General features: G+C 70.0%; 92 protein-coding genes, 1 pseudogene and 1 riboswitch. Of the genes and pseudogenes, 31 read left to right on the forward strand and 62 right to left on the reverse strand.

The features are described 5' to 3' along the window. Positions 1-115: 115 nt before the first annotated feature. Positions 116-703 (reverse strand): TetR/AcrR family transcriptional regulator, encoded by a 588-nt coding sequence (locus tag AB0O76_RS23970; RefSeq protein WP_365494786.1) that lies wholly within the window; start codon positions 701-703, stop codon positions 116-118. Between the two features lie 96 nt (positions 704-799). Between AB0O76_RS23970 and AB0O76_RS23975 the strand changes: the two genes are divergently transcribed. Further along, positions 800-2350, forward strand: coding sequence for an MFS transporter (locus tag AB0O76_RS23975; protein ID WP_365494789.1), 1551 nt, complete (start codon positions 800-802; stop codon positions 2348-2350). 104 nt (positions 2351-2454) lie between these two features. On the opposite strand, the gene serA is transcribed toward AB0O76_RS23975, so the two are convergent. The 6 genes from serA to AB0O76_RS24005 form a co-directional block, all read right to left on the reverse strand. Further along, on the reverse strand, positions 2455-4059 hold the full coding sequence (gene serA / locus AB0O76_RS23980; RefSeq protein ID WP_365494792.1) for a phosphoglycerate dehydrogenase: 1605 nt from the start codon (positions 4057-4059) through the stop codon (positions 2455-2457). A gap of 228 nt (positions 4060-4287) precedes the next feature. Next, positions 4288-5289 carry a ketol-acid reductoisomerase gene (gene ilvC, locus AB0O76_RS23985; RefSeq protein WP_365494795.1) on the reverse strand — a complete coding sequence of 334 codons (1002 nt, stop codon included), beginning with the start codon at positions 5287-5289 and terminating at the stop codon, positions 4288-4290. 100 nt (positions 5290-5389) lie between these two features. Beyond that, positions 5390-5917: an acetolactate synthase small subunit gene (ilvN, locus tag AB0O76_RS23990; protein WP_160507374.1), complete on the reverse strand. Its 528-nt coding sequence runs from the start codon at positions 5915-5917 to the stop codon at positions 5390-5392. 29 nt (positions 5918-5946) lie between these two features. Continuing rightward, complete coding sequence (locus AB0O76_RS23995) at positions 5947-7797, reverse strand: acetolactate synthase large subunit (RefSeq protein WP_365494798.1); 1851 nt, start codon at positions 7795-7797, stop codon at positions 5947-5949. Between the two features lie 234 nt (positions 7798-8031). Beyond that, complete coding sequence (locus tag AB0O76_RS24000; protein ID WP_365495026.1) at positions 8032-10923, reverse strand: EAL domain-containing protein; 2892 nt, start codon at positions 10921-10923, stop codon at positions 8032-8034. 416 nt (positions 10924-11339) lie between these two features. After that, complete coding sequence (locus AB0O76_RS24005) at positions 11340-12290, reverse strand: 2-hydroxyacid dehydrogenase (protein WP_365494801.1); 951 nt, start codon at positions 12288-12290, stop codon at positions 11340-11342. A 95-nt stretch (positions 12291-12385) separates the two neighbouring features. Here AB0O76_RS24005 and AB0O76_RS24010 point away from each other — a divergent pair, with 95 nt between their 5' ends. Both AB0O76_RS24010 and AB0O76_RS24015 read left to right on the forward strand, forming a co-directional pair. Continuing rightward, complete coding sequence (locus AB0O76_RS24010; protein WP_365494804.1) at positions 12386-13378, forward strand: aldo/keto reductase; 993 nt, start codon at positions 12386-12388, stop codon at positions 13376-13378. A gap of 136 nt (positions 13379-13514) precedes the next feature. Beyond that, entirely contained in the window at positions 13515-14690 is a 1176-nt protein-coding gene (locus tag AB0O76_RS24015; protein ID WP_365495028.1) for a PQQ-dependent sugar dehydrogenase, read from the forward strand. A 1-nt stretch (position 14691) separates the two neighbouring features. Here the strand turns inward: AB0O76_RS24015 and AB0O76_RS24020 are convergent, their stop codons facing one another. The 16 genes from AB0O76_RS24020 to AB0O76_RS24095 all read right to left on the reverse strand — a co-directional run bounded on the left by AB0O76_RS24020 (position 14692) and on the right by AB0O76_RS24095 (position 35631). Beyond that, positions 14692-14886 carry a DUF6191 domain-containing protein gene (locus AB0O76_RS24020; protein WP_365494807.1) on the reverse strand — a complete coding sequence of 65 codons (195 nt, stop codon included), beginning with the start codon at positions 14884-14886 and terminating at the stop codon, positions 14692-14694. 84 nt (positions 14887-14970) lie between these two features. Next, a complete protein-coding gene (locus AB0O76_RS24025; RefSeq protein WP_365494810.1) occupies positions 14971-18099 on the reverse strand; it encodes an AAA family ATPase in 3129 nt (1042 codons plus the stop codon). 65 nt (positions 18100-18164) lie between these two features. After that, entirely contained in the window at positions 18165-18350 is a 186-nt protein-coding gene (locus AB0O76_RS24030; RefSeq protein ID WP_365494812.1) for a hypothetical protein, read from the reverse strand. Between the two features lie 176 nt (positions 18351-18526). Then, the gene (locus AB0O76_RS24035) at positions 18527-19132 is read right to left on the reverse strand and encodes a hypothetical protein (protein WP_365494815.1); all 606 of its coding nucleotides are present in this window, start codon (positions 19130-19132) and stop codon (positions 18527-18529) included. A gap of 35 nt (positions 19133-19167) precedes the next feature. Next, positions 19168-19770 (reverse strand): GNAT family protein, encoded by a 603-nt coding sequence (locus AB0O76_RS24040; protein WP_365494818.1) that lies wholly within the window; start codon positions 19768-19770, stop codon positions 19168-19170. Next, positions 19739-22027, reverse strand: coding sequence for an MMPL family transporter (locus AB0O76_RS24045; RefSeq protein ID WP_365494821.1), 2289 nt, complete (start codon positions 22025-22027; stop codon positions 19739-19741). Before AB0O76_RS24045 ends, AB0O76_RS24040 begins: the two co-directional genes overlap by 32 nt. Before the next feature lie 216 nt (positions 22028-22243). Continuing rightward, positions 22244-24346: a phosphocholine-specific phospholipase C gene (locus tag AB0O76_RS24050; protein ID WP_365494824.1), complete on the reverse strand. Its 2103-nt coding sequence runs from the start codon at positions 24344-24346 to the stop codon at positions 22244-22246. 319 nt (positions 24347-24665) lie between these two features. Further along, positions 24666-26177 carry an Asp-tRNA(Asn)/Glu-tRNA(Gln) amidotransferase subunit GatB gene (gene gatB, locus AB0O76_RS24055; RefSeq protein WP_365494827.1) on the reverse strand — a complete coding sequence of 504 codons (1512 nt, stop codon included), beginning with the start codon at positions 26175-26177 and terminating at the stop codon, positions 24666-24668. Positions 26178-26193: 16 nt separating this feature from the next. Further along, complete coding sequence (locus tag AB0O76_RS24060) at positions 26194-26427, reverse strand: hypothetical protein (RefSeq protein WP_329581557.1); 234 nt, start codon at positions 26425-26427, stop codon at positions 26194-26196. A 5-nt stretch (positions 26428-26432) separates the two neighbouring features. Further along, complete coding sequence (gatA, locus tag AB0O76_RS24065) at positions 26433-27938, reverse strand: Asp-tRNA(Asn)/Glu-tRNA(Gln) amidotransferase subunit GatA (protein WP_365495031.1); 1506 nt, start codon at positions 27936-27938, stop codon at positions 26433-26435. Next, a complete protein-coding gene (gene gatC, locus AB0O76_RS24070; RefSeq protein ID WP_010984178.1) occupies positions 27938-28234 on the reverse strand; it encodes an Asp-tRNA(Asn)/Glu-tRNA(Gln) amidotransferase subunit GatC in 297 nt (98 codons plus the stop codon). Before gatC ends, gatA begins: the two co-directional genes overlap by 1 nt. A 317-nt stretch (positions 28235-28551) precedes the next feature. Further along, positions 28552-30954 carry a bifunctional diguanylate cyclase/phosphodiesterase gene (locus AB0O76_RS24075; RefSeq protein WP_365494830.1) on the reverse strand — a complete coding sequence of 801 codons (2403 nt, stop codon included), beginning with the start codon at positions 30952-30954 and terminating at the stop codon, positions 28552-28554. A 201-nt stretch (positions 30955-31155) separates the two neighbouring features. After that, positions 31156-33339, reverse strand: coding sequence for an NAD-dependent DNA ligase LigA (ligA, locus tag AB0O76_RS24080; RefSeq protein ID WP_365494833.1), 2184 nt, complete (start codon positions 33337-33339; stop codon positions 31156-31158). Positions 33340-33369: 30 nt separating this feature from the next. Continuing rightward, entirely contained in the window at positions 33370-34374 is a 1005-nt protein-coding gene (locus tag AB0O76_RS24085) for a methionine synthase (protein WP_365494837.1), read from the reverse strand. Continuing rightward, the gene (locus AB0O76_RS24090; protein ID WP_365494839.1) at positions 34371-35060 is read right to left on the reverse strand and encodes an SDR family oxidoreductase; all 690 of its coding nucleotides are present in this window, start codon (positions 35058-35060) and stop codon (positions 34371-34373) included. The genes AB0O76_RS24085 and AB0O76_RS24090 overlap by 4 nt, the downstream gene beginning before the upstream one ends. Positions 35061-35091: 31 nt before the next feature. Further along, complete coding sequence (locus AB0O76_RS24095) at positions 35092-35631, reverse strand: TIGR00730 family Rossman fold protein (protein ID WP_365494842.1); 540 nt, start codon at positions 35629-35631, stop codon at positions 35092-35094. Between AB0O76_RS24095 and AB0O76_RS24100 the strand changes: the two genes are divergently transcribed. Further along, positions 35630-36010: a DUF427 domain-containing protein gene (locus AB0O76_RS24100; protein ID WP_365494845.1), complete on the forward strand. Its 381-nt coding sequence runs from the start codon at positions 35630-35632 to the stop codon at positions 36008-36010. The two genes, AB0O76_RS24095 and AB0O76_RS24100, sit on opposite strands and share 2 nt — an antisense overlap. Before the next feature lie 21 nt (positions 36011-36031). On the opposite strand, the gene mnmA is transcribed toward AB0O76_RS24100, so the two are convergent. Beyond that, entirely contained in the window at positions 36032-37165 is a 1134-nt protein-coding gene (mnmA, locus tag AB0O76_RS24105) for a tRNA 2-thiouridine(34) synthase MnmA (protein ID WP_365494848.1), read from the reverse strand. Positions 37166-37226: 61 nt separating this feature from the next. Between mnmA and AB0O76_RS24110 the strand changes: the two genes are divergently transcribed. Continuing rightward, complete coding sequence (locus AB0O76_RS24110; RefSeq protein WP_365494851.1) at positions 37227-37898, forward strand: N-acetylmuramoyl-L-alanine amidase; 672 nt, start codon at positions 37227-37229, stop codon at positions 37896-37898. A 28-nt stretch (positions 37899-37926) separates the two neighbouring features. On the opposite strand, the gene AB0O76_RS24115 is transcribed toward AB0O76_RS24110, so the two are convergent. From AB0O76_RS24115 to AB0O76_RS24130, 4 genes are all read right to left on the reverse strand, one after another. Continuing rightward, entirely contained in the window at positions 37927-39216 is a 1290-nt protein-coding gene (locus AB0O76_RS24115; RefSeq protein WP_365494854.1) for a cytochrome P450, read from the reverse strand. 295 nt (positions 39217-39511) lie between these two features. Further along, complete coding sequence (locus AB0O76_RS24120; RefSeq protein ID WP_365495034.1) at positions 39512-40675, reverse strand: cysteine desulfurase family protein; 1164 nt, start codon at positions 40673-40675, stop codon at positions 39512-39514. A gap of 48 nt (positions 40676-40723) precedes the next feature. Then, positions 40724-40993, reverse strand: a complete 270-nt coding sequence (locus AB0O76_RS24125; protein ID WP_365494857.1) for a DUF4190 domain-containing protein — start codon at positions 40991-40993, stop codon at positions 40724-40726. Between the two features lie 29 nt (positions 40994-41022). Then, positions 41023-41181, reverse strand: coding sequence for a hypothetical protein (locus tag AB0O76_RS24130; protein ID WP_365494860.1), 159 nt, complete (start codon positions 41179-41181; stop codon positions 41023-41025). A gap of 141 nt (positions 41182-41322) precedes the next feature. On the opposite strand from AB0O76_RS24130, the gene AB0O76_RS24135 reads away from it, so the two are divergent. Together AB0O76_RS24135 and AB0O76_RS24140 are read left to right on the forward strand one after the other, a co-directional pair. Beyond that, on the forward strand, positions 41323-41943 hold the full coding sequence (locus AB0O76_RS24135) for a TetR family transcriptional regulator (RefSeq protein WP_365494863.1): 621 nt from the start codon (positions 41323-41325) through the stop codon (positions 41941-41943). 10 nt (positions 41944-41953) lie between these two features. Next, positions 41954-42811, forward strand: a complete 858-nt coding sequence (locus tag AB0O76_RS24140; RefSeq protein ID WP_365494867.1) for an alpha/beta fold hydrolase — start codon at positions 41954-41956, stop codon at positions 42809-42811. Here the strand turns inward: AB0O76_RS24140 and AB0O76_RS24145 are convergent. Continuing rightward, entirely contained in the window at positions 42795-43760 is a 966-nt protein-coding gene (locus AB0O76_RS24145) for a YafY family protein (RefSeq protein WP_365494870.1), read from the reverse strand. The genes AB0O76_RS24140 and AB0O76_RS24145 overlap by 17 nt on opposite strands. 93 nt (positions 43761-43853) lie before the next feature. On the opposite strand from AB0O76_RS24145, the gene AB0O76_RS24150 reads away from it, so the two are divergent. The 6 genes from AB0O76_RS24150 (at position 43854) to AB0O76_RS24175 (ending at position 48579) form a co-directional block, all read left to right on the forward strand. Next, positions 43854-44450 carry a TIGR03086 family metal-binding protein gene (locus AB0O76_RS24150; protein WP_365494873.1) on the forward strand — a complete coding sequence of 199 codons (597 nt, stop codon included), beginning with the start codon at positions 43854-43856 and terminating at the stop codon, positions 44448-44450. A 99-nt stretch (positions 44451-44549) separates the two neighbouring features. After that, positions 44550-45455 carry a LysR family transcriptional regulator gene (locus tag AB0O76_RS24155; protein ID WP_365494876.1) on the forward strand — a complete coding sequence of 302 codons (906 nt, stop codon included), beginning with the start codon at positions 44550-44552 and terminating at the stop codon, positions 45453-45455. Positions 45456-45557: 102 nt separating this feature from the next. Beyond that, positions 45558-46130 (forward strand): cysteine dioxygenase family protein, encoded by a 573-nt coding sequence (locus AB0O76_RS24160; protein ID WP_365494879.1) that lies wholly within the window; start codon positions 45558-45560, stop codon positions 46128-46130. Beyond that, positions 46130-47167 carry a putative sulfate exporter family transporter gene (locus AB0O76_RS24165; RefSeq protein ID WP_365494882.1) on the forward strand — a complete coding sequence of 346 codons (1038 nt, stop codon included), beginning with the start codon at positions 46130-46132 and terminating at the stop codon, positions 47165-47167. The genes AB0O76_RS24160 and AB0O76_RS24165 overlap by 1 nt, the downstream gene beginning before the upstream one ends. 100 nt (positions 47168-47267) lie before the next feature. Further along, the gene (locus tag AB0O76_RS24170; protein WP_365494885.1) at positions 47268-47396 is read left to right on the forward strand and encodes a hypothetical protein; all 129 of its coding nucleotides are present in this window, start codon (positions 47268-47270) and stop codon (positions 47394-47396) included. A 340-nt stretch (positions 47397-47736) separates the two neighbouring features. Then, on the forward strand, positions 47737-48579 hold the full coding sequence (locus AB0O76_RS24175; RefSeq protein ID WP_365494888.1) for an alpha/beta fold hydrolase: 843 nt from the start codon (positions 47737-47739) through the stop codon (positions 48577-48579). A gap of 59 nt (positions 48580-48638) precedes the next feature. Here AB0O76_RS24175 and AB0O76_RS24180 read toward each other — a convergent pair whose 3' ends face one another. The 10 genes from AB0O76_RS24180 to AB0O76_RS24225 form a co-directional block, all read right to left on the reverse strand. After that, the gene (locus AB0O76_RS24180) at positions 48639-49508 is read right to left on the reverse strand and encodes a thioesterase family protein (protein ID WP_365494891.1); all 870 of its coding nucleotides are present in this window, start codon (positions 49506-49508) and stop codon (positions 48639-48641) included. A 57-nt stretch (positions 49509-49565) separates the two neighbouring features. Then, on the reverse strand, positions 49566-50228 hold the full coding sequence (locus tag AB0O76_RS24185; protein WP_365494893.1) for a trimeric intracellular cation channel family protein: 663 nt from the start codon (positions 50226-50228) through the stop codon (positions 49566-49568). Between the two features lie 88 nt (positions 50229-50316). Next, positions 50317-51585: a dipeptide ABC transporter ATP-binding protein gene (locus tag AB0O76_RS24190; RefSeq protein WP_365495037.1), complete on the reverse strand. Its 1269-nt coding sequence runs from the start codon at positions 51583-51585 to the stop codon at positions 50317-50319. Between the two features lie 50 nt (positions 51586-51635). Continuing rightward, a complete protein-coding gene (locus AB0O76_RS24195; protein ID WP_365494896.1) occupies positions 51636-52745 on the reverse strand; it encodes an ABC transporter ATP-binding protein in 1110 nt (369 codons plus the stop codon). Next, on the reverse strand, positions 52742-53743 hold the full coding sequence (locus AB0O76_RS24200) for an ABC transporter permease (RefSeq protein WP_365495040.1): 1002 nt from the start codon (positions 53741-53743) through the stop codon (positions 52742-52744). The genes AB0O76_RS24195 and AB0O76_RS24200 overlap by 4 nt, the downstream gene beginning before the upstream one ends. Positions 53744-53864: 121 nt before the next feature. After that, positions 53865-55631, reverse strand: coding sequence for an ABC transporter substrate-binding protein (locus AB0O76_RS24205; RefSeq protein ID WP_365494899.1), 1767 nt, complete (start codon positions 55629-55631; stop codon positions 53865-53867). 102 nt (positions 55632-55733) lie between these two features. Beyond that, the gene (locus AB0O76_RS24210; RefSeq protein WP_365494902.1) at positions 55734-56738 is read right to left on the reverse strand and encodes an ABC transporter permease; all 1005 of its coding nucleotides are present in this window, start codon (positions 56736-56738) and stop codon (positions 55734-55736) included. 311 nt (positions 56739-57049) lie between these two features. After that, a complete protein-coding gene (locus tag AB0O76_RS24215; protein ID WP_365494905.1) occupies positions 57050-57823 on the reverse strand; it encodes an enhanced serine sensitivity protein SseB C-terminal domain-containing protein in 774 nt (257 codons plus the stop codon). A 200-nt stretch (positions 57824-58023) separates the two neighbouring features. Then, positions 58024-58836 (reverse strand): enhanced serine sensitivity protein SseB, encoded by an 813-nt coding sequence (locus AB0O76_RS24220; RefSeq protein WP_365494908.1) that lies wholly within the window; start codon positions 58834-58836, stop codon positions 58024-58026. Positions 58837-58914: 78 nt separating this feature from the next. After that, a complete protein-coding gene (locus AB0O76_RS24225; RefSeq protein WP_365495043.1) occupies positions 58915-59601 on the reverse strand; it encodes an AAA family ATPase in 687 nt (228 codons plus the stop codon). Positions 59602-59742: 141 nt separating this feature from the next. Beyond that, a riboswitch (glycine riboswitch) is annotated at positions 59743-59857 on the forward strand. A 147-nt stretch (positions 59858-60004) separates the two neighbouring features. Here AB0O76_RS24225 and gcvT point away from each other — a divergent pair. The 5 genes from gcvT (at position 60005) to AB0O76_RS24250 (ending at position 65002) form a co-directional block, all read left to right on the forward strand. After that, positions 60005-61129, forward strand: a complete 1125-nt coding sequence (gene gcvT / locus AB0O76_RS24230; RefSeq protein ID WP_365494911.1) for a glycine cleavage system aminomethyltransferase GcvT — start codon at positions 60005-60007, stop codon at positions 61127-61129. 89 nt (positions 61130-61218) lie between these two features. Next, positions 61219-61596: a glycine cleavage system protein GcvH gene (gene gcvH, locus AB0O76_RS24235; protein ID WP_365494914.1), complete on the forward strand. Its 378-nt coding sequence runs from the start codon at positions 61219-61221 to the stop codon at positions 61594-61596. 30 nt (positions 61597-61626) lie between these two features. Then, complete coding sequence (gene glyA / locus AB0O76_RS24240) at positions 61627-62889, forward strand: serine hydroxymethyltransferase (protein WP_365494917.1); 1263 nt, start codon at positions 61627-61629, stop codon at positions 62887-62889. 206 nt (positions 62890-63095) lie between these two features. Continuing rightward, positions 63096-64466 (forward strand): L-serine ammonia-lyase, encoded by a 1371-nt coding sequence (locus AB0O76_RS24245; RefSeq protein ID WP_365494920.1) that lies wholly within the window; start codon positions 63096-63098, stop codon positions 64464-64466. A gap of 323 nt (positions 64467-64789) precedes the next feature. Continuing rightward, complete coding sequence (locus AB0O76_RS24250; protein WP_360773753.1) at positions 64790-65002, forward strand: EF-hand domain-containing protein; 213 nt, start codon at positions 64790-64792, stop codon at positions 65000-65002. A 72-nt stretch (positions 65003-65074) separates the two neighbouring features. Here the strand turns inward: AB0O76_RS24250 and AB0O76_RS24255 are convergent, their stop codons facing one another. Then, positions 65075-65866, reverse strand: a complete 792-nt coding sequence (locus tag AB0O76_RS24255) for an ATP-binding cassette domain-containing protein (RefSeq protein WP_365494923.1) — start codon at positions 65864-65866, stop codon at positions 65075-65077. After that, positions 65863-67575 (reverse strand): 2-isopropylmalate synthase, encoded by a 1713-nt coding sequence (gene leuA, locus AB0O76_RS24260; RefSeq protein WP_365495046.1) that lies wholly within the window; start codon positions 67573-67575, stop codon positions 65863-65865. Before leuA ends, AB0O76_RS24255 begins: the two co-directional genes overlap by 4 nt. 234 nt (positions 67576-67809) lie before the next feature. Between leuA and AB0O76_RS24265 the strand changes: the two genes are divergently transcribed. After that, positions 67810-68502, forward strand: a complete 693-nt coding sequence (locus tag AB0O76_RS24265; protein WP_365494925.1) for an FCD domain-containing protein — start codon at positions 67810-67812, stop codon at positions 68500-68502. A gap of 88 nt (positions 68503-68590) precedes the next feature. On the opposite strand, the gene AB0O76_RS24270 is transcribed toward AB0O76_RS24265, so the two are convergent. Then, positions 68591-69238, reverse strand: a complete 648-nt coding sequence (locus AB0O76_RS24270; protein ID WP_365494928.1) for a MerR family transcriptional regulator — start codon at positions 69236-69238, stop codon at positions 68591-68593. A gap of 132 nt (positions 69239-69370) precedes the next feature. Here AB0O76_RS24270 and AB0O76_RS24275 point away from each other — a divergent pair, with 132 nt between their 5' ends. Beyond that, positions 69371-70336, forward strand: coding sequence for a hypothetical protein (locus AB0O76_RS24275; protein ID WP_365494931.1), 966 nt, complete (start codon positions 69371-69373; stop codon positions 70334-70336). Beyond that, positions 70333-70800: an ABA4-like family protein gene (locus AB0O76_RS24280; protein ID WP_365494934.1), complete on the forward strand. Its 468-nt coding sequence runs from the start codon at positions 70333-70335 to the stop codon at positions 70798-70800. The genes AB0O76_RS24275 and AB0O76_RS24280 overlap by 4 nt, the downstream gene beginning before the upstream one ends. Here the strand turns inward: AB0O76_RS24280 and AB0O76_RS24285 are convergent. The 3 genes from AB0O76_RS24285 to AB0O76_RS24295 form a co-directional block, all read right to left on the reverse strand. Beyond that, positions 70764-71900 carry a CU044_5270 family protein gene (locus AB0O76_RS24285; protein WP_365494937.1) on the reverse strand — a complete coding sequence of 379 codons (1137 nt, stop codon included), beginning with the start codon at positions 71898-71900 and terminating at the stop codon, positions 70764-70766. The two genes, AB0O76_RS24280 and AB0O76_RS24285, sit on opposite strands and share 37 nt — an antisense overlap. Then, positions 71897-72583 (reverse strand): RNA polymerase sigma factor, encoded by a 687-nt coding sequence (locus AB0O76_RS24290; RefSeq protein ID WP_365494939.1) that lies wholly within the window; start codon positions 72581-72583, stop codon positions 71897-71899. The genes AB0O76_RS24285 and AB0O76_RS24290 overlap by 4 nt, the downstream gene beginning before the upstream one ends. A 62-nt stretch (positions 72584-72645) precedes the next feature. After that, positions 72646-73566: an AraC family transcriptional regulator gene (locus tag AB0O76_RS24295; RefSeq protein WP_365494942.1), complete on the reverse strand. Its 921-nt coding sequence runs from the start codon at positions 73564-73566 to the stop codon at positions 72646-72648. Positions 73567-73667: 101 nt separating this feature from the next. On the opposite strand from AB0O76_RS24295, the gene AB0O76_RS24300 reads away from it, so the two are divergent. Both AB0O76_RS24300 and AB0O76_RS24305 read left to right on the forward strand, forming a co-directional pair. Continuing rightward, complete coding sequence (locus AB0O76_RS24300; RefSeq protein WP_365494945.1) at positions 73668-74675, forward strand: zinc-dependent alcohol dehydrogenase family protein; 1008 nt, start codon at positions 73668-73670, stop codon at positions 74673-74675. Positions 74676-74768: 93 nt separating this feature from the next. Beyond that, the gene (locus AB0O76_RS24305) at positions 74769-75428 is read left to right on the forward strand and encodes an NAD(P)-binding domain-containing protein (RefSeq protein ID WP_365494948.1); all 660 of its coding nucleotides are present in this window, start codon (positions 74769-74771) and stop codon (positions 75426-75428) included. Positions 75429-75452: 24 nt separating this feature from the next. On the opposite strand, the gene AB0O76_RS24310 is transcribed toward AB0O76_RS24305, so the two are convergent. From AB0O76_RS24310 to AB0O76_RS24340, 7 genes are all read right to left on the reverse strand, one after another. Continuing rightward, positions 75453-76004 (reverse strand): glycoside hydrolase family 25 protein, encoded by a 552-nt coding sequence (locus tag AB0O76_RS24310; protein WP_365494951.1) that lies wholly within the window; start codon positions 76002-76004, stop codon positions 75453-75455. A gap of 101 nt (positions 76005-76105) precedes the next feature. After that, entirely contained in the window at positions 76106-77293 is a 1188-nt protein-coding gene (locus AB0O76_RS24315) for a PQQ-binding-like beta-propeller repeat protein (protein ID WP_365494954.1), read from the reverse strand. Then, positions 77293-78084 carry a polysaccharide deacetylase family protein gene (locus tag AB0O76_RS24320; protein WP_365494957.1) on the reverse strand — a complete coding sequence of 264 codons (792 nt, stop codon included), beginning with the start codon at positions 78082-78084 and terminating at the stop codon, positions 77293-77295. Before AB0O76_RS24320 ends, AB0O76_RS24315 begins: the two co-directional genes overlap by 1 nt. 397 nt (positions 78085-78481) lie before the next feature. After that, the gene (locus tag AB0O76_RS24325; protein ID WP_365494960.1) at positions 78482-78985 is read right to left on the reverse strand and encodes an ATP-binding protein; all 504 of its coding nucleotides are present in this window, start codon (positions 78983-78985) and stop codon (positions 78482-78484) included. Positions 78986-79281: 296 nt separating this feature from the next. Further along, positions 79282-80052 carry an enoyl-CoA hydratase-related protein gene (locus tag AB0O76_RS24330; RefSeq protein ID WP_365494963.1) on the reverse strand — a complete coding sequence of 257 codons (771 nt, stop codon included), beginning with the start codon at positions 80050-80052 and terminating at the stop codon, positions 79282-79284. Between the two features lie 63 nt (positions 80053-80115). Beyond that, a complete protein-coding gene (locus AB0O76_RS24335; RefSeq protein ID WP_365494966.1) occupies positions 80116-81366 on the reverse strand; it encodes an Ig-like domain-containing protein in 1251 nt (416 codons plus the stop codon). 171 nt (positions 81367-81537) lie between these two features. After that, complete coding sequence (locus AB0O76_RS24340; RefSeq protein WP_365494969.1) at positions 81538-82779, reverse strand: Ig-like domain-containing protein; 1242 nt, start codon at positions 82777-82779, stop codon at positions 81538-81540. 171 nt (positions 82780-82950) lie between these two features. Here AB0O76_RS24340 and glgX point away from each other — a divergent pair, with 171 nt between their 5' ends. Further along, on the forward strand, positions 82951-85284 hold the full coding sequence (gene glgX / locus AB0O76_RS24345) for a glycogen debranching protein GlgX (RefSeq protein ID WP_365494972.1): 2334 nt from the start codon (positions 82951-82953) through the stop codon (positions 85282-85284). 10 nt (positions 85285-85294) lie between these two features. Here glgX and AB0O76_RS24350 read toward each other — a convergent pair whose 3' ends face one another. From AB0O76_RS24350 to AB0O76_RS24365, 4 genes are all read right to left on the reverse strand, one after another. Next, positions 85295-85936, reverse strand: a complete 642-nt coding sequence (locus AB0O76_RS24350; protein ID WP_365494975.1) for a response regulator transcription factor — start codon at positions 85934-85936, stop codon at positions 85295-85297. After that, positions 85929-87188, reverse strand: a complete 1260-nt coding sequence (locus AB0O76_RS24355; protein ID WP_365495047.1) for a sensor histidine kinase — start codon at positions 87186-87188, stop codon at positions 85929-85931. Before AB0O76_RS24355 ends, AB0O76_RS24350 begins: the two co-directional genes overlap by 8 nt. A 68-nt stretch (positions 87189-87256) precedes the next feature. After that, positions 87257-88000, reverse strand: a complete 744-nt coding sequence (locus AB0O76_RS24360; protein WP_365494978.1) for an ABC transporter permease — start codon at positions 87998-88000, stop codon at positions 87257-87259. After that, positions 87997-88899, reverse strand: a complete 903-nt coding sequence (locus AB0O76_RS24365; protein WP_365494981.1) for an ABC transporter ATP-binding protein — start codon at positions 88897-88899, stop codon at positions 87997-87999. Before AB0O76_RS24365 ends, AB0O76_RS24360 begins: the two co-directional genes overlap by 4 nt. Positions 88900-89083: 184 nt before the next feature. Here AB0O76_RS24365 and AB0O76_RS24370 point away from each other — a divergent pair, with 184 nt between their 5' ends. From AB0O76_RS24370 to AB0O76_RS24385, 4 genes are all read left to right on the forward strand, one after another. Then, positions 89084-91003 (forward strand): ABC transporter ATP-binding protein, encoded by a 1920-nt coding sequence (locus AB0O76_RS24370; RefSeq protein ID WP_365494984.1) that lies wholly within the window; start codon positions 89084-89086, stop codon positions 91001-91003. Continuing rightward, the gene (locus AB0O76_RS24375) at positions 91000-93003 is read left to right on the forward strand and encodes an ABC transporter ATP-binding protein (RefSeq protein ID WP_365494986.1); all 2004 of its coding nucleotides are present in this window, start codon (positions 91000-91002) and stop codon (positions 93001-93003) included. The genes AB0O76_RS24370 and AB0O76_RS24375 overlap by 4 nt, the downstream gene beginning before the upstream one ends. Positions 93004-93420: 417 nt before the next feature. After that, on the forward strand, positions 93421-95487 hold the full coding sequence (locus AB0O76_RS24380) for a M4 family metallopeptidase (protein WP_365494989.1): 2067 nt from the start codon (positions 93421-93423) through the stop codon (positions 95485-95487). A gap of 299 nt (positions 95488-95786) precedes the next feature. Next, on the forward strand, positions 95787-97421 hold the full coding sequence (locus AB0O76_RS24385; protein ID WP_365494992.1) for a M4 family metallopeptidase: 1635 nt from the start codon (positions 95787-95789) through the stop codon (positions 97419-97421). Between the two features lie 90 nt (positions 97422-97511). Here the strand turns inward: AB0O76_RS24385 and AB0O76_RS24390 are convergent, their stop codons facing one another. The 5 genes from AB0O76_RS24390 to AB0O76_RS24410 all read right to left on the reverse strand — a co-directional run bounded on the left by AB0O76_RS24390 (position 97512) and on the right by AB0O76_RS24410 (position 107395). Then, positions 97512-98066: a hypothetical protein gene (locus AB0O76_RS24390; RefSeq protein WP_365494994.1), complete on the reverse strand. Its 555-nt coding sequence runs from the start codon at positions 98064-98066 to the stop codon at positions 97512-97514. Positions 98067-98076: 10 nt separating this feature from the next. Beyond that, complete coding sequence (locus AB0O76_RS24395; RefSeq protein ID WP_365494997.1) at positions 98077-102555, reverse strand: RHS repeat-associated core domain-containing protein; 4479 nt, start codon at positions 102553-102555, stop codon at positions 98077-98079. Positions 102556-102654: 99 nt separating this feature from the next. Then, entirely contained in the window at positions 102655-104163 is a 1509-nt protein-coding gene (locus AB0O76_RS24400) for a DUF4246 domain-containing protein (RefSeq protein ID WP_365495049.1), read from the reverse strand. A gap of 109 nt (positions 104164-104272) precedes the next feature. Beyond that, positions 104273-106903, reverse strand: coding sequence for an alpha-glucan family phosphorylase (gene glgP, locus AB0O76_RS24405; RefSeq protein ID WP_365495000.1), 2631 nt, complete (start codon positions 106901-106903; stop codon positions 104273-104275). A 216-nt stretch (positions 106904-107119) separates the two neighbouring features. Further along, positions 107120-107395, reverse strand: a complete 276-nt coding sequence (locus AB0O76_RS24410; RefSeq protein WP_365495003.1) for an IPT/TIG domain-containing protein — start codon at positions 107393-107395, stop codon at positions 107120-107122. Between the two features lie 899 nt (positions 107396-108294). Between AB0O76_RS24410 and AB0O76_RS24415 the strand changes: the two genes are divergently transcribed. Further along, positions 108295-108492, forward strand: coding sequence for a hypothetical protein (locus AB0O76_RS24415; protein ID WP_365495006.1), 198 nt, complete (start codon positions 108295-108297; stop codon positions 108490-108492). A 52-nt stretch (positions 108493-108544) separates the two neighbouring features. Here the strand turns inward: AB0O76_RS24415 and AB0O76_RS24420 are convergent. Beyond that, positions 108545-108952, reverse strand: a pseudogene (locus AB0O76_RS24420) (nuclear transport factor 2 family protein); the annotation flags it as partial. Positions 108953-109250: 298 nt separating this feature from the next. Here AB0O76_RS24420 and AB0O76_RS24425 point away from each other — a divergent pair. Then, complete coding sequence (locus AB0O76_RS24425; protein ID WP_365495009.1) at positions 109251-110465, forward strand: S8 family peptidase; 1215 nt, start codon at positions 109251-109253, stop codon at positions 110463-110465. 241 nt (positions 110466-110706) lie between these two features. Further along, positions 110707-112836, forward strand: coding sequence for an alpha-1,4-glucan--maltose-1-phosphate maltosyltransferase (locus AB0O76_RS24430; protein WP_365495012.1), 2130 nt, complete (start codon positions 110707-110709; stop codon positions 112834-112836). The last annotated feature ends 90 nt before the right edge of the window (positions 112837-112926 follow it).

Genomic DNA, 112926 nt, shown 5'->3' on the forward strand with positions numbered 1-112926 from the left:
CCGCAGGCCCATGCCCAGCATTCCGCCGCCGAGAGCGGCAAGCGCCGCGCCCGCGACGAAGGCGGTGAGTTTCAGGGTGCGTACGGGGACGCCTGCCGCCCGCACCACTGGCATGTCAGCCCTCCGGCATCCGGCCCGCCACCCGCCGCAGGCCTTCGGTCAACTGCTCGGCGCTCGTGGCCGATTCGGGGTCGAAGAGCCACTGCACCATCAGCCCGTTGAGCAGGGTCGTGTAGAAACGGCCCTCGGTCTCCACCACGTCGTCCGGGATGACGCTCTCCTCGATCCCGGTGAACAGCGCGGCAAGGCCACTGCGCCCCTCCCCCTGCGCCTTGACCAGCATGTCCCGTACGCCGGCGAGCCGCTCGCCCTGCGTGATGACCTCCAGCGTCAGCATCCAGATGGCCCGGGACTCCGGGAACGTTCGCAGGACGTTCGCCCAGACCTCCTGAAAGCGCTCGATCGAGCCGCCCTCCGTGGTGGCGCTCCCACCGCCCGGAGCCTCCTCGAAGGAATCGCCCGCCCCCTCGACGAGGGCGACGAACGCCTCCACGAGCAGCGCGTCCTTCGAGCCGTAGTGGTAGCCGATCGACGCGAGGTTCGTCCCCGACTCCTTCACGATGTCGCGGGCCGTCGTGCGCACGAAGCCCTTCTCCAGCAGACAGCGCTTGGCGCCTTCGAGCAGATCTTCACGGTGTCCCATGCGAGCAGCCTACCGCCGATCCATACGAACGTCCCAGACCAGCGTTTTACACGCTCGTACTAGACAAGCGTTTAATACATCCGTACAGTCCTGCCCATGACGAACTCGACGCACGAACAAGCGAATTCACGGATCCCCGAGCGCGCGACCCGCAAGGAGTGGACCGCGCTCGCCGTCCTGATGCTGCCGCTGCTCCTGGTCTCGATGGACGTCTCGGTCCTGTACTTCGCGATCCCGGCGATCAGCGCGGACCTCGATCCGAGCGGCACCCAGCAGCTGTGGATCTTCGACATCTACGCGTTCGTGCTCGCCGGCCTGCTGATGACGATGGGCTCGCTCGGCGACCGCGTCGGCCGCCGCAAGCTGCTGATGTTCGGCGCCGCCGCCTTCGGCGCGGCCTCCCTCACCGCCGCCTACGCGAACAGCGCCGAGCTCCTGATCGCGGCCCGCGCGGTCCTCGGCATCGGCGGTGCGACCCTGATGCCGTCCACGATGGCGCTCGTCCGCACGATGTTCCGCGACGCCGGGCAGCGCGCGAAGGCCATCGGCATCTGGTCCGGAGTGATGGTCGCCGGTATCGCGCTCGGCTCGGTGATGAGCGGCGTACTCGTCGAGCACTTCTGGTGGGGCTCGGTCTTCCTGGTCAACCTGCCGGCGATGGTGCTGCTCCTGCTCCTCGCGCCGGTCCTGATCCCCGAGTCCAAGGACCCGAGCCCCGGGCGCTTCGACCTGCTGAGCGTGCCGCTGTCCATGGCCGCCGTGCTGCCGGTCGTCTACGGCCTCAAGGAGATCGCCGCGGAGGGCATCGCGACGACATACGTCATCTCCCTCACCGTGGGACTCGTCTTCGCCGCCCTCTTCGTCCACCGCCAGCGCACCACGGCGTCCCCGCTGATCTCCCCCGCGCTGTTCCGCGGCCGCGGCTTCGCGCCCGCCGTCCTCCTGAACCTCATCTCCGCGCTCGCGATGATGGGTTCGGCCTACTTCACCACGCAGTATCTGCAGTCCGTCCTCGGCAAGAGCGCCATGGAGGCCGCGCTGTGGGCGCTGCTGCCCTCGGTCCTCATCGGCTTCGCCGCACCGGTCGCCACGGCGCTGGTGCAGCGGGGGATGAACCGCGCCCACGTCGTCGCCACGGGCTTCGTCGTCTCGGCGAGTGGCTACGGACTACTGACCCTGACCGGAACCGACTCGATGTGGACCGTCCTCGCGGCGGCGGGTCTGCTCGCCTGCGGCGCGGTGGTCATCGGCTCGCAGCTCACCGATCTCGCACTGGGCTCCGTCCCCGCGGAAAAGGCGGGCTCGGCCTCCTCGCTCCTGGAGACGGGCCAGGAGTTCGGCGGCGCGCTCGGCATGGCGCTGCTCGGCTCGATCGGCAACGCGGTCTATCGCGCCGACATCCCGTCCGGCGCTCCGGCCGAGGCCCAAGAGACACTGGGCGGCGCACTGGCCGTGGCACGGGAGCTGCCGGGCGAGACGGCTTCCGGCCTGATCACGACGGCGCGGGAGGCATTCACGAGCGGCATGCACGTCGCCGCGCTCGCGGGGGCGGGGATTCTCCTGACGGCAGCGGTGCTTGCGGCGCTGACGCTGCGCCGGGTGACCGCGCCGGAGCCGGCGCCCGAGCCGGAGAAGGTAGTGGTCTGAGACCGCAAGACAAACGCCGGACAGGCTGGATGTTTCCAGCCCGTCCGGCGTTTGAGGACGAACTCGGCGAAGCCGGTGATGACGGCGCCCGAGGCTCCGGAGCCCTAGTCCGTCAGGTTCACGGACCGCGCGGACGTGGCCCCGATCTCCGCGGACAGCTCGTTCAGCACCGGCTGCGGCACCGTGTCGTCCACGGTGAGGACAGCCAGCGCCTCCCCGCCCACGTCAGCACGGGCGACCTGCATGCCCGCGATGTTGATCCCCGCCTCGCCGAGGACACGGCCCACCGTGCCGACGACACCGGGACGGTCCGCGTACCGCAGCACGACCATGTGGTCGGCCAGCGCCAGGTCCACGTCGTACGAGCCGATGCCGACGATCTTCTGCAGGTGCTTGGGACCGGCCAGCGTGCCGGAGACCGAGATCTCCTCGCCGCCGGTCAGCGTGCCCCGCACCGTGACCACGTTGCGGTGGTCCGGCGACTCGGAGCTCGTGGTGAGGCGGACCTCGACGCCACGCTCCTGGGCGAAGAGCGGCGCGTTGACGTACGACACGGTCTCGTCGACGACGTCCTCGAACACGCCCTTCAGCGCGGACAGTTCGAGCACCTTCACGTCGTGCTGGGTGATCTCGCCGTACACCTCGACGTCGAGCCGCGCGGCGACCTCGCTCGCGAGGGCGGTGAAGATCCGGCCGAGCTTCTCGGCGAGCGGCAGACCGGGACGCACGTCCTCGGCGATGACGCCGCCCTGGACGTTCACGGCGTCCGGGACCAGCTCGCCCGCGAGGGCGAGGCGCACCGACTTGGCGACGGAGACACCGGCCTTCTCCTGCGCCTCGTCCGTCGAGGCACCGAGGTGCGGCGTGCAGACGACCTGGTCGAACTGGAACAGCGGGGAGTCCGTGCAGGGCTCCTTCGCGTACACGTCCAGACCGGCGCCCGCGACACGGCCCTCCTTCAGCGCCGAGTACAGCGCCTCCTCGTCGACGATCCCGCCGCGCGCGGCGTTCACGATGCGGACGGTGGGCTTCACCTTGTGCAGGGCCTCGTCGCCGATCAGACCGACCGTCTCGGGGGTCTTGGGCAGGTGCACGGTGATGAAGTCCGAGACCTCGAGCAGCTCGTCGAGGGTGAGGACCTTGACGCCCATCTGCGCGGCTCGCGCGGGCTGCACGTACGGGTCGTACGCGACGACCTTCATGCCGAAGGCCGACATGCGCTGCGCGACGAGCGCGCCGATGCGGCCGAGGCCCACGACACCGAGGGTCTTCTCGGCGAGCTCGACGCCCGTGTACTTCGAGCGCTTCCACTCGCCGGCCTTGAGCGCCTGGCTGCCCTGGGGGATGTTGCGCGCGGTGGCGATGAGCAGGCCACAGGCGAGCTCGGCCGCGGTGACGATGTTCGAGGTGGGTGCGTTCACCACCATGACGCCGGCCTTGGTGGCGGCGGACACGTCCACGTTGTCCAGGCCCACGCCCGCGCGGGCGACGACCTTCAGCTTCTTGGCGGCGGCGATCGCCTCGGCGTCGACCTTGGTCGCGGAGCGGACCAGAATCGCGTCTACGTCGGCGATCGCGGGCAGCAGCTCGGCGCGGTCCGCGCCGTTGCACTGACGGATCTCGAAGTCCGGGCCCAAAGCGTCGACAGTGGCGGGCGACAGCTCTTCAGCGATGAGTACGACCGGTTTGCCGTTGGCAGCAGTGCTCACGTGAGTCCTCACAAGTCCAATGCGGACGGCCGTCCCGACGGCCGCAGGCGGTGGAGGGTGCTAGCCGCGTGGAAGACGCACGACGCTGTGGGCCTGACGCGAATTGTTGAACAGCAGTGTAGTGGCGTCTTGACGGGTGTCTTACGCCTCCACGGAAGGATCACTCGTCCGTGGCTCGACACAGTGGACAAGGGCCGGGGCAGCCGCCCCGGCCCTTGCTCGTACGACTTACTTGTCGTCGTCGTTGACCCACGACATGAGCTTCCGCAGCTCCTTGCCGGTGGTCTCCAGGAGGTGGTTCTCGTCCTGGGTCTTGTACTCGTTGTACTTCTTCAGACCACCGTGGTACTCGTCCATCCAGTTCTTGGCGAACGTGCCGTCCTGGATCTCCGCGAGGACCTTCTTCATCTCGGCCTTGGTGGCGTCCGTGATGATCCGCGGTCCGGTGATGTAGTCGCCCCACTCGGCGGTCTCGGAGACCGACCAGCGCATCTTCTCCAGGCCGCCCTCGTACATGAGGTCGACGATGAGCTTCAGCTCGTGGAGGCACTCGAAGTACGCGATCTCCGGCTGGTAGCCGGCCTCGGTCAGCGTCTCGAAGCCCGCCTTGACCAGCGCGGCGGTGCCGCCGCAGAGCACGGCCTGCTCGCCGAACAGGTCGGTCTCGGTCTCCTCGGTGAAGGTCGTCTTGATGACGCCCGCACGCGTGCCGCCGATGCCCTTGGCGTACGAGAGCGCCAGCGGGAAGCCGTTGCCGGTCGCGTCCTGCTCGACGGCCGCGATGCACGGAACGCCGCGGCCCTCCTCGTACTGACGGCGGACCAGGTGGCCCGGGCCCTTCGGGGCGACCATGCAGACGTCGACGCCCTCGGGGGCCTTGATGAAGCCGAAGCGGATGTTCAGGCCGTGGCCGAAGAACAGCGCGTCGCCGTCCTTGAGGTTGTCCTTGATGGACTCCTCGTAGACCTGGGCCTGGATCGGGTCCGGGACCAGGATCATGATGACGTCGGCCTCGGCGGCGGCCTCGGCGGGCGTCACCACGCGCAGGCCCTGCTCCTCGGCCTTGGCCTTGGACTTGGAGCCCTCGTGCAGACCGACGCGGACGTCGACACCCGAGTCACGGAGCGACAGCGCGTGGGCGTGGCCCTGGCTGCCGTATCCGATGACCGCGACCTTGCGGCCCTGGATGATGGACAGGTCGGCGTCGTCGTCGTAGAACAGCTCGGCCACTGGGAATCTCCTATGTGTGCTGGTGTTGCGACCCACCGTACGGCGGGTGGGGGGAGGAAAGTTTTCAGGTCTCGCTATGCGGGCGCGCCCGGGATCGGTTTCAGGCCGACCGGTCGAGCGCCCGCAGGCTGCGGTCCGTGATGGAGCGTGAGCCGCGGCCGATCGCGATGGTGCCGGACTGGACGAGCTCCTTGATGCCGAAGGGTTCCAGCATCTTGAGCATCGCCTCCAGCTTGTCGCTGCTGCCCGTCGCCTCGATGGTGACGGCCTCCGGGGAGACGTCCACGGTCTTGGCGCGGAACAGCTGGACGATCTCGACGATCTGCGAGCGCGTCTCGTTGTCGGCGCGGACCTTGGCGAGAACCAGTTCGCGCGCCACGGCCCCGGCCGGCTCGAGTTCGACGATCTTCAGGACGTTGACGAGCTTGTTGAGCTGCTTCGTGACCTGTTCGAGCGGCAGGTCCTCGACATTCACCACGATGGTGATGCGGGAGATGTCGGGGTGCTCGGTGACGCCCACGGCCAGGGAGTCGATGTTGAAGCCGCGGCGGGAGAACAGGGCGGTGATCCGGGCGAGGACACCGGGCTTGTTCTCGACCAGGACGGAGAGCGTGTGCTTGGTGGACATGACTCTTGGTCTCTCTTTCGCTCTCGGTCTCAGTCGTCTTCGTTGTCGCCGAAGTCGGGGCGGACCCCGCGGGCGGCCATGACCTCGTCGTTCGAGGTGCCGGCGGCGACCATCGGCCAGACCTGGGCGTCCTCGTGGACGATGAAGTCGACCACGACGGGGCGGTCGTTGATGGCGTTGGCCTCCGCGATGACCTTGTCGAGGTCCTCGGGGCGCTCACAGCGCAGGGCGACGCAGCCCATGGCCTCCGACAGCTTCACGAAGTCCGGGACGCGGGTGCCCTTGTTGGGCGGGGTCTCGCCCTCCGGGCCCGCGTGCAGGACGGTGTTGGAGTAGCGCTGGTTGTAGAACAGCGTCTGCCACTGGCGGACCATCCCGAGGGCGCCGTTGTTGATGATGGCGACCTTGATCGGGATGTTGTTCAGGGCGCAGGTGGTGAGCTCCTGGTTGGTCATCTGGAAGCAGCCGTCGCCGTCGATCGCCCAGACCGTGCGGTCCGGTTGTCCGGCCTTGGCGCCCATCGCGGCCGGGACCGCGTAGCCCATCGTTCCGGCGCCGCCCGAGTTGAGCCAGGTGGCGGGCTGCTCGTAGTCGATGAAGTGGGCGGCCCACATCTGGTGCTGGCCCACGCCCGCCGCGAAGATCGTCCCTTCGGGGGCGAGCTTGCCGACGCGCTCGATGACCTGCTGCGGGGAGAGCGAGCCGTCCTCGGGCTGGTCGTAGCCCAGCGGGTACGTGTCGCGCCAGCGGCTGAGGTCCTTCCACCAGGCGCTGTAGTCGCCCTTCTGTCCTGCGGTGTGCTCGGCCTGGACGGCCTGGATCAGGTCGGCGATGACCTCGCGGGCATCCCCGACGATCGGCACGTCCGCGGCGCGGTTCTTGCCGATCTCGGCCGGGTCGATGTCGGCGTGGACGATCTTCGCGTACGGGGCGAAGCTGTCCAGCTTTCCGGTGACACGGTCGTCGAAGCGGGCTCCGAGGGCGACGATCAGGTCGGCCTTCTGCAGCGCGGTGACGGCGGTGACCGCACCGTGCATGCCCGGCATTCCCACGTGCAGCGGGTGGCTGTCGGGGAATGCGCCGAGCGCCATCAGTGTGGTGGTGACGGGCGCTCCGGTGAGCTCTGCCAGGACCTTCAGCTCGGCCGTGGCGTGGGACTTCAGGACACCGCCACCGACGTACAGGACCGGGCGCTTGGCCGCGGTGATCAGCTTGGCGGCCTCGCGGATCTGCTTGGCGTGCGGCTTGGTCACCGGGCGGTAGCCGGGCAGGTCCTGCTGCGGCGGCCAGGAGAAGGTCGTCTGCGCCTGCAGCGCGTCCTTCGCGATGTCCACGAGGACCGGGCCCGGACGTCCCGTCGAGGCGATGTGGAAGGCCTCGGCGATCGTCGCCGGGATGTCCTCGGCCTTGGTGACCAGGAAGTTGTGCTTGGTGATCGGCATCGTGATGCCGACGATGTCCGCCTCCTGGAAGGCGTCCGTGCCGATCGCCTTGGAGGCGACCTGGCCGGTGATCGCGACCATGGGGACGGAGTCCATGTGGGCGTCTGCGATCGGCGTGACGAGGTTGGTGGCACCGGGGCCGCTCGTCGCCATGCACACCCCGACCTTGCCGGTGGCCTGCGCGTAACCGGTGGCCGCGTGGCCCGCGCCCTGCTCGTGCCGGACCAGGACGTGACGGACGCGGGTGGAGTCCATCATCGGGTCGTAGGCGGGAAGGATGGCGCCGCCGGGGATGCCGAATACCGTGTCGGCCCCGACTTCCTCGAGAGAACGAATGAGGGACTGCGCACCCGTCACGTGCTCGACGGGGGCGGACTGCTGTCCTCCGGAACGGGGCCGCGGCTGCGGATGGTGGGCCCCGGTGGCCTGCTCGGTCATCGGCATTCTCTTCTCGAAGCTGAGGGTTTTTGCGGGGTGTTTGCGGTGGTTTGGCGGGTGCCAGTGCAACAAAAAACCCCTCGTGCCGTGAGGCAAGCGAGGGGAGCGCGTCGGGAGCGGTCGCAGGGATTCCGGTGTTCGGACCGGTGAGTCCCAGCTTCAGCCGACGCGCTTTCCAAGTACGAGAATTCGGGTGCGCATGGCACTGACCCTCTCCCCGGCACGCTGTGCCTGTCAAGTAGGTGGGACGGGAGTCTCATTATGTGAGCGGGCGTAGGGCTCGGCACCTCCTCCGAAGACGCCCGATGGGCCGCCCGCGAGGACCGGCTCGACCGGCCCGTGCGGCACCGGATACCGCCCGAGGGACAGCGCGCGGCGCAGCCGGTACTCGTCGAGGGGCCCCGAGAACGCCATGCCCTGTCCATGCGTGCAGCCCATCGCGCGCAGGGCGATGACCTGCTCCGGCAGATCGACGCCGTCGGCCACGGAGAGCAGGCCCAGGTCGCTCGCGATGCGAAGAAGGCCGGATGTGATCTTGTGCAGCCGCGCGGACTCGACGACGCCCTCGATGAGACTGCGGTCCAGTTTCAGTACGTCCACGGGGAGCCTGCGCAGTGCGGTGATGGCCGCGTACCCGTTGCCGAAGCCGTCCAGGGCGATGCGTACGCCGAGCCTGCGCAGCGTGGTCAGCCGGCGCTCAAGATCGTCGAGCGGCACCCGGGGGTCGCTGTCGGCGAGCTCGATGACCAGCGCCCCGGAGGGCAGGCCGTGCCGGGTCAGGAGCGCCTCGATGGAGCCGAGCGGCATCGAGCGGTCGAGCAGACGGCGCGCGCTCATCCGCACGGCGATGGGCGCCGCGTGGCCCGTGCGGCCCCGCTCGGCGGCCTGCTCGACGGCTTCCTCGAGCGTCCAGCGGCCCAGCTCGGCGGTGCGGGCGCTCTCCTGGGCGTCCGTGGTGTCGGCGACGCGCAGGAACTCGGCGGGCGTGAAGAGGATGCCCTGCGCCGAGCGCCAGCGGGCCTGGGCGGCGACGCAGGTGATGCGCCCGTCGTCCAGGGACACCACGGGCTGGTGGAGCAGCGCGAACTCGCCGTCGTGCAGGGCGGTGCGCAGCCGTGTGGCCAGCTCCGCCTTGCGGACGACATCGGCCTGCATCTGCGGTGCGTACAGCTCGACGCGGCCCTTGCCCGCGGCCTTGGCGCGGTACATCGCGAGGTCGGCGTTGCGCAGCAACTCGCCCGCATTGATGCCTGGTTCGGCGAAGGCGACGCCGATGGACGCCGCAACGCGCACGTCGTTGCCGTCGATGGCGTAGGGCTGGGAGAGGGTGATTCTGAGGCGGTCGGCGAGTTCGTAGATGTGCTGCTCGCGTGCGGCCTGGTCGCGCGTGCCGTCGCCGACGATCAGCGCGGCGAATTCGTCGCCGCCGAGCCGGGCCGCGCAGTCACCCGACCTGACGGCCTCATGAAGGCGGCGGGCCGCCTGGATGAGCAGCTCGTCGCCTGCCTGGTGGCCGATGGTGTCGTTGACCGCCTTGAAGCCGTCCAGGTCGATGAAGAGCACGGCCGTACCGCGGTCGGTCACTCTGCGGCCGGTCAGCGCCTGGCCCACGCGCCGGGTGAACAGGGCGCGGTTGGGCAGGTCGGTGAGCGGGTCGTGCTCGGCGTTGTGCTGCAACTGCGCCTGGAGACGCACCCGTTCGGTGACGTCCCGGCTGTTGAAGATGAGCCCGCCCTGGTGGCGGTTGACCGTGGACTCCACGTTCAGCCAGTCGCCGTCGCCGGACTTGAAGCGGCACTCGATGCGGGTCGTGGGCTCTTCGAGGGGGTTCGCGGCGAGGAATCTGCGGACCTCGTGGACCACGCGGCCCAGGTCCTCGGGGTGCATGAGCGAGGCGAGTTCGGAGCCGACGAGCTCCTCGGCCTCCCGGCCGTAGACCCCCGCGGCGGCCGGGCTGACATAGCGGAGTATGCCGTTCGGAGCGGCGATCATGATGACGTCGCTCGAGCCCTGTACCAGGGAGCGGAAGTGGTTCTCCTTCTGCGCCAGTTCCTGGGTGAGGGTGATGTTGTCGAGGAGCATGATGCCCTGGCGCACGACGAGGGCGAGGACGACCGTGCCCGCGGTGAAGAGCACGACTTCGTCGACGCTGCGGCCGTTCAGCACGTTGTAGAGAATCCCCAACGTGCAGACGGCGGCGGCCAGATACGGCGTGAGGGCGGCCAGCGAACCTGCGATGGGGCGCGTGGCGGCCGCCCGCGTCGCCTGCGGGGCGCTTTCGCACTCCACGCGCGCGTGGTGCCCGTCGTCCCCGTGCCGGTGGCGGGGCGTCGCCCAGGGTGCGTACGCCAGGAGCAGCGATCCCGCGAACCAGCCGGCGTCCAGCATCTGCCCCGAGCGGTAACTGGCGTGCAGCAGCGGCGAGGTGAACATCGCGTCGCACATGACGGTCAGCGCGAGGGCGCCGATCGCCGTGTTCACCGCCGTGCGGTTGGTGGACGATCGCCTGAAGTGCAGCGCGAGGACCATGCTGACCAGCGCGATGTCGAGCAGCGGATAAGCGAGCGAGAGGGCGGCGTGCGCGACGCTCTGGCCCTCGAACTGTGCGGTGTGCGCGAGCGCCAGGCTCCAGGAGAGCGTGAGCAGTGAGCCGCCGATGAGCCAGGCGTCGAGCGCGAGGCAGACCCAACCGGCCCTGGTCACCGGGCGCTTGGCCAGCACGAGCAGGCCGATGATGGCGGGCGGCGCGAAGCAGAGGAAGAAGAGATCCGCGAGGCCCGGACTCGGCACGGGCTCCTCGAGGACGACCTCGTACCAGCCCCACACGGCGTTGCCCAGGGCCGCCATCGCGGAGGAGAGCGCGAACAGCAGCCACGCGGGTCGAAAGCGGCTGCGGCGGGTGCGGGAGTAGCGGAAGCAGGAGACCGCGGCGGTCGCGGCGGCGACGCTCAGTCCGAAGTCGCCCATGATCAGGGCGGCTCGGCTCGATCCCCAGCCGATCGCGGCGCCCGTCGCGTACCCGCCGCAGACCACGAGCAGCACGATCTGCGAGACGAGGCCGGAACCGCCACCGGGTGCGGGGCGGCGGGTCAGCGGCGCTCGGGGCGGCAGCGGCGCCGTCGTCACGCCTGCACCGCCCTCCAGGACGGTGGCGGGAGACGGGCGGGTGCTCACCGGGCCGCCCTGGTCCGCGCCGCCTCCGCCGTGTCCGTCCGCCTCCCGTGGGTGCGGGACCGCGGGTCGTGGTGTGTGTGGCGGCAGCGCGTCCGCATGCGAGCGGGTGCGCGTGAGAGTCGCCGCCGGCGGCCTCGCCGCGTCGGATCATTCGCCCATTGGCCGTGCATCGCCCGTCGCCCCCCTCACAGTCTGCTGTCTCGTCCCCGGCGCCGAACGGTCCACGGCGCAGCCCCTGTCGGGACGATACACCAGTCTCGTCACTCAGGGACATAGTCTCTCTACGCTCAGTGACCGTCGACGGCAATGCGGACACGGGGCGCACGCGCGCGGGTGCGGAGCGTGCTCGAAAGGTTCGTCAACGCCCTTTACTGGGTTGTCAGTACGAGGTTGTCGAGGGGCTCCCCGGCCGCGTACCGGGTCAGTTGCGCGGCGAGCAGGCGCTTGGCGCGGGGCAGGAAGGCGGAGGTCGATCCGCCCACGTGCGGGCTGATGAGCACTCCAGGAGCGTGCCACAGGGGATGGCCTGCGGGCAGCGGTTCCGGATCGGTGACGTCCAGGGCGGCGGTGATCCGGCCGCTCTCCAGTTCGGCGAGGAGCGCCTTGGTGTCGACGACGGGCCCGCGGGCCACGTTCACCAGGAGTGCGCCGTCCTTCATGCGGGCCAGGAATGCGGCGTTCACCAGGCCACGGGAGGTGTCGGTGAGGGGCGTGGAGACAACGACGACGTCGGCTTCGGGCAGCAGCGACAGCAGGTCGGCGAGCGGGTGCACGGGGCCGCGCTCCGTGGCACGGGCGGAGCGCGCGACGCGCGCCACCCGCGCGCACTCGAAGGGAGCGAGCCGGTCCTCGATGGCGGAACCGATCGATCCGTAGCCCACGATCAGTACGGACTTGTCGGCAAGCGCCGGATAGAACCCGGACCGCCACTCCTCCTTGCGCTGCCCCTCCACGAATCCGGGGATGTTGCGCAGGGAGGCGAGGATCAGCGTGAGCGCGAGCTCTGCCGTGCTCGCCTCGTGGACACCCCTGGCATTGCACAACCGCACGCCGGGCGCGAGGAACTTGAGCCCGGGCTCCACGTGGTCGATGCCCGCGGTGAGCGTCTGCACGACGCTCAGGGACGTCATCCCGGGCAGCGGGCGCACGGCGATCTCCGTGCCCTTCATGTAGGGCACCGCGTAGAAGACGCAGTCGGCCGGATCCGCGGGAAACTCCGGACCGCCGTCCCAGTAGCGGTAGTTGAGCCCGGCGTCGGACGCGCCGGGCAGGCCCTCGATCTCGTCGGCGGGAAAGGGGAGCCATACATCTGTCGTCATGGTCAGGAGGCTAATGCGCACAGGCCGCACGCCGGGTCCAGGGCCGCAGAGGTTACGTTGGTGACCGCTAGGACAGAGGTGGGGGGCACGGCCAGGTGGACCGCAGGACGATCGGCGCCGCAGCGCTCGAGGTGGGCGCGATCGGACTCGGCTGCATGCCGATGAGCTGGGCCTACACGGGCTCGCGGCAGCGGGGCGAGGAGTCGCTGCGCACCGTGCACGCGGCGCTCGACCAGGGCTCGACGCTGCTGGACACGGCGGACATGTACGGGCCGTTCACCAACGAGCACCTGGTGGGGCGCGCGCTCAAAGGGCGCCGTGCCGAGGCCTTCGTCTCGACCAAGTGCGGGCTCCTGGTCGGCGAGCAGCACATCGTCGCCAACGGCCGCCCCGGCTATGTGAAGCGGGCCTGCGACGCTTCGCTGCGGCGGCTCCAGACCGAGACCATCGACCTGTACCAGCTGCACCGTGCCGATCCCGAGGTGCCCATCGAGGAGACCTGGGGCGCGATGGCCGAGCTCGTCGCGGCGGGCAAGGTGCGCGCGCTCGGGCTGTGCGCGGTGGGCGCCCGGGCCTCGCGGCGCGAGGGCAGCGGGCTGCACGAGGGAACGATCCGTCAGCTCGAACGGATCCAGCAGGTCTTCCCCGTCGGCGCCGTGGAGGCGGAACTCTCGGTGTGGTCGCAGGAGGCGCTGCAGACCCTGCTGCCGTGGTGCGGTGCGCGAGGGATCGGCTTCCTTGCGGCGATGCCGCTGGGGAACGGTTTCCTCACCGGGACGCTGACGCCGGGGCAGGGCTTCGAGCCGGACGATCTGCGGGCCCGGCATCCCCGTTTCACCGCCGAGATGATGGCGGCCAATCAGCCGCTGGTGGTGGGGCTTCGCCGGGTGGCCGAGCGGCACGGGGCGACGCCGGCGCAGGTGGCACTGGCGTGGGTGCTCGCACAGGGGCCGCACGTGGTGCCGATTCCGGGGGCCAAGCGGGAGCGCTGGGCGGTGCAGAACGCGGGGGCGGCCGCGGTGCGGCTGACCGCGGCGGACCTGGCGGAGATCGCGGCGCTGCCCGCGGCGCTGGGGTCGTGGGACTGAGGTCGGCGTCCGGTCCGGTGCGGGCGGGCGTCCGCCGGTCCGGCTGGCCGGGCGTCCGCGATCTCATGCGGGCGAGGTGGGAACCTGCGAGGGCCGAGCGGTGTATGAACAGTAGAAGCGCCGCGTCGAAGGGAACCTGATCGTGCAACGACCTGCTGTGACCGCCGTATTGGCCGCTGCCGCCCTTGTGTTCGCGGCCGGATGCTCGTCCGGGGGCGATGCGCCGGACGACCGGAAGAGTGACAGGTCGAGCCCCGCGAAGTCGAGCGGGACACCGACCGGGAAGCCGCGCGCCGACGCCCCTCCGGAGAACGGAGCCGCGAAAGTCACCAAGACGCTCACCGAAGACCTGAAGTCGCCGTGGGGCCTGGCAGCCCTCCCCGGCGGAGACCTCCTGGTGTCCTCGCGCGACGAGGGGACGATCACCCGCGTCGACGGAAAGACAGGCAAGAAGTCCGAGCTCGGCGAGGTGCCCGGCGTCGCCCCCGGCGGCGAGGGCGGCCTGATGGGCCTCGCGCTCTCTCCTTCGTACGCATCGGACCACATGGTGTACGCGTACTTCACGACGGAGTCCGACAACCGCATCGCCCGCATGCTGTACGACGAGAAGAAGCCGTCCGGGGAGCAGCTCGGCGCTCCCGACACGGTCTTCAAGGGCATCCCCAAGGGCATGATCCACAACGGCGGCCGGATCGCCTTCGGCCCGGACAAGATGCTCTACGCGGGCGCGGGCGAGACGGGCGACACCGATCTGGCTCAGGACAAGGGCTCACTGGGCGGCAAGATCCTCCGCCTGACGCCGGACGGCGACCCGGCCCCCGGCAATCCCTTCGACGACTCCCCCGTCTACTCGTACGGCCACCGCAATGTGCAGGGCCTGGCCTGGGACGAGGAGAAGCGGCTCTGGGCCGCGGAGTTCGGCCAGGACACCTGGGACGAGCTGAACGAGATCAAGGCCGGTGACAACTACGGCTGGCCCAAGGTCGAGGGCAAGGCAGACGGCGACGAAGGGGACGGCTTCCACAACCCGGTGGCCCAGTGGAAGACCTCCGAGGCCTCCCCCAGCGGCATCGCCTACGCCGAGGGCTCGATCTGGATGGCGGGCCTGCGGGGCGAGCGGCTCTGGCGGATCCCGGTGCTCGGCGTGCAGGGGACCGTGGAGCCCCAGTCCTTCCTGAAGGGTGAGCACGGCCGGCTGCGCACGGTGCTCGCGGCGGGCGGCGACAAGCTGTGGCTGGTCACCAGCGAGACGGACACACGGGGCACGCCGGAGAAGGGGGACGACAAGATCCTGGAGGTGGAGGTGAAGTAGCTCAAGGGTCCGGGGTCTCGTCCGCGCGGGGCGACGGGACGGGTGGGCGTACGACCACCTTGCCCGACGTCAGGTCTATCGGCCCTCGGCCCGGGTCGCCGTCGTTGAGGTCGACGCGGGTCATCTCCAGGCGCTTCTGCTCGTCGTCGGTGTGCTTGCGCCCGGGTGCGAACAGTGCCTCGATCGCGTTGAACACTGCGCCTCCCTGGAGCCGAGATCCTGCAGTCAAGCGTAAGCGAGGCCGCCAGAAACCGGCCGGGGCGGGAAAGGGGCAGGTCAGCTAGCCGGCGGCCCGCTCGTCGCCGGGTGGGAACAGGCGCAGGCGGTGGGCCAAGGCCGCTGCCTCGCCCCGGCCGGCGACGCCCAGCTTGGCGAGGATGTTGGAGACGTGGACGCTCGCGGTCTTCGGGGAGATGAAGAGCTCCTCGGCGATCTGGCGGTTGCTGCGGCCCGCGGCGACACGGCGGAGGACGTCGCGCTCCCGGCTGGTCAGGCCGAGGGCCTCGGCGGGGTCGACGGGGGTGAGGTGGGTGCGCGTGCTCGTCGCGTCGCTGTCGGGGTTCAGGGTCAGGCGGGCCCGCTGGGCGAGCCCGGCGACGGCCTCGGCGAGAGGGCGGGCGGCAAGGCGTTCGGCGACCTCGCGGGCCTGCCGCAGCAGCCCGGCGGCGCGCTCGCGGTCCGCGTCCGCACCGGCGGCTCCCGCGCCCGTGGCGAAGGAGGTGGCGAGGAGGGATTCGGCGAGGCGGTGGCGGGCGCGGGCGAGGTCGTAGGGGCGGTCGAGGGGTTCGAGTGCGGTGACCGTGGCGGACCAGTCGGCGGGGGTGTCGCGGTCCTCGGCGCGCAGGAGTTCGGCGCGTACCCACTGCTCGTAGGCGATCCAGACAGGCATGGGTGAGGGGAGGTTTCTGGCGGCGAGGCGGATGCGTTCGATGGCCTCGGTGCGGCCGGGCTCGGCGGCGGGCAGGCCGCGGGTGTCGGCCTCGGCGGTGGCGGCGGCGAGCAGCAGCGGCCAGGCGTAGCGCTGGGTGCCGGGCGGGAAGCCCGTGGCGATGGCCTGTTCCAGCTCCGCACGGGCTGCGGTGATGCCCGAGGCGGGATCGGGGTCGACCGCCGAGATGCCGATGGCGACGGTGGCCACGGGCAGGGTGTACTGGGGCATCCGGTCGTGGCTGCCGTAGTGGGCGCGGGCGGCGGCCAGTTGGGTGGTCGCTTCGGGCACGTCGCCGCGGCCGAGGGCGACGACGGCCTGCTGGTGGGCGGCGCCGGCCCGTGGCTTCACGCTGAGCGCACCACGGCGGGCGGCCTCGGCGGCCTCCATCGCCTCGTCCCAACGGCCCAGTGAGACAAGGGATTCCGCCTTGTTGACCTGGACCCAGCTCTCGGTGTCGGTGAGTCCGTACTTCCGGCAGAGGGCGATGCCCTGGTCGCCGACCTCCAGGGACTCCAGGGAGCGGCCCGCGCCTTCGAGGACGGACGGCAGATTGACATGGATGTGGGGAATCCGGGAGACGAGGGCCGGGGGCTCCATGCAGCGCGCCCTGACCGCGTACATCTCGGCGAACCCCTCCTCTACGTCGCCCGCGTCGACCAGGAGGCCGCCGAGAATGAGCCGGGCGTTGAGTTCGATCTCCTCGGCCTTGACCATCCGGGCGTATTCGACGGCTCGTTGGGCCGCCGCCAGGGTCTCGGCGCCAGGGTCGTGGAGCATGCCCCAGGAGGCGACGTTGGTGAGCACCTCGGCGTGCACCTCGGACGGGGGCAGGCCGCGTACAAGGTCCTGGGCGGTGGCGATCTCCGCCCAGCCGTCGCCGCGGCCGAGGGTCGAGGTGAGGCGGGAGCGCTGGATCCAGAACCAGGCGGCGCGCAGGGGATCCTCGTCGCCCTCCAGGAGCCGCAGCGCCCGCTTGGTGATCTTCAGGGCGCGTTCGCGCTCACCGCACAGGCGGCCCGCGACGGCGGCCTCCGCCATGAGGTCGAGATAGCGCAGCGGGGTGGTCGCGGGATCGCAGCCGCAGGCCGGGTAGACCTCGGCGTAATCGAGGGGGCGCAGTTCGAGGCGTACGTCTTCGGGGGCGTCGTCCCACAGCTCCATCGCCCGTTCGAGCAGGCGTAGTTGCTCGGAGTACGCGTAGCGGCGGCGGGCCTCGACGGAGGCGCGCAGGACGGCGGGGAGCGCCTTGGCCGCGTCGTGCGCGTGGTACCAGTAGCTGGCCAGACGGGTGGCCCGCTGGTCGGCTGCGACGAGTGAGGGGTCGGCTTCCAGGACGGTGGCGAAGCGGCGGCTGATCCGGGAGCGCTCGCCGGGCAGCAGATCGTCGCCGACGGCCTCGCGGACCAGGGAGTGCCGGAAGCGGTAGCCGTCGCCGTCGGGCGAAGGGAGCAGGATGTTGGCGCCGACGGCGGCCCGCAGCGCCTCGATCAGGTCGTCCTCGGCGAGCCCCGCGACGGCGGCGAGCAGCGGGTACTCGACGGTCGAGCCGCCCTCGGCGACGATCCTCGCCACCCGCTGGGTGTCCTCGGGCAGCTCCTCGACGCGGACGAGAAGGAGATCGCGCAGGGAGTCGGTGAGGCTCGCGCAGCTGCTGCCGTGCGAGGCGACGGCGAGTTCCTCGACGAAGAAGGCGTTGCCGTCCGAGCGGTCGAAGATGTCGTCCACCAGGGACTGTTCGGGCTCGGCGCTAAGGATGCCCGCCATCTGGCGGGCGACCTCGCTCCTGCTGAAGCGGGCGAGTTCGATGCGGCGCACGGTGCGCAGCCGGTCGAGTTCGGCGAGCAGGGGGCGCAGCGGGTGGCGGCGGTGTATGTCGTCGGCGCGGTAGGTCGCGACGACGACGAGGCTGCCGCTGCGCAGCGTGCGGAAGAGATAGGCGAGGAGGTGACGGGTCGAGGCGTCGGCCCAGTGGAGGTCCTCCAGGAGGACGGCGACCGGGCGGTCGGCGGCGAGGCGCTCCAGGAGACGGGCGGTCAGCTCGAAGAGCCGGGCCATGCCCTCCTCGTCGTGCTGGGCGTCGGTGCCGCGGCGGCGCTGCGGCGCCTCACCGAGCTCGGGAAGCAGCCGGGCCAGTTCGCCCTCCTGGTCGGCGGCCGCGGCGTCGAACTCTTCGGGGAGCTGGCGGCGCAGGGAGCGCAGGGCGCTGGAGAAGGGCGCGAACGGCAGTCCGTCCGCGCCGATCTCGACGCAGCCGCCGATCGCGACGACGGCGCCCTGCGCGCATGCCGCCGCGGTGAACTCCTCGATGAGGCGCGTCTTGCCGACGCCCGCCTCGCCGCCGAGCAGCAACGCCTGCGGCTCGCCCGTGCCGGGGGTGCTCCCCTTGGCACGGGCGAGTGCGTCGTTCAGAACGCCCAGTTCGTCGGAGCGGCCGACGAACACGGGGCTTACGGACCTGGTCTCCACAGGCGTGAGCATCGCACAGGGGGCGGCCGATCCGGCAGGGGATATCCCTCTGCCCTGGGCAGTTGCCCCCGTGCTCATCACGCGGCCCGCGTGAATCGGGCGCGCCGCAGGCCCGTATTCACCCGCCCCTCGCTCTCGTGGCGGGCCGAGCGGCGGCCGGCGCGGTCCGCCTTGGCCTCGCGGGCCACGCGGAGGAGGCGGCGGCGGTCGGCCTCACGGGCGAGGTCGGCGGCGCGCAGCTGGTGCATCTCGTACTCGAACATTTCGTCTCCCTGGCTGACTTCCGGTAACCGGCTTCGCTCTCTGCGATGCCCTTACTTTCGTCTGCCAGGGAGGGTCGGCACATCGGGAGAGTGCCGCATCTTGAGGGGGTGGGGGGGCCTTAGGGGGGCGGGAGGGGGCCTTAGGGCTCCCCACCTCCTAAGGCCCCCCACTACCGTCAACTCGCCGACGGCAACCCGTAGATCAGGTCCGAGTACTTCGCTATCGCGAGCAGCAGGCCGATGACGCCCAGGGCGACTCCCGCCCAGGCCACCGACTTGATCCACGGTGCCTGTACCTGGTCGGGCGCGCCGAACGCGGGCCTGACCAGGACGACGAACCCGACGACCAGCGCGGCGAGCGCGAAGGCTCCGGCGATCAGCGCCGTGACCTGCCAGGAGTCGCCGTACAGGGCCTGGATCTGGTCGGCGACGCTCGCCGACTGCTTGGTCTCGAGCTGCCCGACGATGTTCGAGCGGGCCGCGGCGACCGTGCCGAGCCAGCCGCCGGACAGGCCGATCACACCGAGGGCGGCGGAGACGACGGCCGCGGCTCCCTGGAAGACGCCACTGGACTTGGCCGGAGCGGCCTCGTCGACCACGACGAGGTCATCGTCGTGGTCCGCGTCGTCGAGCTCGTCGGCGTCCTCGGCCGCGGCGGTCTTCTCCGCCTTGACGGCATCCACCTTGGTGGCGTCCGTGGTGTCCGCGGCCTCGTCGGCCTCCGGCTCTGCGGGCTTTGCGGCCGCATCGGCCGCGGTCTCGTCCTCTGTCTTGGTTCCCATGCCCCGCACCGTACGGACGGAGTCTGAGAAGTTTCTTAACGAGCCTCGTCCGCACCGGCAGAGGCCCCGGCGGCCGCCGCCTCGCGGGCCTCGCGGGCCTTCCGCCACTCGGGAGCGAGCACCGACCAGACCTCCATGTCGTGCCGCACTCCCTGCCAGGGGAAGCACTCACGGAGCACGCCGTCCTTGGCCATGCCGAGGCGCTTCGCGACCGCGATGCTGGGGGCGTTCGCGGTGGACGCCATCCACTCCACGCGGTGCATGCCGCGCTCGTGGACCGCCCAGTCGATGAGGACCCGCGCCGCCCTGGAGATCAGGCCGCGGCCCGTCGCCGACGGTTCGAGCCAGACCCCGACCTCGCAGGATTCGGTGGCGGTGTCGAAGATCCGGAAGAGGACTCCGCCGACGAGCGTGCCGTCCGACCAGATTCCATAGAGGCGGCCGGTGTCGGCGGCCTGCTTGTCGGCGTACGCCTGAAGCCGCTCGCGCGCCGATACGACGTCCGTCACGAGCGCGGTCAGCGGCACCCAGGGGCCCGCGAAGTCGCGCGCCCGCTCGATGTGGGCGAGGAACTCCTCCGCCTGCCACGGCTCGATGGGCCGCAGTTCAGCGCCCTCGCCCAGCGGTATCCCGAACATCCTGCTCCTTCGGCCGACCCGGTGCGGATTCGTCTGCGGACTCGTTGTGCGAGTCCCGCTGTCCGGGTATGGCCGCGATCTTCGCATGCACATCGGCCGGATTCGAACGACATTCCGGGGGCTCGATGCTGATGCGCGGCAGCCATCGGTCGAGGCTGCGCGGCAGCCACCAGTTGGCGCCGCCCAGCATGTGCATGAGCGCCGGCACCAGCAACGTACGCAGCACGAACGCGTCGAGTGCGACCGCGGCGGCGAGGCCGATGCCGAACATCGCGATCACCCGGTCGCCGCTCAGGACGAAGGCCAGGAAGACCGAGATCATGATCACGGCCGCCGAGTTGATCACTCGGCTCGTCTCGGCGAGGCCGACCCGGACGGCCCGCCGGTTGTCGCCGGTCTCCAGCCACTCCTCGTACATCCGGCTGACCAGGAAGACCTGGTAGTCCATGGAGAGCCCGAAGAGGACGGACACCATGATCACGGGCAGGAAGGGTTCGATGGGGCCCGCCGAGCCGAGGCCGAGCAGCTCGCTGCCCCAGCCCCACTGGAAGATCGCGACGACGATCCCGAAGGCGGAGGCCACGGCGGCCACGTTCATCGCGGCGGCCTTCAGCGGTATGCCGATCGAGCGGAAGGCGAGCAGGAGCAGGACGCAGCCAAGGCCGATCACCACCCCCACGAAGAGCGGCAGCTTGCCGACGATGATCTCTGCGAAGTCGTCGTAGCTCGCGGTGACGCCGCCGACGTGCAGATCGAGCGAGGTGCCGGTCTCGGCCCTCGGCAGCACGTCGTCACGGAGCCGGTCGACGAGGTCGCTGGTCCGCTCGGACTGCGGGGACGACTCCGGTACGACGGTGAGGAAGGCGGCCGTGCCGCCCTCGTCGTACGTGACGGGGCCGGCGGAGGCTACGCCCTTGGTGGATTCCAGGGTCTGGCCGAGGTTGTCGAGGGCGAGCCGGTCGCCCGCCGTCTCCACGTCGGTGACGAGGGTCAGCGGGCCGTTCACGCCGGGTCCGAAGCCGTCGGCGAGCAGGTCGTAGGCCTGCCGTGTGGTGGCGGACGCCGGGTTGTTCCCCTGGTCGGACGTGCCCAGGTGCAGGGAGAGCGTGGGCAGCGCGAGCACCGCCATGACGGCGACGGCGACGACACCGAGCAGCTTGGGGTGCCGCTCCACGAAGGCGGACCAGCGGGCGGCGAGTCCCGTCGGCAGCTCCGGGGCGGGGCCGTGCTCGGCGAGCCGGCGCCGCTCGCGGCGGCTGAGCGCACGCGGCCCGATCCACGCGAGGAGGGCCGGAAGGAGGGTCACCGAGGCGGCGACGGTGAGGAGCACGGTCAGCGAGGCCGCGATCGCGACGCCGTTGAGGAAGCTGAGGCGCAGGATGAGCATGCCGAGCAGCGCGATGCACACGGTGGCGCCCGCGAAGACGACGGCGCGCCCGGTGGTGGCGACCGCCCGTTCGGCGGCGACGGCCACCGGCAGCCCTTGTTTGAGGCCCTTGCGGTGTCTGGTCACGATGAACAGCGCGTAGTCGATGCCTACGCCGAGGCCGATCAGGGTGCCCAGCATCGGCGCGAAGTCCGCGACGGTCATGAAGTGCCCGAGCAGCACTATGCCCGCGTACGCCGTGCCCACCGAGACCAGGGCGGTGGCGATGGGCAGGATCGAAGCGGCGAGCGAGCCGAAGGCGAGGAAGAGCACGACGGCGGCGACGGCGACGCCGACGATCTCGGCGGTCTGGGCGCTCTTGGACTCGGTGAGGCCGACGGCGGTGCCGCCGAGCTCCACGTCGAGGCCGTCCGTCTCGGCGGCCTTCGCGGTGTCCACGACGGCCTGTGCGTCCGCCTTGTCGACGGCGTCGGCCTGCTCGCGGAAGGTGACGGTCGCGTACGCGATGTGCCCGTCGGAGCTGATCCGGGCGGCGCCCTGCCCGGTGTACGGGCTGATCACGGAGGCCACGGCGGGCATCTCGGATATCTTGCCGAGGGCGTCGGTCATCGACTGCTCGACGTCGGCCGCGCGCACCGATGTGCCCGCGTCGGTCTTCCAGACGACGGTGTTGCTGTCGCCGCCGAGGCCGTCGAACCCCTCGTTCAGGAGCTGGGTCGCACGGCCCGACTCGGTGCCGGGCACCTCGTAATTGTTCGAGTACGCGGATCCGGCGACGGCCGCGGCGCTCGCGGCGCCGCCGAGGGCCACGAGCCACAGCAGTACTGCGAGGAGGCGGTGCTTGACGCACCACCGTGCGAGTGCTGCCACTGACTGGCTCCCTGGGACGGTTCGTGGATCTTTACCGGGAACAGCCGTGAAGGAAACGAACAGCCAGCAAAGAACGCATGAGCGGTGACATAAGCACCGGAGTCACTTTCTCAGCCAGGAGAGATCTTTTGTCCCTTTCGTGGCGATGCTCACAGGGGCTTGCGGAGCGCACGAGGGCCCCTTGGAGCCCCCATGCGCCCTTACACCCCCTTGGTGTCAGCCCGACACGCTCGCGCGCCCGTTCTCGATGTGCCCCATGAGCCGCCGCCGGAAGGCGGGCTCGCCCGCGGCCGTGATCTCGACGTCGTACCAGCCGTGCTCGTCACCGGTCGGCCAGGCGACGGTGCGGCTGCTGCCCGCCTTGACTCGGACGGTCCGCGTCCGCGACCTGACGTCCGCCTCGTCGACGTATCCGAGCGGCTTGACCGTGAAGACGAGCTCCTCGCGGCCCCGATTGGCCAGGGTGAGGTGGATCTCGCGGCGGGTGATCGCGGAGGCGAGCTGCGCGCTGCCGTCCTTGCCGCCCGCGAACTCGCGCCGGAAGCCGTTCGGCCCCGTGATCGTGAAGGCGTACGCGTCCTTGGCCACCGGCACGGTCCAGGAGCCCTCGCGTACGACGTCCTGGTGGAGCGGGGTCTTGAACTCGGCGGCGTAGGGATAGAGCGCGAAGTGTGCGCTGGAGCTGCCGCCGTTGCGAAGCCGCACGGTGAGAGCACCGTCCTTGGCCGGCTTCGCGTCCGCGTCGGGCTGGTACGGCAGCGGGCGGGCGCGGCGGCTGCCCGGCTCCTGGACCGGCATGGACTGCTTCAGGGGCGGCTGCGGGGCCCAGCGGCCGCTGAACTCCGGGATGGCGCCGGGCTGCTCGACCTCGGGCTGCCGGTGGCCCCGCTTGAAGTCGAAGGCACCGGTGAGATCGCCGGTGACCTTGCGGCGCCAGGCGCTGATGTTGGGCTCCTGCACACCGGTCCACTTCTCCAGGAAGCGCACCACGGAGGTGTGGTCGAAGACCTCGGAGCAGACATAGCCGCCGACGGTCCACGGCGAGACGACAAGCATCGGGACGCGCACGCCGAGCCCGGTCGGGCGCCCCTCCCAGCGCTCTTCCTTCTCCGCTTCCGAGTCCCCGCCGGGGACGGGCGGCGGGACGTGGTCGAAGAAGCCGTCGTTCTCGTCGTAGTTGATGAAGACGGCGGTGCGGCGCCACACCTCGGGGTGCGATGCGAGCGCGTCGAGGACCTTGTAGACGATGGTCGCGCTGTGGATCGGCGAGGAGACGCTGGGGTGCTCGGAGTCAAGCGCGGACGGCACCAGGTAGCTGACCTTCGCGAGCTTGCCCTCGGCGACGTCCTCGGCGAACGTCTCCGCGAGCTTGCCGGTCGGAACCCGCCGCAGGCCACGCTCGAAGAGCGACTTCTCCGCCTTGGTGAGGGTGGCGACGCCCTCCTCCAGGGTGGCGAGCAGCTTCTCGCGCTCGGCGTCGTCCTTGGCGTCGCGGACCTTGGCGTAGAAGGCCTCCATGAAGGTGAGCCCGGTCTTGGCGAGGACCTTCTTGGCAATCGCCTTGAAGGTGGTGAAGAACTCGATCTGGTTGTCGGTGAAGTTCTCCCACTCCGTGTACGTCTGCCAGCTCACGCCCGCCTTCTCCAGGCGCTCGGCGTACGTCCCCCAGTCGTAGCCGGGGTGCTTGCCCTCGTCGTACGCGTCGTTCTCGACGGCCCGCTCGCCGTTCGCCTCGAAGCCCGTCCTGCCGCTCCACAGGTGGTTGCGGTTGGGGCTCGTGGAGGTGTGGATGGAGGAGTGGTAGGCGTCGCAGACGGTGAAGGTGTCGGCGAGTTCGTAGTGCAGCGGGATGTCGTCGCGCGTGTAGTACGCCATGCAGGCCGCCGTCTTGGCGGTGATCCAGCCGTCCATCCAGCCGTCGTGCCAGGCCTTCGCACCGCCGCTCCAGGAGTGGTCGAGGGCGCCGATGTACTGCAGGTCCTTCTTCTGCGCCGCGGCGGCCTCGCGGACCGGGAAGGGCAGGATGGTGCGCAGCACGCCGGGCTGCTCGAACACGCTCTTGCCGCCGGGCAGTTGGACGGCGTTGCGGTCACCGAAGCCGCGTACGCCGCGCAGGGTCCCGAAGTAGTGGTCGAAGGACCGGTTCTCCTGCATCAGGATGACGACGTGCTCGATCGAGTCGAGACCGCCGCCTCCCTTGGGCCGGTCCTGCGCCAGTGCCTGCTGCAACGACGGTGGCAGGAAGGACCCGACGGCGGCGGCACCGAGCGCGCCACCGCCGACCGCCATCAGCCGCCTGCGCGATATCTCCGGGGACACGTACGACCTCCAGTCGACGACCAATGGTTCTCCGCTGATCCATTGGCTTGCTCGGCTGGGACGGTAGTGAGGAACGGTGTCTCTGTGAAGACTTGCGGCCGAAGCGGGCGTGAACGTCCGAGAGTTGCTCCCCCACCCCGCCCCTTCCCGAAACCGGGGCTCCGCCCCGGACCCCGCTCCTCAAACGCCGGAGGGGCTATAAATAGCCCGTCCGGCGTTTGAGGACGAACTCGGCGGAGCCGGTGATCAGCACCTGCGGGGTACGCAAAGGGCGGCGCACCCAACGGCGCGCCGCCCCTCTGATCCATGTCCGGGAGGGCTAACCCTCCACGCCCAGCTTCTCCAGGATCAGTTCCTTGACGCGGGCCGCGTCGGCCTGACCCCGGGTTGCCTTCATGACCGCGCCAACCAGCGCACCCGCCGCAGCGACCTTGCCGCTGCGGATCTTGTCCGCGACCGCGGGGTTACCGGCGATCGCTTCCTCCACGGCAGTGGACAACGCGCCCTCGTCCGAGACGACCTTCAGGCCACGCTTCTCGACGACCTCGTCCGGCGTGCCCTCGCCGCCGAGGACGCCCTCGAAGACCTGGCGCGCCAGCTTGTCGTTCAGGTCGCCCTTGGCGACGAGCTCGGCGACCCGGGCGACCTGCGCGGGCGTGACCGGCAGCTCCTCCAGGCTCTTGCCCGACTCATTGGCGTTACGGGCCAGTTCGCCCATCCACCACTTCCGCGCGGCGGCCGCGTCGGCGCCCGCCTCGATCGTGGCGACGATGGGGTCGACCGCTCCCGCGTTGAGCATCGACTGCATGTCGTGCTCGCTGACGCCCCACTCCTCGCGGAGCCGGTTGCGGCGCACACGCGGCATCTCAGGAAGACCGGCACGCAGCTCCTCGACCCACTCACGGGCGGGAGCCACCGGCACCAGGTCGGGCTCCGGGAAGTACCGGTAGTCCTCGGCGTTGTCCTTGATGCGGCCGGACGTCGTGGAGCCGTCGTCCTCGTGGAAGTGACGGGTCTCCTGGACGATCGTGCCGCCGCCGTTCAGGACGGCCGCGTGCCGCTGGATCTCGAAGCGGGCCGCGCGCTCCACGGAGCGAAGGGAGTTGACGTTCTTCGTCTCCGAGCGTGTGCCGAACTCCTCGCGCCCGTGCGGCCGCAGCGACAGGTTCACGTCGCAGCGCATCTGGCCCTTGTCCATGCGGGCCTCGGAGACGTCGAGCGCCTTGATGACCTCGCGCAGCTCGGCGACGTACGCCTTGGCGACCTCGGGAGCACGCTCGCCCGCACCCTCGATCGGCTTGGTGACGATCTCGATGAGCGGGATGCCCGCGCGGTTGTAGTCCAGGAGGGAGTGCGATGCGCCGTGGATACGGCCCGTCGCGCCACCGACGTGCGTGGACTTGCCGGTGTCCTCCTCCATGTGGGCGCGCTCGATCTCCACACGGAAGATCTCGCCGTCCTCCAGCTGGACGTCCAGATAGCCGTTGAAGGCGATCGGCTCGTCGTACTGAGAGGTCTGGAAGTTCTTCGGCATGTCCGGATAGAAGTAGTTCTTCCGGGCGAAGCGGCACCACTCGGCGATCTCGCAGTTCAGCGCGAGGCCGATCTTGATGGCGGACTCGACGCCGATCTCGTTGACCACCGGCAGCGCGCCGGGCAGGCCGAGACAGGTCGGGCAGGTCTGGCTGTTGGCGTCCTGCTTGAGCTCGGTGGAGCAGCCGCAGAACATCTTGGTCTTGGTGCCGAGCTCGACATGGACCTCCAGGCCCATGACGGGGTCGTACGTCGCGAGGGCTTCCTCGTACGCCACCAGGTCAGTCGTGACAGTCACGGTGAAACTTTCCCTCTCAGCCCAGCAGGACGTCGTCGTCGCCCAGGCGCTTGAGCTCCCGGTAGAGGATCGCCAGGCCGGTAGCGATGGCGGCGGCGGACACGGCGGCGTCGATCAGACGCAGGGTGTCGTGGTCGTTGCGGGCCATCTTCGCCTGCTTCGCGACACTGATCGCGCCGAAGGCGGTGCTGGCCAGCGAGACATAGACGCCGGTCTTGGACTTCTTGAAGTTCTTGGCCTTCTTTGCCATGGCACTCACAGCGACGGAGCCTCCTCAAGCAGCGGGTGGCCCCACTTTTCCACGAAGGCGGCCTCTACGGCAGCGCCCACCTTGTACAGGCGGTCGTCCTTCATGGCGGGGGCGATGATCTGCAGCCCGACGGGCAGGCCGTCCTCCGGCGCAAGGCCGCAGGGCAGTGACATGGCGGCGTTGCCCGCCATGTTCGACGGGATGGTGCACACGTCCGCGAGGTACATCGCCATCGGGTCGTCGGCGCGCTCGCCGATCGGGAAGGCGGTGGTGGGCGTCGCGGGCGACACGATGACATCCACCTGCTCGAAGGCCTTCTCGAAGTCCTTCGTGATCAGCGTGCGGACCTTCTGGGCGCTTCCGTAGTACGCGTCGTAGTAGCCGGAGCTCAGGGCGTACGTGCCCAGGATGATGCGGCGCTTGACCTCGTCGCCGAAGCCGGCCTCGCGGGTCAGCGCGGTGACGTCCTCGGCGGACTTCGTGCCGTCGTCGCCGACGCGCAGGCCGTAGCGCATGGCGTCGAAGCGGGCCAGGTTGGACGAGCACTCGCTCGGCGCGATCAGGTAGTACGCGGAGAGCGCCAGGTCGAAGGACGGGCAGTCGAGCTCGACGATCTCGGCACCGAGCTCCTTGAGCAGCGCCACGGACTCCTGGAAGCGCTGGACGACACCGGCCTGGTAGCCCTCGCCCGCGAACTGCTTCACGACACCTACGCGCATGCCCTGTACGGAGCCGTTGCGGGCCGCGTCGACGACCTGCGGGACCGGGGCGTCGATGGACGTCGAGTCGAGCGGGTCGTGCCCGGCGATGGCCTCGTGCAGGAGCGCGGCGTCCAGGACCGTGCGGGCGCAGGGGCCGCCCTGGTCGAGGGAGGAGGAGAACGCGACCATGCCGTAGCGGGAGACGCCGCCGTAGGTGGGCTTGACGCCGACCGTGCCGGTGACGGCCGCGGGCTGGCGGATGGAGCCGCCGGTGTCCGTGCCGATGGCGAGGGGGGCCTCGTAGGCGGCGAGGGCGGCGGAGGAGCCGCCGCCAGAGCCGCCGGGGATGCGGGTGAGGTCCCACGGGTTGCCGGTGGGCCCGTACGCGCTGTTCTCCGTGCTCGACCCCATGGCGAACTCGTCCATGTTGGTCTTGCCGAGGATGACGACGTCGGCTTCCTTCAGCCTGCGCGTCAGGGTCGCGTCGTACGGCGGGATCCAGCCCTCGAGGATCTTGGAACCCACGGTGGTGGGGATGCCCTCGGTGGTGAAGATGTCCTTGAGCGCGAGCGGTACGCCGGCCAGCGGGCCGAGCTTCTCGCCCTTGGCGCGCTTCTCGTCGACGGCGCGGGCCTGCGCGAGAGCGCCTTCCCTGTCCACGTGCAGGAAGGCGTGCACCTTCTCGTCGACGGCCTCGATACGCGCCAGATGGGCCTCGGTGACCTCGACGGCCGTGAGCTCGCCGGAGGCGATCTTCGACGCGATCTCGGCGGCGGTGAGCTTGATGATGTTGCTGTCCGTCATGGTGATTAGTCCTCCCCCAGGATCTGCGGCACCTTGAAACGCTGCTGCTCCTGGGCCGGGGCGCCAGAGAGCGCCTGCTCGGGGGTGAGCGACGGACGGACCTCGTCCGCGCGCATGACGTTCGTCAGCGGCAGCGGGTGCGAGGTCGGCGGTACGTCTTGGTCGGCGACCTCCGAGACGCGGGCGACCGCGCCGATGATGTCGTCGAGCTGTCCGGCGAAGTGGTCGAGCTCCTCGGCCTTCAGCTCCAGACGTGCAAGGCGGGCGAGGTGGGCGACCTCCTCGCGCGTGATGCCAGGCATGCGGCGATCCTCAGGGGTGAGTGTGCGGTTTGTGGCCCAATCCTATGGGGCCACACCCCATGCCCGTGAAACGGATTCCCTGCCGGTCCCCATGCGGAGGGCTTGGGCGGTCCTCTTCACCCCCGGCGGCGGGGTCGTCTCCGCCGCTCCGCGGCGCCTTCCCCGCCCTCCCCCAAGCTCTTAAGGAGCCGGGGGACCCCCTTCCCGATTACCCGGCAGCCTCGTGGTGCCCCCATCGGGCCGCCCGGATCACGCCGCGGGTCACTTCGCGGCGTCCGCGCCACATCCACGCCAGCCCGCGCCGACCACCCCAGGGACTACTTCGCGATGTCCGCGCCGGCCTCCGCCGCCGCCTGTTCCTCCGCCGCCTGTTCCTCCGCCGCGATGTCGACGGGGCGGCGCCAGCCGCGGGGGCCGCGGGCCTGCAGCCATGCCGTCGTCTCGCCCGCCGGCATCGCCGCGGCCACCAGCCAGCCCTGTACGGCGTCGCAGCCCAGGTCCCGCAGGCGCTCCCACGTCTCGTCGTCCTCGACGCCCTCGGCGACCACGAGGAGGCCGAGGGAGTGGGCGAGGTCGACCGTGCAGCGGACGATCTCCGCGTCCTCGTTGTCCACGGCCAGGCGGGCCACGAACGAGCGGTCGATCTTGAGCTCGCTCACCGGGAGCCGCCGCAGGTGCACAAGGGACGAGTACCCCGTACCGAAGTCGTCGAGGGACATCTTCACGCCGTGGCCTGTCAGGCCCGCCAGGGTGTCGGCGGCACGCTGGGGGTCCTCCAGGAGCACGTGCTCCGTTATCTCCAGCTGCAGCGCCCCCGCGGGGACCCCGTGCCGGGCCAGGCGCGCGGCGACCGCGCCCGCGAAACCGGGCGTGTGGACGTCGCGCGGCGACACATTGACCGCGACCGGCACCTTCAGGCCCATCGCCTGCCACTTCGCGACCTGCCCGAGCGCCGTCTCCAGGACGTACTCCGTCAGGTGCGGCATGAGCCCCGACGACTCGGCGATGGCGATGAACTCGTCCGGTGGCACCTTCCCGCGCTCCGGGTGCACCCAGCGCACCAGCGCTTCCAGGCCCGCGACCTTGCCGTCGAAGCGGACCTTGGGCTGGTAGTGCAGTTCGACGTCGCCCGCGTCGAGCGCCCGGCGCAGATCGCCCAACAGGCCGAGGCGGTCAGGCGTGTTGGAGTCCCGCTTCGACTCGTACACCTCCACGCCCGTGCGGTCGCGCTTGGCCTGGTACATCGCGACGTCCGCGCGCCGCAGGAGCCCCTCCGCGTCGAGCGCGTGGTCGGGGAAGACGGCGAGGCCCGCGCTGGCCTCCAGGACCAGGGTCAGGCCGTCCAGATCGAGCGGTGAGCCGAGCGCCGCGACCAGGTTGCGGGCCACGCGGGTGGCCGACGTCGTGGAGTCGGCCACCGGGAGCAGTACGGCGAACTCGTCACCGCCGAGCCGCGCGGCCTCCGCACCACGCGGCAGGGCGAGCCGGAGACGGTCGGCGATCTGCAACAGCAGCCGGTCGCCCGCGAGATGACCGAGGGTGTCGTTCACCGAACGGAAGCGGTCCATGTCGATCAGCATCAGGGCGGACCGCGCCCCGATCCGCTCGGCATCGTCCAGAGCCGTCCAGGTGCGCTCCAACAGCCACTGCCGGTTGGGCAGTCCGGTGAGCGGGTCGCGCAGCTGCTCCTCGGCCCTGGCGCGGGCGATCCACAGCGTCGAGTCGAGCGCGACAAGGGGGATCGCGAAGAGCGGCAGGAGCAGCGGCGTCGAGGCGGCGACCACGCAGATCAACGGGGCGATGCCGAGCAGCGCGACACCGACAAGGCCCTGGCGGACCAGGGCGGTGCGGGTGACCGTCGGCAGCGCGCCGGTGCTCGGCGCGTGGACGTACCACAACAGGACGCGGGTGACCGCGAGATAGGCGACGGCGGCCAGCGCGACCTCGGGCGCCGAGTACACGTCCCAGGTCTCGGGCAGCCAGGGCGACTCCGCCGTAGGCACCGTGCCGAACGCGGCCATGGCGAGGGCGCCCGCGCCGATGCCGAGGATGTCGACCGCGCCGTGCAGAATGCCCTGGCGCCAGCGGTGGCGGCGCGCGACACCGACCAGGACGACGACGGTGAGGCTGACCATCCCGGCGGGCAGCCAGCCGTAAAGCAGCAGGACGGCGACGGTGAGCGCGCCGCCCGAGCCGGTGCCGCCCCACCAGCGGTCGCGGCCGAGCGCGACGAGGTGGCCGACGATGAGGCCCGTGAGGACGGCGAGGGACCAGCCGACGGTGCCGGAAGGGAACAGCGCGTGGTGCCCGGTGAACGCGTGGAAGAAGCCGGCGCCGAGCACCACGGCGGCCGTCGTCACCACGGCGACCGGAAGCACCGGCCGGCGGTCGCCCGAAGTGCGGTCCGTGCCCTGCTCGTCGGCGCTCCGCCACGACTGCGGGCGCCGGCCGCCGCGCCCGTCCTGTCCTGCGTCCTGGCCCACCGTGTCCCTGGCGGACTCGCCCGCGTTGACCCGACCGGCGGATCCGACCTCCTGGGTGGTGCAACCGGCGACCGTGCTCCACGCCCGTTCGCGTCGCTCGACCGTGGTGTCCGGCGCGGCGGCGCGGCCGCTCTCCGCCTCACGCGGCGTCCGGCGTCTGCTCAACCACGCACCCGGCCCGCGCCGCAGGCGCGCGCGCAGCCGGGAGTCCGGGGCGGCGCTCTCGGTCGGTTCCATTCCCGTCCCTCTCACAGCCGGCGGTGCACACGCCACGTGGACTTGGTCCAGCGGTCAGCCGCGTCTGAATGTCACGGCAGGCGCACACCTCAACAGTAGGCCGCAGAAGGCTTCCACGGGCAGCGGTCCACAACGGTTGCCCGAATGCGACCCGGCCACCCGTATGCATCTGGTATGCGCTGAACGGGTGGCCTTCAACCGCTACTCCTCGGTCGGAAGCGCGACTTCCTTCGCCGCGTCCGGTCCCTGTTCCAGCAAGACGGCGAAGCCTTCCTCGTTGAGAACCGGAACCTTCAGTTGCATGGCCTTGTCGTACTTGGATCCCGGGTTGTCGCCCACGACGACGAATGCCGTCTTCTTCGAAACGGAACCGGCCACCTTCGCACCGAGGGTCTGCAGCGCATCTTTTGCGCCATCCCTTGTGTGGTGCTCAAGCGTTCCGGTGACGACGACCGTGAGACCTTCCAGCGGGCGCGGTCCTTCGTCCTCTCCCCCGCCCTCTTCCTCCATACGGACCCCGGCCGCCCGCCACTTGCGCAGGATCTCCCGGTGCCACTCCTCCTCGAACCATTGCTTGAGGGAGGCCGCGATGGTCGGCCCGACCCCCTCGACGGCGGCCAGCTCCTCCTCCGTGGCCTGCTCGATCCGGTCGATGGACCGGAACTCGCGGGCCAGCGCCTCCGCCGCGACCGGTCCGACGTGGCGGATCGAGAGGCCCGTGATGATGCGGGCCAGGGGGCGCTCCTTGGCCGCCGCGATGTTCTCCAGCATCGACACGGCGTTCTTCTTCGCCTCGCCCTGCTGATTGGCGAAGACCGTGGCGACCTTCTCCTCGCCGGTCTTCGGGTCGCGCTTGGGCAGGCCGCTGTCCTGGTCGAGTACGTACGCCTTGATGGGCAGGAGCCGCTCGATGGTGAGGTCGAAGAGGTCGCCCTCGTCGATGATCGGCGGCTCGGACGGCTCGAGGGGCTTGGTGAGGGCGGCCGCCGCCACGTATCCGAAGTTCTCGATGTCCAGGCACTTGCGTCCCGCCAGGTAGAACAGGCGCTCGCGCAACTGGGCGGGGCAGGACCGGGCGTTGGGGCAGCGGAGGTCGATGTCGCCCTCCTTCATGGGCCGCAGCGGCGTCCCGCACTCGGGGCACTCGGCGGGCATCGCGAACTCCCGCTCCGTGCCGTCGCGCAGGTCGACGACGGGGCCGAGGATCTCCGGGATGACGTCGCCCGCCTTGCGCAGGACGACCGTGTCCCCGATGAAGACGCCCTTCTTCTTCACCACGTCCTGGTTGTGCAGCGTCGCGAACTCGACCTCGGATCCGGCGACGGTGACCGGCTCCACCTGGGCGTACGGAGTGACGCGGCCGGTGCGGCCGACGCCCACGCGGATGTTGACCAGCTTGGTGTTGACCTCCTCCGGCGCGTACTTCCAGGCGATCGCCCAGCGCGGGGCGCGCGAGGTCGAGCCGAGGCGGCCCTGGAGCGGGATCTCGTCGAGCTTCACGACGACGCCGTCGATCTCGTGCTCCACGGAGTGACGGTTCTCGCCGAAGTACGCGATGAACTCCCGTACACCGTCGAGCCCTTGGACCACCTTGTTGTGCTGCGCGGTGGGCAGGCCCCACTCGTGGAGCAGCTCATAGGCGTGGCTCAGGCAGTCGATGTCGAAGCCCTCGCGGGCGCCGATGCCGTGCACCACCATGTGCAGGGGGCGCGTGGCGGTGACTCTGGGGTCCTTCTGGCGCAGTGAACCGGCCGCCGCGTTGCGCGGGTTGGCGAAGGGCTTGTCGCCTGCCTCCACCAGACGGGCGTTGAGCTCCTCGAACTTCTCCATGGGGAAGAAGACCTCGCCGCGGATCTCGACGAGGGCCGGGATGCGGTCGCCCTTGAGGCGGTCGGGGATGTCCGCGATCGTGCGGACGTTCGGCGTGATGTCCTCGCCGACCCGGCCGTCGCCGCGGGTCGCCGCGCGGGTGAGCTTCCCGTCCTCGTACGTGAGGTTCACCGCGAGGCCGTCGATCTTCAGCTCGCACAGGAAGTGGTGATCGCTCGTGCCGACGTCCTTGGCGACGCGCTCGGCCCAGGCGGCGAGCTCCTCGTCGTCGAAGGCGTTGTCCAGGGAGAGCATGCGCTCGCGGTGCTCGACCGAGGTGAAGTCGGTCTCGTACGCCCCGGAGACCTTCTGGGTGGGCGAATCGGGCGTACGAAGCTCCGTGTACTGCTCTTCCAGGGCCTCGAGCGAGCGAAGGAGCTTGTCGAACTCGGCGTCGCTGACGACCGGTTGGTCGTTCACGTAGTACCGGAAGCGGTGCTCCTCGATCTGTTCGGCCAGCTGGGCATGCTGATCCCGTGCCTCGGCGGGCACAGAGCCTTGCTGTTCGACAGCCACCGTTTCGTCCTCCCGTTACGTCATACCCAATTACTCAGGGTTGTCCGCGAGTGATCTCGCCGCCCGGACACAATGGGCGAGCGCCGCGCGTGCGTACGCGGGAGAAGCCCCCGCGAGGCCGCACGACGGAGTGACCACGACCGACTCCGCGAGAGAACCCGGATTCAGCCCCAGCCTGCGCCACAGCGTCCTGACACCCATGACGCTACCGGCCGGGTCTGACAATGTGCCGTCCACGCCCGGCACGACACCGGCGAAGAGCTTCGTGCCGGCCTCGACGGCCTCCCCGATCGCCTCGTCGTCACGCTCGGTGAGCAGCGAGAAGTCGAACGAGATCGCGTCGGCGCCCGCACGCCGCAGGAGAGCGAACGGCACGTCGGGCGCGCAGGAATGCACGACGGCGGGCCCCCCGTCGACGCCCAGGACGCCGAGGACGTCCCGCAGGGTGCTCTCGACGAGCTGCCGGTCCACGGCGCGGTGGGTGCGGTACTCGCTCGCGGTCTTGATCTGCCCGCGCAGTACGGCGATGAGCGAGGGCTCGTCGAGCTGGAGCACCACCTGGGCGCCCGGGATGCGCCGGCGTACGTCCGCGAGATGGGCGCGCAGGCCCTCCGCGAGCGATCCGGCCAGGTCGCGGCAGGCGCCGGGATCGGAGAGCGCGGCCTCGCCGTTCTTCAGCTCCAGGGCGGCGGCCAGGGTCCACGGCCCCACGGCCTGCACCTTGACCGGCCCCTCGTACCCCTGGGTGAACTCCTCGAGCGCGTCGAGGTCCTCGCCGAGCCACGCCCTGGCCCGCCGGGTGTCGCGGCCAGGGCGGTCGCCGATGCGCCAGCCGCTGGGCTCCACGCGCGCGTAGAGGTCGACGAGCAGCCCGGCGGTCCGCCCGATCATGTCGGCGCCGGGCCCCCGCGCGGGCAGTTCCGGCAGGTACGGAAACGTCTCGAAGCTGCCGGTGACGGTCTTTGCGGCCTCGCGCGCGTCGCCGCCGGGCATGGACCCGACGCCGGTGGCCGGGCCGAAGCTGAACTCGCTCACCGTCCGGGCCGCACCGTCAGGTCGTTGATCTCCGCGTCACGCGGCAGGTCGAGTGCGGTCAGGATCGTGGTGGCCACCGACTCCGGGTCGACGAAACGGGAGGGGTCGTACTCCTTGCCCTCCTGCTGGTGGACCTTGGCCTGCATGGGGCTCGCCGTGCGGCCCGGGTAGACGGAGGTGACGCGGACGCCGTTGCCGTGCTCCTCGGCGCGCAGGGCGTCGGCGAGGGCCTTGAGGCCGTGCTTGGAGGCGGCGTACGCGGACCAGTCGGCGTGCGCGTTCAGGCCCGCCCCCGAGTTCACGAAGACGACGTGCCCCTGGGCGAGACGGAGCTGCGGCAGGAAGTGGCGGGTCAGCTCGGCGGGGGCGATGAGGTTCACGTTGAGCTGGTGGCGCCAGGACTTGGGGGTGAGATCGCCGACCCGGCCCAGGTCGACCACGCCCGCGATGTGCAGCAGGGAGTCCACCCGGTCGGGCAGGGCCTGGTGGCCGAACGCCCAGGAGAGCCTGTCCGGGTCGGAGAGGTCGCCCACGAGCGTGGCCGCTCCGGGGAACTGTGCCGCCAGGTCCTTGGCGCGCCCGGCGTTCCGTGCGTGCAGGACGAGGTCGTCGCCGCGTGCGTGGAGGCGGCGCGCGACGGCCGCGCCGATGCCGGAGCCCGCCCCGGTGATCACATGTGTAGCCATGGGCCCATCGTCCCACCCCGGCGGAGGCGGCTCAGCGCGTGCCCACCGACTCCTCCAGGTAGGCGATGGCGCCCACCGGCTCCTCGGCGAAGAAGACCAGATCAGTCAGCGGCACCGGCAGGAACCCCTCGTCCTCCATGCGCCGGAACTGCTCCTTCAACCCGTCGTAGAAACCGGCCGAGTTGAGCAGGACCACCGGCTTGTCGGTCCTGCCGTGCTTCTTCAGTTCCAGGATCTCGGTGGCCTCGTCGAGCGTGCCCGTGCCGCCGACCATGATCACGACCGCGTCGGCCTTCTCCAGGAGCAGCGCCTTGCGCTCGGCGAGGTCCTTGGCGATCAACATTTCGTCGGCGTTCGTACGGGCCTTGGCCGCGAGGAAGTCGACCGATACGCCGACGAGGCGGCCGCCGGCCTCCTGCACGCCGTCGGCGACGACCTTCATCAGGCCGCTCTCGGAACCGCCCCACACCAGCGTGTGGCCGCCCTTGCCGAGCAGTTCGGCGAAGTCGCGTGCGGGTCCGGTGTAGCGCTCGGGGAGGTCGGCCGCGGAGAGGAAGACACAGATGTTCATGGCTTCACGGTACGGTCCGAACCTCGGCCCCGAGAAGGAGACCACTGTGACCGCAGGACACGAGATCACCGTCGAACAGGGCTCGGAGCACATACGGGTGGTGCGCGACGGCCAGGTCGTGGCGGAGAGCCGGCGCCCCCTGCTGCTGCGCGAGACGGGCTACCCGGTGCGCTATTACCTTCCTCCGCAGGACGTCCGCACGGATCTGCTGACGCCTTCGGAGACCACCACCTACTGCCCGTTCAAGGGGACGGCCTCCTACTGGTCGCTCCCCGGGGCCGATGACCTGGTCTGGGGATACCCCGAGCCGAAGGAGGCGGTGGCCCAGATCAAGGGCCACTTCTGCTTCTACGAAGTAGAAGTCGAAGCAGCGGAGTGAAAGCGGGGCGGCAAGGCCCCGCTAAACCACCGCCGCCGCCCGCTCCGTAGCCGCGATCGTCGCCGACCCCACCACGCGCGTGCCGTCGTAGAGCACGACCGCCTGGCCGGGGGCCACGCCGCGTACGGGCTCGTCGAAGGAGACGTGCAGGGTGCCGTCGACGAGCTCGGCGGTCACCTCCGTCTCGCCGCCGTGGGCCCGCAGCTGCGCGGTGTACGTGCCGGGGCCCGAGGGGGCCACGCCGCACCAGCGGGGCTTGATGGCCGTCAGGGCCGTCACGTCCAGGGCGTCGACCGGGCCGACCGTCACCGTGTTGTTCACGGGCGAGATGTCCAGGACGTAGCGGGGCTTGCCGTCGGGGGCGGGGGTGCCGATGCGCAGGCCCTTGCGCTGGCCGATCGTGTAGCCGTACGCACCCTCGTGGGTACCCAGCTTGTTGCCTTCGGCGTCCACGATGTCGCCCTCCGCCTTGCCCAGGCGATCCGCGAGGAAGCCCTGGGTGTCGCCGTCCGCGATGAAGCAGATGTCGTGGCTGTCGGGCTTCTTGGCGACGGCGAGGCCGCGCTCCTCGGCCTCCGCCCGGATCTCCTCCTTGGTGGTGACCGTGTCACCGAGGGGGAACATCGCGTGGGCGAGCTGGCGGTCGTCCAGGACACCGAGGACGTAGCTCTGGTCCTTGGCCATGTCGGAGGCCCGGTGCAGTTCGCGGGCGCCGTCCGGGTTCACGATCACCTTCGCGTAGTGACCCGTGACGACCGCGTCGAAGCCGAGAGCGAGCGCCTTGTCCAGGAGCGCGGCGAACTTGATCTTCTCGTTGCAGCGCAGGCACGGGTTGGGGGTGCGCCCCGCCTCGTACTCGGCGATGAAGTCGTCGACCACGTCCTCGCGGAACCGCTCGGCGAGGTCCCAGACGTAGAACGGGATCCCGATGACGTCGGCGGCGCGGCGGGCGTCACGCGAGTCCTCGATGGTGCAGCAGCCACGCGCGCCTGTGCGGAACGACTGCGGATTCGCCGAGAGCGCCAGGTGCACTCCGGTCACGTCGTGCCCCGCTTCGGCGGCCCGGGCGGCGGCGACGGCGGAGTCCACGCCGCCGGACATGGCGGCGAGTACGCGAAGGGGGCGGGGGCGCTGCGGGGTCTGGGTCTCAGTCATAGCTCTAACAGGGTACGGGGCCGTGGGAACCAGGCGCCCGTGAGTAAGCGTTGACGATCACATGGGGGAAGAAAAGGACACGGCAGCGGAGCGCGGGCGCCGGGGCGTCAACCGGCGGACGCTGCTGATCGGCGGCGCGGTGGCGGCCGTCGGCGCGGGCGCGCTCGCCTCGGACGAGCTCGGTCGGCTGTGGTGGCGGCTGCCCGGCGTGGTCAAGAAGCGCAAGGAGGGCGAGGTCGACGCCAAGGGCGCGCAGTGGGTCGCCGCGTCCGACTACAACTGGCGTCGCGCGGACCGCCCCGACGACTACGAGATCGACATGGTCGTCATCCACGTGGTCCAGGGCGGTTACGCGACGGCGCTGCGGGTGTTCAAGGACCCGGCCCACGGAGCGGCCGCGCACTACGTGGTGCGCAAGGACGGGCATGTCGCCCAGATGATCCGCGAGCTGGACGTGGCGTTCCATGCCGGGAACAAGGGCTACAACGAACGGAGCATCGGCATCGAGCACGAGGGCTTCGTCGACAAGAAGGCCTCGTTCACGGACGCCATGTACGCGTCGTCGGCTCGGCTCACGGCGGGAATCTGCAAGCGGTACGACATCCCTGTCGACCGGGAGCACATCATCGGGCACGTGGAGGTGCCGGGCACCGACCACACCGATCCCGGTCCGCACTGGGACTGGGACCGGTACATACGGCTCGTCCGGGACGCCCGCACCGCCCTCGCCTGACCGGCCTCAGGGCAGGTCCCGACCCGCGTCACCGAAGGTGCACGGGCAGCGACTCCACGCCGTAAACGATGGACAGCTTGCGGAACGCGAGGTCGTCGGGGGCGACGGCGAGGCGCATCTCCGGGAAGCGCCGCACCAGGGCCGGGTAGGCGGCGCGCAGCTCCATGCGGGCCAGTTCGGCGCCGATGCAGCGGTGGATGCCGTACCCGAAGGCGAGATGCCCCGAGGCCTTGCGGTCCGGGTCGAAGCCGCCGCCGTCCGCGGTGTACTTGGCGTCGCGGTTGCCGCCGCTGAGGGAGCACAGGACGAGGTCGCCCTTGGGGATGCGCACCCCGGCTATCTCGATGTCCTCGCGGGCGAACCGCGGGAAGGCCACCTGCACGACGGTCAGGTAGCGCAGCGCCTCCTCCACGAAGGGGGAGGCCGCCGCGTCGTCGTCACGCAGCCGTGCGGCGGCGTCGGGGTGCTGAAGCAGGAGCAGCGAGCCGAGGGCCAGCATGCTCGCGGTGGTCTCGAAGCCGCCGGTCAGGATGCCGTCGGCGAGGCCGGCGAGCTCCTCGTCGTCGACCGTGTCGCCGTGCTCCTTGACGATCATGCCGAGGAGTCCGTCACCCGGGTTCTCGCGCTGCTTCTTGACGACGTCCCTGAAGTAGGACAGCGAGGCGGATATGGCGCCGAACGGCGCGGTCGCCCCGGCGAAGAGGTCGAAGCGCTCCATGGCCAGCTGCTGGAAGTCGTGGCGGTCCTCATAGGGCACGCCGAGCAGTTCGCAGATCGTGAGCGAGGGGATCGGCAGCGCGAAGGACTCCACGAGGTCGACGGGTCCTTCGGATGCGGCCATCGCGTCGAGCCGCTCCTCGACGATGGCGTCGATCCGGGGCGTCAGACGCCGCAGCCTGCGCATCGTGAACTCGGGCGTGAGGATGCGCCGCAGATGCGTGTGGACCGGAGGGTCGCTGAAGCCGAGGCCGCCGGGGTTCTGCTCCTCGGAGACGCCCGCGTTGCCCGCGAGGTTCGTGAAGTCGTTGCTGAAGCCGTCGGTCTCGCCGAGTACGGCCTTGACCTCGTCGTAGCCCGTGACGACCCAGGCGTCCATGCCGAACGGCAGCGGCACCTGGTAGATCGGCTGCTCCGCCTGCTTGGCGGTGAGACCGGCCACCGGGTCGAGCCCGTCGCGGCGCATCGGCGCGAGCAGCGGCTCGGGGAGCCGCGCGATCGTCGATGAGCTGATCCCGTTCCGCTGGATCCGGGAGAGGTAGATGCGCCCGAGCCGCGCGGCGATGCGAGAGCGGAGGTTCGCCTTCAATGTGAACTCCATGAGGGGGTCGTCGTGCAGCCCCGAACGCGCGGAGCGGACTCGCGAGCGGCAAGCATAGATCGGTGGAATGTCTACGTCGTATCGCGCTCCGACGGTCGGCCACTTCCATATCCACCCAGAACGCCATCAACTCGGGCCGGATTCCTGGGCGGTTCCAAGGATGTGACCTATCCGGCTCCCGGCCGGTCCTGATCGGACCGGATCGGCGCGGAACCACACGGTTCGGCTCAATTCGGCCGGATACAGCCCCGTTCGGCCGGAGCGGATGAGACCGATCGAGACGGATCGGGGCGGCCTAGCTCAGCCCCGCCGTCCGCGCCCGTTCCACCGCAGGGCCGATCGCCCGCGCCACCGCGTCGACGTCGGCCTTCGTGGACGTGTGCCCCAGGGAGAAACGGAGCGTGCCGCGGGCCAGGTCGGGGTCGGTGCCGGTGGCGAGCAGGACGTGGCTCGGCTGGGCCACGCCGGCCGTGCACGCGGAGCCGGTGGAGCACTCGATGCCCTGGGCGTCGAGCAGCAGAAGCAGGGAGTCGCCCTCGCAACCGGCGAAGGTGAAGTGCGCGTTGGCGGGCAGCCGGTCGACCGGGTCGCCCCCGAGGATCGCCTCCGGAACCGCCGCGCGCACCGCGGCGACCAGTTCGTCGCGCAGGGCGCCGATCTCGCGGGCGAACCACTCGCGCTGCGCGGCGGCATGCTGCCCCGCCACGGCGAACGCGGCGATCGCGGGCACGTCCAGCGTCCCGGAGCGCACATGCCGCTCCTGCCCGCCGCCGTGCAGCACGGGGACAGGGCTGTACTCGCGGCCGAGGAGCAGCGCGCCGATGCCGTACGGACCGCCGATCTTGTGGCCGGACACGGTCATCGCGGCGAGCCCGGACGCCCCGAAGTCGACGGGCACCTGCCCGAAGGCCTGCACCGCGTCGGCATGCAACGGAATGCCGAACTCCGCTGCCACGTCGGCCAGTTCACGGATCGGCTGGATCGTCCCGATCTCGTTGTTGGCCCACATGACGGTGGCGAGCGCGACATCGGCGGGGTCGCGCTCGATCGCCTCGCGCAGGGCTTCGGGGTGCACGCGCCCGTACCGGTCGACGGGGAGGTACTCGACGGTGGCGCCCTCGTGTTCGCCGAGCCAGTGCACGGCGTCCAGGACGGCGTGATGCTCGACGGGGCTCGCGAGCACACGGGTGCGCGCAGGTTCGGCGTCGCGCCGGGACCAATAGAGGCCCTTCACGGCGAGGTTGTCCGCCTCGGTGCCGCCCGCGGTGAAGACGGTCTCGCTGGGGCGCGCGCCGAGCGACTCGGCGAGCGTCTCGCGGGCCTCCTCGACGGTGCGTCGCGCCCGGCGCCCAGCGGCGTGCAATGAGGAGGCGTTGCCGGTGACGGCGAGCTGGGCGGTCATCGCCGCGATCGCCTCCGGAAGCATCGGAGTGGTCGCTGCGTGGTCGAGGTAGGCCATGGTGCGCACGATTCTACGAGCCATGGCACCGCCCGCGTCCAAGCGGTGTCAGCCGGCGAGACCCCACGACACGGTGTTGTCCATGGACATGAGCGCGGCGAGGACGACGAGATCGGCCACGCCGAGCCCGAGGCCGAGCACGGCACGCCCCTTACGGCTGGTGCCGCGCAGCAGCGCGAGGCCGGCGAGGACTATCGCGACGGGGCCGAGGAAGAGATTCAGGACGAGCAGCCCGAGCAGGCCGAGCACGAACGAGGCGACGGCCATCGAGTCGGCCTCGCGCCGGGCGGGCGGGTTGGTGGTGACGGTGAGTTCCATGGTGCGACTCCTTGCAGGTGTCGTACGGATCAGTGGTGGCCCGGCTGACCGCGGCGCTCACGGATCGCGAAGATCAGGAGCCAGACGCCGATGACGGCCGCGGCGACGAGGGTGACGGGGAGCGGCGCGTGCGCCACGGAACCCATGGCGACGCCGAGCAGCAGGAGGGCGGCGACGAGGAAAAGCATGGGATGCCTCTCGCGTGAGGTGCTTCGGTGAACTCGTGTGAGGTGTTCGGTGAACGTTTGTGGTTACAAGTGTTCACTGACTGAGGAGTCTACTACCGCACCGGCTTCCCAATCTCAGAGAACAGTTGTTAACTGCATGGCATGAGTCACACTCTCGGCATCCGGCAGGCCCAGAAGCAGAAGACCCGGCAGGCGCTCCTCGACGCGGCGCTCCAGCTGCTCGAGGAGCAGAGCCTGAGCAGCCTGGGCCTGCGCGAGGTCACCCGTGCCGTGGGCGTGGCGCCCACCGCCTTCTACCGGCACTTCCGCGACATGGACGATCTGGGCGTGGCCCTGGTCGAGGAGGCGCTCGGCAGCCTGCACACGACACTGGCAGCCCTGCTCTCCGCGACCGGTGACGGCGAGGAACGCATCGCGGCCGCGGTCGAGTTGATCGTCACCTATGTGCGCACGCACCCCGCCCACGTCCGCTTCATCTCCCGCGAGCTGCACGGCGGCGTACAGGCGGTGCGGTCCGCCATCGGCGATCAACTCGCCCTGTTCGCGCAGGAGGTGAAGGACCAGTTCGCCCAGGAGCCGGAGGCGGCGGGCTGGGACGAGGACGACCTCCTGATGCTGGCCGGTATGTACGTCGACCACATGGTGATGACCGCGTCCGCACTCCTGGAAGCGGCACCCGACGCCCAGGAGCGGGTCGCGGACCGGGCCCGCCGCCAGTTGCGCCTGGTGTCCCTCGGACGCCACCACTGGCTGGACGACTAGCCTTACGCCCATGACGACCGACCGTGACTGGACGCTCGACCACAGCTTCGCCGGGCCGACCGGCACCGTCCGCTGGACCGCCGTCGGCCCCGAGGACGCGCCACCGGTCGTCCTGGTCCACGGCACCCCCTTCTCGTCGTACGTCTGGCGCGGTGTCGCCCGCGCCCTCTCCCGCGAACACCGCGTGTACGCCTGGGACTTGCCGGGCTACGGCACCTCGGAGATGGCCGCGGGGCAGGACGTGTCCCTGGCCGCGCAGGCCCGCGTCCTGACCGGACTCCTGGCCCACTGGGGCCTGGAGCGGCCCGCCGTCGTGGCGCATGACTTCGGGGGCTGCGTGGCCCTGCGCGCGCACCTCCTGCACGGCGCCCGCTACGACCGCCTCGCCGTCGTCGACCCGGTGGCGCTCGCCCCCTGGGGCTCCCCCACCTACCGCCTGCTCGGCGCGCACGCCGACGTCTTCGCCCAGCTGCCGCCCGCCCTTCACGAGGCGCTGGTACGGGAGTACGTCGCATCGGCGAGCCACCGCGGGCTGCACCCGGCGGTGCTCGACCGGCTCGTAGAACCCTGGTGCACGGACGAGGGCAGGCCCGCCTTCTACCGGCAGATCGAGCAGAACGACCAGCGGTACACGGACGAAATCCAGGGCCGGTACGGGGAGTTGGCACTGCCCGTCCTCATCTGCTGGGGCACCGACGACACTTGGATCCCTGTCCGGCGCGGCCATGAGCTGGCCAAGCTGATCCCCGGCGCCGAGCTGCGCCTGATCGAGGGCGCGGGACATCTCGTACAGGAGGACGCACCCGCCGAACTCACCGGCGAGCTGAGCCGTTTCCTGCGTCCGGAACGTCTCAGTACAGCTCCGTGACGGCCGCGGCGGCCCGTGCCAGCTCAGCGCGGGCCTCGGGCGGCGAGAGGACTTCCACTCCGGCGGCGAACGGAAGCAGCGTACAGACCTCGCCCAGGACTCCGTACCCGAGACGGACGGTGATCCACTCGCTCTCCCCGTCGTCCTCGGGGTGTGCGGCGACCCGATGGCCGTTGAGGCGCAGGAACAGCGCGAAGCGGTCCCGTGACACCCGCGCCGTCACCTCCACGCCCACCGGACGGTCCTCGACCTGACGCTTCAACACGCCCCAGATGTCGGCCAGTTCGACGCCAGGGCGGCGCTTGACGGGCGCGTCCGTGCGGGTCGCCGACTGCACACGGTCGGCGCGGAACAGCTGCGGGGCGCCGCGCCGGTCCGCGACCAGATACCAGACGCCCGCCTTCGACACGAGGCCGTAGGGGTCCACGGTGTAGGTGCTCGGCTCCGTGTCGCCGCTGTGCCGGTAGCGAAGGCGCAGCCGCCGGTCGGCGAAGACGGCGTCCTGCAGCACGTCCAGGTCGACGGCGGCCGGACCTGACCCGCGGACCCCCGGCATCCAGCGCGCCGAGTCGACGAGAATCCGACGGCTCGTCAACTCGGCGGCGGGACGGTGTGGTTCAGGCAGCGCGGCCATGACCTTGCGCAGCGCGGAGCCGAGCGCCGCGTCGAGTCCGAGCGCGGCGTGCGCGCCCTGCGCGGCAAGGATGAACAGGGCCCGCGACTCGTCCTGCGTCAGCCCCGTGACGTCCGTACGGAAGCCGGGAAGCAGCGCGATGCCGCCGTGCCTGCCGCGCTCGGCGTACACCGGGACGCCGGACGAGGACAGGGCCTCGATGTCGCGGTAGATGGTGCGTACGGAGACTTCGAGGCGGTCGGCGAGTTCATGCGCGGGGACCTGGCCGCGGGTCTGGAGCAGCAGCAGGATCGAGAGGAGCCGGTCGGATTTCACGTCGCCAAGGATGACGGAAAAAGCTGACGGCGGGTGTCAGGTTTTGCGGTGAGAGTGTCCTTCGACGCAACCGGTCGACGAAAGAAGACAGCCATGAACGCCTCTCCCGACCCCCGCCCCTTCTTCGACCGCGCCACCGGCCAGCTGGCGGCGCTGATCGCCACCGTGCGCCCCGAGCAGCTCGAAGCCGCCACGCCCTGCGACGAGTACGACGTACGCAGGCTCCTCTCGCACATCGTCGGCGGCACCCGGCGCTTCCAGGTCGTCGGCGAGGGCGGCGACGGTCTCGCCATGCCGTCGTTCGCCGACGACGTAATGGACGACGCCTGGAGCGCGGCCTACGAGAAGGTCAGGCCGGCCACGCTGGACGCTTGGGCGGACGACGCGCGCCTGGACGCGCCGGTGCGGGTGCCGTGGGGCGATGTCCCAGGGCGGGCCGCGCTCTCCGGGGCCGTGATGGAGGCCGTGACCCACACCTGGGATCTGTCCGAGGCGCTCGGTTGGCCGCTCGAACTCGACCAGGAACTGGCCCGGTTCGCGCTCGGCGTCGCGCACCAGGCGCTGCCGACGGATCGACGCGGCGAGGGTGTGCCGTTCGGTGAGGTGCGGAATGCCCCGGAAGGGGCGGACACCTATGGGGAGTTGGCGGCTTGGCTCGGGCGGGCGCCGCTGGCGGGGACGGCGGGCTGAGCCGGTCGGGGCCAGACACAGACGATCCGGACACGGGCCGATCCAGAAGGCCGGGGACGGCCCTGTCCGTGCTCCCCAAATCCTGCTTATGATTCAGGTGTGTTCGATTCCCGGCACATCAGGTCCTTCCACGAAGTGGTGCGCACCGGCTCCTACTCGGCCGCCGCCCGCTCGCTCGGCTATACGCAGCCGGCGATCACCCAGCAGATGAAGGCGCTGGAACGGTCCGTCGGCACGGTCCTTTTCACCCGGGTCGGCCGGCGCATGCGGCTGACCGAGGCGGGCGAGGCGCTGTCCCGGCACGCGGGGATCATCCTCGGCAACATCAGCGCCGCCGAGCAGCAGATGAACGCGATCACGGGCCTGCGCACCGGGCGGGTGCGCGTCTGCGCCTTCCCCAGCGCCACCGCGACCCTCATCCCCGAGGCGCTCGCCCGGCTCGCGGCAGGACATCCCGGCGTACGCGTCGAACTCCAGGAGAACGAACCGCCCGAATCGCTCCAGCGACTCGTGAACGGCGACTGCGACATCACGCTGGCCTTCCACTACCCCGGACTGCACGAGTCCGTACCGGCGGAGGTGGTGGAAATCCCGCTCATGGAGGACCAGTTGACGGTCCTCCTGCCGTCCCGGCACCCGCTCGCGCGGCGCCGTTCGGTGAAGCTCGCCGATCTCGCCGGGGAACGCTGGATCGCGGGCTGTCTGCGCTGTCGCGCCAACTTCCTGCACGAGTGCGCCGAGCAGGGCTTCGCGCCGGACATAGCGTTCACCACGGACGACAACCTCGTCATCCAGAGCCTGGTCGCCGAGGGGCTCGGCATCGCGATGATGCCGGGCCTGGTCCTCAACTTCCTTCGGCACCACGATGTGACGGGACGCGCGCTCGATCCGGCTTCCCGGCGGCAGGTGTCGGCGTACGCACTCCGGGAGCATCTGCGGATCCCGGCGACGGCGCTGGTCCTTGACGAACTGAAGGCGGTGGCGGCGAACAGGGTGGGGTGCTGAGGGCACGGCAGTGCTCGCAAGTGACGATCTATAAGCAGAAGTTGGGGTACCGCTTAACAACTGTCGTTGGACGTGATGGATGGGCGGCAGGACGCTGCCCGTATGAGTACCCCCACCACCGCGTACCGAGCCGACCGCACCACCGAACGCCTCGACGCCCTCGTCGCCGGCATCCGCGAAGCCGTCGGCCGCGGGTTACCGCCGGACCTGACGGCGCACCTGGTCGGCGAGTGTCTCGCCCCGCACATCACCGCCGCCGACCTGCTCACGGACGGGCAGCGCGAGGGCGACCCCGAGCGCTACCGGCAGCATCTGCTGCACGCCGAGCACGACGGCAGCTTCTCCGTGGTCGGCCTCGTCTGGCTGCCTGGGCAGCACACGCCCATCCACGACCACGTCTCCTGGTGCGTGACCGGCGTCCACGAGGGCGCGGAGCACGAGCGGCGCTACCGCCTGGTCCCGGCGGCCGCGCCCGGCGGCGCGGCGCGGCTCGTCGCCACGGAGGACCTGGTCAACCTGCGGGGCACGGTCTGTGGATTCGCGCCGCCCGGCGACATCCACCGGGTGTGGAACGGCGGTACCCAGACGGCGATCTCCCTCCATGTGTACGGCGCCGACATCTCCCGCCTCGGCACCAGCGTGCGCCGGGTGTACGAGCTGCCGGCCGACCGCTGATGGCGCTGCTTGGGCAGCGTCCGCGCGGGGCCGTTGCCGCACCCGCGTCCCGCCCGCTGCCGGGCCTCGGCCTGGCCGTACTCGGGGTCGCGGCGGCGTGGCTGACACACGCACTGATCCCTGCCGTCCCGATGCTGACGGCCGCGGTGGTGTTCGGCCTGACTGCGGCGCATGTGCCGGGTGTGCGCGGTGTCGTACGCGGCAGGGGCAAGGCCGGACTGTCTCTGGCCGGGAAGCGGCTGATGCGGATCGGCATCGTACTCCTCGGCCTGAAGCTGAGCCTGGACGACGTGCTCGGCCTCGGCTGGGCGACGGTGGCGATGGTGTTCGGGGTGGTGGCGGCGACGTTCTTCGGGACGTGGTGGCTTGGGCGCCGGCTGGGACTGCCCGGGGACCAGCCGCTGCTGATCGCCACGGGGTACTCGATCTGCGGGGCGTCCGCGATCGGCGCGGTGAGCGAGGTGAGCGAGAGCGAGGAGCGGGACGCGGCGGTTTCGGTGGCGCTTGTCACGCTGTGCGGGACGCTGGCGATAGCGGTACTCCCGCTGCTGCAGGGGGTGTTGGGGCTCAGCGACCCGGAGTTCGGGCGTTGGGCGGGGGCGAGTGTGCACGACGTGGGGCAGGTCGTGGCGACCGCGCAGACCGCCGGGGCGGGGGCGCTGGGGGACGCGGTTCTGGTGAAGCTGATGCGGGTGGCGATGCTGGCTCCGCTGGTGGCGGCGGTGGCACTTTCCCTGCGGGCCCGCGCCTCCGCCACCACGCGCGAGGCGGCGAAGCGGCCCCCGTTGCTGCCGCTGTTCGTGGCGGGGTTCCTGGTGATGGTGGCGGTACGGAGCACCGGCTGGGTACCGGCCTCCGCACTCGACGCGGCGGGGCACGCCCAGGAACTCCTCCTGGCGGCGGCCTTGTTCGGCCTCGGATCGGCGGTGGACCTGCCATCGCTCACCCGAACGGGCGGTCGGGTGGCGGCACTTGGGCTGTGCGCGTGGGTGGTGGTGGCGGGGGTGTCTTACGTGGGAGTGATGGCGACGGCCTAGTGAGCCGGCTTGAGTTGGCAGCTCGCCTCGTGTGCCGCTTCTCGTTTCAGATCTTGGTGGTCTGTCGCGGGAAGCGGCTGGGGTGCGGTGTGCTGTAGTCATGGGCGATCCCAGGCTGGAGCCGCTGGCGGTGTCCGGTGACGAGCGGGTGGTGTCGGCGAACCGGGCCAAGCGCCGGACGACCGCGCAGGGCTTGGCCAAGCGGGCTTCTGTGACTTCCTCGACCTGATCGACCACCGCCTTGGAGAGGTGGATCGACACCTGGAACCGGACATGACCGCGTGCCCCAGAGCCGTCGTCACCACGTACTCGGCCGCGAACATCGCGGCTCGTACGAGGCGGAAGGCGGGCCCGGAATTCATGGGAAGCATCGCGCCAGGCGGCAGTGCGGCGGCAGGCGGCGAGTCCCCGAGATGCCCGAAATACCCGGATAGAGCGCCGTGACTGAATATCGCCTGCTGTAACGGAAATCTCTTGACGCGACGCATATGCAACGAGAACGATCCCGACCATCGGTCGACATTGTCGAACGACGTTCGTCAATGCGCCACTCGACGTTGGGAGTTCCTATGCATTTGCGCCTCGCCGTACGGTCCATGGTGATCGCCGCGGCCACCCTCGCCCTCGGAGTCGTGGGACTGGCCGCCCCCGTGTCCGCTTCCGCCTCCGCACCGGCCTCGATCCTGGACACACCGCCCAGAGGCGCCAACGACTGGTCGTGCAAGCCGGACTCGGCGCATCCGCAGCCGGTTGTCCTGGTCAACGGCACGTTCAAGTTGATGGCGGAGAACTGGGCCAAGCTCTCGCCGAAGCTGAAGGAGGCGGGCCACTGCGTCTTCGCCTTCAACTACGGAAAGCTGGCGACCGCTCCGGTCCCGCAGTCCGCCGAGGAGCTCAAGGACTTCGTCGAGGCCGTGCGCGGCGCCACGGGAGCGGCGAAGGTCGACCTCGTGGGCCACAGCCAGGGCGGCATGATGGCCCGCTACTACGTGAAGTTCCTCGACGGGGCGGACAAGGTCGACGACCTGATCGGCATCGCGCCGTCCAACCACGGCACGACTCACCCCCTGACCAAGCCGCTCGGCGTCCTCTGCCCGGCCTGTACCGACCAGATGGCGGGCTCAGAGCTGTTGGCGAAGCTGAACATGGGGACCGAGACCCCGGCCGGTCCCGACTACACGGTCATCACCACGCGGTACGACGAGGTCGTGGTCCCCTACACGAGCGCCCTGCTGAGCGGCCCGAAGGAGTACGTCACCAACGTCGTCCTGCAGGACCGCTGCCCCCTGGACCCGTTCATGCACGACCAGGCGACGAAGGACCCGGTCGTCGCCCAGTGGGTGCTCGACGCGCTGAGCCACAAGGGCCCGGCCGACGCCGAGTTCCGGCCCAGATGCATCGGCCGCCGGTGAAGTAACTGGTAGGGCCTGGCCTGTCCGGCGCCGACCCGACGGAGCCGCAGCGACGCCGCTCAGGCCAGGCGGACCCGGGCCAGCTGGCGGGACTGGGCCACCAGGCGATCGGCGGAGTCCCAGATCTCCGCATCCTCCTCCAGGAAGCCCCCGGCCAGGTTGCGCGTGGTGATGGAGACACGGAGGGGCCCCGGCGCCGGCCGGCAGCGGATGTGGACGGTGAGCTCGACCGTCGGGACCCAGCCGGAGAGGCCCAGCTCGAAGGCCGTCGGCGGCAACGCGTCCACCGTAAGCAACAGCGACAGCGGATCCGCGTCGCGCCCGTCCGCGAGGCCGAACCAGCCCCGCATCTCCCCCTTGCCGGAGGGCTGCCCGAGGGCCCACCCCAGGGTCGCGGGATCCAGCTTCAGGAAGAGCCGGTCGGCGATCGCCGAACTACCCGGCACCGGCCGGTGATCCGGCGCGTCCTGCGCCCCGAAGCACTGCTCCAGCGGCGGAATCACCGGCGGCTTCGCCGACGTACGGACGTCGTCCGGCAGCCCCGCCAGATCTCCGTAGGAGGCAAGCACGCGGATCCGCTCCACCTCGCGCCCCTCCTCGTCGTACTGGAAGAGCGAGGCCTGCCCGGTCGACAGCGTCCGCCCGCCGCGCACCACATCCGTGCGGATCACCGCGGGACCGGGGTGGGACGCGGTCAGATAGTGGGCCGAGACCGTGAAGGGATCGGCGTGCGGCAGCGCGTCGGCGAGCGCGCGGCCGATGACCGCGAGGAGATAGCCGCCGTTGACGGCGCTGATGATCGTCCACCCCGCGGAGAGCTCGATGTCGTAGACGCCGGGCTCCCGCCGGGTGACCGCGGTGTCGCGGTCGAACTCGCTGTCGCCGATGCTCGCGGGCACCGCTGCCTGTATGGATGCTGCCTCTGCCATGGCAGCAACGTACAACATGAAATTACTGAGCGGTAGCTTTTCTGGAGCGGGCCTCGCTCACGACCCGTCCTCCACCGCCGCCGAACGCCGGTGCCAGGCCCGCGGCGCACGCCAGTGGTAGCGCATCGCGAGCAGCCGCAGCACGAACGCCGTGACCACGGCGAGGCTGCTGGTGAAGGCGTTCACCATGTCGTAGTTGATGCAGAGCGCGACCATCGCGGAGCCGACGATCGCGGGCACGGCGTACAGATCGCGGTCCCAACGCACCAGCGACGGAACCTCGTTGGCGATGATGTCGCGCAGTACGCCGCCGCCCACCGCGGTGGCCAGGCCCAGGGTCGCCGACGCGGTGAGGCCGAGGCCGTATTCGTACGCCTTGGTCGTGCCGGTGACGCAGAAGAGGCCGAGCCCCGCCGCGTCGAAGACGTTCACCGCGACCTGGGTGCGCTCCACCTCGGGGTGCAGGAAGAACACCAGGGCGGCGGCGAACAGCGGGGTGATGAAGTACCCGAGGTCGGTGAAGGCGGCGGGCGGCACCGCGCCGATGACCAGGTCACGGACGAGCCCGCCGCCCAGGGCGGTGACCTCGGCGAGCACGGCGATGCCGAAGACGTCGAAGTTCTTGCGTACGGCGAGCAGGGCGCCGGAGATCGCGAAGACGAAGATCCCGACGATGTCGAGCGCGTGCTGGACGGAGGGGCTGAACAGATCCTGAATCACGCGACATTCTTACCTGCCGCGGCCGGACATGCCGGACGGCAGGACACGGGATGCGTCCTGCCGTCCGGCATGTCGTGATGTGCCCCTGTTACTCCTTGGGGTCCGCCGACTTCTTGACCTCGACGGGCTCCGCGGTCTCGACGGGCTCCGCGGTCTCGACGGGCTCCGCGGACTCCGCGGGCTCGGCGGACTCGGCCGACTCCGCGGCGCCCACGGGCTCCGCAGCCTTCCCGGAAGCCGCCGGCGGCGTCTCGCCGCCGCCCACCGTCACCACCTCGATCGCCTCCTTGGCGACCTGCAGCAGCTTGGTGTCCTCGGGCGCCTGGTCATCGGCGTTCTCCGGGTGGTGGCACGCCACCTGGTGGCCCGTCTCCAGGGTGATCAGCGGCGGTTCGGTCTTCGCGCAGAGCTCCGTCGCCTTCCAGCACCGCGTGTGGAAGCGGCACCCGGTGGGCGGGGAGATCGGCGAGGGGACGTCACCGCGGAGCAGGATGCGCTCGCTCTTGACCCCGCGCCGCTTGGGGTCGGGCACCGGCACCGCGGAGAGCAGCGCCTTGGTGTACGGGTGCATCGGCTTGGTGTAGAGGTCCTTGCGGTCCGCGAGCTCCACGATCTTGCCGAGGTACATCACCGCGATGCGGTCCGAGACGTGCCGGATGACCGAGAGGTCGTGCGCGATGATCACGTACGTCAGACCGAGCTCGTCCTGGAGGTCGTCCAGGAGGTTGACCACCTGCGCCTGGATGGAGACGTCCAGGGCGGAGACGGGCTCGTCGGCCACGACCAGCTTGGGCCGCAGGGCGAGCGCACGGGCGATGCCGATGCGCTGGCGCTGACCGCCGGAGAACTCGTGCGGGTAGCGGTTGTAGTGCTCGGGGCTGAGCCCGACCCGCTCCAGCATCTCCTGCACGGTCGCCTTCAGGCCGCCCTCGGGCTTGACGCCCTGCAGCTTGAACGGCGCGCCGACGATCGTGCCGATGGTGTGCCGCGGATTGAGCGACGAGTACGGGTCCTGGAAGATCATCTGGACGTCGCGGCGCAGCGGCCGCATCTTGCCGGTGCCCAGGTGCGTAATGTCCACGCCCTCGAACTCCACGCGGCCCGCGGTCGGTTCGAGCAGACGGGTGATCAGCCGGCCCATCGTCGACTTGCCGCAGCCCGACTCGCCCACGACGCCGAGCGTTTCACCGGGGCGTACGTCGAAGCTGAGACCGTCGACGGCCTGCACAGCGGCCACCTGGCGCTGAAGCAGCCCCTTCTTGATGGGGAAGTGCTTCACCAGGCCGTCGACCTTGAGCAGCGGCTCGGGTGAACTCGATGAGCCCGATGAGCTCTTCGCCTGCGCCGGGATCGTCATCTCCTGGCCCTTGCCCTTCGCCAGATCTTTCTGGTCTTTCGCTTCGTCTTTCACAGCTTCGGCGCAATCTCTTCGGTCCAGATGCGGGTGCGCTCGTCCTGCGACATGTGGCAGGCGGTGAAGTGCCCCGACGCCACCTCGCGCAGGTCGGGGCGCTCGCGGCGGGTGATCTGGTCCTTGGGGATGTCGGCGTACGGGCAGCGCGGGTTGAAGGCACAGCCCTCGGGCAGGTTGATCAGGCTGGGCGGGGAGCCCTTGACCGGCACGAGACGGTCCATCTCCTCGCGGTCGATGCGCGGCATCGATCCCAACAGGCCCCAGGTGTAGGGGTGCTGGGGCTCGTAGAAGACCTTCTCCGCGGTGCCGCGCTCGACGCAGCGCCCGCCGTACATCACGAGCAGCTCGTCCGCCATCTCGGCGACCACGCCCAGGTCGTGCGTGATCATGATGACCGCGGAGCCGAACTCCTTCTGCAGATCACGGATGAGGTCGAGGATCTGCGCCTGGACGGTGACGTCCAGGGCGGTCGTCGGCTCGTCCGCGATGAGCAGTTCGGGGTTGTTCACCAGGGCCATCGCGATCATCGCGCGCTGGCGCATGCCGCCGGAGAACTCGTGCGGGTAGCTGTCGACCCGCTTGTCCGGCTGGGGGATGCCCACCCGGTCGAGCATCTCGATGGCGCGCTTGCGGGCGGCCTTCTTGTCCACGTCGTGGTGGACCCGGTACGCCTCCATGATCTGCTTGCCGATGGAGTAGTACGGGTGCAGCGCCGACAGCGGGTCCTGGAAGATCATCGCCATGTCGCGACCGCGCAGCTTGCGCACCTCGTTCGGGTCCGCGCTGAGCAGCTCCGTGCCGTTCAGCCAGATCTCCCCGGAGAGCTGCGCCCTGCGGCGGCCGTACTGACCGGCGGTGTGCAGACCGAGGATGCCCAGCGAGGTGACCGACTTGCCGGACCCGGACTCGCCGACGATGCCGAGGGTCTTGCCCTTCTCCAGCGTGAAGCTGAGCCCGTCGACGGACTTGACCAGGCCGTCGTCGGTCGGGAAGTGCACCTTGAGATCGCGTACTTCGAGGAAGGCGCTGGGAGCGGCCGAAGCGGTGGCTGTGACGTCGGTGGGCTCTCCGACAGCCGCTCCGGTCTTGTGCAGTTCGGTCATCCCAGCCTCACTCGCGGGTCGATGACGGCGTACAGAAGGTCGACGACGAGGTTGGCGAGGGCGATCGCGAGCGATGCGCACAAGGTGACGCCGAGGATCACCGGCAGGTCCTTGTTGCTGATGGCCTTGACCGCCTCGAGGCCGAGCCCCGGCAGGTTGAACGTGGACTCGGTAAGGACGGCGCCGCCCATGAGCACACCGAGGTCGAGGCCGAAGACCGTGAGGATCGGCGTCATGGCGGAGCGCAGCGCGTGCCGTCTGATGACGACGGCCTCGCCGAGCCCCTTGGCGCGCGCGGTGCGGATGTAGTCCTCGCCGAGCACTTCCAGCATGGTGGCGCGCGTCAGTCGCGCGTACATGGCGGCGTTGAGGAACGCGAGCACGATCCAGGGCAGGATCAGCGTCTCGAACCAGATGTTGATCGGATCGTCCGTGGTGAGGGTGTCCTCGATCTTCACCCAGCCGAGGGTGTGGACGAAGAGCCCCATCGCGATCATGCCGGTGAAGAAGATCGGCAGCGAGACGCCGCCGAGGGCGGTGATCATCGCGGAACGGTCCCAGATGGTGCCGCGCTTGAGCGCGGAGACCACACCGGTGGCGACACCGGCGACCAGCCACAGGACACAGGCACCGGCGGCGAGCGCACCGGTGACGGGCAGGGCGTCCTTGAGGGTCTCCCAGACGGGCGCCTCGGTACGGAAGGAGTAACCGAAGCAGGGGGCGGGGCAGTGGGTGACGTCGGCCCCGTTGGCGTAGTCACGCCCCATCGGAATGCCCTTGATGAAGTCCCAGAACTGGACGAGCAGCGGGTCGTCCAGGCCCAGTTTGATCCGGATGCCCGCGAGCTGCTCGGCACCGGAAGACTTGCCGGCGAAGAGGACGGCGATGTCCTGTCCCGCCCACTTGGGCAGCATGAAGAAGACGGTGAAGGTCGCGAGCAGTACGACCAGCACCATGATGACAACGGCGATCAGGCGCCGGATGAGATAAGCAAGCACTGTGCGCGGCCCGGCGGTGGCCGGGACCCCCTTGTGAGGAGTCCCGGCCACCGCCCGGGGCCATCACCTGCCCTTCGGACTGGCGGGATTCGGCGGTGGGACGGACGGCCTTGCGGCGGGACTACTTCTCGTTCACACCGAGCGAGATGTAGTCGTAGCGACCGCTGTAAGCAGCGGACGAGTAGACGTTGGTCACCCGCGACGAACGCCAGCTGATGTTCTTCTCGTAGATGAAGGGCATCCAGTAGGCCTTGTCGACGATCTCGTGAGCGAGGTCGGTGTAGATCTCACCGGCCTTGTTCGGGTCGACCGTGGCGATCGCGTCGTCGAAGTACTTGTCGACCTTCGGGTCTTCGATCTGCGACTCGTTGTAGTTGCCGTTCTCATTGATGAAGCGGCTGTCGAACAGCGGCTGGGCGTAGCCCTGGCCGGTCGGGAAGTCCGGACCCCAGCCCGCCATCGTCATGCCGATGCCGCGCTTCTTCACGACCGAGGGGGAGCCGGTGATGCTGGAGGAGTCGGCGCCGTCGATCTGGTCGACCTCGGCGTTGATGTTGACCTTCTTCAGCTGCTCCTGGAGCGCCGTGGCGGCGTCCACCTCGCCCGGCTGGTTGGTGCGGGCCGAGATCTTGGTCGAGAAGCCACCCGGCTTGCCGCACTTCTTGAGCTCGGCCTTCGCCTTGGTGACGTCCGGCTTGCCCTTGCGCTCCTTGACCCCGTACGGGTCGTAGTCGTCGTGTCCCTTGATCGACTCCGGGAAGACGCTGTTGGCGATCTCACCGGCGGCGATCGGGCCACCACGGGTCTTCTGCAGACCCGCGAAGTCCGTGGCGTAGAAGACGGCCTTGCGGCAGGCCTCGTTGTCGAACGGCTTCGTCTTGGTCACCAGGGCGACGTAACGGACGAAGTCCGTCTGCATGTTGTCGACGTTGCCCTTGTGGTCCGTCATGGCGGTGGTGCGACCCGACTGGGTCATACCGGTGCCATTCATGTCGATGTCGTAGTCGCCTTCCATCAGGCGCTTGTCGTTCTCTTCGAGGTTCGCCGAGATGGTGACCGAGATCTTGTCCGGCAGCGCGGGGCGGACCGGGTCCGAAGACTTCTTCCAGTTCTTGTTGCGCACGAGCGTGATGCTCTTGCCCGCGCTGTAGTTCTCGAACTTGTACGGACCGGAGGAGAACGGCTTCTGGGTGTACTTGGCGCCGGTGTCCTCGGACTGCTTCACCGGGCTGCCCGACGGCATCGCGAGCATCTGCTCGAAGTCGCCGTTCTTCTTGGGCAGCTTGAAGATGATCGTCTGGTCGTCCGGCGTCTCGATCGCCTTCAGGCCCAGCTTGTCCTTCGACTTGTCCTCGTAGGGACCCTTGTACGTGCCCTTGGGGTCGAGCGTCGACTTCAGGTAACCGGGGCCACCGGTGATGACCTTGGTCGCCCAGATGCGCTCGATGCCGTACTTGATGTCCTTGGAGGTCAGCTTCGAGCCGTCCTCCCACGTCAGACCATCACGCAGCTTGTACGTGTAGGTCTTGCCGTCGTCGCTGATCTTCGCCGTGGACTCGGCGAGGTCGGGGACGAGCTTGTTGGACGCGGCACCCGGCTTGGTGTCGTACGTGATCAGCGTGCGGGTGTAGTACCGCATGAAGTCCCACGCGAAGCCGTAGTAGGCGCGCTGCGGGTCGGCCGAGTCGAGGTCCTGCTTGGCGACGAACTTGAGCGTGCCGCCCGCCTTCGTCGACTTGTTGGCGACCTTGCCGATGGCCGCGTTGTAGCCGGCGCCCTTGCTGTCGTCGTCGTCGCTGCCGCCGCCGCACGCCGTGGTGGTCACCAGCGCCGCTACGACGAGGGCCGCACCAGCGGTGAGCCGTCGTTTAGAGGAACCTGTAGGCATTTCTCGCATCCTCCGAGATTCGCGGTCCTTGGCTTTGACTGCCTGAAGAACCATGGGAAGAGCCACCTGACGCTGCGGCAGGGGCAAGCCAGTTGGAGCTGTTTACCGAGTTCCCTTGGGGTCCAGGGCGTCGCGCAGCCCGTCACCGAAGAGGTTGAAGGCGAGCACGGTCACAAAGATCGCCAGGCCGGGGAAGACCATGAACATCGGGTCGTGCTCGTACGTCGCGAGCGCGTCCCGGAGCATGCCGCCCCAGGAGGCCGTGGGCGGACGCACACCCGCGCCGAGGAAGCTGAGCGCCGCTTCGGTGAGGATGTTGGTGGGGATCATGAGCGTCGCGTACACGGTGATCGGTGCGACCAGGTTCGGCAGCAACTCACGGAAGAGGATGTGCCGTTGACCGCCGCCGAGGCTGCGGGCCGCTTCCACGTACTCGCGTTCGCGCATCGAGAGGGTCTGGCCTCTGACGATGCGCCCGACATAGGGCCAGCCGAAGAACCCGATCACCAGGATCAGTACGGCGATGCGTACGCCGCTGCCGGTAAGACCGAGCAGATCGTCGGGAAGGACGGAGACCAGGGAGATCACGAAGAGCAGCTGCGGGAAGGCGAGCAGCACGTCCATGACCCGGCTGATCAGCGCGTCGATCCAGCCGCCGAAGTAGCCGGCGATGATGCCGAAGAAGGTGCCGAGCACCACGGCGACCACGGCGGCGAGGAACGCCACGAGGAGCGAGATCCGCGCCCCGTAGACGATCCGGCTGAAGACGTCGCGGCCCTTGTTGGGCTCGACCCCGAAGAGGAAGTCCCAGCTCATGCCGCCGAACGCGCCCTTGGGCAGGTTCGTCAGGTCTTCGAGCTCTTCCTGATGGAACTCGTTGGGCGGGTGGCCAAGCAGGGAGACGATCAGGGGCGCGAAGACGGCGACCACGACCAGGACGAGCACAGTGATGCCGCCCGCCAGGGCGACCTTGTCCCGCTTCAGGCGGTTCCAGGCGATCTGCTTGAGGGACCGCCCCTCGACCTTCTTCACCCCTGCACCAGCTGCGGGGGCGACGTCCTCGGTCGGGTCCGCGTCCGCAGGTGTGTCATGCAATGGTGCCGTCATCGTGGCAGGGACCCCTCTCAACCGGTGGTGACCGGCCCGCACTTGCCGCTGTAGCGACGTGATCAGTCCGTCGTACACAGGGGCGAACCGCCCCTGGTGCGGGAGTCTTCATCGGGGTCGCGATCTGTTACCAGCCTTGTTGGGGAAAGGATGCGCAACCGTGATGCTGATCGGAGTGTTCCGTTATCCGGACTCGGGTGAACGAGTGGCGAACACGGGGCAGTTGGGGTGCAAGGAGCCACAGGGGCCTATTGAGCCCCTCCACCATCAGAACGGGACATCGTGGCCGTTCGGGCAGGTGCGGGCGGTTCTCAGTACTGCGCCGGGTAGCCGTAGCCGCCCGCGGGGGCCGGGGCCGCCTGGGCCTCGCGGTCGTAGAACGGCCGGGCGTTGGCGCGCAGCCACATGGCGACCGGGTCGTACGCATCGGACATCGCGACCGTCGACACGGGAAGGCCGTCGGGCACGGCGGCGATCGACTGCTGCATCATCGCGCGCACCGCGTCGACGGAGGGCGGCGACGTGTCGTACACATCGAGACCGATGGCCAGATACGGGGCGCCGAGCGCGGGCTGCACCCAGGCGCGGCGCAGCGCGCGGACCGCGGGGGTGCGGTGCGCGTTCTGGGTGAGCAGGGCGTAGAACTGCGGGATCTCGATGGCCGGCTCGGTGAGCCTCAGCGGGCCCGCGGGCAGCAGGTCGAGGCCCGATGCGATACGGCGCAGATCCAGCCAGGGGATGCCGACGCCGCCGCCGGGCGCGTGCGGGTTGAGCCAGAGGCCGTAGTTGTCGGGGTAGAGGGTGCGGGCGATGTCGACGCCTGCGACCACTTCGTACGAGCGGTTCCAGCCACTGGCGGAGAGCTCCTGGGCGGAGGTCACACACGGCGCGTAGCCGAGGCCCTCGACCTCCATGTTCCCGTACTGGGCGTCGGGGGATCCGGCCTGGCCGTGCCAGAGCAGCATCCACACCTGGTCGGCGGCGAGCGCCCGCAGGAGCGCCTCGTAGGCGTCGTAGCGCCCCGGCGTCACCTGGCGCAGCATGTGCTCGACCTGCCCGGCCGCAGCCGTGCCCGACGCACTCACCCTTAACCGCCCCTTCGCGATGACCCGACGACCCCGATGATCCGAATGATCCGAATGATCCGAAACGGACCCGGCCGGCACGGCCGTAACCCGCCCGGGTCATGAAACCAGCTTAAGCGGCGATCCTGACACCGACTTGACGTACGGCGTGGTCACACCCGCCGGTGCGCATGTCTCTGCACACGTCCATGCTCGTATCTCTACACACGTCCGTGCTGGTCCTGGTGGCTCTGCCCGAAGAAGGGCCGCACCCGCTCGCGCAGCCAGTCGCCCACCGGGTCCTGGGCCACGTCGAGCAGCACCAGGTTCACCGGCCAGGGCACCGGGGCCAGGCCGAGCGCACGGCCCACGGCCGCCATCGGCAGGTCGCGGGCGTTGCCCTCCCAGGAGGACAACTCGACGCCGATGAACAGGGACGGGTCCTCGCCCTCGACGCTGGCCAGGCAGCGGCGGGCGCTCAGCACGACGCCCGTGGCCTCGAACTCACGGGCCGCGGCGGACAGGAAGTCCACCGGGTCCTGCTGCCAGTCCGGCTCGAAGAGGCGTACGCGGCCGCCGCTCGCGGGGCCGTCCAGCGGGGTGCGCCCTGCCCGGCAGAGCTCGGCGACGGCGGGCGGCGGCAGCGGTACACCGACCGTGCCGTCCGGGTTGACCGCGATGCCGAGCTGCGGGGGCAGGCCGCGCGCGAACTCCACGGCGGGCGCCACGGTGCAGCTCATCCGGCCGCCGGTGACCTGCTGGAACTGCTGCTCGGAGCTGAAGACGGGGACGTACGCCTGTCCTTCGATCTCCAGCGTGGGCAGGTCGAGCGTGCCGCGGGTGCCGTCGCCGCCGTTCGGCAGCGGGACCCAGACGTGGCTGCGGCCGAGGACCTCGACGATCCTGGCCCCCGCGGAGGCTGTGCTTGTCTGAGGAGCCCCGCCGGTGCCGAGGGCCGCCGCGAGCACCTCTTCTAGTTCGTTGCCCGGCCATCCCCCGTACGGATGGGCGTGCGCCTGCGCCGGAATGTCCATCTGTCTTACCCCTGCTCGTCCCGCTCTGCCTGCGGCTCGAACCCTAACGCGGCAGGCACCGCCCGCGGGTCGGTCCCCTCAGTCCCCGAAGCCGATCGCCCGCAGCACGCCCGCAGCCGTCCGGTCGAGCAGCAGCGCCGAACCGACGCCGCCCGGCAGATCGCCCCGCTCGGCGGCGCCGACCAGCCGGCCGACCGTTCTGCGGTGGCGCGCGAAGGCGTACCGCGAGACGCCGCGGCCGCGCGCGAGCTGCCCCTCGACGGCGGTCTCCGGAGGCACGTCGAGCAGCAGCAGGTGCAGGGTCGTGCCACGCCGCGCCGCTTCCCTGGCCAGCCAGCGGCGCACCCACGCCTGCGTGCCGCAGTCGTGCACGACGACTCCCTCGCCGGAGCGCAGGGCGCGGCGCAGGCCCGCGTAGTGCGCGAGGCGGACGAGAGGGCGGTAGACCGCGTACGGCAGGAAGCGCGGCATGCGCGTCGCCCAGCGGTCGCGGGTGTCCTGCGAGTCGATGCGCGGGCCCGCGACGGCTCTGCGCATCAGCGTGGACTTTCCGCTGCCCGGCAGTCCGGAGACGACGATCAGGTCGCCGCCGCCGAAGGTGAGCCGGTGCGGGCTGTGGCCCATCCGCTGCCTGAGGTCCCGGACGACGGCCGCGGGCAGGGGGCCACAGGCCTCCCTGGTGCGGGCGGCTTCCTGCTTGGGCAGGGCCACCCCTGTGTTGGTCGCGTAGACGCTTGTCCTGCGCACCGTGATCGGCCTCCCCATAGCGGTCACGTACCTGCTTCCCGCAGCTTCCCCGGCAAGTGTAAAGAGAAGGTAATGCGGCACAAGGGCATTACTGGACTGGCACTGCCCTGTGACGGAGCCCCGTGCAATGATGTGCCCGCAAACTCCATACAGGCCGTTTGAATCCGCGCGGGAGAGTTCCCGGTCACCGTCGTACGAGTCGTACGACGGACCGGGGCGCCGAAGGAGCAAGTCCCTCCCTTGAATCTCTCAGGCCCCGTACCGCGCGGGCGAGGCACATCTGAAAAGCGGGCCGCCACGGCGGCTCCACCCAAGGTGCAAGTCATGACCCCCCATACGTACGGGTCGTGGTGAACCTCTCAGGTTCCGATGACAGATGGGGAGGATCTACCTCGCCCGTCATGCCCTGGGAGTTCTACGTATGAGTACCGCCCCCCGTCTGACAGCCCTCGATGCCGTGCATCGGGCGCTCGGCGCGACCATGACCGACTTCGCGGGCTGGGACATGCCGCTGCGGTACGGCAGCGAGCGCGAAGAGCACATCGCCGTCCGCACCGAGGCCGGTCTCTTCGACCTCTCCCACATGGGCGAGATCACGGTCACAGGCCCCGAGGCCGTGGACTTCCTGAACTTCTCGCTGGTCGGCAACATCGGCTCCGTCGGTGTCGGCCGCGCCCGCTACACGATGATCGTCGACCAGGACGGCGGCATCCTCGACGACCTGATCGTCTACCGCCTCGGCGAGACCGAGTACATGGTCGTCGCCAACGCCTCCAACGCCCAGAACGTGCTGAACGAGCTGAGCAACCGCGTCGAGGAGTTCGACGCCGAGGTCCGCGACGACCGCGACGCCTACGCGCTGCTCGCCGTCCAGGGCCCCGAGTCCCCCGGCATCCTGAAGTCCCTCACGGACGCCGACCTCGACGGCCTGAAGTACTACGCGGGCCTGCCCGGCACGGTCGCGGGCGTGCCCGCCCTGATCGCCCGCACGGGCTACACCGGCGAGGACGGCTTCGAGCTGTTCGTCTCCCCCGGCGACGCCGAGAAGCTGTGGAACGCGCTCATGGAGGCCGGAACGCCGGTCGGCATGGTGCCCGCGGGCCTCTCCTGCCGCGACACGCTGCGCCTGGAGGCGGGCATGCCGCTGTACGGGCACGAGCTGACCGCCGAGCTGACGCCCTTCGACGCGGGCCTGGGTCGGGTCGTGAAGTTCGAGAAGACCTCGCAGTCGGAGAACTTCGTGGGGCGTGCCGCGCTCGCGGCCGCCGCCGAGCGTGCCGAGACCGCTCCGCCGCGCAAGCTGGTCGGCCTGATCGCCTCGGGCCGCCGCGTCCCGCGCGCGGGCTTCTCCGTGGTCGCCGACGGCAAGGTCATCGGCGAGGTGACATCGGGCGCCCCGTCCCCGACCCTCGGCAAGCCGATCGCCATCGCGTACGTCGACGCCGCGCACGCGGCCCCCGGCACCGAGGGTGTCGGTGTGGACATCCGCGGTACCCACGAGCCCTACGAGGTCGTGGCGCTGCCGTTCTACAAGCGCCAGAAGTGACACTTCCGCCCCAGTGGTAGTCCGGAAGTGACCCCACGCACATCTTTCTCGTTCCGCAGCACCCATCCGCGTACAGGAGAATTCAGGTCATGAGCAACCCCCAGCAGCTGCGTTACAGCAAGGAGCACGAGTGGCTCTCGCCCGCCGAGGACGGTGTGGCGACGGTCGGTATCACGGAGCACGCGGCCAACGCGCTCGGTGACGTCGTCTACGCCGACCTGCCCGAGGCCGGTGCCGCGGTGACCGCGGGCGAGACGTGCGGCGAGCTCGAGTCGACCAAGTCGGTCAGCGACCTGTACTCGCCGGTGACCGGTGAGGTCGTCGAGTCGAACCAGGACGTCGTGGACGACCCGTCGCTGGTCAACTCCGCCCCGTTCGAGGGTGGTTGGCTCTTCAAGGTACGGATCACGGAGGAGCCGAAGGACCTGCTCTCCGCGGACGAGTACACCGAGTTCTCCGGCAGCTGAAGCCCCCCGAAGACCCTTAGGGACCACCTGATGTCGCTTCTCAACACCCCTCTCCACGAGCTGGACCCGGACGTCGCCGCCGCCGTCGACGCCGAGCTCCACCGTCAGCAGTCCACCCTGGAAATGATCGCCTCGGAGAACTTCGCTCCGGTCGCCGTCATGGAGGCCCAGGGCACGGTCCTCACCAACAAGTACGCCGAGGGCTACCCCGGCCGCCGCTACTACGGCGGCTGCGAGCACGTCGACGTCACCGAGCAGATCGCGATCGACCGGGTCAAGGACCTGTTCGGCGCCGAGTACGCCAACGTCCAGCCGCACTCCGGCGCCTCCGCCAACCAGGCCGCGCTCTTCGCGATCGCCCAGCCCGGCGACACGATCCTCGGCCTGGACCTGGCGCACGGCGGCCACCTCACCCACGGCATGCGCCTGAACTTCTCCGGCAAGCAGTTCAACGTGGTCGCGTACCACGTCGACGAGGCCGGTCTGGTCGACATGGCCGAGGTCGAGCGCCTGGCCAAGGAGAACCGCCCGAAGGTGATCATCGCGGGCTGGTCCGCCTACCCGCGCCAGCTGGACTTCGCGGAGTTCCGCCGGATCGCCGACGAGGTCGGCGCGTACCTGTGGGTCGACATGGCGCACTTCGCCGGTCTCGTCGCCGCCGGTCTGCACCCGAACCCGGTGCCGTTCGCGGACGTGGTCACCTCCACCACGCACAAGACGCTCGGCGGCCCGCGCGGCGGCATCATCCTGGCCCGCAGCAAGGAGTTCGCGAAGAAGCTGAACTCGGCGGTCTTCCCCGGCTTCCAGGGCGGCCCTCTGGAGCACGTGATCGCGGCCAAGGCCGTCTCCTTCAAGGTCGCGGCCTCGGAGGAGTTCAAGGAGCGCCAGGAGCGCACCGTGGACGGCGCCCGCATCCTGGCCGAGCGCCTGGTGCAGGACGACGTCACGGAGCACGGCGTCTCCGTCCTGTCCGGCGGCACGGACGTACACCTGGTCCTGGTGGACCTGCGCAACTCCGAGCTCGACGGCCAGCAGGCCGAGGACCGCCTCCACGAGGTCGGCATCACGGTCAACCGCAACGCGATCCCGAACGACCCGCGCCCCCCGATGGTCACATCGGGCCTGCGGATCGGTACGCCGGCGCTCGCGACCCGCGGCTTCCAGGCTCAGGACTTCCGTGAGGTCGCCGACATCATCGCCGAGGCCCTGAAGCCGGGCTTCGACGCGGAGGCCCTGAAGGGCCGCGTGACGGCGCTGGCCGACAAGCACCCGCTGTACCCCGGCCTGAAGTAGTTTCGTGCGCTTTGCGTACGCTTTTGTTCGTACGTACGAAACGTCGGGGCACCCCGCACACTGGACAGTGAGGACAGTGTGCGCGGTGCCCCGCACCGCGTGACCGTACTTGTACTTCCTGCACCGCCTTGTTCTTCCTGCACCGCCTTGTTCTTCTGCGTCACCCCGGCAGACAACGGCGTCTACCAACCACCCTTGGAGTTCCCGTGGCCCTCTCGGTCTTCGACCTGTTCTCGATCGGCATCGGCCCGTCCAGCTCCCACACGGTCGGTCCCATGCGCGCGGCCCGCATCTTCGCGAGCCGCCTGAAGAACGAGGGCCTGATGGCCCACACCACCTCGATACGGTCCGAGCTGTTCGGCTCGCTCGGCGCGACCGGCCACGGGCACGGCACCCCCAAGGCGGTGCTCCTCGGCCTGGAGGGCGAGTCCCCCCGCTCGGTTGACGTGGAGACCGCCGACGACCGGGTCGAGCAGATCAAGAGCACCGGCCGCCTCAACCTGCTCGGCATGCACGAGATCGCCTTCGACTTCGACGACGACCTGATCCTGCACCGCCGCAAGGCCCTGCCGTACCACGCCAACGGCATGACGATCTTCGCGTACGACCGTGAAGGCACCCTCCTCCTGGAGAAGACGTACTACTCGGTGGGCGGCGGCTTCGTCGTCGACGAGGACGCGGTGGCGGGCGAGAACCCGATCGTCCTTGACGACACGGTCCTGAAGCACCCCTTCCGCACCGGCGACGAGCTGCTGCGGCTCACCCGCGAGACCGGCCTTTCCATCTCCGCGCTGATGCTGGAGAACGAGAAGGCCTGGCGCACCGAGGCGGAGATCCGCTCCGGGCTGCTCGACATCTGGGGCGTCATGCAGTCGTGCGTGTCGCGCGGCATGTCCCGCGAGGGCATCCTGCCGGGCGGCCTGAAGGTCCGCCGCCGCGCGGCCAATTCGGCCCGCAAACTGCGCTCCGAGGGCGACCCGCAGGCCCTCGCCATGGAGTGGATCACCCTCTACGCGATGGCCGTGAACGAGGAGAACGCGGCGGGCGGCCGCGTCGTGACCGCCCCGACGAACGGCGCGGCGGGCATCATCCCGGCGGTCCTTCACTACTACATGAACTTCGTGCCCGGCGCCGACGAGGAGGGCGTGGTCCGCTTCCTGCTCGCCGCCGGCGCGATCGGCATGCTCTTCAAGGAGAACGCCTCGATCTCCGGAGCCGAGGTCGGCTGCCAGGGCGAGGTCGGCTCCGCCTGCTCGATGGCGGCGGGCGCGCTCGCAGAGGTTCTGGGCGGCTCCCCCGAGCAGGTCGAGAACGCCGCGGAGATCGGCATGGAGCACAACCTCGGCCTGACCTGCGACCCTGTCGGCGGCCTCGTCCAGATCCCCTGCATCGAGCGCAACGGCATGGCGGCGGTGAAGGCCGTGACCGCGGCGAAGATGGCGATGCGCGGCGACGGCAGCCACAAGGTGTCCCTCGACAAGGTCATCAAGACCATGAAGGACACCGGGGCCGACATGAGCGTCAAGTACAAGGAGACCGCCCGGGGCGGGCTCGCGGTGAACATCATCGAGTGCTGAGGGCTCGACGGGGCGCTCCGCCGCACAAAACAGTCCCCGGAGTCCTCACCGTTGCCATCTACCTCAGTCGTCGCTGAGGCTCCGGTAGCGAGGGGCTTCGGGGGCCTGGCCAGAGCCTGCGGGAATCTCTTCTCAGTAGACGTCTCCACCGACGGTGCGATTCTCCGGATTTCTGGTGTAAAGACCAGTTTCCTCCCAATATCGCCCGCGTCAAGAGGTCACCGGAAAAATCTGCTGGCCATGGGCGCACTCCCTGTGATCGGGGCGTGCGACGGCCGATACCCTGAGCCGTCTCAGTAGTGCACCAAGAAGGGGTGGATCCGGTGGCGGACATCGAGGAAGCGCGCAAGACGTTCGAGCGGTTCGACGCGGACGGCGACGGCTTCATCACGGCGGCCGAGTGGAAGTCGGCCATGGCGCAGATGGGGGACTTCTACGTCACCGAGACGGTGGCCGAGGCCGTGATCGGCACGAAGGACACCGACGCGGACAAGCGCCTCTCCTTCGACGAGTTCTGGGCCAGCCTGAACAAGTAGTCGACGGATGACAGCGGTGGGGCCCGGGACGCGGAAGCGCACCGGGCCCCACCGTCATGTTCAGAGCCTCGTTCAGCGCCGCGCCGCGCGCACGCTCCACCGCCCTTCCCTGCGTTCGAGGCGTACGGGATGGTCGAAGCACTTGCCGATCTGGTCGCTCGTCAGTACGTCGTCGACGGTGCCGGAGGCGAACGCGCGGCCGTCCCGAAGGAGCAGGGCGTGCGTCGTACCGGCCGGGAGCTCCTCCAGGTGGTGTGTGACCAGGACCGTGGCGAGTTCGGGGTGGCTCTCGCGCAGGGCGTCCAGGCTGTCGAGGAGGCGTTCGCGGCCCGCGAGATCGAGCCCGGTGGCGGGTTCGTCGAGCAGGACGAGGCGCGGCTTCGGCATCAGGGAGCGCGCGATCAGCGTCCGGCCGCGCTCGCCCTGGGAGAGCGTGGGCCAGCGCGCGTCCGTGCGGTGTGCGAGGCCCAGCATGGCGATCAGGCGGTCGGCCTGCTCCTGCTGCTCGGGGGTGGGGCGCCAACGGGGCAGCGGTTCGACGCTGTTGGTGAGCCCGGTCAGGACGACGTCGCGGACCCGCAGGGGCGAGCGGAGCGGATGGCGCGGGTTGACGTGACCGACGTACGCCCGCAGTTCGCGCAGGTCGACGCTGCCGAGGCGGCGGCCGAGCACCTCGACCGTGCCGTGAGTGGGGTGGGTGACGGCGCCGCAGAGGCCGAGCAGGGTCGACTTGCCCGCGCCGTTGGCGCCGAGCAGCGCCCAGTGCTCGCCGGGGCGGACGGTGAGGGTGACTTCTTCGAGGATGGGGCGGCCGTCGCGGACGACGGTGACGGTGTCGGCGTGCAGCACCGGCTGCGGGATCATCCGGCGGCCCCGGCCCGGTTCACGGCCGAAAGGACCGCCTGTACGGACGCCGTCAGGACCGAGGTGTCCAGGCCCGCGCCCCAGCAGGTGACGCCGCCGACGCGGCACTCCGCGTATGCGACGGCCTCGCCGCTGGTCACGCCCGCGTCCGCCTCGACGGCATGCTCGGAGTAGTCGAGGATGTCGACGGTGATCCCGGCGGCGGCGAGCGCCTCGACGAACGCGGCCAGCGGGCCGTTGCCCGCACCCTCGAAGTCCCCTGCCCTGTCCCCCACTTGGAGCGTGCAGATGAAGCGGTGCGCACCGTCCGGGGCGCGGTCGGTGGTCCACGCGTCGAGCCGCACGTCGCCGTCGCGGCCCGGCGCGAGATACGCCGTCTCGAACAGCTCGTACAGCTCCTTGGCGGTCGCCTCACGCCCGCTGTCGTCGGTGGCGTCCTGCACGACGCGCGAGAAGTCGGGCCGCATGCGCTGCGGCAGGTCGAGCCCGTGCCGGGTCTTCAGGAGGTACGCCATTCCGCCCTTGCCCGACTGGGAGTTGACCCGGATGACCGCTTCGTAGGTGCGGCCGATGTCCGCCGGGTCGATCGGCAGATACGGCACTTCCCAGGGCGCCTCGCTCTCCGGTACGCCCAACTCGGCCGCCCTGCGGGCGTGATGGGCGAAGCCCTTGCTGATGGCGTCCTGGTGGGTGCCGGAGAACGCGGTGTGGACGAGGTCGCCGACGTAGGGGTGGCGGGGGTGCACGGGCAGCCGGTTGCAGTGCTCGACGACCTCGCGCACGGCGTCGATGTCGGAGAAGTCGACCATCGGGTCGACGCCTTGGGCGTGGAGGTTGAGGGCGAGGGTCACCAGGTCGACGTTCCCGGTGCGTTCGCCGTTGCCGAAGAGGCAGCCCTCGATGCGCTGGGCGCCGGCCAGGACGGCGAGTTCGGCGCAGGCGACGCCGGTGCCGCGGTCGTTGTGGGGGTGGACGGAGAGGATGACGGAATCGCGCCGGGCGAGGTTGCGGTGCAGGTACTCGATCTGATCGGCGTACACGTTCGGTGTCGCGATCTCGACCGTCGCCGGGAGGTTGTGGGTGACGGGCCTGTCGGGGCTCGCGTCCCACAACTCGCTGATTCCGTCGCAGAGTTCGAGTACGTAGTCGGGCTCGGTCAGATTGAAGGTCTCCGGCGAGAACTGGAACCGGATGTCCGCGCCGGGCCGCGCGTCGGCGAGGCGCGCCATATGGGCGGCGGCCTCGGCGGCGATGTCGTACACCTGCGCGCGCGACCGCCCGAGCACCACGTCGCGCCAGACGGGCGATGTGGCGATGTAGAGATGCACGACGGCGCGGGGCAGCCCCTCGATCGAGGCGAAGGTGCGGTCGATCAGTTCGGGCTTGGCGGGCGTGAAGACGACGATGCTGACGTCGTCGGGGATCCCGCCGCGTGCACTGAGCGCGGCCAGGTCGCGTACGAAGTCGAAGTCGGCGCGGCTTGCCGACGGATAGCCGACCTCGATCTCCTTGAAGCCCATCGAGACGAGCAGATCGAAGAAGCGCCGCTTGCGCTCCGGGTCCATCGGCTCGGCGAGCGCCTGGTTACCGTCGCGCAGGTCGACGGGGACCCAGAGGGGTGCGCGCTCGATGCGGGCGGCGGGCCAACTCCGTTCCTGGGAAGGGACGTTGACGCGGTCTTGGTAGGGGCGGTAGCGGTGGGATGCCATGGCGCTCGGGCGCTGCGGGTTCCACGGGTACGCGGAGGAGTTCACGGTGGCGGTGGCCTCTCGGCTCGGTCGGTCGACCGACCGGCAGCACGACACCCCGCGGCGGGGTGCCGGTCGCTTCAGGCCCCGCCGCGGCAGCCGAGAAGAAGGAGACCGCAGAAGATCACGTGGCTACACTAGCCACACCTCAGGTCCTCAGACAAGTACTCCTCAGACAAGTGCCAGGTGCCCCTCATGCCCCTGAACTCCCTTCACCCCAGCCCCCTGGTCGAGCAGGCCGCCACGCGCCTCCGCGAACAGATCACCGGCGGCGACTGGCCCATCGGCAGCAAGCTCCCCGGCGAGACGACCCTCGCCAAGGAGCTCGGCATCGGCCGCTCCACCGTCCGTGAAGCCCTGCGCGCCCTCGCCGGCGCCGGGCTCGTGCAGCCCCGCCAGGGCTCCGGCGTCTTCGTCATCGCGACCGAAGCGGCCGTGGACTGGCCGACGCGGCTGCGGCAGGCGGCGGTCACGGACGTGTACGAGGTGCGGATGCTGGTGGAGGTGCAGGCGGCGCGGCTCGCGGCGCTGCGCCGCACCGACGAGGACATCGCGGCGATGCGTGCCGCGCTCGAAGGCCGCAGGGCGGCGTCCGCCGAGGGGGACGCGGCGTTCGTGGACGCCGACATCGCGCTGCACGCGGCGGTGGTGGCGGCGGCGCGCAATCCCGTACTCACCGATCTGTTCGCGGAGTTCATGCCCGCGCTGCGGCAGGGCCTGATCAGCCTCCTCGAACTCATCGACGTACGCGCCGCGGAGGCGAACCCTGGAGATGCCGTGCACGCCGACCTCGTGCGCGCCGTCGAGGCGAGGGACGCGGAGGAAGCGGCGCGGGTGGCGCAGGCCGAGCTCCAGGAGACGCTGGGGAAATTGCTGAACCACGGCTAGCCAAGGACGTTCCCCAAGAGCCCTCACACACCGCCCCCAAGACCACCCGCACCACAACTCCCCCAGGAATTCACCCCGACGGGCGCCATCACCCCTGGCCTGGCGGGCCGTCGACCCCGTACAACCGCGCCGAAGCGTCCACATGCGCGAGCCGCCGCATGGCGTTGAACACCGCCTCCCCCAGGACCGTTCCGATCACCACGCTCTCCACCAGGTCCTCGACCGCGACCCGGCGGTTCACATAGCCGAGGTCGGCGCGGGCGACCAGTTCGGCGGCGTCGGCGTACTCGTCGAGGAGTTCCGTGAACGCGCCGTGGCCGACCCGGCCCATGGCGGCCAGGGCGCGTGACAGGTCGGTGGCCGCCGGGTTCGACTCATGGGTGTGCCAGCCGCGCCGCGCGATCAGTTCCTGGACGGCGGTCTGCGCGGCCTCCGCCTCGGCGTCGTCGTCGGCGGCGCCCGCCGTGCCGAGCCGGTCCGCCGCCGCGCCGAGCACCTTGTGCAGCGGGCGCTCCGGATCGTCGACCGCGCCGAGCACCTCCGCGATGGCGGCCACCTTCAGGCCCCCCACATCGAGCAGCGCGCGGATCAGCCGCAGCCTGCGCTCGTGCGCCTCGCCGTACTGCGCCTGGTTGGGGCTGCTCAACTCGCCCTGCGGCAGCAGCCCTTCACGGACGTAGTACTTGATCGTCGGCACCGGCACGCCGGTCCTGCGGCTCAACTCACCAATACGCACGGCCTGTCCACTCTCTTCGCCCCTTGCCGCCCTTGCCATCTTCGCCACCCATCATAGATAGTGGCGCTATCGGATAGCGGACAGCGCCGCTATCCATATTTCGCAGAACCACCCTCCAGCAAGGGGACCCCTATGTCTTCATGGCGTTCATGGCACCGGCCACTGGTGATGTTCTCCGCGTCGATGGCATTACTCGCCGTCGTCTCCGCGATGGGACTCGTCGTCGACGACCGGGTCCTGGTGGGCTCGCCCATCTGGGCCAAGCCGTTCAAGTTCTCGGTCTCACTCATCGCCTACGGGCTCTCGCTCGCCTGGATGCTGTCGCTGCTCGACCGGGGCCGCAGGGCCGGCTGGTGGGCGGGTACGGTGGTCGCCCTGACGCTCCTCGTCGAGATGGTGATCATCACCGGGCAGGTGGTGCGCGGGAAGCGCAGCCACTTCAACCACCAGACCCCGTTCGACGAAGCGCTGTTCAACGTGATGGCCGTCAGCATCGTCATCCTGTGGCTCGCCACTCTGGTCATCGCCGTCCTGCTGGTGCGCGCCCGCATCGCCGACCGCGCCTCCGCCTGGGCGATGCGGTGCGGGATCACCCTCGCACTCGCCGGCGCCGCCATCGGGTTCCGGATGACGCGGCCGACACCCGACCAGGTGCGGGACTCGTCGATCGTCGGCGCCCACAGCGTCGGCGTGCCCGACGGCGGTCCCTCGATGCCGCTGACCGGCTGGTCCACCACCGGCGGCGATCTGCGGATCCCGCACTTCTTCGGCATGCACGCGCTGCAGTTGCTCCCGCTGCTACTCATGGGACTTGTCGCGCTCGCCCCGCGGTTCACCCGCCTCGCGGACGAACGGGTCCGGCTGCGGCTCGTCCTCGTCGCCGCGGGCGCGTACGCCGCCGTCTTCGCCCTGGTCACCTGGCAGGCGCTGCGCGGCCAGCCGCTGATCCACCCGGACGGCGCGACGCTGACGGCAGCGGGACTGATCCTCGCCGCCACGGCCGCGGGCGCGTACGGGGTGCTGCGTTCCGCGCCCGCAACAGCCGCCCGCAGCACAGCAGTTGACGACCCGGACGATGCGAAGGAGCTCATCGCATGACCGGCTTCCTCTTCGACCTCTCCTTCTATCTGGCCGCCCCGGTCTGGCTGCTCATGATCTTCGCGCCGGGGTGGCGGACGACCGCCCGCGTCGCCGCCTCGCCCCTCACCGTCGTACCGATACTCGCCGTCTACGCCGCGATGGCCCTGCCCGTCCTCCCCGAACTCTGGGCCGCGGTCAGCAGACCGGACCTCGACCGATTCCGCGAACTGCTCGTCCTCGCCGACGGGGCGGGCGCCATCTGGGCCCAGGTCATCGCCTGGGACCTGCTGATCGGGCAGTGGATGTACCGCGAGGCGCGCCGAATCGGCGTACACCCTCTGGTGACGGGACCCCTCCTGGTCCTCACCATTCTCCTCTCACCCTTCGGGCTGCTGCTCTTCCTGCTGCTCCGGGCAGTGCAGCGGGCCCCCGCCCGGAGTCACGATCAGCCGCGCCCCTCGGCGGGCTCCATGCCGCGCTGATCGACGACGGCACGCTCCAGGACCGCGTTGCTGCCGAACAGGACCTCGCCATTGCGCGGCCCGCCCCCTTGCTCGCCCGCCCTGCTCGGCTTGTGATCCTTCGTCATGTACGCCCGCGAACCGAGGTAGGCGAAGGTCTTCTTGTCGAAGATCCATTCGTCGCGCGTCGCGTACGACGACTGCTTGAGGGTGATGCCGATCCCGTGCCGGCCCGCCGCGTCCACCGCGTCGGGCACCTCGGTCACCCCGGGCAGCTTCGCGACGGCCTTGTAGAGCGCGGCGGCGTTCTCCGGCGGCATGATCGTCCCCTCGAGGAGCTCGCCGATCTTCCCGAAGACCGCCTGCGCCTTCGTCTCCCGCTCGTCACTCACCCGCGTCTGCGCATACAGCTTCTTCAAGAGGGCATCGGGGTCGGTCGGCAGCGAGGCGAGCCAGGCGTACGTGGGACGGTCGGGGCCCGCGGGGATGGCGCCGGTGTCGTCGGAACCGTCCACCGCGGACGCCTCGATGGGCACGTCCTGCCCGGACATCGGCACCCCCTCCCCGCTCTCGCGGATCATCCCGATGTCCGTGACGGGCGCCGGGTTCTGCGACATCCAGACCTCCCGCTCGTGCGGGGCGCCGAGCTTCACCGGGCCGTTGAACTTGCCCTCGTTGTCCCGCACCAGGCTGCGTACGTACACGAACTGGCCGTCCTTGACCGGCTTCGTGTCCGCTTCCAGGGACGCGTTCGCGATCCGGCCGAGCGTGCCGGCGACGCCTTGGTCCGCGCCGCGGTCCGCACCGCGGGCGGCGCCCATGTCGCGTACGCCATCGGCGTCACCGAAAGGGAGCGTGGCCGCCAGGATCCCGGCCACGGCCAGCGCGGCGGCCGCAGGCATCAGCACCGCGGGACGCAGCAGCCGCCTGCGGGGCGATGCGGAGGCGAGGCTGGTGTCGCGGTCGGTGTCACGGTCGATCTGCTGCATCAGGCTGTCCTTGTGGTGAAGGTGACGGCCCGGCGGAAGGTCCCATTCGTCCTCGCCCGACTCCGGCAGAAGACCGGCCAGTTCCTCGACCTCGGCTTCGGCCTCTCCCCGAGAGGGGGTGGCGGCGTTCATCGGAATTCCTCCCGCAGGGGCAGGGCCGCGAACGCGGCCTCACTCTCTACCTCTCCGCGACCACGGAGCGGTTCCATCGCTTCCTTCACGCCTCTCGCGTCCGCGCCTTCCGCGTCCAACGCGTCCTCGCTCAGCCGCCGCAGCCGCGCCCGCGCCCGCGCCCGCGAGAGCCGCGACCGCACCGTTCCCACCGGCACCCCGAGCGCCTCCGCGGCCTGCGCGTAGTCGAGCCCCGACCACACGCACAGCACAAGCACCTCACGCTCCGGACGCCGCAGCCGACGCAGCGCGCCGTGCACCGCCGCGAGCCGCCGCGCGTCGTCGAGCCTGCCCGCCGACTCCTCGGCGAAGTCCGCCACTTGGGGCGGCGACGGCTGCCGGGACAGAAAGGCGAGCCGCCGGCGCAGTCCGCGGTTGGCGTTCTGCGCCTTGTGCGTCGCGATGCCGAGCAGCCACGGCTTGAGCGAACCGCGGTCCGGATCGAGCCGCTCCCGGGTACGCCAGGCAGCGAGGAACGTCTCGGACATGACCTCCTCGGCGGTCGACCAGTCGCCGGTCAGCCGCAGCGCGTGGTTGTAGACCGTCCGCGCGTACGCCTCGTACAGCTCACCGAACGCCTCCCGCTCCCCGGCCCGTATCCGTGCATGGATGCCGTCTCCCAGTTCAGTAGCCCTCACACCCATGACCTCTCCGCGACCCCGGGAGAGTTCCTGTGCCCCTCGTCACACACGACGTCGCGCACGCCCTACCCGGCGGCCCGCAGCCTCCGGTACTGCCCCGGCGCCACCCCGAACTCCCGCTTGAACGCCCTGGAGAAGGCGAACTCCGAGGTGTAGCCCGCCCGTTCGGCGACCCGCCGCAGCGGCAGGTCCTCCTCGCGCAGCAGCCGGCCCGCCGTCGTCATCCGCCACCACGTCAGATACGCCAGCGGACTCGCCCCCACGGACGCCGCGAACCGGCGGGCGAACGCCGCGCGGGAGAGGCCCGCCCGCGCCCCGAGCTCCTCCACCGTCCAGGGCCTGGCCGGGTCGTCGTGGATCGCGTACAGCGCGGCCCTCACCGACGGGTCCCGCAGCGCGGCGGCCCAGCCCGTCGCATGCCCGGCGCTCTGCCCGCGCAGCCACCACGCCCGCAGGATGTACAGCAGCATCGTGTCGAGCAGCGCGGGGATCACGGCGTCCGACCCCGGCTGCGCGTCGGCGAGTTCGGCGCCGAGCAGCTCGACGGCGGCCCGCAGCGAGGCGTGCTCCCCGACCCTGGCCGGCAGGTGCACCACCTCCGGCAGCTCGGCGAGCAGCGGATGGGCACGCGCCCGGTCCAGCTGGTAGGCCCCGCAGAGCAGCACGGTGGTGGCCGTCCCGTCGCCTTCCGTCTTCGGCCAGGAGCCGTCCGGGGCGAGGGAGAAGTCCTCCAGCGGGGCATCGGGCGCGCTCGCCAGGCCGTGCCCGCGCCCGTGCGAGAGGAAGACCACGTCCCCGGGCCCCAGCCCAACCGGCTCCGCCCCGTCACCGGCCGGAAGCAGCCAGGCGGAACCCTGGAGCACCACATGGAAGCCCGCGCCGTTCGACGGGGCGAACCGGAGACCCCAGGGCGCCTGCTTGTACGTACGGGAGGAGTGCGGCCGCCCCGTCCGCATGGCGGCGATCGCGTCACTGAGTACGTCCATGTCCGTACCGTAGCGCGCGCCGCACCCCGCGAGACGTACGGGTATAAAAGCGAGAGCCGCAGGCATGGATCGTCTCGCGCGTCCCGCCTAGCGTTTCCGGCATGACAACAACTGAGACGTCAACCACCGCTCGCACCGTGCTCTTTGACGAGATCGGCGGCCCTGAGGTCATGCGGATCCACGACGTGGAGCTCCCCACCCCCGCACCGGACGAAGTCCTCATCCGCGTCGCGGCGTTGGGTCTCAACCGCGCCGAAGCCCTGTTCCGCGCGGGCACTTACTACTACCAGCCGACCCTGCCCGCCTCCCGCAACGGCTACGAGGCCGCAGGCACCGTCGAGTCCGTCGGCGATGGCGTGACCGCCTTCGCCCCCGGCGACACCGTCCTCACGGCGGCGAACACCGAACTGAGCGCGCACGGCGTGTACGGCGATCTTGTCCTGCTGCCGCAGAGCGCGGTCGTCCCGCGACCCGCCGAGGTCGACCCGGTGACCGCGGCCGCCGTCTGGGTCACGTACTCCACCGCGTACGGCGCGCTGCTCCAGACCGCCGGGATGCTGCCGGGCCAGCACGTCCTGATCACCGCCGCGTCCAGCGGCGTCGGCACCGCGGCCATCCAGGTCGTACGCCGCGCGGGTGCCGTGCCGATCGTCACCACCCGCACCGAGGCCAAGCGGCGGCAGCTCCTGGACCTGGGCGCCGAGCACGTCATCGTCAGCGATCACGCGGACGTGGTCAAGGAGACCCAGCGGCTCACCGACGGCCGGGGCGTCGACATCGTCCTTGACGCGATCGGCGGCCCGGGCTTCCAGGACCTGGGCGAGGCGCTGGTCCGCAACGGCAAGCTCGTCATCTACGGCTGGCTGGACGGCCGCCCCACGACCCTCCCGATGAACTGGCCGCTGTCCGTCCACGGATACGGGAACCCGATGGTCACCGCGACCGAGGAGGGCCGCCACCGCGCGGCCGCCTACATCAACTCGGGCCTCACCGACGGCACGCTCCGCCCGGTGATCGCCGAGGTCTTCGAGGGCCTCGACAGCATCCGGGACGCGCACCGCCTGATGGAGTCCAACACGCACACCGGCAAGATCGTGGTGAAGGTCTGAGAAGGCCGACCCACCCCCGGCCGGAATACCTCGCCCGTTCCGGAGGTTGGCTCCGCTACGAGACCGGCGAACCAACCCCCGGAAGGGCAAGTCATGAAGATCGGCATCATCGGCGCGGGCAACATCGGCGGCAACCTCACCCGTCGCTTCACGGCCGTCGGCCACGACGTCTCCGTCGCGAACTCCCGCGGCCCGCAGACTCTCACCGCCCTCGCCGAGGAGACCGGCGCGACGCCGGTGACGGTCGAGGAGGCCGCACGCGACGCCCAGGTCGTCGTCGTGACGATCCCCCTGAAGGCCGTACCGAATCTGCCGTCCGGCTTCCTGGACGGCGCGGCCGACGGCGTCGCCGTCATCGACACCGGCAACTACTACCCGCAGCAGCGCGACGGGAAGATCGCCGAGATCGAGGAGGGCCTCACCGAGAGCCGCTGGACGGAGCGGCAGATCGGCCACCCCGTCATCAAGGCCTTCAACGGCACCTACGCCCACGACATCCTCGACAAGCCCCAGCCCAAGGGCGCCCCGGGCCGCGTCGCGTACCCGGTGTCCGGCGACGACGAGGCCGCCAAGAAGGTCGTACGCGATCTGCTCGACGAGATCGGCTTCGACACCGTCGACACGGGCGGCCAGGACGAGTCGTGGCGCCAGCAGCCGGGCACCCCGGTCTACGGCCTCGCGGCGGACGTGGACGCGGTCACCAAGGCCCTGTCCGAGGCGTCCCCGGAGCGCACGGCGGAGTGGCGCGCCTGAGGCCGCGGACCGCGCGCGGGACGGCTACGGCGTAGCCCAGTCCCGCAGCGCGTCCTCGCTCTCGAAGTCCGCCACATTCTTGTCCAGCGGCGTCGACGTGTACTGATGGATCGTCCACTTCGCCTTGATACGCGGCTTGCCCGCCGTCACGTAGTCGGCGATCCAGAGGCCGTCGCCCGCGTACGAAGTGGTGTCGTGGTTGAGCCAGAAGTCGCGATTGCAGTAGAGAATGCACTTATGTCCGGGTCGCAACCGCTTCACCTCCCGGATAAAGCGATCCTTCTCCGCGTTGCTCGCGCGCGTATGATCCCCCGTCCACTCCCAGTCCACCGCCAGCAAGTCCCCCGCCTTCTCAGGGGCCTTGCTGACGAAGTACTCCGCCTGGGCCGTGATGTTCCCGGGCCACAGGAAGTGGTAGAAGCCGACCACGCAGCCGCCGTCCCGCGCCAGCTTCGTCTGGGCCGTCAGTCTCGGGTTGATGTACGAACGGCCCTCTGTCGCCTTGATGATGACGAAGGAGAGTCCGGCCGTGTCGAACGTGGACTGGTACGAGCTGACGTCGATGCCTCGGATCATGCACGGCCTCCTGTGGGGCAGAGGAACGGGGCGGTGGATCTACCCTCCCCGTTCCCGGTGGCCGCGGTCGTCAACCGTTGAATGACCCTGGCTCGGTGGACTCAGCGGAAGATCCCCGTGTGGCCGAGGGAGTAGCGGCCCGGCTGGGGGTAGACCGCGAGGCCGTGCGGGCCGCCGCCGACCGGGATGCGGGCGGTCTGGACGCCGGTGCGGGTGTCGATGGCGTACACCTCGGAGTCGTAACGGCCGGACAGCCAGAGGGTGTTGCCGTCCGCGGAGACGCCGCCCATGTCGGGGCTGCCGCCCTGGGGGAGCTTCCACTTCTTGGTGAGCTTGTTCTTGGGGAAGTCGAAGACGGAGACGGTGCCCTCGCCGCGGTTGGAGATGTACATCTCGCGTGAGTCGCGGCTGACGTACAGGCCGTGGCAGCCCTTGCCGGTGCGCAGGAGCTTCGGCTTGTCGAACTTGTCGCCGCTCAGGACCCACATGCCGTGGGCCATCATGTCGGCCACGTAGAAGGTCTTGCCGTCGGGTGAGACCTTCACGTCCTGCGGCATGGCGCCGTCGAAGGGCAGCTTCTGCTGGCCGACGACCTTCATCTTCTCCGTGTCGACCTTCAGGAGCTCGCCGGAGAATTCGCAGGAGACGATGAAGTAGCGGCCGTCGGCGGAGAAGTCGGCGTGGTTGACGCCGTAGCAGCTGACCGGTTCGGTCTTGACCTTCTTCATGGTGTGCGGGTCGCGGAAGACGAGTTCGCGGTCCATGGAGGCCATGACGACGGCGTACTTGCCGTTGGGCGTGAAGTAGAGGTTGTAGGGGTCGTGCACGTCGACCGGCTTGCCCGCCTTGCCGGTCTTGGGGTTGATGGGCGTGAGCGTGTGGCCGCGGTTGTTGTTGACCCAGAGGGTCTTCATGTCCCAGGAGGGGACGACGTGTTGGGGCTGGACGCCGACGTCGATGGTGTCGATGACCTGGTACGTCTTGGGGTCGATGACCGAGACGGTGTTGGAGTTGGTGTTGGGGACGTAGACGCGGGAGGGGAAGTCCTTGACCACCGGGGAGAGCTTGTTGGGGCGGTCGGCGGCGTAGACGTCCTTGGGGTCGAGGACCGGTGGCATGCCGGGGAGGCCCTGCGCCACCTTGGGTTTGGCGGGCTTCTGGATGCCCTTGGTGGAGCGGGCTTCGTTCTGGCGGGTGTCGGTTCCGCAGCCGGCGAGTGCGGCGGCGACGACGGCACCGGCGGCGATGAGTGCCGAGGTGCGACGGGTGAGGGCGAGGTGGAGGGTCATCAGGTCAGCAGCTCCGTGGTCGTCACCGCGCGCAGGCCGCGGCGGTCGAGGTCTTCCAGGACGGCGGGGAGCGCGGCGACCGTGTCCGCGTACCCGAAGTGCAGGCTCACCACGGAGCCCGCGCGCACCTCTGAGGCGATCTTGCGGGTGACGGCCGGGGCGCCCGGCGAGGTGAAGTCGAGGGAGTCGACGTCGTACGAGAGGACGTGCGGGTAGCCGGCGCGGTGGGCGAGGCGGGCGACGATGGGGGTCGCCCGCTCGGCACGGGAGGGGCGGAACCAGGTGCCGATGGAGCCGGTGAGGCGGCGCAGGCGTTCGGCGCAGCCGGCGATCTCGGCGTAGGCGTCGGCCTCGGTCATCTCGTTGATGGTGAGGTGGTGGTGGGTGTGATTGCCCAGGTCGTGGCCGCCGTCGAGGATGCGGCGGGCGAGCGTCGGATGTTCGTCGAGCCAGCTGCCGACGGCGAGGACGGTGATCTTGGCGCCCGCCTTTTCGGCCTCGGCCAGGAGTGCCTTGGCGGTGGCCGGGTCGCCCTGGCCATGGAAGGTGAGGGCGACCTGGGGGCGGCCGCGGGGGCTGTGTGCGATCTGGTCGGGGAGGCCGGGGAAGCGGCGGGGCGCGGGGGCGGCGGGCGGGGCGGCGGCCGGGGCGGCGCGGGGCGCCCCCGGCGATGCGTGCGGGCGGTCGCGCGCGGGGGCGGTGCCGGTCGCGGCGCATCCGGTGGCGAGCGCGCCGGTGACGACCAGGCCGGCGCTCGCGCGCAGGGCTCCTCGGCGGTCAGTCTCGATCACGCGCCCATTTAATGGGGAAAGCGGGCGAAAGACGCTGATTGCCCGCTTCGGAACCCCTACGGGTCGGGGTCGCGAACCCTCAGGACACCTGAGCGACCCTTGCGGAACACCTGTCACAGCCTGCGCTTAACCAGCGTTTACCAGGCAGGTGTCCCATCTCACCAAGGATTCACTTTCACGGCGCCCCAGTTTGACCCGTTATGCACGGATAGGGACTTTTGGATCACTGGCCCCCGTCTGCCATAGTCGATGCCACGACCTCCATTGACCCATTGACCCGGGCTCAGGTCGTTTCAGCGGCCGTGGACCACACCCCATTCGTCCACGACGCTTCACGAAGGCCCCCGCAGCGCCGCACTCCGGCGACCGGGGGCTTTCGTGTACCCGGGCAGGCACCTCAGCGGTCGGCGACCCGCATCTCGAACCAGGTCGTCTTGCCGCGCGGCAGCAGGTCCACGCCCCACCGGTCGGAGAGCTTGTCGACGAGGAAGAGCCCGCGGCCGCTGAGGTCGAGCTCATGGACGGGCATCAGGCAGGGCAGTCCGCGCGAGGGGTCGCGCACCTCGATCCTTATCCAGCCGCGCCGCCGCACCATCTTCAGACCGAAGACGCGGGCGCCGGTGTGCCGCACGGCGTTGCCGACGAGTTCGGATACGAGGAGGACCACGTCCTCGGTCATCTTCGGGGAGAGGCCCCAGTGGCGGAGCACCACGACTTGCGCGAGCCGGCGCGCGATGGCGGCGGACTCCGGGCGCGACGGCAGCGGAACTTCCGCGTCCGTCGGATTGCCGAACAACTCGAGCGCCTTGAGCGCGTGTTCGTCCTCAACCGCCGGCGACCAGCGCGCCGCGGTCGCACTCCCGTGCCGCCGCGGCTGTTCCATACCCTCCAGCCCCGCCATGCCCCCATCATGGCCGCCCAGGGCGCTCCACGGGGCCGTTCCGGAGGAATAGGCCCCCCGGAACCAACCATTCCGGGGGGCCGATTAGGCATATGCCATTGGCAGTTAGGGCCCTGCGACAGCCCACCTGGCCTGCGATGACCACCCGCTTACGGGTGATCACCAACAGCCCTGAAGCAGACAGGCTTAAGGTTCCCTTAAGGCTCGCATAATCCGCCCCTTCGGGGGACACGCATGCTGACGCCCCCTCAACTGATCACATTCCAGGGGCACTTCAGGGCCGGACCGGAGCTGCTTCAGAGGAACTTCGCCTTGCCGGGACCCTCTTCGACGAAGCTCCGCATGCCCCGCTGGCGGTCCTCCGTGGCGAACAGACCCGCGAACCAGGTGCGTTCGATCGCGAGCCCGGTGTCGATGTCCGTCTCCAGGCCCGCGTCCACGGCCTCCTTGGCGGCGCGCAGCGCGAGCGCGGGCCCCTGCGCGAGCCGCGCGGCCCACTGGTGCGCCTGCTCGTACACATCGGCGGCGGGCACGACGCGGTCCACCAGGCCGATGGTGAGCGCCTCTTCGGCCTTCACCATGCGGCCGGTGAAGATCAGGTCCTTGGCCTTGGACGGGCCGACCAGACGCGACAGGCGCTGGGTGCCGCCCGCGCCGGGGATCAGGCCGAGCAGGATCTCCGGCTGGCCGAGCTTGGCGTTGTCGGCGGCGATGCGGAAGTCGGCGCAGAGCGCGAGCTCGCAGCCGCCGCCGAGCGCATAGCCGGTGACGGCGGCGACGACCGGCTTGGGGATGCGGGCGACGGCGGTGAACGAGTCCTGCAGGGCACGGGACCGCACGATCATCGCCGCGTGGTCCATGTCCTGCATCTCCTTGATGTCCGCGCCCGCCGCGAACACCTTCTCGCCGCCGTAGATGATCACGGCGCGTACGTCCTCGCGCCGGGTCGCCTCTTCGGCAAGCTCCTTGAGCCTGTCCTGGAGGGCGATGTCGAGCGCGTTCATCGGAGGGCGGTCGAGGCGGATCGTGCCGACGCCTTCGGCGACTTCGAGATGCACAGATGTCATGCGAGGCACGTTAGCCGTGCCCCGCATGACAGCGACATACGGCCGGGGATCCCGGCGGGCCTGTCAGGCCTTCCACTTCTCCCAGGACATGTTCCAGCCGTTGAAGCCGTTCTCGGGCTGGATCGTCTTGTCCGCCGAGTTCTTCACGACCACCAGGTCCCCGACGAGGGAGTTGTTGAAGAACCATCCCCCGGGCGTCTTCTTGCTGTAGCCGCCGCGTACGTCGCTCAGGCCGACACAGCCGTGGCTGGCGTTCGTGTTGCCGAAGGCGCCGCCCGACCAGTAGTTGCCGTGGATGAACGTGCCCGAGTTGGACAGGCGCATCGCGTGCGGGACGTCCTTGATGTCGTACTCGCCACCGAAGCCGACCGTGTCGCCGTTCATCCGCGTGACCTGGAGCTTCTCGCTGATGACCATCTGGCCGTTGTACGTCGTCGTGCCGGGAGCGCCCGCTGTGATCGGGATCTTCTTGATCTGCTTGCCGTCCCGGACGACCTTCATCTGGTGGGACTTGGCGTCGACGGTGGAGACCTGGCTGCGGCCGATGGTGAACTTCAGGGTCTTGGCCTGCTCGCCGTAGACACCGGGCCGTCCCTCGACGCCGTCGAGGTTGAGGTTGACGGTGACCTTCGTGCCCGCCTTCCAGTACTTCTCGGGGCGGAAGTCGATGCGGTCGTTGCCGAACCAGTGGCCCTCGACGGGCACCGCCGGCTCGGTCTTGATCTCGATGGCCTTCTCGACGTCCTCGGGCGCGGTGATCCCTCGGTTGAAGTGGACCGAGAACGGCATCCCGACGCCGACCTTCGAGCCGTCCTCCGGAGTGAACTGGCCGACGAAGGTGTTCTTCGGGGTCAGCGTCGTGAACGACGTGTCCTTGGCGGACTCGCGGCCCTCGGAGTCCTTCGCTATCGCGTGGACCTTGTACTTCGTGGAGGCCGCCAGGTGGTGCGCGGGCGTCCACGTCGCGCCACCCGAGGTGATCTTGCCGGGGACCGGATTGCCCTTGCTGTCCTCGACCTTGACCTGGGACAGCTTGCCCTTGTCGGCGGCTATCTTCAGGGCCCCGCTGGTGGCCACCGACTCCGCGCCGTCCTTCGGGGCCACGGTCACCACAGCCGTTGACGGCGCGTTCTTGTCGGCCGCCTTGCCCTTGCCCTTGCCGTCGCCGCCCGAGTCCGAGCCGCCGCCCCCGCCGCAGGCCGTGACCAACAGCAGTGTCACACCCGATGCCACCGCAAAGAGGCCCTTGCTCCCCCGCCGCCGTGCGCTCCCCCGCGCACCAACCGACGGCCCCGATATCGGTCGCCCGTTCACGATGTTGTCTCCCCTCACACGGCCAGGTCAGGCCCGCACCCCAGTGCATTGGCGCGTGCCGACACGCGCCCCGCGCTAGATAACCACACGGTCCTGACCGATGACTCCCCGCCAATGTCACTGTTCAGTCCCAACTGCGCATGCGGTGCGGGCCCCACCTCAACTCCTGGCTCAGGGCCTGGCCTCAGGCTTGGCGCCGGGCGGTGCCGTCCAGTCCTTCCACTCCATGTTCCAGCCACCGAGCCCGTTGTCAGGAGCGACTTTCTTGTCATGGCTGTTGACAACTTCCACGACGTCACCGATCAGACTCCGGTCGAAGAACCACCCCGCCGGGGTCTGTGAGCTGCCGCCCTTCACATCGCGCAGGCCCACACAGCCGTGGCTGACATTCGTGTTGCCAGGGGCGTCCGGCGACCAGTAGTTGCCGTGCAGGAAGGTGCCGGACGTGGTCAGGCGCATCGCGTGCGGGACGTCGGGGATGTCGTACTCGCCGCCGAAGCCGACGGTGCGGCTGTTCATGCGGGTCACATCGAGCATCTCGGTGACCACCATCTTCCCGTTGTACGTCGTCGTCTTCGGGGCCCCGGCCGTGATCGGCACCGTGGAGAGCAGCTCGCCGTCGCGGCGCACCTCCATGGTGTGCTCGGCGGCGTCGACCAGGGACTCCTGGCTGCGGCCGACGGTGAACCCGAAGCTCTTGTCCTGGAGGCCGTAGACGCCGGGGGCGGCCTCGACGTCGCGCAGCCGCAGGCCGACGGTGACCTTCGTGCCGGGCTTCCAGTACTTCTCGGGGCGGAAGTCGACCCGGGTCTTGCCGAACCAGTGCGGGCGTACGTCGACGGCCGGCTCCGCGGTGACGTGGATGGCGCGCTGGACGGCCTCGCGGTTCTCGATCTCCCGGTTGAACTCCAGGGAGACGATCATGCCGGTGCCGACGGTGGAGCGGTTCTCCGGCGTCACGTACCCGATGAACCGCTCGTCGGGGACGTACGTCGTGAACGTCGTGTGGCGGGCCGAGCGGCGGCCGTGGCCGTCGAGGGCGACGGCGTGCACCGAGTACTTGGCGGCGAGCGCCAGATCGCCGTCGTCCAGCGGCTTCCAGGTCGTGCCGCCCTCCTCGATGCGGCCGGGCACCGGGAGTTCCCGGGCGTCCTGCACCCGGCTGACCTTCACCGACTCGAGGCGTCCGTCCGGGACCTTCACCTGCAGCCGTTCATCGCCCTTGACACCCTTGCTGCCGTCGTCGGGCGTCACCCGGATCGCGTCTTCGGGCGAGCGCGGCTTGCCCATCAGACGGTCGATGCCGCCTCCGTCATCGCTGCATCCCGCGGCTCCGGCCAGCAGTCCTGCCCATGTCACTACGGCGGCCAGCGCGGCCCCTGCGCGCCGTGCGCGCCTCGCTACCTGTCTCACGTCCGTCCCAACGACCGTCCCCCTCCTGGGGAAACGTGAGTGCGACGCACCCGGTGGGCAGAACAGTGGGGAGGACGGCGCGGGGAGCCCTTGGGCCCGCTCGCGTCGTCCGGTCTGGTACGCCCCCAGCCGCCGGGACGCGGCGGGGGTCGAGCCGCAGGAGGCGGATGGGTGTCCAGCGCAGCCGAACAGGAAGCACTCCGGGGTGGGCGGCGCGGGACGGGCGCGGCCGTGGCCGGGCAGCCCGCCGCCGTGAACGGGACATCGGCCGGTGCGCCCGCCGTGCGCGCTTCGGCGTCCGCCGATGCCGATGTGCGTCGGCCGCCGGTGTGGCCGGGGGCGCCGACGCCGCTCGGCGCGCGGTTCAGGGTGGGGCCCGACGGCGTCGCGGGCACCAACTTCGCGCTGTGGGCGGGCGGTGCAGAGGCCGTCGAGCTGTGTCTCTTCGACGACAGCGACGACGGGGGCGACGGGAGCATCGAGACGCGCTGTCCGCTGACCGAGCTGACGCACGAGATCTGGCACGGCTTCGTGCCCGGAGTCCGTCCGGGGCAGCGCTACGGCTACCGCGTGCACGGCCGCTGGGACCCCTGGACGGGCGCCCGCTGGAACCCGGCGAAGCTGCTCCTCGACCCGTACGCGCGCGCGGTGGACGGCGACTTCGGGGCGCGCGGCCTGCCGCCCGAGGTGTACGGGCATGTGCGGGACTGGCCCCAGCAGCAGGTGGCCGACACCGTGCGGGACGACCGGGACTCGGCGCCGTACGTCCCCAAGGGCGTGGTCGTGCACGACGACGCGCCGGACGACGAGTGGACGGACGACCGGCGCCCCAAGACGCCGTGGGCGGACTCGGTCATCTACGAGCTCCATGTCCGCGGCTTCACGAAACTGCACCCCGGGATACCGGAGGAACTCCGGGGCACGTACGCGGGGTTGGCGCACCCCGCGGCGATCGACCATCTCGTACGCCTCGGTGTGACGGCGGTGGAGCTGCTGCCCGTCCACCAGTTCGCGCACGAGGACCATCTGCTGCGCCGGGGCCTGAAGAACTACTGGGGCTACAACTCGATCGGCTACTTCGCCCCGCACGCGGCGTACGCGGCGTCGGGGACGACGGGGCAGCAGGTCGGCGAGTTCAAGCGGATGGTGCGGGCGCTGCACGAGGCCGGGATCGAGGTGATCCTGGACGTGGTCTACAACCACACGGCGGAGGCGGGCGAGTTGGGCCCGATGCTCTCCCTGAAGGGCATCGACAACCGCGGCTACTACCGGCTCCAGCCGTCCGACGCGCGGCGGTACGCGGACTACACGGGGTGCGGGAACACGCTCCAGGTCGTCCAGCCGCATGTGCTCCGGCTCATCACGGACTCCCTTCGCTACTGGGTGACGGAGATGGGAGTGGACGGCTTCCGCTTCGATCTGGCCGCGGCGCTTGCCCGCTCCTTCCACGACGTGGACATGCTGTCGCCCTTCCTGGCGGTGATCGCGCAGGATCCGGTCCTGCGGCGGGTGAAGCTGATCGCCGAGCCGTGGGACGTGGGGTCAGGGGGCTATCAGGTGGGGGCCTTCCCTCCCCTGTGGACGGAGTGGAACGACCGCTACCGGGGCGCCGTACGGGACTTCTGGCGGGGCGCGCTGCCCGATGTGCGGGATCTGGGCTACCGGCTCTCCGGGTCGAGCGACCTCTACGCCTGGGGCGGGCGGCGGCCGTACGCGTCGGTGAACTTCGTGACGGCGCACGACGGGTTCACCCTGCGGGACCTCGTCTCCTACGAGCGCAAGCACAACGAGGCGAACGGCGAGGGCAACCGGGACGGCTCGGACGACAACCGCTCCTGGAACTGCGGCGCGGAGGGCGAGACGCGGGACGCGCGGGTGGCGGAGGTGCGCCGCAGGCAGCTGCGGAATCTGCTGACGACGCTGCTGCTGTCCACCGGGGTGCCGATGCTGGTCGCGGGCGATGAGATGGGGCGTACGCAGGGGGGCAGCAACAACGCGTACTGCCAGGACAACGAGGTCAGTTGGGTCGACTGGGGGTTGCTGAAGGATGCCGGGTGGCGGGCGCTGTTCGACCTGACGTCCCGTCTGATCGCGCTGCGGCACGCGCATCCCGTGCTGCGGCGACGGGCCTTCTTCTCCGGGCGTGCGCATTCCGCCGACGGGCTGCGGGATCTGGCGTGGTTCACCGCGCGGGGCGCGGAGATGACGGAGGCGGACTGGTACGCGCCCGCGGCGACGCTGGGGATGTATCTGTCGGGGCGGGACATACCCGGGCGGGACGCGCGGGGGGTGCCGGTGGTGGACGACAGCTTTCTCGCGGTGCTGCATGCGGGGGAAGGGCCGGTGAGCTTTGTGCTGCCGGGTGAGCCGTGGGCTGCCGCCTACGAGCTGGTGGTGGACACCTCCCTGGAGGGGCAGGGGGAGGCGCCCGGGGATGTCTGTCGGGCGGGGGGTGCGGTGACCGTGCCGGGGCGGGCGGTTGTGCTGCTGCGGGTGTGCAGGTGAGGGGATCGCTTCAGCTCAGGATCTTGCGGGTGTACGCCACCGCTACCGCCGCCGCGCGGTCCTTCGCGTTCAGCTTGGCGTAGATGTGGGTGAGGTGGGTCTTCACCGTGGCCTCGCTGATGAAGAGTTCGCGGGCGATCTCGCGGTTGGACGTGCCCTTGGCGACCAGGACGAGGACCTCGCGTTCGCGGGCCGAGAGCTGCTCGTTGTCCGGTGTCGTCGACGGGGTGCGGACCGCCGATACGAGGCGGGAGGCCACCGCCGGGGAGAGGACCGTGCGGCCCTGTGCGGCCGCGCGGACCGCGGTGAACAGCTCGTCGCGGGGTGCGTCCTTCAGGAGGTAGCCCGTCGCGCCCGCCTCGATCGCGGGGAGCGTGTCCGAGTCCGTGTCGTACGTGGTGAGGACCAGGACACGGGCGCGGGAGCCGCGCCGGGTGAGCTCGGTGATCGCGTCGACGCCGTTGCCTCCCGGCATGCGGAGGTCCATCAGGACGACGTCCGGGTCGAGGCGTTCGGTCAGGGCAACCGCCTCCACCCCGTCGGCGGCCTCGCCGAGGACTTCGAAGCACGGGTCGGACTGGAACATGCCGCGCAGACCGTCCCGTACGACGGGATGGTCGTCGACGATGAGCAGCGTGATCACGTCAGCCATGGCGGACCAACGGTACGCGAGCCGAGAGTGCCGTGCCGCCGCCCGGTTCCGATTCGACGGTGAGGGAGCCCGCGATGCGTTCGGCGCGGGCCCGCATGCCGTCGAGGCCGAAGCCTCCGGATCCGCTGCGCCGGACCGTGGCCAGCGGGTCGAAGCCGCGGCCGTCGTCGCGCACGTCGAGGGTGACCTCGCCGTCCATGTAGGAGAGGGTGACGCCGAGGCGGGTGGCGGCCGCGTGCCGGGAGGCGTTGGACAGGGCCTCCTGGACGATGCGCAGGAGGGTCGCCTCGATCTCTTCGTGCAGGGGCTCGGCGGTGCCGGTGAGCGTGAACTCGGCGCGGACGCCGGTGCGTTCGGCCCACTCCGTGACCGTCTTCTTCAGCGCTTCGGGCAGCGCGTCGTGCTCCAGGGCCGTCGGGGAGAGGTTGTGGACGGAGCGGCGGGCCTCTCCCAGGCTGTGCCGGGCGAGATCGGCGGCGCGGCCCAGGTGCTCGCGGGCCAGCGTCTCGTCGGACGCGTTCGCGACGACCTGGAGCTGGGCGATGATGCCGGTCAGGCCCTGCGCGATGGTGTCGTGGATCTCGGCGGCGAGCCGACGCCGCTCGTCGGCCACCCCCGCCTCCCTTGCCTGGACGAGGAGTTGGGAGTGCAGGGCGGCGTTCTCGTCCATGGCCTGCTGCAACGCGGTGTTGGTGTGCTCCAGTTCGACGATGGTGGAGGCGGCGATGCGGTTGCGCTCGTACTCCTGGGCCGCGAGGTGCGCGAAGACGATCAGCAGGGCGACGTGCACGGCGAGCAGCGCGCCGAAGACGGTCCAGCCGAGTTCGCCGTCCGGCGGCAGGCCGCCGGACTGGGAGCCGGCCATGATGACGGCCGTGGCGAACAGGCCAGGCTTCACCAGGCGCGGCGGCAGCAGCCGTTCGGCGCCGAAGTAGCCGACGACGGCGTAGAACGCGAAGAACGGGTTGAGCCAGGTGAGAGTGAAGGCGATCGCCCAGCGCACGGCGTAGTAGAGGGTGCCGGCGGCCGATGGCCCCGGACGGCTGCCGGCCGCCCGGCTCCACCACAGCTGGAGCGCGAGCCCGGCGCCCACGAGCGCCCAGGACGCGTACCACTCGCCCCGGGTCATGCCGACGACGCCGGAGGTGGCGAGCGCCATCAGGACGCCGAAGGCGAGCAGGACGTAGGGCCCCCAGCGGCTGAAGAGCCCCCAGCGCTGCTCGACGATCTTCGCGGCGTCCGCCGTGCTCATGGTCATGGCCCCAGTGTCGTCGACGAGCGCGCCCCGGTCCGCGCTCTCACTCCCGGCTCACTCCCGGCTCACTCCCAGCGGAACCAGCGCGCTGCGCCGTACGTCAGGACAGCGCCCCACAGGGCGAGCACGCCCAGGTGCGCCCACCCCGGCCAGTCCCCCGCCGCCGCCTCGAACAGCGCCTGCGAGGCCGCGCCGAAGGGGGTGAACTCGACGATGCGGGCGAGGGATTCGGGCATGGACTGAACCGGCAGCCAGACGCCCGCGGTGAACATCGAGGGGAAGAAGACCGCCGAGCCGATCGCGGTGGCGATCTTCGATGTGCGGGAGAGCGCGGAGACCAGGGCGCCCAGAGCCAGGGCCGCGCAGATCGCCAGGGCGAGGGCTATGACGTATCCGAAGGCCATGCGCGGCAGCGGTACGTCGAAGGCGATGCGGCCCACCGCGAGCGAGAGCAGCGCCGAGAGCAGCGCGGCCGCGCCGTGCAGGCCCATCTGCGCACCGAGCAGCGACGTGGGACGGACGGGTGTGGTGGACATCCGGCGCAGGATGCCGCGTTCGCGGTAGCCGGTGATGACGGGCGGCATGGCCTGTCCGCCCGCCATGATCATGGCGAGGAGCACCGTCACGGGGACGTATGCGTCGACCATGCGCAGGCCGCCGAGCGAGTCGTCGGGCTCACGGAAGGAGGGGATGGAGCCGAGGATCACCAGGAGGATGGTGGGGAACGCCAGGATCCAGAAGATCCCGCCGGGTTCGCGCGTGAAGAGGCGGAACTCGCTCTTCACGACGGCGGTGGTGGCGGCGCTCATGCCTTTGCTCCCGTGAGGTCGAGGAACGCGTCGTCCAACGTGGCGTCGGAGACCCGCAGTTGGTGGGCGGTGATGTGGTGCCGGGCGAGCAGGGTGATGGCGGCGTCGACGGTCGCGTCGGTGCCGTTGAGGGTGTAGCGGCCGTCCCTCTCCTCCACGGAGGCGAGCTGCGGCAGCGCGGCGAGTTCCCGCTCGTCGAGGGGCGCGGACGGCGTGAACGACATGACGGTGGATGCGGCGGCCCGGCTGATCAGGCCCGCTGGGGTGTCGAGCGCGGCGATCCGCCCCTGATCAATGACGGCGATGCGGTCGCAGAGACGCTGGGCCTCCTCCATGAAGTGGGTGACCAGGAGGACGGTCACTCCGCTGTCGCGTACGTCCTCGATGAGCTGCCAGGTGTCGCGGCGGGCGCGCGGGTCGAGTCCTGTGGTCAGCTCGTCGAGCACGACGACCTTCGGGTTGCCGATCAGCGCGAGCGCGATGAACAGGCGCTGCTTCTGCCCTCCGGAGAGCTTGCCGAAGCGGCTGTCCAACTTGTCGGTGAGGCGAAGGCGTTCGGCGAGGGGTTGCCAGTCGGCGGGGTGCGGATAGAAGGCTGCGTACAGCTCGAGCGCCTCGCGGACGGTGAGCTTCGCCTGGAGCTCGCTCTCCTGGAGCTGGGCGCCGAGGAGTCGGGTGACCCGGTCGTGGTCGGCGACGGGGTCGAGCCCGGCGACCCGGACCGTCCCCTTGCCGGGGATCCGCAGGCCCTCGACGCACTCCACGGTGGTGGTCTTGCCCGCGCCGTTCGGTCCGAGGACTCCGAAGATCTCGCCTTCCTCGACGGCGAAGGAGACACCGTCGACGGCGGCACGTCCGCCGTAGGCCTTGTGCAGGTCGCGCACTTCGATGATGGGCATGGGTCGAGCCTCGCCGGTGGGCGGGGCCGCCGGCATCGCCCATCGCGCTCGAAGCGGCATCAGCCGATCGGCTGATGGCGGGTACGACCTCCCCGGTGCAGGCGGGTCGTAGGACCAGCGGACGAGCGGGTCCGGGCCAAAACTCGGTGGGCGCTGTCAGTGGCCATCCGTAGGCTCGCTCCTGATGCCGAACCCAGATGCACCGACCAAGGAATCAGCGAAGGAATCAGCGGGGCGACCAGCGGGGGAACACTCGGGAGGGTCCGCCGCGCGGACCCTGCTGCGTCTGTGGCCCTATGTCCGCCCCGTACGAACTCGCCTGTTCAGCGCGGCATTTGTCGCCGTCCTCGCGTCCTGTACGGGGCTTGTCTTCCCCCTCGTACTGAAGTGGCTCGTGGACGGTCCCGTGGCCGACCGGGACCTCGGCGGGGTGTGGCTCGGGGCGCTGCTCCTGCTGCTGCTCGGCATCGCCGAGGCGCTCCTCTTCGGTCTTCGGCGGTGGCTGGTGGCGCGGCCGCTCGCCTCGGTCGAGGCGGCGATGCGGGCGGACCTCTACCGGCATCTGCAGCGCCTTCCGGTGGCGTTCCACGACCGCTGGGCCTCGGGCCAGCTCCTGTCACGCGGCACGACCGACCTGATGCTGCTCCGGATGTTCCTCGCCTTCCCGCTGACGTTCCTGGTGGTCAACGGCGCGACGATCGTGGTCGGCATGGTCATCCTGGTCGCCCAGGACTGGGCGCTCGGTCTGCTGCTGCTGACCCCGCTCCTCCCGCTGGTGATCTTCTGCGCGTACTTCGAGGGCCGCTATCAGGCGGTGGCGCGGCGGGCGCAGGACCAGGTCGGCGATCTGACGACCGTCGTCGAGGAGAGCGTGCTCGGCATCCGCATCATCAAGGGCTTCGGCCGCCACCGCAGCCAGGCACGGGCGTTCCATGACCTCTCGCACACGCTGCGGGGCACGGAGCTCGCCAAGGCGCGGCTGCTCGCCGCGATCTACGCGGTGATCGTGGCGCTGCCGGAGGTCGCGATCGGCGCGGCGCTCGTCCTCGGCACGGTGCAGGTGGCGGACGGCGACCTGTCCACGGGCACGCTGGTGGCGTTCCTCTCGACGGCCCTGGCCCTGCGCTGGCCGGTGGAGTCGATCGGCTTCCTGCTCGCAATGAGCCAGGAGTCGGCGACGGCCACGGAGCGGTACTTCGAGGTGATGGATGCGGTGCCGGAGTCTTCGGTGGCTTCGGTGGCTTCGGTGACGAAGCCGCCGGTCATGCCCGGCTCCGTGGAAGCCGGGCTCCGGTTTCACGGTGTGCGGTTTCGGTATCCCGATGCCCCTGGCGACGCGCCGCCCGCGCTCGACCGGATCGATCTGCACATACGCACCGGTGAGACGCTCGCCCTCGTCGGTGCGACGGGCAGCGGGAAGACGACCCTGACGGCGCTGGTGCCTCGGCTGCACGAGGTGAGCGAGGGCCGCATCACGCTGGACGGCGCGGACATCGCGGAGATGGACCGCGAGCATCTGCGCACCCTGGTGGCCGTGGCCTTCGAGGAGCCGACGCTCTTCTCGGCCTCGGTCGGCGAGAACGTTCTGATGGGGGCCGGAGAAGCCGCCGGGCAGGCCGAGTTGGCGCGCGCTCTCGAGGTCGCCCAGGCGGACTTCGCGCACGCGCTGCCGCAGGGTACGGACACGCAGGTGGGCGAGCAGGGCCTGAGCCTGTCCGGGGGTCAGCGCCAGCGCCTCGCCCTGGCCCGCGCCGTGGTCGCCCGCCCCCGCTTCCTGGTCCTCGACGATCCGCTGTCCGCCCTGGACGTGCACACGGAGGCCCTGGTGGAGGCGGCCCTGCGCCGCGTCCTGCGGGACACCACGGCCCTCGTGGTGGCGCACCGCCCGTCCACGGTCCTGCTCGCCGACCGCGTCGCCCTGCTGTCCGGGGGCCGGATCACCGCGGTGGGCACGCACCAGGAACTGCTGAGGGAGAACGCGGAGTACGCGTGGCTGATGTCGGGGGCGGAGCCCGCCTCCGGCGAGGAAGAGCCCGGTACGGACACCTGGTACGCGAAGGACGAGGCGGACCCCGGGTCCGCGGAGGGGGAGGCCGCCCGATGACGGCATCGACACCGACGTCACGTACAACGGGGCCGGGCGAGGAGGAGCGACCCGACGCCGACGGGCGCCCCACCGGACGGGGTCGGTCCGCGGACGGCGAGCGCGAGCACTCCGGCGGGGACCACTCCGAACCCGGAAAGCGGCCGCCCGTAGACGACGTAGACGACAGGGAGCCCGGCCCCGCCGAATCCGTTTCCCCCACCGACGACTTCGACAAGGACACGCTCCCCACCCGGCCCGGCGCCACCGCCGCCCTGCTCCGTTCGCTGCTCGCGCCGCTGCGCAGGCGGGTCGTTCTCGCGACCGTGCTGCTCCTGCTGCAGCAGGCCGCCGTGCAGGGCGGGCCGCTGCTCGTGGCGTACGCCATCGACAGCGGCGTACCGGCCGTACGCCGCGACGACCACGGGCCGTTGATCGCGGTCGGCGTCGGCTATCTGCTGTGCGCGGCCGCGTCCGCCGCGTTCCAGTACGCGTTCATCGTCGCCTCGGCCCGGGTGAACCAGGACGTGCTGCTCGATCTGCGCGGGCGGATCTTCCGGCACGCGCAGGCGCTCAGCGTGGACTTCCACGAGCGGTACACGTCGGGGCGGCTGATCTCCCGCTCGACGACGGATGTGGAGTCCCTGCGGGAGCTGCTCAGCGAGGGCCTGCAGGAGCTGATCACCGTCATCCTGTCCTTCGTCTACATCTCGGCGATGCTGCTCTGGCTCGACCTGAGCCTCGGCGCCGCCGCGGTGGCTTCGTTCGTGCCGCTCTACCTCCTCGTACGCCGCTACCAGCGCCGCGCGGGCCCGCTGTTCGGCAAGCGTTCCACCGCGATCGCCGCCGTCATCGTGAAGTTCGCCGAGACGATGAACGGCATCCGCCCGGTCCGCGCCTTCCGCCGCGAGCGCGCCAACGAGGCCGAGTTCGCCGTGCTCAACGACCGGCACGAGCGCCGCAACGGCGACGCGATGCTGGAGATGGCCCAGTACGTCGTCGGCTCGCGGCTCGTCGCCAACACGGCCGTCGCCGGCATCGTCCTGTGGGGCGCCTACCGCGTCACCGACGGCACGCTCGCGCTCGGGGTTCTCGCCGCCGCGGTGCTCTATCTGCGGCGCCTGTACGACCCGATCGACCGGCTCGGCATGTTCCTCAACTCCTATCAGTCGGCGGCCGCGTCCCTGGAGAAGGTCGCGGGTCTGCTCGCCCAGACGCCTTCGGTGCCGGAACCGGCCGCAGAGTCGGCGCGCCCGCTGCCCGCCCTCGCCTCCGAACACCCGGGCCGCGAGGTCCGCTTCGACGGCGTGCGGTTCGCCTACCGCACCGGCGGCGAGGTCCTTCCCCGCTTCGATCTGACGCTGCCCGCCGGGCAGACCGTCGCCGTCGTCGGCTCCACCGGCGCGGGCAAGTCGACGCTCGCCAAGCTCCTGGCCCGCTTCTACGACCCGACGGACGGCCGGGTCCTCCTCGACGGGGTCGATCTGCGCGACCTCGCCAACGCCGAACTGCGGCGCGGCGTGGTCATGGTGACCCAGGAGGCGTTCCTCTTCTCCGGCACGGTCGCGGAGAACATCGCCATCGGCCGCCCTGACGCCACCCGCGAAGACATCGAGCACGCGGCGAAGGCGATCGGCGCGCACGACTTCATCGCGTCCCTTCCGGACGGCTACGACACCGACGTACGCAAGAGGGGCGGCCGTATCTCCGCCGGTCAGCGGCAGTTGGTGGCCTTCGCGCGGGCGCTGCTCGCCGACCCGTCTGTGCTCATCCTCGACGAGGCGACCAGCTCCCTGGACATCCCGGGCGAGCGGGCGGTGCAGCGCGCCATGCACACGGTCCTTCGCGGCCGCACCGCCGTCGTGATCGCCCACCGGCTCTCCACGGTGGAGATCGCCGACCGGGTGCTCGTGATGGAGCACGGCCGGATCGTGGAGGACGGCACTCCGGACGAACTCATCGCGGGCAGCGGCTCGTTCGCGGATCTGCACCGCGCCTGGCGGGACAGCGTGGTGGGTTAGCCGGCCGCCGGGGACTTCGTGATCATTCCGCACCTGGGGCGGCTGTCCCCAACTGAGCGCGCCACGCGCCCAGTTCGTGGACCAGATCCGGCCACCGGCCGCCCGACGCCGGGCCGGTAGTACGACATCGAACATCTGACGCACGACCGGGAGCTGTCCTCGAACAAGAGGGCAGCCCCTGGACTTGGACGCCCTCTCCGTATATCGAACGTGACCTACCGGGCAGCGGACCAGTTCCGGCCAACTATTGACGCAACCCTGACAAGGAGCCCGCCCTGGTGCCACTCTTCCCCTCAATTCGCAGCTCCACGTTCGATTCCCAGCTCCACGTTCTGCCTTGTTCTGCCCGGACGGCACGACCGCGCCGCCCGACCTCCCTGGCCGCGCAACCCCGCGGCCACGCAGAAGGAGTCCGTGTTGAGATCCACCTCCCACAGATCCGCGTCCCGCAGATCCATCTCCTCCCGACGGGGTGCCGCAGCCGGCGCCCTGACCGCCGTCGCGGCGCTCATCGCGGTGGCCGTCCAGACCGGCCCGGCAACGGCCGACGACCCGGCCAGGACTCCGTCCACCGCACCGGCCGCCGCCAAGATCGGCAAGGCCGACCCGGGTTCGGTGCCGGCCAAGCTCTCCCCCGCCCAGCGTGCCGCGCTCCTCAAGGACGCCAACGCCACCAAGGCGGACACCGCCAAGGACCTGGGCCTCGGCGCCAAGGAGAAGCTCGTCGTACGTGACGTCACCAAGGACGGCGACGGCACGACCCACACCCGCTACGAGCGCACCTACGACGGAATGCCCGTACTCGGCGGCGACCTGGTGGTCGACGAGGCGAAGTCCGGGAAGACCGAGGGCGTCACCAAGGCATCGAAGGCGCAGCTCAAGGGCGTCGACACCACAGCCGATGTGAAGGCGTCGGCCGCCGAGAAGCAGGCGCTCGGGGCCGCGAAGGCCGAGGGGTCGAAGAAGACCGACGCGGACCGGGCGCCCCGCAAGGTCGTCTGGATGGCCAAGGGCGAGCCGACTCTCGCGTACGAGACGGTGGTCGGCGGGCTGCAACACGACGGGACGCCGAACGAGCTGCACGTCATCACGGACGCGGCCACCGGCAAGAAGCTCTTCCAGTGGCAGGGCATCGAGAACGGCACGGGCAACACCCAGTACAGCGGTCAGGTCACCCTCGGGACGGCCCAGTCGGGGTCCAACTACACCCTGACGGACACCACCCGGGGCAGCCACAGGACGAACAACCTCAACCGCGGCACCTCCGGCACCGGCACGCTCTTCTCGGGCGCCGACGACGTGTGGGGCAACGGCCAGGCCTCCAACCTGGAGACCGCGGGCGCCGACGCCCACTACGGCGCCGCACTCACCTGGGACTACTACAAGAACGTGCACGGCCGCTCCGGCATCCGTGGTGACGGCGTCGGCGCGTACTCGCGGGTCCACTACGGCAACAACTACGTCAACGCCTTCTGGTCCGACAGCTGCTTCTGCATGACGTACGGCGACGGCGCGGGCAACGCCAAGCCGCTGACGTCCATCGACGTGGCGGCCCACGAGATGACGCACGGTGTGACCGCGGCCACCGGCAACATGACGTACAGCGGCGAGTCCGGCGGTCTGAACGAGGCGACCTCCGACATCTTCGCGGCGGCCGTCGAGTTCAACGCCAACAACGCGCAGGACGTCGGCGACTACCTCGTCGGCGAGAAGATCGACATCCGCGGCGACGGCACCCCGCTGCGCTACATGGACAAGCCCAGCAAGGACGGCTCGTCCAAGGACTCCTGGTACTCGGGCATCGGCAACATCGACGTCCACTACTCGTCCGGTGTCGCCAACCACTTCTACTACCTGCTGAGCGAGGGCAGCGGCGCCAAGGTGATCAACGGCGTCTCCTACAACTCGCCCACCTCGGACGGCCTGCCTGTGGCCGGAATTGGTCGTGACAAGGCGTCGCTCATCTGGTTTAAGGCGCTGACGACGAAGTTCACCACGACCACCAACTACGCGGCGGCCCGCACCGGGACGCTCGCCGTGGCCGGTGAGCTGTACGGCACGACCAGCGCCGAGTACAAGGCGGTGGCCGACGCATGGGCCGGTGTCAACGTCGGCTCGCGGCCCGGCGGTGGCGGCACGGACTTCGAGAACACGACAGATGTCGCCATTCCGGACAACGGTGCGGCGGTGACCTCCTCGGTCAACGTCACCGGACGCACCGGCAACGCGCCCAGCGCGCTGAAGGTCGGCGTCGACATCGTGCACACCTGGCGTGGCGACCTGGTCGTCGATCTGGTGGCGCCCGACGGCACGAACTACCGCCTGAAGAACTCGAGTTCATCGGACTCGGCGGACAACATCGTCGCGACGTACACGGTCGACGCGTCGTCCGAGGTGGCCAACGGGACGTGGAAGCTGAAGGTGCAGGACGTGGCCGCGCAGGACGTCGGCCGCATCAACAGCTGGAAGCTGACGTTCCCGTAAGCCTCCCCAAGTCCTCCAAGTCCTCCAGGTCCCCCGCGAAATGAGAGACGGCGCCGCTCCGGGTGGTTCAACTCCCCGGAGCGGCGCACCCATGTGTGCCGCCTGTACGCCGTCGTTCGCATTGCGTACATGGACCTTCGCTCAACGGACCATTTCTGGCCAACCTATGGCCAAGGGCCTGACATGAACCTGGCTCAACTGGCACTCTTCCCTCGCACGGCACACCAGATACACCCGCACCGCATCTTTCAGCCCGGACAGTCCCCATACCGTCCGGGCCCCCCACAGAAGGAGCATGCGTGACCCCCCACATAACCCGGAAGCGCTCAACGCTGGCCATAGCCACCGCTGTTGCCGCCGGAGCAATGCTCGCCGCCGGCCTGACCACCGGCGCATCCGCACAGCCCGACCAGGCCGGCGCGTCCGCCGCGTCCCCGGTCTCGCTCTCCGTGTCGGCCCGCGCGGACCTGTTGCAGGACGCGAACGCCGACAAGGCAGCCACCGCCGAGAAGATCGGCCTGGGTTCCAAGGAAAAGCTCGTCGTCCGCGATGTCGTCAAGGACCGTGACGGCACCACGCACACCCGCTACGAGCGCACCTACGACGGCCTGCCCGTTCTCGGCGGCGACCTCGTCGTGCACGCCGCGAAGAGCGGCAAGGTCAAGAGCGTGACCAAGGCGGCCAAGGCCACCATCAAGGTCGCCTCCACCTCCGCGAAGATCGCGACCAAGTCGGCCGCGAAGTCCGCCGAGTCGACCGCCGCGAAGACCGGCGACACCAAGAAGGCGGACGCACAGGCGCCGCGCAAGGTCGTCTGGGCCGCCTCCGGCAAGCCGGTCCTGGCTCACGAAACCGTGGTCACCGGCGTCCAGAAGGACGGCACGCCGAGCAAGCTGCACGTCATCACCGACGCGGCCACCGGCAAGAAGCTCTTCCAGTACCAGGCCATCGAGAACGGCGCGGGCCACAGCCAGTACAGCGGCGACGTCGAGGTCGGCTCCAAGAAGGGCGACAACGGCTTCGTCCTGACCGACGACACCCGCGGCGGCCACTCCACGTACGACCTCGACCACAGCGAGAGCGGCGAGGGCAAGCTCGTCACGGACGACGACGACACGTGGGGCACCGGAAAGCCGGAGGACGCCCAGACCGCCGCCGTCGACGCCGCCTACGGCGCCCAGTTGACCTGGGACTACTACAAGACCGTGCACGGCCGTGACGGCATCAAGGGCGACGGCAAGGGCGCGACCTCGCGGGTCCACTACGGCAAGGCGTACGTCAACGCCTTCTGGGACGACAGCTGCTTCTGCATGACGTACGGCGACGGCGAGGGCGACAAGAAGCCCCTCACGTCGATGGACGTCGCGGCGCACGAGATGACGCACGGCGTCACGGCGGCGACCGCCAACATGGAGTACAGCGGCGAGTCGGGCGGCCTGAACGAGGCCACCTCCGACATCTTCGCGGCGGCCGTCGAGTTCGGCGCCAAGAACGAGAAGGATGTCGGCGACTACTACGTCGGCGAGAAGATCGACATCAACGGCGACGGATCGCCGCTCCGGTACATGGACAAGCCCTCCAAGGACGGCAACTCCCTGGACAACTGGAGCGAGGACGCGGGCAACGTAGACGTCCACTACTCCTCGGGCATCGCCAACCACTTCTTCTACCTGCTGTCGGAGGGCAGCGGCGCGAAGGAGATCAACGGCGTCAAGTACGACTCCCCGACCGCCGACGGCTCCAAGGTCGAGGGCATCGGCCGCGAGAAGGCCGAGAAGATCTGGTTCAAGGCCCTGACGACGTACTTCACGACGACCACGGACTACAAGGCCGCGCGTGAGGGCACGCTGAAGGCGGCGACGGACCTGTACGGCGCGGACTCCGCCGAGGCCAAGGGCGTCGCGGCGGCCTGGACCGGCGTCAACGTCAAGTAACTCTCGTCAAGCAACTCTCTTTGCCGGGGCGGCACCCGGGGGGCCTCCTCCCCCCGGGTGCCGCTTTCCGCTCCCCTCGGAGCGTGCGACTCATTCCGTTCTCAGCTCACGGCTTCCGGCTCGGTTCTTCGCGATGTTCCGTGTCTTCTTGGTGCGGGCCGACTCGGCGACGACGGCGAGCACCTCCGGCGACCTCGACCACTCGGCGAGGTGGCGCTGCATCCAGTCGGTGACCTCCGCCAACTCGGCCGGTGTCGGCACGTGGCCGTCCTTGATGGACAGATAGAACAGCCAGTCGTCGATACGGCGGCGGATGAACTCGCGGTACGCCTCCGCCTTGAGCTGGTCGATCTCCGGCAGCAGTTCGTCCGACCACTGCCGGAACTCGGCAGGACCGGTCACCTTCCACGCGATCTCGTCCACGAGGGCGACCACCGCCGTCTTGGACCCCGATTCGTCGGGGTCGCGCAGGATCGTGGCCACGATCGCGCGGTCCCGGTCGCGGCTCCGCGAGGCAGCGATCACCGAGACGACGCGTAGGTACGCGGACGTTCGGGCGTGGTCGTCCGCGACGGCTTCGTCGACGTCCACGTCGACGATGCCGGCCTCCGCCAGCAACTCGGCCACATCGGAATGCAATGTCATCGCTTCATCCCTACTTGCAGGGTTTCTTGCCGGCCTCGGCGGCCTCGCGCTGCTCCTTCGCAGCCCGCTCCTCCGCCTGACTCCGCTTGCCGAGCTTCCTGACGGCGGTCCTGATCTGCGGCTTGAAATGCTCCACCGCTTGTCGCTGCTTGCTCGAAAGCTCCGGTTGGTTGTGGAGGGGTTTGCCGTTCGGCCCGATCCTGACCTCGCGGCCCCCGCCACCGGTGACGTGGGCGTGCGCCGGCTTGTCGACGTCGTACTCGTGCACGACGATCTTCACTCCGTTCTTGCTGACGTCCAGGAGGGAAAGGCCGAGAGGGTCGATCCACATGAACGGGTTGGGAACGTAACTGTGCGGCGCGAAGCCACCGGCGAGACCGATCGGGTCCGAGGTGAGGTAGCGGGCGGTTTCGGGGTCGTAGTGCCGGAAGTAGTTGTAGTGCAGCCCCGTCTCGGGGTCGTAGTACTGGCCGGGGAAACGCAGTGGTGTGTAGGCGGTGGCGCCTCGGTTCCAGACCGTGGTGCCCCAGAGGGTGGTTCTGGTGCGCCAGGCGATGTCCCCCTGTTCGTCGAGGAGCTCGGTCGGGGTGCCGACGAGGTCGGTGACGATGGCGTAGAAGCGGGCGTCCACTTCTTCGTCGGTGAGGTGTTTGCGCTCTGTCTGGGCCAGGGGGCACAGTCCGTCATGGTCCCAGGTGAGGGTCACTGATTCCGGTGCGCCCGGGGTGTGGCTCGTCTGTTCGCAGAGGGTCAGGTCGTCCCAGGTGAAGTCGGTCTGTTCTGCCACCCCCTGTTCCGTCACGCGCTGTTTGGACACGCGGCGGCCCAGGGGGTCGTAGAGGTAGCGCCACCTTGTGCCGTCGGGGGTCACCACGGAGGTGAGGCGGTCTTCCGCGTCCCATTCGTAGTGCCAGGTGTCGGGTTTGCGGGACAGCCGGGTCTTCTGGCGCAGGGTGGTGCGGCCCGCTGTGTCGTATGCGTAGCGGACGTTGCCCGCCGCGGTGATACGGGTGCCGGTGTACGCGCGGGGGCCTGTTGCCTCTTGGCCCGGCATGTTGGCAGGCCAGGAGGCGCTGGTCTGGTTGCCCGCCTCGTCGTAGGCGTAGGTTTCCGTCCAGCCTGCCGCGTGGACCGCGGTGACCCGGCCTGCCGCGTCCAGGTCGAAGCGCCGCGTGCCGCCCAGCTGGTCCTCCATGCCGGTCAGATGGTCGTCCGCACGGTAGGTGTACGCACGGTGCTGGATACGCGTGCGGGCCGGGCCCATCAGTTCCTGTTTCGTCAGGCGGCCCACGACGTCGTACACGTTCGTCAGTGTCAGGGCCTCGCCGACCGTGCGGGTGAGCTCCCGGCCCGCCCCGTCGTGCGTGAACGCCAACCTCCTGCCGGACGCAATCAGTTCGGTGCAATGGCCTGCCGCGTCGTACGTCCAGGTGCTCGTCGCGCCGGACGGTGTGGTGCGGCCGGTGCGACGGCCCAGTTCGTCGTAGGTGTGGGTCAGGGTGCGGCCGTTGACCGTTTCGGAGAGCAGACGCCCCGCCCTGTCCCTCTCCAGGGTCAGTGTCACGTCCGGGCTCACCGCCTCGGTGAGGTCGCCCGTCGCGTCGTAGGTGTAGCGCGTGATCGCGGCGCCTGCCACGTTCTGCGTGACCGTCCGGCCCAGCGCGTCCCGTTCGAAGGTGATCTCGTCGCCCGCGGCCGTCGTACGGGTCACCAACTGGCCCGCCGCGTCGTGGGTGTACGTCAGTGTGCGGTCGTCGAAATCCGTTTCCGCCACGAGGCGGCCTGCCGGGTCGTACTCGTAACTCCAGGTCAGTCCCTGCGGGTTGGTGACCTTGCGGAGCTGGAGCTGGGTGTCGTGGTCGAACTCGTAGCGGACGCCGTCGGGGCCCGTGCGGGCCGCGATCAGGTCGAAGTGCGTGTATTCGTGTGTCGAGGTCGCGCCCATCGCGTCCGTGTGCGAGGTGCAGTTGCCCTCGCCGTCGTACGTCCACGACTCCGACGAGCCGTCCGCCTCCGTGCGCCGCGCCGGCTTGCCCTCCACCGTCCACTCAAGGCGCGTGGTCGCGCCCGTCGGGTCCGTGATCGTGCTCGCGCGGCCGAAGGCGTCGAGGTCGTAGCGGGTCACCGCGCCCAGCGGGTCCGTGACTTCCAGCGGCAGGCCCGCCGCGTTGCAGCGCAGCTCGGTGGTGTGGCCGAGGGGGTCCGTGATGGTGGACACGGCTCCGGTGGCGTCGTGGGTGAAGTGGTGAGTCATGCCGTCGGGGGCGGTCACGCTGGTGCGGTTGCCGTGCTCGTCCCATGTCTGGCGCAGGACGGCGCCGTCCGGGCCGACGATCTCGACCGGCAGGTTGAGGTCGTTGTACACCGCGCCGGCGCACGTGCCGTCCGGAGCACGTGTCGCGGTCGGATTGCCGTGCTCGTCCCAGGTGTTCTCGGTGCGGCGCCCCAGCGCGTCGGTGCGGGCGAGCAGGTTGTTCCAGCTGTCCCACTCGGTGTGGACGGTGCCGCCCAGCGGGTCCGTCTCGGACAGGAGCTGGCTGAGGTCGTTGTAGCGGTAGACGGTGGTCTGGCCGAGGGCGTCGGTGTAGCGGGTTTCCTGCTCATCGGGGCGGTACTCGATGGTGCAGGCCAGGTGGTCGGCGGTGCTCTCGCCGCGGACGCAGCGGTCTTCGTCGTCGTAGGTGAAGCGGTACCAGGTGTGGTTGCTGTCGGTCCAGGACGTGATGCGGGCCCGGTCGTCGTAGTCCAGAAGCCGACTCAGCCCGGCCGAGTTGTGGACCTCGGCCAGATTGCCGACCTCGTCGTAGCCGTACGCGGCCACCAGCGTGCCGCCCGTGCCGGTGCCGGGGGCGAGCAGACGCAGCGCGGTGATGCGGTGGTCGTCGGTGTCCACCTTCAGGTGGTAGCCGCCGGTGTGGCGTATCGCCGTGGGTGCGCCGGTGGGGTCGTGGTCGATGTCGATGCGGTTGCCGTTGCGGTCGGTGATGGCTCGTAGTGGCAGGGTTTCGTGTCGTTCTCCGGCAGGGGGCTCCGTGTCCGCCGTGTCGGCCGTATCCACCGTGTCGGGTGTGACCGGGAGGAAGTGGCGGACATGGCCGGTGTGCGGGTCGGTGGCCGTGACCGTGCCTGCGTCGTCCATGCTCAGCGGCCGGCGGGGGCCGTGGGCGGGCAGCACCGGCTCGCCGCCGGGTTGGGGGTGGGGGTAGGACAGCAGCTGGCCGTCCTCGGTGACGTAGATCAGACCTTCGTCGTCGATCTCGACCCGCTCGTCCAGCGTCGAGGCCCATGAGTCGCCGTACCAGTGGCCCCAGCGGTACGTGGACAGGTGCGTGCGCTGGAGGACGAGTGGGAGCAGGCCCGGCAGTTCGACGTCGGTCTTCTCCATGAGCATTTCGCCGGAGATCATGTCGATGGGGTCGCCGTTCTTGCAGCGGCCCTTGGTCGGCTTGGCCTTGCCCGCCACCTTCTTCATGCCGCCCGCGAGGGCGTTGCGGAGTCCCCCGGAGCGCAGTCCGCGGGCGGCGGCCTTCAGCCCCTTGGCGGCCTTGGCGGCGGTGGTGATGCCCTTGGCTCCCGGAATGCAGTCCATCGCGGCGAACGCGACGTCCATGAGGGTGGCTTGGCCTTTTGCGTATTTGGTCAGCGTGTCGGCGAGAACGATCGCTCCGGCGATGATGACGATGGCGGCGAGGATGGGCCCGCCCACGATCAACGCGATGACACCGACCACGGCGACGACAACCTTGCAGACCGCGATGATGGTGTCCCAGTTGTCGGAGACCCAGTCGCCGATCTCCTCCCACCACTTGCGGTTCTGAATGCCCGCGTCGGAGGCCTCGTCGATCTTCCGCTTGGCGGTACCGGCGGCCTCCTGGCGCATCTTGCGCGCGTCCTCGGCCATCTTCTTCGCCGCATCCAGCGCGCTCTGCGCGGAGGTGACGTCGCCCTGGGCGGTGGTCTGGGCCTTCTCGGCGGAGGTGGCGTTGCGGGTGGCGGCCTTGACCTTGTCGGGGTCCGGCTCGGGCACATCCTTCTTGCCCGAGCCCTTGTCGTCCTTGTACTTGTCGGCTTCCTTGCCCGCCCGCTCCACCCACGAATTCGCCGACGTCAGCTTGGACTTGGCACTGCTCAAGTCGGCCTGCGCCTCACGACCCTTGACCAGCGCCTTGTCCGCAAGGGTCTGGGCGCGTTCCAGATCCGGCCAGTACGCGGACAGGGCATCCCCGGCCATCTCGTAGCTCTTCTTGAGCTTCTTCAGCTTGCTCGGCGCATCCTCGAACTGCTCCGTGAAAGCGTCAGCCGTCTTGCCCGCCCACTGCAGGATCGCGTCCTCGCCCGCCATCCCCTTGATGTCCCGCAGCACCCTGCCGACATCGTCCGAGAAGTCATGCAGATTCTTGGCAAGGCTGCGAACCCGGTGCGGATCACCCGGAGTCGGATCCTTGTCCAGATCCAGGACGTGCCAATCCCGCGGCCTATGGCCCGCCATGCTGCAACCCCCGTCACACCTACACCGCCAACTGCCCTGAGTACACGTGAACGTACAGGTCAGGACGTCCGGCGGAAAGCCGACGGTTCCGTGGGGCGATCAGTGCTCACACAGGGAGAACTCCCGCTCATAGAGCTGCTCGTTGTGTTCGTCGACGAAGAACTTGCGTTCCTGCATGAGTTGTTCGCGGTAGCTCTTGGCCTGTTCGAGCGTCATGGTCGAGGTCTCGGACCACGGCTGCTGCGGTGGCACATCGGATGTCGAGACGATCTTTTCCGACGGGTCGACCAGGAAGAACGCGAGAATTTTACGATGCCCGGGACGGGTGGCGTCCGTGAGGCGGAACGAGCCGACGCGGTGTTGCAGGACGTTCGGGAACGCCAGGCAGCGGCCCTCCGGGGTCGATGCCGATCCCAGCTTCTGGTTCAGTGCGTCTTCGTTCTCCAGGCCGTAGACCTCACGCACACCGTTGTCGTCGTTCTGTTCGTAGTTCGGGTCGTCGAGCGCCGCCCGGAAACTCAGTCGGCTTTCGGTGATGTTCTCGCTGTCCCAGTAGTAGATGCCGGTCGAGACGATCCGCTCATTCAGCATCCCCTCGACATGCCAGGAACCGCCGGCGTACTCGGGCTTGTCCGGAGTGAGATGAATGGTGGCGAGCTTGACGATGACCTGGAGACGACGGCCGCGCAGGTCGACTCGGGCGGAGTCGTCGGGCAACTCGGGCGGGGTGAAGGCAGGGGCGTCCGGGATGACCGGGCTGCGATTCTCCCACCAATCGTCCTGGGCCTCTTCGTAGGCACTGACGGCCTCTTCGTAGGCACCGTCATCGCTGTAGGAAGACTCGTCCGGATACTCCGGCTCCGAGTCGTACCACCCGTATGGATCGGCCTCGATCCGCAGGGGCCGCGGATGGCGCAGATCGGTGAGCACGTTCTCGAACAGCGGACGCAGGCGTGCGAACAAGTCCGGGAGGGCGGAGGCCAGTTCACGATGCTTCTCGGGGTGGATGTTGTTGACGTACGAACGGAAGGCGACATCGCCGTCGTCACTGACGTCGACGTCCGTCGGAAGCCACTGGAATTTCTCGGAGAATTCGTGCCGCGAATAGCGGTCCGTCGGGTTCCGCCAAGCCCGCTCGGGCGCTCCGCTCACCTCGTTCACCAGGCAGAACAGTGAGGGATGCACCAGATCAAGTACCTGGCCATCGGATCCGGGATGCCAGTCCTTTTCGTCTTCGGGTGCCTGTTCCAGAACCCGGACCGCCTCGCGCAGCCGGGATCCGAGCTCGTCGTCGACCAGTGTGTCCGACTGCCACACCCCGTCGACGGCGGACACTTCTACGCCGGTTTGTCCGTCCCGCAGCGCGGCGTAATGCACGAGTTCGGCAAGCACGTAACGAACCTGCGCCTCGGTGAGGCCCTGGGCGACCGCTTCTTGCGTCCACCTGGCGACGATGTCGGCGTCGTTCATCTTGTCGAACCACCCCGGCTTCGCCCGGATATGGGCGCTGCACTCCATCATCTGGAGTTCCCGCAGTGTCCGGGGTGTCGCGAACGATATGGAACGGGACGCTTGAAAGGGCAGCGGGAAAGCAGACAGGCCGGTCAATTCTCTTGGTCCTCCCAGTCGATGCATGGCGGCCGGAAGGATACTTGAGCCGACTGACAAGGCAGCTGGAGTGCCGGTCATCGCTCGTGGTCACGGTGGCCTCACCGCATCACCGCATCAGCACCCCCGCTCCCTCCCCCATCCCCTCCGCCGGCACCGCCACCAAACCCAGCTCCGCCCCACTCGCCAGCAGCCGGTGCGCCGGCAGGACGCGGACCGTGTAACCGAACGGGCCCGCCCGGTCGAGGGCCAGTGGGCCCTCGTACAGGCGGCGGCCCTCCGCGTCGGGGCCCGCCACCGGCTTCAGCGGCACCGGCGTCGCGTCCGCGATGAAGTCCTCCGGATCGACCCTCCCCGCGATCGCCTGCACCTCCACGTCATCCGGCGTCAGCTCCCCGAGCCGCACCCGGACCCGCAGCGCGAGCGTCGAGCCCAGCTCGGCCGTCGCCCCGAAGGCGGACGCCTCGACATGGTCGACGGCGACCCGCGGCCACGCAGCGCGCACCCGGGCCTTCCAGGAGGCCAACTCCCCTGCCGCGCCCACGTCCAGCGCCCGATGCGCCAGCGCGGCGGGAACGTACAACCCCTCCACGTAGTCACGGACCATCCGCCCCGCGAGGACCTTCGGGCCCAGCCGCGTCAGCGTCCGGCGGACCATCTCGATCCAGCGGTCGGGGAGACCGCCGGGGCCCTGCTCGTAGAAGCGGGGCGTGATCCGGCGCTCCAGCAAGTCGTACAGCGCCGCCGCCTCCAGCTCGTCACGCCGGTCGTCGTCCGTCGCCGAACCGTCCGCCGTGGGAATCGCCCAGCCGAAGTCCGGCTCGAACCATTCGTCCCACCAGCCGTCCAGGACCGAGAGGTTGAGGCAGCCGTTCAGCGCGGCCTTCATGCCGCTCGTGCCGCACGCCTCCAGCGGGCGCAGCGGGTTGTTCAGCCAGACGTCGCAGCCGGGATACAGCTTCTGGGCCATCGCCATGCCGTAATCCGGCAGGAAGACGACGCGGTGGCGCACCCGCGGGTCGTCCGTGAAGCGCACAAGGTCCTGGATGAGGCGTTTGCCGCCGTCGTCCGCCGGGTGCGCCTTTCCGGCCACGACGATCTGGATGGGCCGCTCCTCGTGGGTGAGCAGATCCATCAGGCGGTCCCGGTCGCGCAGCATCAACGTCAGGCGTTTGTACGAAGGGACGCGGCGCGCGAAGCCGATCGTCAGGACGTCCGGGTCCAGTACGTCGTCGATCCAGCCCAGTTCGGCGCTCGCCGCGCCACGGCCGCGCCACGATGCGTAGAGCCGCCGCCTGACCTCCGTCACCAACTGCCCGCGCAGCTCACGCCGCAGCGCCCAGATGTCGGCGTCCTGGATCTCGGCGACCGCGTCCCAGCGCTCCGAGCCGCCCACCGACAGGGCGTCCTCCGTCCGCTGGGCGCCGATCTGGCGTGCGCCGAGCCGGAAGACCTCGGGGGCGACCCAGGTCGGGGCGTGCACGCCGTTGGTGACGGAGGAGATCGGGACCTCGTCGGCGTCGAATCCCGGCCACAGGCCCGCGAACATCTCGCGGCTCACCTTGCCGTGCAGGGTGGAGACGCCGTTCGCGCACCGTCCGAGGCGCAGGCCCATCACGGCCATGTTGAAGAGGTTGGGCTCGCCGCCCGGATACGTCTCCATGCCCAGGCGCAGGATCCGCTCGACGTCGATGCGGGGCAGCTCGGCGTCCGGGCCGAAGTGCCGGGCGACCAGTTCGCGGTCGAAGCGGTCGATTCCGGCGGGGACGGGCGTGTGGGTGGTGAAGACCGTGCCCGCCCTGACCGCTTCGAGCGAGGTGTCGAACTCCACGCCCTGCTCGGCCAGTTCATGGATCCGCTCCAGGCCGAGGAAGCCCGCGTGCCCTTCGTTGGTGTGGAAGACCTCGGGCTCCGCGTGCCCGGTGAGACGGCAGTACGCCCTTATGGCGCGCACCCCGCCGATGCCGAGCAGCATCTCCTGGAGCAGCCGGTGTTCGCTGCCGCCGCCGTAGAGCCGGTCGGTCACCTCGCGGGCGCCGGGGTCGTTCTCCTCGACGTCCGAGTCGAGCATCAGGAGCGGAACGCGCCCGACGCACGCCTGCCAGACGTGGGCGCGCAGCGAGCGGCCGCCGGGAAGCGCGATCGCGACCTGGCAGGGGCGACCGTCCGCCTCACGAAGGAGGGTCAGCGGCAGCTCGTTGGGGTCGAGCACGGGATAGGTCTCCTGCTGCCAGCCGTCGCGGGACAGGGACTGGCGGAAGTAGCCGTGCCGGTAGAGCAGCCCGACCCCGATGAGCGGGAGCCCGAGATCGCTGGCCGCCTTGAGGTGGTCGCCGGCGAGGATGCCGAGGCCGCCCGAGTACTGCGGCAGGGCGGCCGTGATGCCGAACTCGGGCGAGAAGTAGCCGACACCGCACGGCAGTTCACCACCGCGCTCGGCGGCCTGCTCCTGGTACCAGCGGTCCCCGGTGAGGTACTCCCGCAGCCCGTCGGAGGCCTCCGCGAGGCGCCGCAGGAACGGCTCGTCGTGGGCGAGCCGGGCGAGCCGCGCGGGTGGCACGCTGCCGAGCAGCCGCACGGGGTCGCCGCCGGAGGCGGCCCACAGCTCGGGGTCGACGGCCTCGAAGAGGTCACGGGTGGGTGTGTGCCAGGACCAGCGCAGGTTGCGCGCGAGCTCGGCGAGGGGGGACAGGGGGTCGGGAAGGGCGGGACGTACGGTGAATCGACGGATGGCCTTCACGGTCTCCACCTTCGTACGGCGTGTATGTGCGGGGCGTGTACGTGCGGAATGTGTACCTGCGGAATGTGTACGTGCGGAACGTGTACGAAGGTAGCCCGGCCCGCCCTCCGTCACCACGGCGCACGGGGAGCGCGAGAAGAGGGGCCCGGCGATCGGCCGGACCCCTCTGGTGCCTTTCAGCGGCGGTCAGCCGCCGGTGCCACGCTCAGCCCGCTGTCAGCCGCTGGTGTACCGGTAGCGCAGCCCGTTGCTGTAGCCGCCGCTGCTCTCGGCGACGGCCCACACCGGACCCTCTTCGTGGGCCGGGGTGATGATGACCATCTTGGTGGCCTGCTGCTCCTTGATGATGCACGCGTCGTGGTCGAAGTAGATGTCGATGACGTACTGCAGGTGGTTGCCGTGGACCGTCACCTGCTGACCGCCGTCGACGGAACCCGACGGGGGGTCGAAGCGGACGAGTTCGGGCCTCGGGTCACTCGAAAGTTCCGGCATGTTCTGCTCCGTTTCTCCCCGGCCGGACGGAAAGGGCCGGCGTGGGGAAGTTTCGAGAGAAGAAATCGACGGATGGAGACGCTAGCGATCCGATCTCGCGGTGACAATTACCTACATCCCCAACTCGCCACACTTGTCACCCTGCTGCGTAAATGGCCCGGACGACACGCTTGACACCCGCACCCGTCTCGCCCGACCAGGAGTCCCAGAAATCGGAACTCCGAATTCCTGAAAAGGTTGTCCCGTATTGCACGCCAATTCCCGTCAAACCTCGACACGATGAACTTCAAGGCTGTCCTGAATTCATTGCGGGAGAACCCCCGAGAGCGCACCAAAAGGCCCGTACCCAGGTGGGTACGGGCCTTGGCGCTGCCGGCTGCTCGCTATACCAGGTCCGCCATGACCAATGCCTCGACAGTTCCCTTGAACTGGTAGGCGGGGTTCGGGCCTGAAAGGAATGCCTTTCGGTGCGCCATTCGTGGCATGCGCAACTGTAGAAGAGTCAACCGTGAAACGGAAGTGAAAAAATGTGAATCCAGGGGGAATTGAGCTGGCATTGTCCGGCGAAGTTCCCACGGCTAACTTCTCCGGGGAATTCACCTTCACCCGCGCGCACGCGGGAAGGCCCGACAAGCCCGGAGGAGAGACGATGGCGATGACGTACCAGGCACCCGTGGAGCAGGCCACGATCTTCACCGTGGCGGGCACCGGCGTGCAGGCGTACAGCGGAGACCACGGTCCCGCGACCGAGGCCGCGCTGTACGAGCCGCACGGCGTGGTGCGGGACGACGGGTTCGCCGGTGCCGCCGGTGAGACCGGTGCCTCCGGTGCCTCCGGTGCCTCCGTGGAGGGCGTCCTCTATGTCGCCGACAGCGTCAACCGCCGCGTACGCCGTGTGGATGACCACGGCGTCATCACCACCGTCGCGGGCACCGGCGACCCCGGCGGCTCCGGCGATCGCGGACCCGCCGCCCCTCACCTACCGCCTCGGCATCCACGCACTCCCGGACGCCGCCCCTGGGCTGCGGTCCGACGACGGCGGGCTGCTCATCGGCCGCCTCGCCCCCGTGCCGTTGTCGGCCCGGGTGGAGGAGTAGCCGAAGGACGGCCAAGGAGTAGCCGCTGACCAGCCGCCCCCGACGGCCTGCGGCACGCCGCCACGATCGCCGCCGTGTCCCAGTAGAACGGCCGAACCTCCGCGATCCGTCCGTCCCGCACGGCGATCGTCTGCAGCACCGGGAAGTCGAGCTCGCGTCCGGTGGCACGGGCGCGCGCTCGGACCTGGGAACACACCACGACCGTCTCCCCCGTGGCCAGAAACTCCTGCTCGCCGATCTCGAAGGAGTCCCATGCCTCGCTCATGGCGACGAAGAAGCGCGCCATGCCGTCGTGGCCGCGCCAGACGCCGCCGTACGGCAGTGCTTCGGCCTGATGCATGACGACATCGGTGGCGAAGAAGGGGGCGAGCAGGTCGAAAGTGGCCTTGCCGGGCCCGCCGGCAGCCAGGTAGCGGGACTCGGCCTCGTACATCCCGGCGAGGACATCCATGGAGTTCATGGGGCCAGTGTGGCCACCGGGGCGGGGTATCGCTGGCGGTCGTCGGACGTCGACTTGCCCGCCCGGCACATCACATACCGCGTATCGGCCGAGCACGCCCGCACTCGTCCGAAAATCGCCGCAACCCTCACACCACCCCCACGGGCGATATGGCCGATTCCCCCACGCCGTGTGGTCTTGTAGGGCCTCACAGCTCACGAGAGGCTGCCAAGTGGCGCCCGCGGAGGATACGGGGGACCCGGCAGTCACCGGTCCAACTCCTCGGGCCGCACGTCAAGTTGGGGAGGGAAGCCAGCGTATGACTTTGTCGCGAACGAAGCGTCTGCGGTGGGCGGGAGCCGTCACCGCCGCCACCACGGCGGCGGTGCTTTCGGCCATCACGCTGCCCGCACACGCAGCCCCCGCCGAGGCCCCGCTGGGGCAGATACTCGGCGCCGGGGAGCCCGGTTCCATCAGCGGCAGTTACATCGTCACACTCAAGGGAGGGACAAAGGCCCCGTCGGAGGCGGGCAAGGACATCGCCGAGAAATACGGGGCAAAAATCAGCCACACCTACAGCACGGCGCTCAACGGCTATGCGGTGAAGGCGGGTTCGAAGGAGGCCAAGCGGCTCGCGGGAGACGCGGACGTCGCCTCCGTCGTCCAGGACAGCATGGTGTCCATGGACCACACCCAGAAGAATCCGCCGTCCTGGGGTCTCGACCGGATCGACCAGAACGACCTTCCGCTCGACAAGTCCTACACCTGGCCCGAATCCGCCGGCCAGGGCGTGACGGCGTACGTCATCGACACCGGAATCCGCAGCACGCACACGGACTTCGGCGGGCGTGCGAGCAGCGGCTGGGACTTCATCGACAACGACGCCACGGCGCAGGACGGCAACGGCCACGGCACGCATGTCGCCGCGACCGTCGCGGGCGAGAAGTACGGCGTGGCCAAGAAGGCGAACGTCGTGGGCGTGCGCGTCCTCGACAACGCGGGCTCGGGGACGACCGCACAGGTCATCGCCGGCATCGACTGGGTCACCAAGAACGCCAAGAAGCCCGCGGTCGCCAACCTGAGCCTCGGCGGCACGGTCAACAACCAGCTGGACGCCGCCGTACGCAACTCCATCGCGTCCGGCGTCACTTACACCGTCGCGGCGGGGAACGACGGGCTTCCCGCGTTCCTGTCCTCGCCGGCCCGCGTGAAGGAAGCGGTCACCGTCGGCGCGACCGACGCCAAGGACGCCAAGGCAAGCTTCTCCAACTGGGGTGCCGGCCTTGACCTGTTCGCTCCGGGCGTGGGCATCACGTCGGCGTGGAACACGGGCGACAGTGCCACGAACACCATCTCCGGTACGTCGATGGCCGCGCCGCACGTGGCGGGCGCGGCGGCGCTGTACCTCGCCGACCACACGGCGGCCGCACCGGCCGAGGTGAGCAAGGCGCTCACCGACCGCGCGGTGCCGGGCAAGGTGACGGGCAGCGGCCTCGGCTCCCCGAACAAGCTCCTGCAGGTCAACAACCCGTAGGACACGCCGCATCACGGACCGGCCCCGCCTCGATCGGCGGGGCCGGTTCTATGTGCGCCGGGCAAGTGCCCAAACACACTCGTCGTGCCGCCAGTCTTGTATGAGGCCTTACGCACTAGTAGTTAACAAAGCGCCGGATTGCCCACCCGAAAACCGTGGGAAGGATCCTCCGGTACGCACGCAGCGGAACCCTCCACACCCCCGTATCCGCCCCACTCATGTAACGCGGACAGGAGTGGTCATGCCCTCAACGCGCCCGCCGGCGAAGGCTTCGGCGAAGGCTCCCAAGAAGGTGCCCAAGAGCCGGGAGGACCCGGCGGCACAGCAGGACCCTGCCCCACAGCAGGACGCGCCGCCCGGCCGCATACCGGTGCTCGACATCGCGCCGCAGGTGCACGGCGGGCGCAGGCCCGCCAAGGCCGTGGCCGGTGAGACCTTCCAGGTCACCGCCACCGTCTTCCGCGAAGGGCATGAGGCGGTCGCCGCCAATGTCGTGCTGCGCGACCCCGAGGGGCGCGCGGGCCCCTGGACCCCGATGCGCGAGCTCGCCCCCGGCACCGACCGGTGGGGCGCGGACGTCACGCCGGACGCGCCCGGGAACTGGACGTACCGCGTCGAGGCGTGGGGCGACCCCGTCACGCAGTGGCGGCACCACGCGCAGATCAAGATACCGGCGGGCATCGACACCGAACTCGTCCTGGAGGAAGGCGCACGCCTGCACGAGCGCGCCGCCGCAGGAGCCCCGGTGGGCAAAGGCTGCCGCGCCACCCTGCGCACCGCCGCCGAGGCCCTGCGCGACACCGCACGCCCCGTCGCGGCCCGACTCGCCGCCGCGCTGACCCCGGAGGTCGACGCGGTGCTCGGCCGGTATCCGCTCCGTGAGCTCGTCACGGAGTCGGAGCCGCTGCCGCTGCTTGTGGAGCGGCAGCGGGCGCTGTTCGGGTCCTGGTACGAGTTCTTCCCGCGCTCCGAGGGTGCCGTCGTCCGCGAGGGTGCTCCGCCGGTCTCGGGTACCTTCCGGACGGCGGCCGAGCGGCTGCCCGCGATCGCGGAGATGGGCTTCGACGTCGTCTATCTGCCGCCCATCCACCCCATCGGGACCACTTTCCGCAAGGGGCCGAACAACTCCCTTTCCCCCGGCCCGCACGACGTGGGCGTGCCCTGGGCGATCGGCTCCCCAGAGGGCGGGCACGACGCGGTCCACCCCGATCTCGGCACGCTCGACGACTTCGACGCCTTCGTACGCCGGGCCGCCGATCTGGATCTCGAAGTCGCGCTGGACTTCGCGTTGCAGTGCTCTCCGGACCATCCCTGGGTGGAGAAGCATCCGGAGTGGTTCGCGCACCGCGCCGACGGCACGATCGCGTACGCGGAGAACCCGCCGAAGAAGTACCAGGACATCTATCCGCTGGCCTTCGACCGCGACCTGCCGGGCCTGGTCGCCGAGACCGTACGTCTGCTGCGGTTCTGGATGGACCACGGCGTGCGTATCTTCCGCGTCGACAACCCGCACACCAAACCCGTCGTCTTCTGGGACGAGGTGCTCGCCGACATCAGGCGCACCGACCCTGACGTCATCTTCCTGGCGGAGGCGTTCACGCGCCCCGCGATGCTGCGCACCCTCGCGGCGATCGGCTTCCAGCAGTCGTACACGTACTTCACCTGGCGCAACGCGAAGGATGAACTGACCGACTACCTAAGGGAGTTGTCGTCCGAGACGGCGCATTATCTGCGGCCGAACTTCTTCGTCAACACCCCGGACATCCTGCACGCCTACCTCCAGGACGGCGGCCGCCCCGCCTTCGAGGTACGCGCCGTGCTCGCCGCAACCCTCTCGCCGACGTGGGGCGTCTACAGCGGATACGAACTGTGCGAGAACACCCCGGTACGGGCCGACAGCGAGGAGTATCTGAACTCGGAGAAGTACCAACTGCGGCCGCGGGACTGGCAGTCGGCCGAGCGTTCCGGCTCCACCATCGCACCCCTCATCAGCACGCTGAACCGCGTACGGCGCGCCAACCCCGCCCTGCGCCAACTGCGTGACCTGGACTTCCACTCCACCGACCAGGAGGCGGTGATCGCGTACTCGAAGACGGTCAGGGACCCGGACGACCCGGAAGGATCGAACACGGTTCTGGTGGTCGCCAACCTCGACCCCCACCACACCCAGGAGGCCACGGTCTCGTTGGACATGCCGAAACTCGGCCTCCACTGGCACGAGACCGTGCCGGTGCGCGACGAGCTCACCGGCGAGACCTATCACTGGGGCAGGGCCAACTATGTGCGCCTCGAGCCGGGCCACGCGCCCGCGCACATCCTCCGGGTCCTGCGACCGTCCTCACCGTTGATCGGAGGGTCACCCACACCATGATCGTCAATGAGCCCGTCCAGGACACCTTCGAGGACACTCCCGCGAAGGACCGCGACCCCGAGTGGTTCAAACGCGCCGTCTTCTACGAGG

The organism is Streptomyces sp. NPDC086554 (assembly GCF_040686095.1).
Classification (GTDB): domain Bacteria; phylum Actinomycetota; class Actinomycetes; order Streptomycetales; family Streptomycetaceae; genus Streptomyces.

Excerpts from the sequence above, each read along its gene's own strand:
- AB0O76_RS24025 (WP_365494810.1), bottom strand. The coding sequence starts at position 18,099 with ATGCTCACGCCTGTGGAGACCAGGTCCGTAAGCCCCGTGTTCGTCGGC.
- AB0O76_RS23975 (WP_365494789.1), top strand. The coding sequence starts at position 800 with ATGACGAACTCGACGCACGAACAAGCGAATTCACGGATCCCCGAGCGC.
- mnmA (WP_365494848.1), bottom strand. The coding sequence starts at position 37,165 with ATGACTGAGACCCAGACCCCGCAGCGCCCCCGCCCCCTTCGCGTACTC.
- AB0O76_RS24355 (WP_365495047.1), bottom strand. The coding sequence starts at position 87,188 with ATGAGCACGGCGGACGCCGCGAAGATCGTCGAGCAGCGCTGGGGGCTC.
- AB0O76_RS24285 (WP_365494937.1), bottom strand. The coding sequence starts at position 71,900 with ATGAACGCCGCCACCCCCTCTCGGGGAGAGGCCGAAGCCGAGGTCGAG.
- AB0O76_RS24120 (WP_365495034.1), bottom strand. The coding sequence starts at position 40,675 with ATGGCCTACCTCGACCACGCAGCGACCACTCCGATGCTTCCGGAGGCG.
- gatC (WP_010984178.1), bottom strand. The coding sequence starts at position 28,234 with ATGCCTGGCATCACGCGCGAGGAGGTCGCCCACCTCGCCCGCCTTGCA.
- AB0O76_RS24305 (WP_365494948.1), top strand. The coding sequence starts at position 74,769 with ATGAAGATCGGCATCATCGGCGCGGGCAACATCGGCGGCAACCTCACC.
- AB0O76_RS24095 (WP_365494842.1), bottom strand. The coding sequence starts at position 35,631 with ATGAACATCTGTGTCTTCCTCTCCGCGGCCGACCTCCCCGAGCGCTAC.
- AB0O76_RS24410 (WP_365495003.1), bottom strand. The coding sequence starts at position 107,395 with ATGCCGGAACTTTCGAGTGACCCGAGGCCCGAACTCGTCCGCTTCGAC.
- AB0O76_RS24255 (WP_365494923.1), bottom strand. The coding sequence starts at position 65,866 with ATGATCCCGCAGCCGGTGCTGCACGCCGACACCGTCACCGTCGTCCGC.
- AB0O76_RS24330 (WP_365494963.1), bottom strand. The coding sequence starts at position 80,052 with ATGACATCTGTGCATCTCGAAGTCGCCGAAGGCGTCGGCACGATCCGC.
- AB0O76_RS24005 (WP_365494801.1), bottom strand. The coding sequence starts at position 12,290 with ATGACGACAGATGTATGGCTCCCCTTTCCCGCCGACGAGATCGAGGGC.
- AB0O76_RS24315 (WP_365494954.1), bottom strand. The coding sequence starts at position 77,293 with ATGACCCTCCACCTCGCCCTCACCCGTCGCACCTCGGCACTCATCGCC.
- AB0O76_RS24360 (WP_365494978.1), bottom strand. The coding sequence starts at position 88,000 with ATGAGCGCCGCCACCACCGCCGTCGTGAAGAGCGAGTTCCGCCTCTTC.
- AB0O76_RS24310 (WP_365494951.1), bottom strand. The coding sequence starts at position 76,004 with ATGATCCGAGGCATCGACGTCAGCTCGTACCAGTCCACGTTCGACACG.
- gcvH (WP_365494914.1), top strand. The coding sequence starts at position 61,219 with ATGAGCAACCCCCAGCAGCTGCGTTACAGCAAGGAGCACGAGTGGCTC.
- AB0O76_RS24425 (WP_365495009.1), top strand. The coding sequence starts at position 109,251 with ATGACTTTGTCGCGAACGAAGCGTCTGCGGTGGGCGGGAGCCGTCACC.
- AB0O76_RS24280 (WP_365494934.1), top strand. The coding sequence starts at position 70,333 with ATGACCGGCTTCCTCTTCGACCTCTCCTTCTATCTGGCCGCCCCGGTC.
- AB0O76_RS24090 (WP_365494839.1), bottom strand. The coding sequence starts at position 35,060 with ATGGCTACACATGTGATCACCGGGGCGGGCTCCGGCATCGGCGCGGCC.
- AB0O76_RS24395 (WP_365494997.1), bottom strand. The coding sequence starts at position 102,555 with ATGGCGGGCCATAGGCCGCGGGATTGGCACGTCCTGGATCTGGACAAG.
- AB0O76_RS24035 (WP_365494815.1), bottom strand. The coding sequence starts at position 19,132 with ATGGGAACCAAGACAGAGGACGAGACCGCGGCCGATGCGGCCGCAAAG.
- AB0O76_RS24390 (WP_365494994.1), bottom strand. The coding sequence starts at position 98,066 with ATGACATTGCATTCCGATGTGGCCGAGTTGCTGGCGGAGGCCGGCATC.
- AB0O76_RS24210 (WP_365494902.1), bottom strand. The coding sequence starts at position 56,738 with ATGACGGCACCATTGCATGACACACCTGCGGACGCGGACCCGACCGAG.
- gcvT (WP_365494911.1), top strand. The coding sequence starts at position 60,005 with ATGAGTACCGCCCCCCGTCTGACAGCCCTCGATGCCGTGCATCGGGCG.
- AB0O76_RS24180 (WP_365494891.1), bottom strand. The coding sequence starts at position 49,508 with ATGGCAGAGGCAGCATCCATACAGGCAGCGGTGCCCGCGAGCATCGGC.
- AB0O76_RS24040 (WP_365494818.1), bottom strand. The coding sequence starts at position 19,770 with ATGTTCGGGATACCGCTGGGCGAGGGCGCTGAACTGCGGCCCATCGAG.
- AB0O76_RS24205 (WP_365494899.1), bottom strand. The coding sequence starts at position 55,631 with ATGCCTACAGGTTCCTCTAAACGACGGCTCACCGCTGGTGCGGCCCTC.
- AB0O76_RS24225 (WP_365495043.1), bottom strand. The coding sequence starts at position 59,601 with ATGGGGAGGCCGATCACGGTGCGCAGGACAAGCGTCTACGCGACCAAC.
- AB0O76_RS24300 (WP_365494945.1), top strand. The coding sequence starts at position 73,668 with ATGACAACAACTGAGACGTCAACCACCGCTCGCACCGTGCTCTTTGAC.
- AB0O76_RS24265 (WP_365494925.1), top strand. The coding sequence starts at position 67,810 with ATGCCCCTGAACTCCCTTCACCCCAGCCCCCTGGTCGAGCAGGCCGCC.
- AB0O76_RS24170 (WP_365494885.1), top strand. The coding sequence starts at position 47,268 with ATGGGCGATCCCAGGCTGGAGCCGCTGGCGGTGTCCGGTGACGAGCGG.
- AB0O76_RS24100 (WP_365494845.1), top strand. The coding sequence starts at position 35,630 with ATGGCTTCACGGTACGGTCCGAACCTCGGCCCCGAGAAGGAGACCACT.
- AB0O76_RS24130 (WP_365494860.1), bottom strand. The coding sequence starts at position 41,181 with ATGCTTTTCCTCGTCGCCGCCCTCCTGCTGCTCGGCGTCGCCATGGGT.
- AB0O76_RS24060 (WP_329581557.1), bottom strand. The coding sequence starts at position 26,427 with ATGGCAAAGAAGGCCAAGAACTTCAAGAAGTCCAAGACCGGCGTCTAT.
- AB0O76_RS24110 (WP_365494851.1), top strand. The coding sequence starts at position 37,227 with ATGGGGGAAGAAAAGGACACGGCAGCGGAGCGCGGGCGCCGGGGCGTC.
- glyA (WP_365494917.1), top strand. The coding sequence starts at position 61,627 with ATGTCGCTTCTCAACACCCCTCTCCACGAGCTGGACCCGGACGTCGCC.
- AB0O76_RS24370 (WP_365494984.1), top strand. The coding sequence starts at position 89,084 with ATGCCGAACCCAGATGCACCGACCAAGGAATCAGCGAAGGAATCAGCG.
- AB0O76_RS24195 (WP_365494896.1), bottom strand. The coding sequence starts at position 52,745 with ATGACCGAACTGCACAAGACCGGAGCGGCTGTCGGAGAGCCCACCGAC.
- AB0O76_RS24175 (WP_365494888.1), top strand. The coding sequence starts at position 47,737 with ATGCATTTGCGCCTCGCCGTACGGTCCATGGTGATCGCCGCGGCCACC.
- AB0O76_RS24140 (WP_365494867.1), top strand. The coding sequence starts at position 41,954 with ATGACGACCGACCGTGACTGGACGCTCGACCACAGCTTCGCCGGGCCG.
- AB0O76_RS24430 (WP_365495012.1), top strand. The coding sequence starts at position 110,707 with ATGCCCTCAACGCGCCCGCCGGCGAAGGCTTCGGCGAAGGCTCCCAAG.
- AB0O76_RS24115 (WP_365494854.1), bottom strand. The coding sequence starts at position 39,216 with ATGGAGTTCACATTGAAGGCGAACCTCCGCTCTCGCATCGCCGCGCGG.
- ilvN (WP_160507374.1), bottom strand. The coding sequence starts at position 5,917 with ATGTCCACCAAGCACACGCTCTCCGTCCTGGTCGAGAACAAGCCCGGT.
- AB0O76_RS24275 (WP_365494931.1), top strand. The coding sequence starts at position 69,371 with ATGTCTTCATGGCGTTCATGGCACCGGCCACTGGTGATGTTCTCCGCG.
- AB0O76_RS24075 (WP_365494830.1), bottom strand. The coding sequence starts at position 30,954 with ATGGAACCGACCGAGAGCGCCGCCCCGGACTCCCGGCTGCGCGCGCGC.
- AB0O76_RS24295 (WP_365494942.1), bottom strand. The coding sequence starts at position 73,566 with ATGGACGTACTCAGTGACGCGATCGCCGCCATGCGGACGGGGCGGCCG.
- AB0O76_RS24325 (WP_365494960.1), bottom strand. The coding sequence starts at position 78,985 with ATGGCGGGGCTGGAGGGTATGGAACAGCCGCGGCGGCACGGGAGTGCG.
- AB0O76_RS24350 (WP_365494975.1), bottom strand. The coding sequence starts at position 85,936 with ATGGCTGACGTGATCACGCTGCTCATCGTCGACGACCATCCCGTCGTA.
- AB0O76_RS24375 (WP_365494986.1), top strand. The coding sequence starts at position 91,000 with ATGACGGCATCGACACCGACGTCACGTACAACGGGGCCGGGCGAGGAG.
- AB0O76_RS24365 (WP_365494981.1), bottom strand. The coding sequence starts at position 88,899 with ATGCCCATCATCGAAGTGCGCGACCTGCACAAGGCCTACGGCGGACGT.
- AB0O76_RS24290 (WP_365494939.1), bottom strand. The coding sequence starts at position 72,583 with ATGGGTGTGAGGGCTACTGAACTGGGAGACGGCATCCATGCACGGATA.
- leuA (WP_365495046.1), bottom strand. The coding sequence starts at position 67,575 with ATGGCATCCCACCGCTACCGCCCCTACCAAGACCGCGTCAACGTCCCT.
- AB0O76_RS24220 (WP_365494908.1), bottom strand. The coding sequence starts at position 58,836 with ATGGACATTCCGGCGCAGGCGCACGCCCATCCGTACGGGGGATGGCCG.
- AB0O76_RS24030 (WP_365494812.1), bottom strand. The coding sequence starts at position 18,350 with ATGTTCGAGTACGAGATGCACCAGCTGCGCGCCGCCGACCTCGCCCGT.
- AB0O76_RS24165 (WP_365494882.1), top strand. The coding sequence starts at position 46,130 with ATGGCGCTGCTTGGGCAGCGTCCGCGCGGGGCCGTTGCCGCACCCGCG.
- AB0O76_RS24190 (WP_365495037.1), bottom strand. The coding sequence starts at position 51,585 with ATGACGATCCCGGCGCAGGCGAAGAGCTCATCGGGCTCATCGAGTTCA.
- AB0O76_RS24150 (WP_365494873.1), top strand. The coding sequence starts at position 43,854 with ATGAACGCCTCTCCCGACCCCCGCCCCTTCTTCGACCGCGCCACCGGC.
- AB0O76_RS24125 (WP_365494857.1), bottom strand. The coding sequence starts at position 40,993 with ATGGAACTCACCGTCACCACCAACCCGCCCGCCCGGCGCGAGGCCGAC.
- AB0O76_RS23995 (WP_365494798.1), bottom strand. The coding sequence starts at position 7,797 with ATGACCGAGCAGGCCACCGGGGCCCACCATCCGCAGCCGCGGCCCCGT.
- AB0O76_RS24135 (WP_365494863.1), top strand. The coding sequence starts at position 41,323 with ATGAGTCACACTCTCGGCATCCGGCAGGCCCAGAAGCAGAAGACCCGG.
- AB0O76_RS24415 (WP_365495006.1), top strand. The coding sequence starts at position 108,295 with ATGACCACGGCGTCATCACCACCGTCGCGGGCACCGGCGACCCCGGCG.
- AB0O76_RS23970 (WP_365494786.1), bottom strand. The coding sequence starts at position 703 with ATGGGACACCGTGAAGATCTGCTCGAAGGCGCCAAGCGCTGTCTGCTG.
- AB0O76_RS24160 (WP_365494879.1), top strand. The coding sequence starts at position 45,558 with ATGAGTACCCCCACCACCGCGTACCGAGCCGACCGCACCACCGAACGC.